We start from the raw sequence: 99728 nt of genomic DNA, 5'->3' as shown, positions 1-99728 counted from the left end.
CCATAGGGGAATCCAAAAAAAGGGTACGACCCTTTGCTGGTTCACGCGACCGGATCGATATCCCCGAGAAGCTTCCTGATATCAATCCAGATGATCAGTTCGTTCCTTTCCTTTTCCTGGATCTTCACCTTACGCTTGATGATCCCGATGATGGCTGTATCCTCGTTGCTAACCGAGGCAGATGTGTAATCGACCTGTGCCTCTTCAAAGGTCGAGACCGATGTTACGTCATCAACGAGGATACCTGTCTTCGAGCGGGTGATATTGTTGTCGAGGACGATGATACGCGAGGTATCCAGAGTATCGCGGCCGGACTCTGCAATATTGAGCCGGTGCTTGAGATCGATGATTGTCGTGATCTCCCCGCGGAGATCGATGATTCCCCTTACGTACGGCGGCACATTGGGGAGTTTCGTTATGGTGGTATATTCGACAACTTCCTTGACATCGAACAGGTCCACGGCAAACTGCTCGTTGCCGAGTGCGAAGACCACGACTTGGATACTTCCCGATCGCCTACTTACACCTGCCGGCACTGCTGAAGCAGATGCATCCTGGGCCTGCGGCCCGGTTTTTGTCACCATTGCATTACCCCCGGATCAGCTGACCTTGAATTTACGGTTGGCGTCGGTTACATCGACCGCGGTCGATGCAACGGACTGGACCATCCGCGTGATCTCGTCGATGGCGGCGGAGGACTCCTCGGTTGCCGCAGCCGCATCGGAGGCTTCCTTTGCGGTCTGGTCGATAAAGCCTGCCAGTTCGTTGATGTTTGCGGTGACCTCTTCCGTGGTTGCTGCCTGCTCCTCGGTTGCAGCGGCAACTTCCGAGGCACTCATGGCCACTTTCTGGACTGCCGATGCAATGTTCCTGAACGATACAACGGTCTCTGAGACCATCTTCTCGCCCCGTTCGACAACGGCCTTGCTCTCGCCCATAGCAGATGCAGCGCTCTGGGTGCTCTTCTGCAAGGCGGCGATCATCTCCTCGATCTTCTCAGCAGAGTTCCGCGACTCCTGAGCCAGCGATTTCACTTCGGTCGCCACGACCGCGAAGCCCCTTCCCGCTTCCCCGGCGCGTGCAGCCTCGATCGCCGCGTTCAGGGCGAGGAGGTTGGTCTGGTTGGCGAGATCGCGGATGATACCAACGATCTTGGTAATCTCCCCCATCTGCTTCTCCACATCCTGCACGATCACATAGACATGGTCCGAGGTCTTGGCGATCTCGCCCATGCTCTTCTCGGCATTTCCTGCCAGTTCTGCCCCCTTCACCGAGAGATCGTCCGTCTCTTTTGAAAGGGCTGAAACCGATTCCATGCTGGAGGTGATCTCCTCAACTGCAGCGCTCATGTCCTGCATGGCCTTGGTGATCTGCTCGAAGCCCCCGGCGATCTTGGTGGAGTTATCGCTGACCTTGCCGGTATTGATCGCGATATGCTGGACACCTTTCGAGGCATCTTCGATACTCCGGGTCACATTCTGGGCCGTGGACGTCAAGTTCTCCATTTTGCTGTTGACATCCTCGATGTTGATCCGGAGGTTCTTGATGATCTCCCGCACGGAGTCCTGCAGTTTTTTGACAATCCCGTGAATAGCCCTAGTATCATCATCTGGAGGCGTGAGGTCATAGGAAACCGTCAGGTCTCCCTTTGCTGCCTCCCCGTACTCCAATGCAAGCCGGTCTACTTCGTGTTCGACATAGGTATATACTTTAGCCGACTTTTCATGGGCAGCCTTGATATCATCCATTTGCTGCCGCTCGGTGGTCACATCCTGATAAATGGTGAGAATATTCTCTATCTCACCTTTCTGATCCAGAAGTGGGATGGTGAACCGGACTACAGTCCTGACTCCGGTCGGAAATTTGAAGACGCCCTCCCCCTTCGCTGCCCGCCTGAGGGTCCGGGCCTCCTCAAAACCCTCTCCCGATGCTGATATCACGGTGAAGTCCGTGGGCCGCATGGCCAGGGCCCGATCTTTGGAGATGCCAGTCAGCTCGGAAAATGCCTTGTTCACATCGAAGATTTTCAGGTCGGTATCCCAGAGTGCTGTCGGGTAGGGACTCTGGTGGAAAAGGGCGACGGCCCTTCTCTCAATCTTTGTATGGTCTTCTTCCATGGATATGTACACCTCTGATAAAAAATTTTTAATTCTGATCTCTTATCTCTTTTGTTATTCTTATGATATTTAAATTTTTTTTGTTATGCATATCAGATATGTAAACAATAACACGAAAAATCCGCAAAAAAAGTTTACATAGTTGCACACCGACTCCTCTTCCAATGGGGACTAACGAGGCCGAGCTCGATCGCATCAGGGATGTGTTGCGATCCCACCGCAAAGGCCTGACGATAGCAGAAATCGCCCGGCTCATCAGTCTGAACCGCATTTCCACATCAAAATATCTCAATATGCTTCTTGCATCGGGGCAGGCGGAGATGCGGGTGCATGGCCCTTCCCGGGTCTTCTACCCGACCCAGCGTGTCCCGCTCTCGACCATCCTGAATTTTTCCACGTCCATGGTCTTGGTCATGGACGAAACACTGACGATTATTGATGCCAACAACGCCCTCCTTACCTTCTTCTCGGTGGAAAAGAGGGACCTGACAGGTCAGGATATCCGGTACTCCCCACTCGCGGCTTATCACATCCCTGAGGTGATTCCGGTTATCCGCAAAGCGCTTGAATCACAGGACAGTACCGTTGAAATAAATCTGGAAAACGACGGTTCTGAGAACTTCCTCAAGATAAAGGGCGTCCCCACGGTGTTTGAATCGGGCGATCACGGAGTCACCCTGATCGCCGATGACATCACGGAACTGACCCGGTACCGCCGTCACTTGGAGCAGCTGGTTGATGAGCGCTCGCGCGAGCTGACGGATACCAATGCTCGGCTCGTGCGGACGATAGATCATCTCAGGAGGGCCCGGCGCGATGTTAAGGAGAGCGAGAAGAAATACCGCGAGCTCGTGGAGAACGCCAACAGCATCATCTTAAAGACGGATCTGGCGGGGAATATCACGTTCTTCAACGAGTTTGCCCAGAAATTTTTCGGTTTTGCAGAAGAGGAGATTCTGGGACAGAATGTACTCGATACCATCGTCCCCCATGAAGAATCCTCCGCCCCGGACAAGGAAATAATCAGCGGTGTCCTGTCACGGTTTCCGGATTACTCCCAGTCGAAGGTCAGCAGGAATATCCGGAAGAATAAGGAACTTGTATGGATTTCGTGGACGAACAAGAGTATCCGGGATGCGAAAGGAAAGGTTACCGGCCTCTTGGCAATCGGCAATGATATCACTGACCGGAAGCACGCTGAGGATATACTCCAGCAATCGGAAGAGAAGCTCTCCGCGATCATCAATTTCCTGCCCGATGCAACGTTTGTGATCGATACGAACGGGGTCGTCATTGCTTGGAACCGGGCAGTCGAAGACATGACCGGGGTGAAGGCGGGCGAGATGCTGGGTAAAGGGGATTATGAGTATTCGATAGCATTTTTCGGCAGGAAGCGCCCGATGCTCATCGACTTCGCGCTGGATCAGAATCGGGTGCCCCTGGAGGAGTACCACTATACACGGCACGGGGATAACCTGATCACTGAGACCTACTCCTCCTACCTATCCCCGAAAGGCATCTATGTCTGGGCCACAGCGGCACCGCTGTACGACCAGTTGGGCACCCTGATTGGGGCGATCGAGTCGCTGCGGGATATCACCGGGTTTAAGGAGGCGGGAGTCGGTCAACCGGGAACCCGGCCGAAACGTGCCCGGAAACAGCGCAGGGATCCGAATCTGGCCGCGTGAGAGCCGATACGCCTTTGTCTACGGCGCGCACTTGAAATAGAAAGTTACATGGTGGAACGCCCGCGTATCTATCATACGAGAGGCGAAAATTGCCGGCACCACAGGCAGTACTGGATATGGTCCGGCGGTACGAAGCCAACCGCCGGGACTATCATAAAGGGCAGAAGAACGAGACGGAGCTGCGGCGTGATGGGCCGGGACTAATACTCTTCTGTTTTTTGTGCGTGATACTGTCGCCGGTTCTTGGTGATAGAGCACCTGATCCGCGGTTTTTCCGGCACGCGGGAAAAGAATGAAGGGAGCCGGCCTCCGCGACCGCGTCAGGCAGCGACGATCACTTCGCCCTTGTGCATCAGCATGCCGGTGATGAGACTGATGATACTGAAGAAGAGGCAGAAGACCCCGATGAGCAGGATCAGGATCACCGATCCCTCGGTCGGGAGGGGGGCGAAACCGATGATGATACCGAAGAGCAGCGCAAAGAACCCGCTGACGCCAAGGAGGATCCGGAACGGCAGGGCCTCCAGCGAGTAGGCGATGACCAGCACCCCCCAGTGCACCTTCCCGGATTCGCTGATGGAGATGGCGCCGGTGACGATCGAGAGTACCAGCAGGAAGATGCCGACAAGGTAGGCGAACACGGCCTGCATCCCGGTCGGGATGAGGAAACAGAGGACGCCCACGATCAGGGCGAAGATGCCGCGGGTCAGGATTTCAGGTTCCATGGTGGATCATATGCTTGTACCCCCGGCCGGGGTATTATCATTATCCCCGCGCCCGGGGCAGCGTGTCATCATCGGGCAGCACGCGGATCTCCATCTCCGCAATCCGGCGATACACTTTTGCAGTAACGCTCTGGGTCCACCGGTCGAAGACGAGCGACTGGAAGGGCTGCCAGATCGTGACCCAGCAGAAGATCACGAGCACGTTCTCGATCACCTCGATGAGCGGATCGCCCCGGAACCGGGAACAGGCAGCGATACCCAAAAACGAGGGGACGCAGACCGCGATGGTGAGCCGGATCTCCCGGAGGCCGGCCCTCTGGGTAAGCCGCATGCTCCGCTGCATCTCGTCTGCCCGGATTTGGAAGTGGGACCGGACTGCCGAGACAATGGATCTGTCACGGCCCGGTGCGAGATCGGACGCGGGGAGGGTAATCTCAATGGAATTGCGCAGCTCGCGGCGGGAACCCTTCGCCTTGTCGACCACGGAACGGAAGATTTGGCCCTCGGCCCGGTCCGTCAGTTCCCGGCACGGTTCGGGTGAGGGATCGTCAGCATCGTACAGGTGGGCGATGGTCCGAAAGGCAATACGGGCTTCTGTAGCGTTTTCTTCTGGTATCTCCGGCATGGCAGGTCACTGGAACGGTTTGTCTCTCACGAGGATTGTGCGTGCCGGCAGGATAACCGTTTCTTTGTAGCGGGGAGTTTCTGAAAAAAGGGACGGAGAGGAAGACAAACCGCAGAGAACCGGCAGAAAAAGAAGAAGGTCAGTCGGCCTCGATATCCTCGATGAGCTTCCGGATATCGAGCCATATGATCAGTTCGTTTGTCTCCGTGTCGTTGACCTTCACCTTCTTCTTGATGATGCCAAGGATTGCCTCATCCTCGTTGTTCATGGCCCCCGAGGCATAATCCACCCGCGTGGTTTCGAACGTGGAGACGGATGTGACATCGTCGACATGGATGCCGGTCTTTGTGCTGGTGACGCTGTTGTCCAGCACGATGATGCGCGAGTTCTCAGGAACTCCCCCGGGATCTTCGCGGAGGCTGAGCCGTTTCCGCAGGTCGATGATAGTCGTGATCTCGCCGCGGAGATCCATGATCCCCTTGATGTAGGGCGGGACATTGGGGAGCTTTGTTATGGTCGTGTACTCGACCACCTCTTTGACATCGAAGAGATCGATCGCAAACTGCTCGTTTCCGAGCGTGAAGACAACGACCTCGAAGGTCTTTGCCTGCGTTGCGGTGGCATTTGCCATCCTGCCGGCGGCCGCGGGCTTTGCCGGTGCGGGCTCCGGTTGTATCGGAGCAGCTGGCGGTCCGGCGGCCGGTGTACTCGCGGGTTCCGATGCAGCAGGAACCTCCGGCACACCCCCCGCTTCCGTTCCTTTTTGCGGCACCTTTGGTACTGGCGTTTCCTGTACAGGTGCCGGACTCTTGTCCGTCTTCTTTTTTGCTGGTCTCTTTGCTGCCATGATCTCTCCCCGGATCCGGTGACTGTACAATTACGGTTATCCCCTTGTTGTCATGGGAGCCCTTAACTGTTCTGTCGCGGGAACGGTCCCGCGGGGAAGAACAACGGCAGAATGGCGGCATGCTCGCGGAGCAAAAGCACCTCCTTCCACCAATTTTACCGGCTCCGCCACACTCTTATCGGGATCCAGATCCATTATTTACTAAAATGGCTGGACTGGCGGCATCGGAAAGAACGGTACAGGATGCCCTCTCCCCTGGTGGGGCAGTCCTGCTCTCGGCCTTAGAGTTCACCCGTGATCGCATTGCCCGCAGGCTTGTCAGTGACTCGCACGCGATTACCGATCACGATCTCAACTACCTCACCGTCTCGGCCTTCATGCAAATCCTCTTCCTGAAAACCGGCCAGGCATGCGGGTTCACGGAGCCCGGCACGCTCGCGGATCTCGCAGGATGCAATGGGATTACACAACGCATGGGGCGCGCCTGCTCCGATGCCGGTCTTGACCCGGAACGGTTCTTTGAACCCGGACCTGCGGGCTCCCGTGCGCTGCCCGTGGTCAACGATGAGCCGCTCCGTGATGCCATCGGCAGGCTGGACAGCGCGGAGCTCCCTGACCCGGTGGCGGGGCTCCCGCCCGAAGATCTTGCAGCGGTTCTCGATCATGTTGTTGCCACGCGCCTTCAGGTTGGTGAAGGGTATCGTGTTGCCCGGGTGGGGAAATCCGCGCTCCTCTATACCGGAACTGTCGATGTTCCCCCGCAGGAAGTTGTTGAACAGGTTGTAACAAGTGCCGTCCGGAACGGAAGCAAAAATGCCCGGGAAGAGATGCGGGAGATCCGGGCTCTTGACCCGGCCTGCGGGGCCGGGCTCTTCCTCCTTGCACTGTTTCGCAACCGTGTCCGGAAAAAACAGGGCCGGAACAACCGGCCACTGACCATTTCAGAGCTGCTGAAGGTTCTCAGCACCTCAGTCTTCGGCACCGATATCGACCCGGAATCCGTGAGCGCAGCCCGGTTTGTCCTGCTGCTTGCGTTCATTGAGGAGTGCCGGAAGTCTGGTCCTGTGGTGCCCGGCCCGGATCAGATCAGGGCTGCCTGTACTTTCCTCACGGAAACGATCCGGTGCGGGAATGCGCTGATTGGCCCGGACTATTTTTCCGGCAAGCCGGTCTTCCCGTTCAATGCGGAGGAACGCCGGCGCGTGAACGCATTCGATTGGCGGGCTGCGTACCCGGACATCATGGCACAGGGCGGGTTCGATGCAGTGATCGGTGCCCCGCCTCCGTACCGGCCGTTCGCTGTGAAGGCACGCGAGGAATACTTCCAGACGCACTATGATTCGTATGCGGCTTCCGCCGGCCTGTACGGGTACTTCATCGAGCGCAGTCTCTCGCTCATCAGGCCCGGAGGAACGCTTGCCTTCCTTGTGCCCGGGACATTCCTGCGATCGGAGCATGCCCGGCCGCTCCGTCGCCTCCTGCTCGGCCGGCAGATCACCCGGGTCGCCTGTACCGGAAGGACGCGGGTACTGCCGGAAGGGGATATGCCTATCTACCTTCTCGTGCTGAAGAACGAGGGGCCCCGCGATCCCTTCACGGTCTCCCCGGATTGTTTTTCAGGCCGGCACGATTTCCAACTTGATCCGCGCATGCTGGACGATGGCGGCTGGACGCTGGAGGACACCCGCACAGAAAAGATCCTTCTCAAGATCCGGGGAAAAGGCACCCTGCTCGAAGAGTATGTCATGGGGGAGCTCGGGACAGGGACGCATGCTGAACAGGACAATCCCCTGGTCGTGAACCGGGTGACGCGGAACCGGCTGACAAAGAACGCATGGTGGGCCAGGCGTTTTTTCGTGCCGCTCCTCTGCCCGGCCGATATCCGGCGCTATGTTCCAAAAAAGCCGTCGCGGTATGCGATCACCGGAACGGGCAGCAGCAGGATCCGGAAATGCCGGGCACTGGTACAGTACCTGGAAAGCGGAACAGAGCGTAGAGGTAAGGAGTCAGGCCGGAGTACCGATGATGATGAGCAGGATCGCGCACAGGATCATGTTCAGGAACATTTCCTTCCGGAAAAACCCATGCGAAAAATTATTTTTGCGCTCCATCAGCACAGCCCGGCATTCAGTCTCGATCAGAAAGGTACGTACGCCATGGCAAGTACGGTCTCTGCAATTCTCCGGAATGATCCGTATCTCGCGGCGATCCTGAACTCAACGCTCGGCCGGTTCATCATCTGGCACATCTGCCCGTACACGGACCGCGGGTATCACATGAGCCCGGCATCGCTCGGAAAATTTCCGGTCATCGTGCCGGACTTTGAAAAATTTTCGGACAAAAAAATTTACGAAAAGATCATGTTGCTGGTCTCGCAGATGATCTCGCTGCAGGATTATTGTTCCCGGACCAAAACCGACCAGGAGCGCCGGTTCGTGCAGCAGGAGATCGATGCAACGGACGTCCGGATCGATGCGCTGGTGTACGAGCTGTACGGGCTGACTTCGGAGGAGATCGCGGTGGTGGAAGCGGGATCTGCCTGATAGGCCGATCGAGCCGGAGAAGAAGTATTATCTCTTCGATGAGGGGAGCGCATCCTGAAACGTCACATCGGATCAGAGAACATCATTTCAGGATCAATCCCGGGTATCACCCCGGAAAACGCCCATATCTGTATTCCGGTCCACCCCCTCTCCTCCCCCCCCTCTCTCTGGAAAGGAAGACGATCCCCTGCTGGAACTCTTCTATACTCTCCGGTTATTCTCAGCGTGATACCGTCTGTTTGACAAAAGGAAGACGATAAGTGATTTTCTGAAAAACTCCCAACAAAAAGTGGTAAAACTATCCGGTTATGCCGGACCGGAAATAAGGAATCGGAGCTCTTTACGGGTTCGGATTGCCGTATCCGGGGGATCCGGGGAGGGGAGCCCTGCCTGTCACGGAATGCGAACAGTCCGGCAGGTTAGCTCTCTGAACCAGGTAATGAAGAAAAGATCACCTGCCCGGGAAGATCCGCCACATTTCCTTTGGCACCGTGATCTCGAACCGGGCACCCTTCCCCGGCTCGCCGGTTTCCCGGATCAGGATGTTTGTTAAGGAGAGGATCTCCCGTGCAAGGAACATCCCAAGGCCGGTGTTTTTGCCAAAGCCGCGCCGGAAGATATGCTCCTTGTCCTCCGTTTCGATACCCGCCCCGTTGTCCTCCCAGACGATCACGAGGTCATCCCCGGACGTGCGGGTGGTAACATGGATCTCCGTGACATGGTCCCCGTGGCGGATGGAATTGTCGATTAAGTTGAAGAAGACCTTCTCCAGCATCGGGTCGGCCAGGATCTCGATGTCCTGCACCTCCGTCTTCATGGTCACCGATGGCGGGACATGCGGGCGGGGCATGACGGAGTCAAGCGCGATCCACTGCGGTTCGTGAGTGCCAAGATTCTGGTAAACCCGGGTGAATTCTATCTGGGACTTGATCGCGCTTGTGGCATACCGTATTCTTTTGAGGTGCTCCTCATCATCCGGGTCTTTACACTTCTTCTCCACGATCTTGAGGTTCCCGAGAATGACCGTGATCTTGTTTAAGAGGTCATGCCGGGTGATGCTCCCAAGCAGGTTCAGCTGCCGGTTCGCCCGCTTGAGGGCCTCTTCGGCCTTCTTCCTTCGGGTGGTGTCATAGGCAACGCCCCGGAATCCGGTCACGTTCCCGTTGATACCGGTGACCCATGAGGGCCGGATCTCAAGGACCATGTCCCTGCCGTCCCGGTGTCGGGCAATAATTTCGTAGGGGAGGAGCAGTCCGGCAGACGTCGAGGCCATGGTGGCCAGCATCTTAAGGAAGATCGGCCGCAGCTGTTTCAGTACAAGTTCCTGGAACTTCTCTCCCACGAGCCCCTCCGGTTCGTACCCCAGCACCTCCTTCACCATGGGGCTGATATAGAGAATTTTTCCCGAGATGTCGATCTCCCAGATGATACCGGGAGACGTCTCGACAAGGGAGCGGAACTTCTCCTCGCTCTCCATGAGTGCGTTCTCGACCAGTTTTCTCTGGGTGATGTCACGGATGACCCCGACAACCCCTGCCGGTTTCCTATTGTTGTCAAAGGCAAGGGCGATGATGGTCTCGGTCCAGACCGTGGAACCGTCCTTGCGGTAAAATTCCAGCTCCATGGTGCAGCTGGGAAGAGCCTTGCCGCCCTCCTTCAGGTTGTTAAGCCCTTCCTCCCGCGATCGCATCAGGACTTCAAAGGATGCCGGTGTAAGGGCGTTTGCGAGGGGCTCCTTCATGGACTCTTCCGGGCTGCAGCCCCGCAGTACCTGTACCGAAGGGGAGATGTACGTGAGGCGCATGTTCATGTCGGCCGTGAAGATCACGTCGTGAACGTTCTCTGCGAGGAGCCGGTATTTTGCCTCGCTCTCCCGGACCGCTTCCTCGGCCTTCCGGGTATCCGTGATATCCTGGTTTGCCCCGTGAGTCCTCACGGTCTTTCCGTCCGCGTCCGTTTCGAGCCGGATCCTTACAACGATGTGCCGGACTGCTCCGTCCCTCCTGATAATCCGGTGCTCGATCTCGGCGAAGTACTTCGGATCGGTTGCTGTCAGTGCCCGTTGTACTTCCTCACCTACCATGTGGCGGTCGTCCGGGTGAACGAACTCACGGGCATAAGCCTCTGAGGACATCCGGGTACCCCCTTCCCGCTCCGCGGTCGTGCCGTACAGGGCATAGAACCGGTCGTTGAACGTAAAAAGATCAGACGCAACATCGTACTCCCAGTTCACCAGGTGGGCAAGGTCCATGGCTTCTGCGAGCATCTGCTGGCTCCGGTGTAAGGCGTCCTCTGCCTGTTTCCGCTCGGTGATCTCCCTGATAGAGATGAGATCGGCAGCCCGCCCTTCGTAGGTGATCATCTTGCCGATGCTCTCGACATAGATCTCCTTTCCCCTGTCGGTGATTACCTTGTACTGCGCGAGATAGGAATCGTGACCGTTTGCCACCTCGGTATAATCCCGCATGGCATCCGGCTGTGATTCGGGGGCAACGAACTCCATCACATTCCTGCTGCAGAGGGCCGCTCCCCCGCCGGGAATTTCCAGCGTCTGCGCTGCAGCGTTGTTCGCGAAGAGGACAGTGCCGGTCAAATCAGTGATCACGATCCCTTCAAGAGCGTATTCCACGAGCGAGCGGAACTTCTGTTCGCTCTCCTGCAGGGCCCGGGTCATCTGCATGCTTTTTATCTCCGCTGCAGCTTTTACGGCAATAATCTCCATGATCTCCTGCATGGAAGGGATGGCAGGCAACGGGTTCCTTGAAAGTGCGCAGAGGATCCCAAAGACATTCCCCGCGGCGTCGCGGAGCGGGGTGCCGGCATAACTCCGCATGCCCAGTTCAACAATGTCCTTTGCACGGGGAAAGAGGCGGACCGCATTGTCAGGATAGCAACAGAATCCTTTCCCCCGGACATCCTCACAGGGCGTGCCTTCGAGCGTGTACGAGAAGTCCTCGATCCGTTTTCCATCAAGGACCATGGCAAGGACCCGGATCTTCTTCTGGTCAGGAAGGATTTCCCCGACCATGGCGCACTCCGTTCCCAGCCAGGAGCTGACGCTCTCGGTGATCTGCCAGAGCGAGTCGAGGCCGGTCGCCCCGACCATGCTTTTTACAATCGCCTGGAATGCTGCCTCTTTTGCCCGCTGATCCGTGATGTCCACGTCAACGCCGCAATACCCGGCAAAGGCCCCGTTCTCATCGAAGACCGGGGTGCCCCCTGTCCTGAGGAGGACCGGCCTGCCGTCCTTGTGGACATTGAGGTTTTCGAGGTTCCGGAACGGTTCGCGCCCTTCCATGGTTGCAAACACTTCATGGGTGAGTTTTTCCCGGATCGACGGGTCGAAGAGATCGTAGAAATGCATCCTGCCTACGATCTCCTCCGGCTTGTACCCCAGGATATTCAGCACAGCGGGGCTGGAGTAGCGATAGATGCCCTCGGGATCGATCTCCCAGATCCAGGAGCCGGCATTTGCGCTCACCGCAAGTGATCGCAGCTCGTTCTTCCGCAGTTCCCGTTCAGTATCCTTCTGCCGCGTGATGTCGGTAATGATGCCCTCGATTGCGATGATCCTGTCCCCGCTCCCGGTCACCAGCATGTTCCTCTGGTTGAACCAGCGGATTTCTCCTGCACGGTCAATGATCTGGAACTCGTAGCTCGGTGGGGCGCTGCCTGTCATCAGGGCATCCCACTGCATCCGGAAGTATTCCTGCCATGACGGGTGGATGAGGGTGCGGACAAGCCCGGGATCATCGTAGAACTCCTCCGGAGTGTACCCTGTGAGCGCGAGCGATGCAGGGCTGATGTACTCATATTTCCCTTCAGGGAGCGACATCCGGAAGATGATATCCGGAGCATTGTCGGCGATCCTGCGGAGTTTGCTCTCGCTCTCCTGCAAAGCCTCTTCGGCCTTTGCCTTCTCGGTGATATCGAACATGTTGATGACAAGGTTGCGTTTGCCTTGGCGATCGGAGAAGTCGGTCATGTGTTTCGTGCACAGGCGCTTCTTCCCGTCAGCCCGGATGATTGTGAACTGGTAATGGTGCTCGTAGGGCTCCCCGGCTGCGAATTTTTTGAAGTTCGCAAGGACCCAGTCGGACGATTCCGGTGCAATGAACGCGGCAAAAGACGGTGCGGCATAGATCTGCTCTCTCGTGTATCCCCCCAGGGCAAGGACCTGGTCATTAGCCCAGGTGATCTTTCCCTGCTCATTGACAATGCAGATGGCATTGTGCGAATATTCAGAGACTGCCCGGAACAGTTCTTCGCTCTCTTTGAGTGCCTCTTCCGCCTTCTTGCGCTCTGTGATATCTTCCAGCGTGGAGAGGATGTGGGGTTTTCCCGCCATCACGATGGGGCGGGCAGAGAAGAGGCAGGCCCGGGTCTCACCAAACCGGGTCCGGAAGGAGACCTCCAGGCCGGTAATCTCCTGTTGTTCCATCAGGAGGGCGGTGAGCCTCTCTCTTTCGGCAGGATCGGAAAAGAGCTGCAGTTCCTCTGCCGTTTTCCCGTTCACCTCCTCCCGGGCGTACCCGGTACCCCGGATAAACGCTTCATTCACATCGACAAATGTCCCTTCCTCCACCGAGACCAGGGTATGGGCTACCGGGCTTTTTTCGAAGACCGTGGAGAATTTGCTCTCTGATTCCCTGAGGGCAGCTTCGGCCTTCTTGCGGTCGGTAATGTCCCTGACGATCCCCTGGATATAGTAGGATCCCCTGATGAGAACCCGGTTAAGGCTTATTTCAGCATCGAAAGGTGTGTGATCGTGCCGGAGGTGCACCCACTCAAAAACCTGGGGTTTGCCGGAGATGGCCGCATCAATCTTCTCCCGTGCCATCTTCCGGGATTGCTGCCCACCCGGCTGGATCTCCGGGGAAAAATCCAGAAGGGTGCGGTTAATGAGCAGATCCCGGGAACAGCCAAACAATACTTCGGCGCTGTGGTTGCAGTTAAGGAAGGATTTCCGGTCTGCGATGAAGATGGCGTCATGTGCTCCTTCAAACAGTGTCTTATACTGATCTTCGCTCTCGGCAACGTCCTTTCTGCTTTGTGCAATCTCCACTTCTGCCCGCATACGGTCACTGATCGGCCGGACCGTTATCACGATCCCGTTGATCTCCGGCACGTCCAGCAGGTTGTTTGCCACCGCCTCAACAGAAACATAGTGCCCGTCGGCATGGCGGATACGGTACTCCGTCGGGGTGTGCTGGTGCCTTTCCTGCATGGCCTCCGCAAGTGCTTTACGGACCGGTTCGCGGTCGTCGGGATGGAGGTATTCGAACGGGTCCTTCCCTACCAGATCGGCAGGATTGTATCCGAGGATCCTCTTTGTCGAGGGAGTGGTGTAGGAGATCAGCCCGTCAGGGCCGATGATCCGGATCATATCGGATGAGTTCTGGATTAAGAACCGGAACCACTTCTCGCTCCTTTTGAGCTCCCGTTCGGCTCTCTTCAGTTCCGTGATATCCCGGATGGATTCAATCGCGCCGACAATCTCGCCCTGCTGGTTGTAGAGAGGACTTGCCTTGACCATGATTGTAATGGTCTGCTCGTCAGGGCGGGGGAGCGTTGTCTCGGCAATGAACGTGTCTTTTTCCTGGATGAGGTTTGCGTAACGATCCGGGATGACAGTACCGGGTTCGAAGATCAGGTCGATGAGGATCGGCTGGCATTTCCCATAGAGCGGGATGGCATATTCGTACTCGCCTTTGTCGATGATGTCTTCCGACAAAACGCCGGTTAACTCCTCGATCGCCCGGTTCCAGGCTATCACGTGACCGGTTTTGTCAATTGCGAACGTGGCATCGGGAAGGAAGTTGATGATATCGGCAAGGCGTTTTTCTGACTCGTGGAGCGATTGTTCGGCATGCTGCCTCTTTACGGCCTGGCGGATCCGGTGCGCAAGTTCTGCGAACTGTGCATTCGGGTCGGCACCTTTCTGCAGGTAGGAATCTGCGCCATTGTTGATGGCCTCGATCACAACCTCTTCGCGCCCGCGGCCGGTAAAGAGGATGAACGGGATGTCCCCATACTGGTGGCGCACGGCTTTCAGGAATACAATTCCGTCCATGCCTGGCATCAGGTAGTCGGAGACAATGGCATCAAACGATCCAATATTCTGGTCAAGGGCTTCCTGTGCAGAAAGCATTGTTGTGACGGTTATATCGCCTCCCAGTTCGAGGAAGAGTTTTGTCACTTCAAGAAGGTCCCGTTCATCGTCAACATAGAGGACAGAGATCATTACAATGACCGTGAGTTATTGATAATCTACAGAAGAGTACGAAGATAGAAAAAGATTGCCGTGGTACACCATACCCTGCAGTCCCCCGGGTCCGCCGGGCGCGGTTACCCGAACGGAGTTCCCCGGCAGAGGGGCCGGGCAAGGTGCCTGCGTGCTGTTGGCGGTACTTCATACCACCCGGTATTCAGTGTGCGGGGAATTTTCTGTAACTCCGGTTCGTCAGCCCGTGCCCCGCACTTTTTGCATTTCCAGCCCTTCCTCCTGCCATCGCTGGTCATCCGCTTGTTGCATGCCGTGCAGAGCGGGGGGCGGACGCTCGTTATGGCATTCAGGGCAATCACGTGGATCTTTTCCAGGTTGATACTCCCCTTCTTGAAACTCCCGCACGCAAGGATCGTATCACCCGGCCGGAGCTCGCGGATAACCTGGCGGAAGTTCTTGGTGGGTTCGTACGCCATGCACCGCACCTGGTGAGCCTCGTCACCTATCGTGAACGAGACATGCCCGCCAGTCCCGGTTTTTGGGCAATCCGCAACCGTGCCGCGGACACGGTACGAGAGCCCTTCCCTCAAGGAAGCGATGTCTGCATCAAGCAGGTGGGCATCGGTGCCCTGGTTGGTCACCCAGATCTGTTCGAGTGCCAGAGGTTCTGACCGGATCATCTGCCGGGAGGCCATCACCCAGTGTGCGCTCTCGCCCCGGATCCCGAAAAGGACCGGATCCGGCGTATGTGGGACGCAGACCACGACATCGTTTTCTGTGTCGACCGTGTCCCAGGTATGCGGGAATGTCGCGGCCTCGGCCTTGTACAGGCTCTGACGGTCGACAGATCGGGGTGTGCCGAACCGCTCTTCCTGCCGGTACACAAGGATCTCGGAGGTCCGGTCCGGCAGCTCGCTTGCCACGGCTGCCGTTGCCCCGATGAGCCCGCGCCGGTTTTTCCAGCCACGGTACCGGGCGCTTGATTTCTCCAGAACAGCAACCGCTTCATCAAGAGTACAAAAATCTGTCACGGCTTTCTGGTAGAAGGCCGCACCGGGTTTATCTTCCGTGACGACAAGGCCGGGATTGGTGTTCTCGCAGGACTGGTCGGCAAGTTCCTCAACAAGATCGCAGGCAATCCGGAATGCGGTGCCAGGGTCCCCAATAACATCAAGCATGACCGCGGCATTGCCCCGCGTCTTGAACGTGACATTCGGGTTGAGCCGGACGAGCCGCGCCTCGCGCACCTGCATGTATTCCCGGATCAGCCTGCGGACGAGCACGGCCCCGAGGTATGTCGTGCACATACCCTGCGGCGAGTCCGTGTCATCAATCCCGATCAGCATGTCTATATTAATATATGGGAGCGCTTAATCCATTTGTATCCACATGTCCCAGGACCGCCAGCTCCAGCTGGTCACCAGTGTAATGATCACGGCCGGCTTCGATGTTTCCGAGCGTTTCACGCTCCGCCCGCGGAGTTTCGACCTTATCGCGCGCAATGACGGGACGCTGCTTGTCATCAAGGTGGTCTCCCACATTGATTCCGTGAGCGAGGAGATGGCCTTTGATCTTGAGCTCATCTCCCGGCTCCTAGGTGGGATACCGCTCATTGTCGGTGAGCGCGCCCGCGATGCCGAGCTGGAACGGGGGGCTGTGTATGTCCGGTACGGAATTTACGCGATCAGCCCCGCAACACTCTACGATTATTTTGTGGAGAAGATCCCCCCGCTTGTCTATGCATCACCTGGCGGCCTGTATGTCAATATCAATGGGGATGCACTCAAGGATCTCCGCGAGAAGCAGAACATGTCGCTTGGCGATCTCGGCAATGTTCTCGGGGTTTCGCGGCGGACCATCAGCAAGTACGAGAGCGGGATGGGGACCACGCTCGATGTCGCGATCCGGATCGAGGAGTTCTTTGACACAGGAGTTGTCGAAGCAATCGACCTGATCCGGCATGAACCTCCGCCCCCGGCAATGGAATCGGAGAAGAAGGAGTCCGACGATCACCTGCAGAGCCCGATGGAGTTCCTGCAGCAGATCGGGATCTCGTTCCATACGCTGCACGGTGCACCCTTCCAGGCGCTCCTCACCTTTGACAAGCACACGATCCTCACCGGCTATGGTCCGGCACAGAAGGTTGTCAAGCGGGCTGCCCTGATCGGTAACCTGTCGCAGATCGCAAAGAAGCACGCGATGTGCGTCATCACCGACTCCGCAAAGGAGAAGAAGATCGGCCGGACGCTTGTGATCAGTGAAAAGCGCCTCCACCGGGTAGAGGACGGCTTCGAGCTCCTCGACATGCTCGGTGAATGATTTTTCAACAAACTTTATATAGAACCACAAACCAATTTTAGTGCTAAATCTAGTGCAAAACGTGGTGATTTTAATGTCACAGCAACTTGGAGGACAACCGATTCTTATTCTCAAGGAAGGCAGCACCCGGACCCGCGGTCGCGACGCCCAGGGTATGAACATCACCGCTGCAAAGGCAGTGGCAGCTGCAGTCAGGACCACGCTCGGTCCCAAGGGTATGGACAAGATGCTCGTCGACACGATCGGCGATGTCGTGATCACGAACGACGGTGTCACGATCCTCAAGGAAATGGACATCGAGCACCCGGCCGCAAAGATGATGGTCGAGGTCGCAAAGACCCAGGACGATGAGGTCGGAGACGGAACCACCTCCGCAGTCGTCATCGGCGGCGAACTCTTAAAGAAGGCCGAGGAACTCCTCGAACAGGATGTCCACCCGACCGTTATCACCCACGGGTACCGCATGGCTGCAGAGAAGGCCCAGGCATTCTTGAAAGATATCGCCATCGATGTCAAGCCAACCGACAAGGCACTCTTGAAGAACATTGCCGGGACTGCTATGACCGGCAAGAGCGCAGAGGCGAGCAAGGAGAAGCTCTGCGATCTCGTCGTCAGGGCAGTCACCATGGTGGCTGACGACGATGGCAGCGTAGACATCGAGAACATCAAGGTCGAGAAGAAGAACGGCGGATCCATTGAGGACTCCGAGATCGTAGAGGGCGTTCTCATTGACAAGGAGCGCGTCCACCCCGCGATGCCCAAGAAGGTCACCAATGCAAAGATCCTCCTCCTCAACGCAGCTGTCGAGTTCAAGAAGACCGAAGTCGACGCCGAGATCGCCATCACCTCCCCCGACCAGCTCCAGGCATTCCTCGATGAGGAAGAGCGGATGGTCAAGGGCATTGTCGACAAGATCGTTGCAAGCGGCGCAAACGTCCTCTTCTGCCAGAAGGGTATCGATGACATCGCCCAGCACTACCTGGCAAAGGCAGGCATCTTTGCCACCCGCCGTGTCAAGAAGAGTGATATGGAGAAGCTGGTCCGGGCAACCGGTGCAACCCTTGTTTCGTCTATCGACGCCATCAGCAAGGAAGAGCTTGGCAAGGCCGGACTTGTCGAGGAGCGTAAGGTCGGCGGCGAAGAGATGACCTTTGTCGAGCAGTGCAAGAACCCGAAGGCGGTTTCCATCATCGTCAAGGGCGGCACGGAGCACGTTGTCGACGAGCTCGAGCGCGCCATCCATGACGCACTCCGCGTTGTCGGTGTCGTTGTCGAGGACAAGAAGGTCGTTGCCGGTGGCGGTGCACCCGAGACCGAGCTCTCGCTCCGTCTCCGCGAGTACGCAGCAACCGTTGGCGGCAAGGAGCAGCTCGCCATCGAGGCCTTTGCAGCCGCACTCGAGATCATCCCTCGCACCCTTGCGGAGAACGCAGGTCTCGACCCCATCGACATGCTGGTCGAGATCCGTGCATCCCACGAGAAGGGCAAGAAGACCTACGGACTGAATGTGTTCGAAGGCAAGGCAGTCGACATGAAGGCAGCCGGTGTAGTCGAGCCCCTCCGCGTCAAGACCCAGGCAATCTCATCCGCAGCAGAAGCAGCGGTCATGATCCTGCGCATTGACGATGTCATCGCCTCGTCCAAGTCCCCCGAGCCCGCAGGCGGCATGCCCCCGGGCGGCATGGGTGGCATGGGCGGTATGCCTCCCGGCATGGGCGGCGATTTCTAAACCCGATACCCCTTTTTTAGATAGTTTCCGTCTGAATTATCCAGCTGTTTTTCTTTGCCGCATTTAGTCCGTATTCTACCAGACTGACACGTGACTGGCAGCACATGATCCGGAGTGCAACAGTATTCCAAGTCACCGAACCACTTGCCTCGTTTATCAATAAAAAATTCACTCTGTAGAAGCGTGCATGAACGATCCGGTTCACACCGGAACGATCAAAAATCCATGCGCTATGAATATGAGTGAGGATTCCCCGCCTCAGGGCCCCTCACGGGACATCGAATCGCGTGGGGATGAGATGGGAGAAGACGGTGAAGCGTTCTTCGACTTCGGCGGCCGTTCATCACAACCGGGGGTATGGGGACATCAGCCCCCATCATTACATCATTTCGTGTTTTTCACGGCAATGTCTTCGGATTATCTATGAACTTTCTCCTGCGCCCATCCTCAGATCAGGTCAGAGGCGTAAAAAGAAAAAAAGTGGTGTCTTACCAGGTTGCGTTGCTGGTCATATAGGTTGTCGGGGTACCCATGCCGTAGAAGGACTCGCCCTTCTTAACGATGATGACACCGGTCACGTTCAGGTTGTAGCCGTCGGCATACTCAAAGGTGCCTTCGTTCTCGCCAAAGTCATAGCCCCACTGGGCGGTGGGTGTGATATCCATGGAGTTGAACTTCCCTGCAATGGCACCGACTGCCTTGACCGAGTGGACTTTATTATCAGAGTTGACCCAGGTAATCCGTGTCCCGGGGAGGACCATCAGCGTAGAGGGAGTGAAGGAATCGTTTGCAATGTGGATCACGGTGACCTTGGTGGACGGGGTCATTCCGGCGGTCACAATTGCGGTCTTCGTTGCCGTTACTTCAGCAGTGGTTTCCGTGGCGGCCGGTATGGCTGTGGTGGCGGCAGGTGTGGTTTCGACAACGGCAGGTTCTGTCGTGGCAACGGGCGTCGCCTCAACAGTTGTCTCAATCACCGTCGGAACTGCGGTTGGTATTTCGGTTGCAACGGTTGTCGTTACCGGGGCTGTCGATTGCGGCAGGGTGCATCCGCTGGCCGCGACAAGGGCGATAACCAGAATAAGAAATCCAAGGATTTTCTTCATGATATGTAGTTTTATTTCTCCCTATGATTAAATTTACTTATCAGATCTCCGTTCTTTTTCTGTTAGGAGCACAATTTTTCTTTTAACCGGGAAATCCTGCGTTTCTCTTTGCTTTGGGGTAATCACGGGACTGGGGACTGCATGGAGCCGTTTACTTTCGGGATCGGCTCCCGCAAGGAAGATTTCTTCTCAAAGAACCGCAGAGAATGTTCAACAGGTTAATGAACCCGGACGGATCCAGTATCTCTCATGAGCGACCGGTTCATCTCAACGAAATATCGGACAGACTGTTATCATTGCAGGGAAATAGCAGACCAGATCATTACCGCGGTGCCGTACCAGGCACAGGTGGTCTGCGATCATTGCGGTGCGACACGGGTCTTCATCCCCCGGATCGAAGCTGTTGATCCCTCCGGAAAACTGGGCAAGGGATTGAAGTATCCGGTCTGGGAACTTGTGCAGGATGCGACATGCCGGAACTGCCACGTTACCGGTCCCCATGATATCTTCGTCAGTTCGCGCATCCTCACGGTCCGGTGCCGAAACTGCCGGTTTACGCATTTCTATAAGTTCGATCTCGAGTTCATGGCAGGCGCTGAAGAAAAAGGCCTGTAAAACCGGCGGTATACGTGCCTTACCGGCGCAAAAAAAGTTACTTTTCTTCCCTGACCATGGTGATGGCCTTCTTCGGGCATTCGTTGGCACAGATACCACAGCCCTTGCAGAAGTCCAGGTCGATCATAAGTTCTTCATCAATCGCGCCGTCCGGGCAGTAGGTTTGGCAGAGCCCGCAGGCATTGCACTTCTCCTTATCGACAACCGGCCGGAAGACCCGCCACGTCCCGGTCTTGCCGGCTGCTCCTGGGACCGGCCTGTTGATTGCGAGGCGCTCACGTGTCTGTGAGGGGGTCATGCGCTCATCTCCTGGTATGCTGCCTCGGCAGCTTTCACGTTCCGCTCATCGGAGAACATCTCCTTGATGGCTTTCTTTGCGGACTCCGCGGAGACCAGGCCCTGTTTTGCAAGGGCACCGATCACCGGTGTATTGAGGATGGGGCTTCCGGAGACCACAAGGTTCTCCCGTAAGGCGATGCCGGTAAGGTCGACATTGCTTGACGAGAACCCGGGGAAGTCTTTCTTCTGCTGGCTGTTGACCAGGACCTTTCCCCCGTTCTTCAGGCCCTGCAGCACATCGACCACGTCCATGACGCTTGCATCAAGCACGATTACCATGTCAGGCTTTTTGATCTGGCTGTAGATCCGGATTGGCTTGTCATCGATCCGGACAAACGAGACGATCGGTGCGCCCCTGCGCTCGGCCCCATAGAACGGTGCTGCCGTTGCGTACTTGCCATCGTGGATCGCTGCAAGGGCGAGGAGCCGGGCTGCGGTAACACCGCCCTGCCCGCCCCGGGAATGGATGCGGATCTCAAACATTGCTGGTCACCCCGAACCAGAACTCTTCTCCTATGCGTCGGTTGCGGACAAACCCGGCAATGTCTTCATAGGTAACTTCCTGTCCGCCGATACCGGCAATCACGCTGAAGACCGGCTCTCTTGTCTGTGCCACGATCTCGGTTGCGAGGATCCCCCCGCGCCCGAACGAGTAGTCGCGGTCGATGACAACGACCTGCTTCCCTTTGAGGTCAAGCTCCGGGAACGGGCGGAGCCAGCGCAGGCGCATGGACCCGGCCTTTATCCCATCGTTCCGGAGAATGTCGACTGCCACTTCTGCCTCCTTTCCGAGCGTACCTATGGCCACGATCACGACCTCTGCATCCGCACACCGGTAGTCTTCCGTGAAGCCATACTTCCGGCCGAACCGCTTTGCAAATTCCTTCTCGGTCTCCTCGATCACCTTCACCGAGTCACGGATCGACCGCTCGATGTCCCAGCGGAACCGGAACTGCTGGTCAGGGCCGGTAAGGCAGCCATAGCCAGCCGGGTTCTTTACATCGATTGCATGCGGGAGGTGGATGGGGGGGATGAAATCCCCAAGGTCAACGGTGTCCAGCGGCTGCATGATGTGGGAGAGGAGGAACCCGTCAAGGTTCACCATCACGGGGAGAAGGATATCGTTATGCTCCGCAATCCGGAATGCCATCAGCGTGGCATCGTAGGCTTCCTGCACGGTGCTGACATAGACCTGCAGCCAGCCGGTGTCCCGTTCCTGCAGGGCATCGGTATGCTCTGCCCAGATGTTCCAGCCGGGGCCGAGCGAACGGTTGATGTTTGCCATCACAATGGGGAGCCGGGCGCCCGCAGCCCAGTTGGTCATCTCGTGCATGTAGAGGAGACCATGGGAACTCGTTGCGGTAAAGGTGCGGATCCCCGTGATGCTCGCACCGATACAGGCAGCCATTGCCGAATGCTCGCTTTCGACTGCGATGTAGCGGCTCTTCATCTCCCCGCTGGAGACAAATTCGGCAACCTGTTCAACGACCTCGGTCTGCGGGGTGATCGGGTAGGCGGCAACAACCGTTGGTGCGGCCTGCTTTACGGCTTCTGCAACTGCCTTGTTGCCGGTGGCGATCTTCTTCATGGCGTCGCCTCCTCTGCAGCCAGCTTTGCAAAGTTCTTTGCAATACGCTGTTTCAGGATATCAACCGTCTTGGGATCAATGCCCTTGAACCGGCCCTGCGGCTTGAGGTAATCCTCAAGCGGTATGGGCTTTTTCATTGCCACCTTCGACTGCGGGCCGATGGTGAGTTTCCCGTACTCACGCTCGTACAGCACCCACATACCTGACTTTACTGCGAGCTTGCCCATCTCAACGCTCTTCTCTGTTGAGTAGCGCCACCCGGGCGGGCAGGGGGCGAGGATATGGATGAATGACGGGCCCCGGATCGCGAGGGCTTTCTGTACTTTTTTGAACAGGTCCTGCGGGTAAGCTGCGCAGGCCGTAGCCTGGTAGGGCAGATCATGCGCGGCGGCGATGGCATCGATGTCCTTTTTGGCATCGGTTTTCCCTGCCGGGGTTGTGGTAGTCCGTGCCCCGAGCGGCGTACCGCTCGAACGCTGCATACCGGTGTTGCCGTACGCCTCGTTATCATAACAGATATAGAGGAAGTCCGTGCCCCGCTCGAACGCTCCGGACATCGCCTGGATACCGATATCGAGCGTCCCGCCGTCACCGGCATAGACAATGACGTTGGTCTTTTTCCCGGCTGCCCGGAACGCGTTGCTCATGCCCGAGGCGCACGCAGCAGCAGCACCGAACGCGATGTTGTAGACAGGAACGTTGAAGGCTGTGTTAGGGTAGATGCCCTGGATGACGCTCGTGCAGCATGCCGGCACAACGAGGACCGTATCCGGTCCTGCTGCCTTGAGCACGTACCGGAGGGAGAGCGAATCGCTGCACCCGGCACAGGCTGATGTGCACTTCAGGATGTATTCTTCTTTGGGTATTTCTGGGATGGTGTCCAACTCCTGCAGGTGGTTGTGAATGATCGGAGAGCGCAATACGCGGTCTTGAGATCTATCATTATTTATCATCCGTGCTGGTGAAAAAAGTATCATAATTGAGCTGAGAATTTTGCATGAAAACCCGGATCCGGCTCGCATAAAAAAAACGCGATCGCTCGTGCGAAAAAAAATTTTCAATCGCCCCCTTGCCCCCTGCCTAAAATTTTTCAACCACCCCTTGGCTTCATAGGTTGCACCATCACGCCGGAGATCCAAAAGTTTTGTAGCATGTACATGCAGATTGTAGGTTAATTATCCGATTGTAGCCTCATCAACTAACACCTCATGATCGCGATGAAAAAATTTTCAGCAGGGTCTTCACCCAAAAAATGGTGTCCAACGCGTTTGGAAAAACGATCCCGGGTCCTAATCAAGCCCCCTCCAGCATGCTCCTGACCAGTGAACCGGTTGCAGGATCGGAAAAGAACCGGAAGGCAGTCTCCCCGGCTTCCGTAATCCGGTAGCTCTTCTCTTTCCGGCTGTCCACAGAGAATTCCTCCTCGACAAGCCCGGCACCCGGCCTTTTCTCTCATGGATGGCCGGTCCGGAAGCACCCCCCGGTTCTGCCTTCTTTGTCCGGGTTGGCACATAGGACGAGAAGAGCTGCCCGTACAGGTACTACCGGGGCACCCACACTTCAGGGCCTGCAAAAGCCGCTCCCTTTGCAGGGTCCTTTCCCATCATCTTCCGGTTGAGGAGAATCGCGAGGATCATCTGGTGATTGGGACTGGAAAGCAGGGAACTTACCGAGTGATCCGGCAGCGGTACGTGGCGTGCGGTTTTTTCGTCAAAGGAGAGTAGACCATCCCGCCGAGCCAGGGCGCAAAGGCAAAAAGCGCCATGCAGAGTTCTTTTGACCCTCCCGACAGGTCAAACATGAACCGTGCATCCGGGTTCTCCCGCTGTATCCTTGTAAGCGCTGACCGGACCGACCCATATGACGGTGGAAAAATCAGCTCGCGGGAAACGGGTATCGAGAGCGATGCAGCGATCTCCTGTACCGCTGCGACCGCATTCCGGACCGCGAGCCGGTGCCTCTCCGTTTCCGGGTCCACCGATCCCTCATGAATGGTGCTGTCGGTAAACACAATAGTCCGGGAGATGGTCGGGAGTTTTCGGATTAGTGCGGGATACGCGACCTGTATCTTCTCTCCGGCGCTTATGATATGGACATGCCCTGCCCGATCCATGGATCAGTGTCCGGCAGGGCGGGTTAAATGGTTGTTTGTCTTCCCCCGGCTACCCTGGGCAACCGCATGCAGCGTTCACTTTCACCCCGCCCTCTCCGGGATTTATACCCCCGGTCTTTCAACAGGGTATGTGGGGAGGGCGAAAGACCCCTCACATGTCAGATGCCAGAGTAACTTCGTGCATCGCACCTCCCGACCTCTCAAGACCTAAAACCCCACTTTCCTTTTTTCGTGCAGCGCCGGATGGCGGTGCACCCCCCTCTTACAACCATAATTATTTGAGGAAACCTTCTCAAATCTGTCTTATGGCGCTTCGATCGCTGAAACTTCCCGGCGTGGGAACCAAATATGAATTCAAGACAGAGAAGGGCGATACCGTCGCAATCTTCTTTACCTCGACGGGGACAATCCAGATGTACACGCTCCAGAAGGGCTGCCAGGCCTCCAGTGCAGCCGAGATGACCCCTGTTGAGGCCCGGCGCCTGGGTAATATTCTCACCGGGGCAATTATCGAAGCCGACCAGGAGAGCGTGGAGATAGCGTTCTCGGCGCTTGCCGATCTCCGGGTCACCATCCATACGTTCTACATTCCCAAGATGAATGCAGGAAAGACGATCGAAGACCTCCAGATCCGCGCAAAGACCGGCGCAACCGTGATTGCGGTCTGCCGTCAGGACAAGAACATCATCAATCCGCCGCCATCGTTTGCCTTTGAGGAGGGCGATGCGGCACTGGTTATTGGCGAAAGCGACCAGATTAAAAAATTTGAGAGTGAAATACTGGTGAAGTAATGGAAGGCTTCATCATCGCGCTCTTCGTCTGTCTGGTGCTTGCGCTTATTTCCAAATATCTCTCGGTCCCGGCTATCCCGTTCTATATCCTTGCCGGGATTGTGCTCGGGAAGGCCGGGCTGGGCATTGTCCAGTCGGACGAGATCAGCCAGTTCTTCTCGGAGATCGGCCTGCTCTTCCTCCTCTTCTTCATGGGCCTTGGCCTGAAGCTAGACCGGATGATAGCTGATCCTTCCAAGCTACTTACAGCAGGCATTATCGGCCTTATCGTTGACATGGGGATTGGGTTTACCGCCGCCTATCTCCTCGGGTTCACGCTGCTTGAGTCCTTCATCATCGGCACGGCGTTCTACATCACCAGCACGGCTATCGTCATCACAACGCTTATCGAGAACCGGAAACTGATGATGAAAGAGGCCGAGCTGATCATCTGGCTGGAGGTCTTTGAGGACATTGTCCTGATTGCGATCATCGCCCTCCTTTCGTCAGGGAACAAGGACCTCCTGTACTTCTTCCTCAAGATTGTGCTGGCCCTCGGTGTGATGTATGCCATCGCCCACTATGGCAAGGAATTCCTTGTCTCGATTCTCGACCGCGACGACGAGACCCCCATCCTCTTCACCTTTGCCGCAGTCCTCACCACGGCCGCCCTCGCGATCGTGTTCGGTGTCCCTGACAGTATGATGGTGATCGCCCTTGGTGCCGCCCTCGCCACAACAGACCCGGAGGCGTTCGAGCAGCATGCCCGCCCGTTCAAGGATGTCTTTCTGGTCATGTTCTTTGTCTTCTTCGGGGTAACGATCAATTTCACCGCGGGAACAGACCTGTTCAGTATCCTGATCCTCTGTCTCCTTGCTGTGGTGAGCAAATTCATCTCCGGTATGCTCATCGGGATCACGATTTACGGTTCTGCCATGTCAGGGCTTGAGATCTGGGCAAATACCATCAGCCGTGGCGAGTTTTCCATCGCCCTTGCTGTGCTGTACGGGTCGGCGGTTGTCGGGACGGTCATTGCCGCACTGGTAATCTTCACGACCATTGTCGGTGCGTTCACCGCAAAATACAGTACCTGGATGCGGCGCGGGCTCACCCATCACAACCGGAGAAAAGCCCTCATGCACCGGCCCCACAGCAGCAGGTAGCAGTTATTCGATCAGGACGAGGCCCACCGAGGTGATACGGGAGTGGACGATCTTCCCGTATTCCCTGTTTTTGCACGGGATGGTTGAGAGCTTCCAGCCAATATTCCTGGCGGTGGCAAAGACGTCGATGCCTGCCGCTTCCATGCTGGGGCGGACAAGGTCCATATGGCGGCATTTTCTCCGGAGGCTTTCGTCCACGATCCCCTCGGACTCCTCCGCCACGCAGTGCTGGTGCTCGCACCAGATGCAGGGATAGCCACCGAACCCGAACGCCTTGTAAAACCCGTCGTAGAAAGCCGTCTTCTCCAGCTCGTGCACGGTCCCGTTCACCCAGCGGATGAGATCAGCATACCACGGGTGGAAATCATCGGGGATATCATCCGGGCCAAACTCCCCATGGCCTGGCACCCCCTCGAACCAGAGGAGGAGCCCGATAGAGTATTCGTTCACCATGCGCCGCGTCTCATCCGGTGAAGGGGCATACGGCGGACAGCCGAAATGCTTGCCATAGCCCTTGCACCCATACCGGCACTTGAACCGGACCCATTGGGAAACCACGATGTCTCCCGGGGCAATCTCTTCTGCTCTCACCCCTTTTTCAGCAAAAATTGCTTTCAGGTAATCGATCTCTTCCTGCACGCTCCGTTCCATACCACAAGACTCCTGGTACGTGTAGGATTATGGCCGGAAGCGATAAGGGTTCCGGCTGGAGAGGCTGGAAAATTGTTCCTTGTGGATCAATGATCTTTGTGCTCCGGGTGGTGCAGGTCGTGGCACCGCTTGTCGAGGATGCGCTGGACGACCAGCCGCGAACTGCAGAGGTCGCCATCGGCATATTTCCCGATGCGGACAATCCGGGAGGCGATGCTCCTTGCCCGGAGCTGGTCTTCCAGTTTTTGTTCATTGAAGAGCTGGTTGAACCCGATGGTGATGATCTCTGGCCGAATCTCTTCAATGGGCCGGAACATGTCAATTTTGTCCCCGAGGATCGCGTGGTCGACCGGTTTTAATGCCGCGACCATGGCAAGCCTGTGCTCTTCCGGGATGACCGGGCGGGGCTTATGTTTTACATTCGAGTCCCGGGCAACGATGACCCAGAGTTCATCGCCGAGTTTTTTCGACTCTTTCAGGTAATAGAGATGCCCCGGGTGGAGGATATCGAACGTCCCGGTGGCAACTATCCGGCGCCCGGTCATGGGATCACCTCCAGATCGTGGGGTTCACCGTTGGCAGTAAAACATCGCCAGTTGTTCTTCCGGTAGGGATAGCCGATGATCAGGTGGTACCGCCCGGTCCGCGGGAAGAAGCTGAGATCGGCGTCAGAAGGGAGGATTACGCCATTGGGATGGCTGTGGGCGCTGCCGGCAACATGGGTATCGAGCGGCATCATATCATAAAAAACGGAGGCAGAGTCCTCGCGCCCGATTGTCCCGGGCAACAGGTTCAGCTCCTCCATGATCCCGTCCTGCTCGCGGATGATGCCCGCAAACTCGTTCGGGTGATTCTCGCGCCCCATCTGGAGAAGGAGGGAAAGGAGGTCCTGCCGGATTCCACGGATGTTCATGTCTCTGCCCCGTCCGGCTTCGCTGATGCCGGATATACCGGAATTATTGGTCCCGCTTGCTCAAATATACTGTCATGAAAAAGGTGTTATTTCTCGACCTTTGCGAGGTCAGAACTCAGGTCGCCTGAAAGGTCTGCACCGGTGAAATCCCCGCTCGTGGGAAGGGCCATGGTAAATCCCGGGGTAATATCGTATTCGACCTCTGTGTCTGCAGGCAGAGTGAAGTCGAGGATATGGCCTCCTGCTGTCCTGTCGTCACTCAGGTAGTGGAGATGGAAACCGGGGACATTCACGCCCTTGAAGAAGACCGGGGTATAAAAGCCTACGACAGTCCCCGTTGTTCCGGAAAAGATATATGCGGACTGGTTCTTTACCGCCTCAGAGAGGACCGGGTAGGGCTCCTGCTGGGCTGGGACCGAGCGCACCTTCATGAAAGGGAATGTGCAGTGCATCCGGACCGCATAGATCATGTTTCCGGTCGGGAGCTGCTCTTCCATCGACGTTGCGAAAACCGAGAGGTTCATCGGATTTTTCGTGGTGATATTCTGGTCGGCCTGGAAATACGTGACCGTGGCAAATGGTGTGGTCAGGTTGTCCGGCACGCTGAGGATCGTGCCGTCTGCCTTTGCCTGGTACACGACACCATCCAGGACGATCATCTCACCATCGAGAGCATCGAAGGTTCCTATCCCGAAATCCCCGCGGCTCTTCAGGTCTCTGATTGGCCTGACTCCATCATACACTCCAAGCATGAGTGCATCGATTGTCGAGACCTGATAGAGGGTGTCATGGTCAGCTGGAACCGGAGCCGGAACGGACCTGATAAAATGGGAGTATGCAGATACGCCGGCAAAGACGATCACGACAGCGAGTCCGATGCCTAAAAAAAATTTTACAGTATCCATAGATGGATTTCCCCTTCGGGGATTACTTCTTCCCGGTCACCTTGATGACATGGAACCCGAACTGGGTCTTGATCGGCCCGACGACCTTGCCGACCTCTTCCTCGAATGCGACCTTCTCGAACTCAGGGACCATCATGCCCTTGCCAAACCAGCCAAGGTCTCCACCTTTCTTACCCGAAGGGCAGGAAGAGAACCTGCGGGCGACCTTGTCGAACTCCTCTCCATCAGAGAGGCGTTTCATGATCTGTTTTGCCTGTTCTTCCGTCTTGACAAGAATGTGGGATGCGCGAGCCTGTGCTGCCATGCTGTACAGGTGCCCTTTTCGGGAGATAAAGCGTTGGATCCTTGATCAGAATTCCCCGTCCTGCTCGAAACTGCGCCCGTACCGTATTGCCAGTTCCGCCTTGTAGAGTTCCCGGCCCAGGTAACCGGCATGATCGAGAAGAGAGACATCTCCCTGCGAAAGGATGGTGTGCAAAACATCCTGCCAGCGCGTGCCCTGCACCGCCTTCCCATGGATAACTGCAACAATCCGGTCACCCTCGATGCCGATCCGGAAATTCCCGTTCGGATCGTACTCGATCTCATCCGGCATGCTCTGAGCGCTGGTGATAGTTTCATAGTTCAAGGGGGGCTCGCGCCGGCGCCGCTTCTCCTTTAAGAGGAGGAGGTCGATGCCGAGATCCTTCGGGTAGGGCCGTTCGCGGGCAAGGGCCATCATCTCCGTTGCCCTGCGCATTTCGCGAACGGATCCCCGGGTTTTATCTGAGTGCTCGCTGGTGAAGATCACTGCTGTCCCCACCTCCATCGCCATCCCCGCGAGGAGGGCATTGATACCGGGGGAGTCGGCGTCGATGAGCTCGGCGACATTGCCGGCACCGAAGAAAAGGGGATGACACCCCCTCTGGAAATTCTTCAGCGAGGAGACCAGCCCGGACCCGGCCGGCTGGAGAAGGGGATCGGCAATGATGCACCGGACTCCCTCCCGTTTTGCCAGTGTGATGTTCTTTGTTAGCGTGCTCGCCCCCGGAACAATCACTGCTGCTGCCCCGGCCTCTGCCACCTCCCTGCCGACCTTTGGGATGTTCTCCTCCTGCAGGCTGAGAATGAGATCGGCCCGGATAAGAGCCGCCCTTATTAACGCGGGGATCTGCGTGTCCGCTGCAAGAGGACGATCGATCCCGTCGAGTTCTGAGAAGACCCGGGTGACATCTTCCGGTGTTGCATCGAATCCGAATCCCAGGTCAACAATATCCGCCCCTGATTCAAAGAACTGCCCAACCCGCTCACATATAGTATCGCATCGGTGGGCGTCCATGATCTCGGCAAGGACCTTCATCCGCGATTCACCGCCAATTTTCACGCCTCGGATGATGAAATCGCATTCAGCCTCCCGCTCACTTGCTTCAACATGGGCCTTTGCCTCGTTTGCCTTCTGCGAAGCAAGGAAATCGTCTGCGGGAACAGTCTTTGAAAGGGAGTTTTTTTCGATGAGGGGGAGGATCAGCGAAAGGTCTGCCGCATGACGCGGCCCACGGTATACCGGGACCCCGGTTTCACGCTCGACCTGCTCGAATGAAGCCGTACTCATCCCGGAAACGATCACCATATCGTATTTTTTCTTTTGCAGGATCACCTTAATCTGGTGCGGTGTCAGAAAGGACGCGATCTCCCCGGTAACGATGACGTCTGCGTCACACCCGGCGGCTGCCTGGCGGACCATCTCTTCGGTGGCGGAGCCGGTAGGGAGGAGGATGCGCATAAGTTCCCTTAATACCAGAGAGATAAAAACACTATGATCAGATGCTAGCCTGCGATCTGCACGTGCATACCAGTTATTCCAGGGACGGGGAGAGCAGTGTCGAGGAGATCCTCCGGCAGGCAGCAGCAGAGGGGCTCGACGCGATCGCCATCACGGACCATGACTCTGTCGAAGGGGCGAAGAAAGCCCTCACGATCCCGTCTCCCGTTCTTGTCATTCCCGGTATCGAGGTCTCCACAAAACAGGGCCATCTTCTCGTGCTGGGTGTCACCGAGGTCATCCCCGCAGGTCTTGATGTTGTGACAACGGTGCGGATTGCACGGGAGATGAACGCTCTTGCCATCCTCCCCCACCCGTACCATGTCTGGCGCCACGGGGTTGCCCGCCGGAAGAAAGTGGGGATGAACGTTGTCGATGCTGTCGAGGTCTTCAACAGCCGGTATATTGTGGGCTCGGCAAACAAAAAGGCGGCCAGGATTGCAAAGCGTCTCGGCAAGCCGTGTGTCGGAGGCAGCGATGCCCACAACGCAAAGTTCGTCGGGTTTGGCCGGACCTATGTTGACGCGGAAAAGAATGTCCCTGCCATCCTCGATGCAATCCGGGCCGGAAGAGTATCCTATGGCGGCAGGAAAACGCCGCTGCGCACGTACACGCGCCAGTCAATCAACAACACATGGAGAAAGATCAAGCGGATCACCCGTCACATCCAGCTCCGGTAAGGCTTGCGTTCCGGGTCTCCTATCTTGGCAGCCGGTTCTTCGGATCGCAGATGCAGGTCTCCGAGCGGACTGTTGAGGGAGAGTTCGTTGCCGCCTGCCAGCGGCTCAGCCTCTTCTCGGATTGGCGGGATGCCGGCTTCCTGTTCGCCGGCAGAACCGATCGGGGGGTTCACGCAATCGGGCAGGTAGCGGCGTTTTCAACGGATGTACCGGAGCGGGCAGTCGCCACGATCAACCTGCAACTGCCTCCCGACTGCTGGTGCACGGCATATGCGGAAGTGTCCCCAACCTTCCACCCGCGGTATGATGCAAAGAAACGCACATACCGGTATTTCTTTTCCCGTGCCCCACCCTGCATTGATGCAATGGCACACGCAGCGGCGCGGTTTGTCGGTAGCCACAACTTCTCCAGCTTTGCCCGAATGGACGGGAGGAACCCGTGCCGGACGGTCTATTCTGCACGGGTGCTGGAAGAAGGAGGTTTTGTCTGCCTTGAGGTAACTGCAGAAAGTTTCCTCTGGCACCAGGTGCGCTGCATGGCAACTGCTTTGCTCCGCATCGGTGAAGGAGAGGAGGACGTGGATCTCATTGACCATCTCCTTACTGCGGAGCCGGAAAAAGCCCTCTCACCTGCTCCGGCTGAAGGGCTTGTCCTGTGGGATACTGATTGTGGTATCTGCTGGAAACCGATTGTCGCGCGTGAGCGGAGTGCCCGTTTTATTGACGATCTCCTGCGGCATCATTTTCTCATGGGAAATGTGTGCCAGGTATTGCAGCAGGACCGGCCCTCTTCCTGATCGTTTAACCGATATCCCGTGCGCAGCCGCTTTCCACGGCAGCGTTCCGGACCGCCTCTGCTACCGCAGAGACAACGCGACGGTTCAGAATGGCCGGGAGGATCCGGTCATGGCGGGGGCGCTTGACAAAGTCTGCAAGTGCGTGGGCCGCCGCGACTTTCATCTCATCTGAGATCCGGGTTGCCCGGGCATCGAGTGCGCCCCGGAAGATCCCGGGAAATGCGAGTGCATAATTGATCTGGTTGGGATAATCATTCCGGCCGGTCCCGACAATTGCTGCACCCGCCTGGAGTGCGTCCCCGGGAAGGATCTCCGGTGTCGGATGGGCAAGGGCAAAGATGATCGGGTCCTTGTTCATGGAACGGATCATCGAGGGGGTGATAATCCCGGGCACAGAGACGCCGATACAGACATCGGCCTCTCTCAGGGCATCGGCCAGGGATCCCGTCCTGCCGGTCTTGTTGGTCTCCTCGCTGATGATGAACTTATACTTGTTTGCGTACAGGCCATCACGGCGCCGGTGGATGATCCCGTTCCTGTCGCAGACAATGATGTCGTTGACACTGCTGCAGAGGCCGGGTTTGTAACCGATGCACTTGAGCATCCGGGTGATCGCGTATCCTGCCGCCCCGGCCCCGGAGACAACGATGTTTAAGTCCTCGAACTTCTTGTTTGTCACTTTACAGGCATTGATGAGTGCTGCGAGGACAACGACTGCTGTACCGTGCTGGTCGTCGTGCATCACCGGGATACCGATATCCTGCAATGACTCCTCGAGCTCGAAGCACCGTGGCGCCGCAATATCCTCCAGCGCGATCCCGCCAAAGACCGGGGCGATATTCCTGATGTCATCGGCAAATTCCAGGTGGTAGCGTTCGAAACAGAGCGGGAAGGCATCGATACCGGCAAGCTTCTTGAAGAGGAGTGCCTTCCCTTCCATAACGGGAATCGCCGCGTATCCCCCGATATTCCCGAGCGAGAGGACACGGGAGCCGTCGGTCACGATGGCAATCGTGTTGGCCTTGAGGGTATACTTGTAAGCGAGATCCTTGTTCCTGTGGATCTCCCGGCAGACCTCTGCAACGCCGGGGGTATAGGCAAGGGAGAGATCCTTCCGGTTCTTCACCGGGACTTTCGAATAGACCTCTATCTTGCCCTTGTGCTTCCGGTGAAGTTCAAGGGATTCCGTGTAAATGTCCGCCTTCTTTGTCCGTTTCATCAGTACCGGTCCTACTTCAATGAAGGCAATGGCATTTCATCAATCTTGTTGTCGGGTTCTGGGTGTCGGGAGGTTTCGGTAAAGTTGTTATCATTCAGGACCGAACGTGGCATCGATCCACGCTGCTATCTCATCCCTGACCCGCCGGTAACCGTCAAGGATCTCGTCCTCCGTTCCCGGTGTCAGGTGGGGATCGGTAAATCCATAGTGTAGTGTCCTCGCGGCATTGCGTACGGTCGGGCAGACTGCATGCGCATTGTCGCAGAGCGTTACGGCAACATCAAAGGAAGATCCGGACACCGCATCAAGGGTTTTTGACTGGTGATGCGAGATATCGATCCCGATCTCCTGCATCACTGCTATGGTCCGTGTGCTGATCCTTGACTGGCGTGTACCGGCGCTATATGCCTCGTAACGATCACCATGCCGGGCGCGGAGCAACCCCTCCGCCATCTGGGAGCGGGCAGCGTTCGCAGTACAGATAAAGAGGACCTTCGTTTTGGCCATGCGATCATCTCCCGGGATACTATCCCTTGTTGGTTGCGTGGTATGTCTGCACGCTGGTTGAAAAGCATTGGGAGGATTATGCCGGATTATCTGTCTTTATCATTACAGCGGTCTTATGAACGATTACCGTATGGCAAAATTCACCTGCGACTCCTGTGGCAAGTGCTGTTCCAGCTTTGGATCGTTCATTTCCATCGAGCGGCAGCTGAATGACCGTGATTACTATTGCCGGTACTCTCTTACCCGCGACCTGTTTCCGGTCCATGTAAACCGGGAATATGCTGGCGAGGTCTCTGATCGGTACTCTGCTCAATCCGGAACTTCCGCATCTCCTGGAAAAAAGCCATGCCCATTTCTCTGCCGTAAATCTGGCGGCGATGGTTTTGACTGTGCCATCTATGACAGTCGACCTCCCGCCTGCCGTGATTTCCGTTGCTACCGGATGCTCGTGTACGACAGGGAGAACCAGCTCATCGGGAAGGTGATTGGTGCAGGCGAGATCGGCACATCTGATGATACGCTGGCCCGGCTCTGGAGGGAAGAGCTAGCTCCGCTTCCCCATGCACACCCACCAGGAGGGAACGATCCCGCCTGGGTAAAAAAGGTCACCGCCATCCTCGCGGCACACGCGTTTCGCGGGGATGCAGTGGAATGATCTGTTAATCGAGTGGCCTTACTCCGATGCAGTAGCCGTTACGGTAGCGGTGGTTTCCGTGGTGACGTTCGTAGCAGCCGCAGTTGTCGCTGTTGCAGTCGGTGCTGTGTAAGGCTTGCAGCCTTCTCCGCGGAAGAGTGCCCACTCTTCGCAGGTGGTTCCGTTGGTGAACGTGCACATGCCGTACTGGCCACCATCGGTTGCGGTCTTGATCTCGGTCTGGCCGCCAAGGGTCCCGCAGTTCACGGATGCGGGGTTAGCGATACCGGTAACCGCTGCCGGGGTCTCTGCCGCGGAGGTTGCTACCGGTGCAACAGTCGTGGTGGTCGTCACTGCTGTCGTTGTCTGGGGCTGGGTACAGCCCGCGATGAGCATGCCTGCGATGACGCATGCACCAAGAAGTACAAAAATACCCGTTCTGGAAATCATGATAATTCCCCGGTATCATTCGCGGGCGCGATATAAAAAGAGAGTGTTTTAATGGCGCTATTTCCCGATTACTCAATGGATAGCCTCTTTCATCCGCATTCCATAATCCTTAAGCTTCCGTTCCATTACCTTGGGGTTGCCCAGATTCCGTTCAACAATACTGACAATCGCGCTGCCCACGATAACGCCATCGGCTCCCGCCGCGGCACAGGTCTTTGCATGTTCCGGTGATGAGATGCCAAAACCAAGGGCCAGCGGGATGTCGGTATGCTTTCGGACACGGCCGATCAGCGCAAGCGCTTCTGATGATACCTGGTCCCGCATACCGGTCACTCCCAGAACTGCGACAAGGTAGAGGTACCCCCGCGCCTTTTTTACGATCCTGTCTATCCTTTCATCGGATGTCGTCTGCGTGACCAGAAAGATGGGGTCGATCCCGTACTGTGCAGCCGCCTCGGTGACCCCGGCGGACTCTTCCACCGGCATATCTGCGACAAGGATGCCATCAACACCGGCTTCGTGGGCTTCGCGGTAAAACCGGTCAATGCCTCTTTTGTGGACTACGTTATAGTAGGTCAGGAAGACAATGGGGATATCGGAGTATTCCCGGACCGCTTTCACAAGCCTGAAGATGGTATCCGGATTCGTGCCGGCAGCCAAAGCCCGTTCATCAGCGCGCTGGATCACGGGGCCGTCGGCAACCGGATCCGAAAAGGGCACCCCGAATTCAAGGATGTCTGTCCCTCCGTCGATGAGTGCCTTTGCAATCCGGAGGGACGTGACCTCGTCCGGGTCCCCGGCAACAGTGAACCCTATGAACGCAGTCTTTCCGCGTTTCTCGAATACCCGGTCGATCCGGCTCATATAACACACCCCTGCATCCGCGCCACCTCAGCTACGTCCTTGTCGCCCCGGCCGGAGAGGTTAATGACCACGATGTCGTCGCGGTCGAATCGTTCACGGTTCGCCATGACATAAGCAACTGCGTGGGCTGACTCGAGTGCCGGGATGATCCCTTCGGAACGCGAGAGGAACCGGAATGCATCGAGTACGTCTGCATCATTGGCTGCGGCATAGGTAACCCTTTGGCTGTCCTTCAACATTGCGTGCTCGGGGCCAACGCCCGGGTAGTCGAGCCCGGCAGAGATGCTGTGGGTGGGCAGCACCTGACCGTCCGGATCCTGGAGCAGGTACGAGAATGCGCCGTGCAGCACGCCCGGCTCGCCGGCACAGAGCGTTGCCGAGTGCTCGCCGGTCTCGATCCCTTTACCTCCAGCCTCAACACCTACGAGTTCGACATCGTCCTTTACGAAGGGGTAGAAGATTCCCATGGCATTCGAGCCGCCACCCACGCAGGCAACGATCGTGTCCGGCAGCCGCCCCTCTTTTTCCAGGACCTGTTGTCTGGTCTCATGGCCGATCACTGCCTGGAAATCGCGGACAATCCGGGGATACGGGTGCGGGCCGACAACCGAGCCGATCAGGTAATAGGTGTCCCGGACATTGGCAGCCCAGTCACGGAGCGCCTCGTTCGTTGCATCCTTGAGGGTTCGGGTCCCGGATGTTACCGGGATGACTTTTGCCCCCATCAGTTCCATCCGGAAGACATTGAGCGCCTGACGCTTCGTATCAACTTCTCCCATGTAGACTTCTACCGGCATACCAAAGGCAGCACCCACGATTGCTGTTGCGACACCATGCTGGCCGGCACCGGTCTCGGCGATGAGCCGTTTTTTGCCCATGCGCTTTGCAAGGAGGGCCTGCCCGAGCGTATTATTCAGTTTGTGCGAGCCGCCGTGCACGAGGTCCTCGCGTTTGAGATAGATCCTGCACCCGAGTTCCTTTGATGCGTTCGGGCAGAACGTAAGGGGGGTTTCCCGGCCGGCGTACTCTTTCTGGAGGGCTGCCAGATCCGCTGCAAACGTTTTGTCCTCCCCGATCTTCTCGTATGCTGCTTCCAGTTCCAGCAGCGCGCTCATCAGGGTTTCCGAGACGTATTGTCCGCCATAATCCCCGTATCGTTTTTCCAGTGTCATGGTATCTGCTCCTGCATACGACAGGCGGCGATAAACGCCTTGATTTTCTTATGGTCCTTGATCCCCGGGGAGACCTCGACTCCGCTTGCTACGTCCACGGCATAGGGTCGGACTTCGCGGATCGCAGCCCCGACATTTTCTGGTGTAAGCCCTCCGGCGAGGATGACCGGAATTCTGGCAGTCCTGACAGCATCCCTGGCATATGAACGGTCAAACGTTCTTCCCGTGCCGTGGCTGTCATCAACGATGATGGCATCGCAATCAACAGGCAGGGGCTCTCCTCTGCCGGCAACCCGGATGAGTTTCACTCCCGGATGGTTGTCAAATTTGAAGGGACGAGATATCTGGATCGCGTCAGGGCTGAGCGCGATCATCTTCCGGAGTTCATCTTCCGAGGTTGTGTGCGACACGGCAACCGTTGTGGTGAAAGGACCGACGGCGCGAAAGATCTTTTTTGCCTGCTCCAGCGGGACATTCCTGCGGGAAACGTTTCCTGAACAGACAACAACGCCGATTGCATCAGCGCCGGCTTCTTCGGCAAAGCGTGCATCTTCCGGCCGTGTGATGCCGCAGATCTTTATGCGCATACGAACTCCTCCAGCTTCTTTCCCGGTTGCTTGTCGGACATGATAGATGAACCGATGAGGAACGCATCGCAGTATCCCCTCATCTCGCGGACATCATCGGCAGATCGCATCCCGCTCTCCGATACGATCAGCTTCCCTTTTCCTCTGATATTTCCGGAAAGGATACGTGTGGTTGAACGGTCGATGGTCATGGTGGCAAGATTACGGTTGTTGATGCCGATCAGGGTTGCCTGCGTACCGAGCGCGGATTCGGCTTCATCAGCATTGTGGACTTCCACCAGCGGTTCGAGATGATAATCCATTGCCATATCGACGAATGCCGGCAGGCGCTTCCCCAGCACTGAGGCTATCAGGAGCACGGCATCTGCACCGAGAGCACGCGATTCCGCGATCTGGCGTTCATCAATGATGAAATCCTTCCGGAGCACCGGAATATTCACTGTTGATTTGACAAGAGGGATGTCCTGCCCGGTCCCCCCGAAGAAGTAGGGTTCGGTCAGCACCGAGAGGGCAACGCATCCCGCTCCTGCAAGTACGCCGGCCATCTGGGCCATGTCGACGTTACGCCGGATGATACCGCGTGAGGGTGATGCACACTTGATCTCTGCGATCACAGCGTTTTTGCCCTCCCGCTCCCGTATGGCCTTGATTAGGCTGGCATGGTTGTCCCAGGGAGGTTCCGGAAACGTTTCGGGAAGCAGCGCCACCCGTTTTTCCGTACGCCTGACAATATCATCAAGGATCATGCGGCACCCCGTGTGGTATCCACCAGCGCATTGAGCCGTGCAAGGGCATTTCCTGAATCGATCGCAGTTCCGGCCAGGAGTACTCCCTCGTGCAGGTCGCGAGCCATGCCCCCAACATAGATGGCGGCGCCGGCATTCATGAGCACGATGTCCCGCCCCGGTCCCCGCTCACCATGGAGGATGTCCCGGATAATGCGTGCATTGGTAGCAGCATCTCCGCCAGACAGATCAGGGACCTGTGCCGGTGCAATGCCATAGTCCCTGCAATCCAGGGAATAGTTATGGATTACGTCCTCCTTAAGCTCCGAGACTACCGTTTCCCCTGTTGTGGTGATCTCATCCAGTCCGCTCCCGTGAACCACCATGGCACGGGAGATCCCAAGGAGCCTTAAGACCTCCGCCATCGTGGGAGTCAGGTCTGGGTGGTACACTCCCAGCACCTGTGCCTGGGCGCCTGCCGGGTTTGCCAGCGGGCCAAGGATGTTGAAGACCGTCCTGCACCCGATCTCCTGCCGGGCGGCCATCACGTGGCGCATGGCCGGGTGGTGCATTGGTGCGAAGAGGAACGCGATACCCGCCCTCTCGAGAATGCCAGCCTGGGAATCAGGCCCAAGGGCGATGTTCACCCCGAGGGCTGAAAGGACGTCCGCAGAACCGCAGAGGCTGCTGACGCTCCGGTTGCCATGCTTGACAACCGGGATTCCCGCGCCCGCGGCAACGAATGCCGATGCCGTACTGATATTGAATGTACGCATGCTGTCGCCCCCGGTGCCGCAGGTGTCGACCAGCAGCCGTGTCGTTACCGGCCTGATGGAGACCGCGTGCTGTCGCATGATGCGGGCAAACGCGGCAATCTCATACGGTCGTTCTCCTTTCATCCGGAGCGCAGTAAGGAAAGCACCAATCTGTGCCGGGGTTGCTTTGCCCTCCATGATGGTGTCCATGGCTCCGGCCGCCTCGGCTTCGGTAAGATCCTGCTGGTCCATCAACCGCTGGATGATCTCCCTGAAGATCACGATCCTACCCCCGCTCCGAAAAGGAAGTTCCTGATGATGTGGTCGCCCTCCGTTGAGAGGACACTCTCCGGGTGGAACTGCACCCCGTCAATCGGGTAGGACCGGTGACGCACCCCCATGACATATCCGTCATCGGTACTGGTTGCCGTGATCTCCAGATCATCAGGCAGGGATGCATCCCTTGCGATAAGGGAATGGTAGCGGGTGGCGACAAAGGGCGTCGGGACCCTGCTGAAGATCCCTGTCCCGGTGTGCTGGATGGCCGAGGTTTTCCCGTGCATCAGGTGCGGTGCGCGGACAACCTCCCCGCCAAATGCTGTGCAGATTACCTGGTGGCCAAGACAGACCCCGAGCGTTGGGATCTTCCGGCTCATCGTTTCCAGTACATCAGGACAAACGCCAGCGTCATCCGGGGTTCCCGGGCCCGGCGAGAGGATGATACGCTCGCATGGTGTCCGCTTCACCACGTCTACAGGTGTGTCGCAGGACAGGACAACCGGTTCGGCTCCAAGCTTTCCCACCTGCTGGTACAGGTTATAGGTGAAACTGTCGTAACAGTCTACAATCAGTACTTTCATGAACAGGCTCCAGAACGTTCGATTGCCCGGATCATTGCCGCCGCTTTGTTTTCGGTCTCTTTCCACTCGTTTTCCGGAACCGAATCAGCAACGATTCCCGCACCGACCTGGACATATGCCCGGCCATTTATCACCTGTATTGTCCGTATGGCGATGGCGAAATCCAGGTTCCGGTCAAATCCGATATACCCGACAGCGCCGGCATACAGCCCCCGTTTCTCCGGCTCCTGCTCGTCAATGATCTGCATTGCCCGGATCTTGGGGGCGCCCGATACGGTCCCTGCTGGGAAACAGGACTTGAAGGCGTCATAGCAGTCCAAGTTGTCGCGGAGTGTGCCGCTGACCGTTGACACGATATGCTGGACGTGGGAGAACTTCTCGATGCCCATGAACTCGCTGACCTGCACCGACCCAAAGCGGCAGACGCGGCCAAGATCATTTCGTGCAAGATCGACGAGCATGGTATGCTCTGCACGCTCCTTCTTGTCCATGAGCAGTTCTTTTTCCAGCCGGGTGTCCTCCTCTGCCGTACGGCCCCGCGGGCGAGTTCCGGCAATCGGGACCGTTGTCACCTGGCGTCTCTCGACCCGTACCAGCATCTCGGGACTTGCCCCGATGATCTTCTCCTCACCAAAATCGAGATAGTACATGTACGGGCTCGGATTGATCTCGCGCAGGGCAGCATAGACCGCGAAGGGATCATCCGGAACGGGAAAGTCCAGCCTTCGTGAGAGTACTGCCTGGAAGATGTCCCCGGCAACGATATGACTCTTGACATCGGTCACCGCCTGCTCGAATGTTTGCTGAGAAACAGAGGTGCCAAATGAAGAGGGGGTTACCTTCGTCGAGGGGGGGAAAACGCCCGATTGTCTGGGAACCAGTCCCGCGATCCTGTCAGCAAGGGCTTGGATCTTCCGTGTGCATTGTTCATATTCCATCCTGAGATCGGAGTCATAGGTGAGGAACGGGCTGGAGAAGAGGTACATCCGTTTATCCCGGTGATCGATCACGATACAGTCTTTTGTGAGCATGAACCGGGCATCGTGATAACTGTCTGGTAGACCTGTCGCTTTTTTTGTGGTCCGTTTTACGTTATCAAAGAGCGAGTACACGCAGTCATACGCGAAATACCCGACCATGCCCCCGAAAAACCGGGGAGCCTTGACATTCATGTAATGGAACCGCGAGAGGATCGATTGTATCCGGTCAACCGGGTTTGTGCCGTCAGGGTCCTGGGCAATAGAGGTAAAAGGCTCATTCCCGGCAATCTCAACGGTGTCCTGTACCGTGACGATCATCTCCGGCTCTATCCCGATAAAGGAATACCGGGCAAGTTTCTCACTCCCCTCCATTGATTCCAGCAGGAATCCGCATCCTGTCGTCGTGCCCTCATACAGGACAAGCGGTGAGATATCCGGGAGCGGCAGTTCCGCACAAAGGGGGATGATGAGCGGTTTGGGCTGGGTCTTTACCGCGGTAATGAACTCATCCAATCCGAGATTGAGTATCAGTTTTTGTGTCATTTTCTGGTAACCGATCCGGCCAGTCAGGGGCCGGTTGTTCTTTCAGTGAGAATTCCTGGTTTTTCGTGCGGAAGCATTCCCGCAGAGTGTGAATACATGGTCAACTTTGTACATATTTATACATTATTGTAATTTTTTGGTTATTGTAGCATTTTATATTACATTTTTTAGGTGAAACGGAACGTTCTGTGAGATCGCGCGCGAACTCCTGGTCCGGGGCAATCTCCGGATCACATGCATCACAATACTGGACACCTGCCCTTGCCCGTCTTAAAAGTTTCCTGAACGGATGTCCAATACTCTTATAGCCTGCCCTCCAACACTGATACGAAATTCCGGGAGGTTCCCTGATGCGCTGTCGTTCACATTCCTTAGGGTGGGTGTTTGCAACCCGGATGATCGGGATCATCTGCCTTCTGATCGCTATCGTCCTTGCAAACATCCTGACGCATTATGTGGAAAACCCCGTCTTCATCTCCGCCGTAACGTTCATCAACGGGAACTTCTGGCTTCTCATTCTCATTGCGCTGATCCTCATGGTCGGTGACGTTTTTGCGGCATTCCCGTTTCCCTTCAATCTCCCCGCACCGATCATAACGGCATTTGGGAGTGTTTTCTGCATCATGTTCCTGCTCAGGATCTTTCAGTGGACAGACACGGTCACTTCGACAACACTCTCTCCCCTGTTCTCGTTTCTGGCGCCGATTATCGCGACCATGGTATTTCTCATCGTCCTCGTCAGCGGGTATTATGCGATCCTGCGCCAGCTCTGGCTCCAGTCCCGCGCCGGGGAGGTGCCTGCTGAAGGGCAGGTTCTCCATGGAACCCCCTCCACGGGAACGGGGCCGAACCCTACGGGAGTCACGGATGCAAAAACCTGGGAGGAGATTGGGGCAGAATTCCGCCTGATGCTCTACGATATTATCCACCGGTTCCGGCAGGAGATTCGTAAAAACCAATAGGAAAACTAGTCAGGTAGTGTGGTTAATGCACGACCATGATCGGGTCCGCTGTTTCGATTGCGGTACATTGCACCAGCAAAAAAAGAGAAAAATAAGATCTTAGAACCGGGGTTTCCGGTGCTTGGGCAGGCAGTCCCTGCAGTAGACCGGCCTTCCTTCCGTGGGCTTGAACGGGACTTCGCATTCCTTTCCACAGTCAGAGCAGACTGTCTTTGTCATTTCCCTGGGACCGAAATTTCTCGGGCCACCAAAACTCTTTCTCTCCATTGTTTTTACTCATGCAGTGGTTATCTGCAAGTATACAATTACCTGTCCAGTATAAATACATCTCCCTCAACAAAGATACTTTTATATAAATATCCTGATGCGTGGACTACGGGATGATCTCACACCCGTTGAACTTCTCATGATGGAACTGTTCGCGAGTAATTGTGCCTTCTGCAAGGAGTTTCCTGACATGGGGTAGGGTCTCATTCAGTGCGGCATGGAGGTTCTCCACGGTCCTGCAGACAAGATGTCGTTCGGGTTCGCCCCAGGGACGGGTGATGTTGGAATAGAGGCAGCGGCCTCCGCAGAATGACCGGATTGGACATTTCAGGCACTCCTCTCCTACGTAAATATGATCGAGCATTTTCGGGTCCGCATCCCTGATATGGCCGACATAGTACTGTTTCATGCCGATCATCACCGGGCAGGGTGCGATGTGGCCATCGGTCAAGATGGTATAATTGGTATGCCCGGATCCACACCGGAGCAGGGAGGGGCGCCCGAGAAGAAGGTCCTCCATGCAGTCTAGGAACGGGTACCAGCAGAGCACTTCCCCGTGTGCCTCCATGTGGTCGACCCAGTCGTTCACCAGGGTCCGGATCCCCGGATTATACGATCCGGCAACCCATGCGGCAAACTGGCGGTAGGAAAAGTCCCCGGCAAAGTTTGCGTCCAACTGCCAATGAATGGACCTGAACGGGAAGTCAGGGTTCTCTGCCAGCCAGTGGACGGCATCCACGATATCTGTCTTCTCCGTTACGGTCATCCGTGCGATGAGTTCTCCCTGGTAACCGTTGGCACAGATCTCCCGGACATTCTTCATTACCCGATCATACACCCCGTCACCCCTGTTTGCATCGGTAAGAGCCTTCCTCCCGTCAAGGGAAACAAGAATGGTAGTGAACCGGTTGGTTATCGCTGGGGAAAGGCGGTCCAGCAGGAGCCCGTTTGTCTGCATCATGAACCGCTGTACCGGGGCCTCCCGAACGATCGTCTCGATGAGATCGGCACGGAGGAGCGGCTCCCCCCCGTAAAATGTCACCGTGGGGGATGGATCCTTTCTGAGAAATGCGTAGAGAGTATCCAGATCATATTCCAGATCAATGGGAATCTGCTCGTCAATCTCCACTGCCCGTTCGCTCTCGCTCTCATCCAGGTCAAGGAATGCCTTTGCCCGGCAGTAACTGCAGCAGAGGTTGCAGTTGTCGGTCAGGATGAGATGGAAGTACATGAAATTCCTGTACCTATGGGTGTTTCAGGACGATAAACTCAGGGGACAGATCTTCTGATAACAGAGGAATCTATATACAATCACTCCGGCAACCCACTCATATGATGCAGGATCCACGGGACACAGAGAAGGCGGTCACCGGTCTGGAACTGATTATTCTCGTCAGCGTTCTGGTTGCAGGTGCTGCCTTCCTGCTGGTGTTTTTGAGTGGCTGTGCTCCTGATCCATTACGTACATTTCCCGGAGGGCTTGTTGCCGAGAGCGCCTACATATCCGGCGATAATGTCCAGACCGTCGGGAACGTGTATGGGTTCCCGATGACCAGCAGGACAAAAGGCCTTCTCCGTGTCATAACGGTAAAGGAAGACCCGATGCAGCTGGGGGTAGTGCGTTTCACGGTATCTCTCTTTATCGGAGACACCGGGGCAATCGATATGGATAAGGTCCGGGTATTGTGGAGCCGGAATAATGAATTTGAAATAATCCGTAAAACACCACCGACGGTGCTCATTTGCCCGAACTGGACAATCTCCAATAAGTACAACATGCTCCCCGGCCGGATTGCAGATGCCGATGAATGGCTGGAACCGGGCGAACAGTTTGAGATTACCCTCTGCCCCACAACAGGTACCCCGTCATACGGGCAGTTTACGATCACGCTCTGGCCTGAAGGTGTTGCGGCCCCCCTGACAATCCCCCGTATGACCCCGGCCCGAATCCAGCCGGTCATGAACCTTGGCTGATCCTGCCGCACCCCCCGGCAAACCCTTCAAACAATCCCCCCTCCGCGCCGCGCTTCTGCATCCGGTTAATCCGGGTGCAGAAACAGGCATTCTGCAAAGATATAGGGAGATTTAGGCGAAACGGACGTTATATTGAAGGTTTTAAAACGGAGGAAATACTGCGCCAGAATGACCAAAAACGCCTTAAATACGTGGCTAAAATCCAAGCTTCGACGGGCTTTCGACGGAAACTTTTTATATTATCAGGCGTCAACTCTCATTATCAAAACCCGATTGCGGTTTTGAGGTGTTTAAATGGGAACGAAAATTGGAAAAGAAAAGATTCAGCGCGAAAAGGGATACCTCTACTTCATTGGCAAGGACGGGTATGTCTGGGCAGCCCCGATGAAGCACAACAAGTCCGGCAAGAAGAAGAAAGTCGGAACTGAGAAGGTAGCCAAGGAAAAGGGCTACATGTACTACATTGGCAAGGACGGCTTCGTCGCCAAGGCCAAGATGAAGAACGCATAATCTCACTTTTTCCTTTTGCACGCAGGAATGCCGGCAAACGCCGGCAATCCTGCTCATACTTTTACCCTGTGGGGGAGTTTCTCGCGAGCCTGCAGGTGTTGGCTGATGAGAAACGATGCCGTTGCAGGCCGGGCTATTCGCTCTGTTCCGGTCCAAACCTGAGATAGATCACAACCCGGACAGCTATGTATACAGCTGCGGAAGAAACAAGGGCATACGGGAACTCCTCGGTGGTAATCATGACTGCTACAAAAGTCACAAGTGCCGAAAAGTATGCAAGAAGATAACGGATCACGCCTTTGTTTACATGAAATGACCAATATCCACGCATGAGAAAAGCATCTCCTTGTTGCTGACCCGAACTTCTCAAGGAATCCTTTTGTGTCCGCTCGGCCATATCTGTTCCGGTTTTACATATTCACCTGTTTTCACATTGTAAAGTAAGATGGGAAGGTCGGTGTCGCTGGGGTGTCCCGAAAGTGCCGGTCCACGGTTTTTTTCTCGGGATATCCACAGGCTTCAATCGCAGATGGGGCCGCATACCAGGATATTATGCATCTTCGGGAGACACCCCCGAACGTCTGGCTATGCTGCCAGCAGACCTGAAAATCCGGAAAACAGATGATGGGCCCGTCGTGATTCGAACACGAGATCTTCGCCGTGTGAAGGCGACGTCATAGCCAACTAGACCACGAGCCCAAAATGCATCGACCGGGAATCGAACCCGGGCTATAGGCTTGGAAGGCCTAAGTCATGCCTCTAGACCATCGATGCACTGTGCTCTACAATTTTGGCGGGGAGGCGTATTAAGGATTGTCACTGCCTGTTGCCCGGAGCAATGGATGGGAGAGCGGTGTTCTCTCGGGAAGAGGATACTCTGCACCCGCTGATAAGGGATCTTCCTGAAGAAGACAAATTCACAATCCCATGGAAAAAAAGAGGGAATGGTCAGTACCCACGGAGCTCTGCCTCGACCTTCTGGAGGTTGGCGATCCGTTTCTCGAGGGGTGGGTGGGTGGAGAGGAGCTCCATGATTGCATTTCCGGAGAGTGCCGGGATGATGTAGAATGCGTTTGCCCCCTCGACCTTTGCCTTGACTTCCGGTGGGACAACATCCATCCTCCCGCTGATTTTGTTCAGTGCAGAGATGAGCGCCCGTGGGTTCCGGGTGATCTGGGCACTTCCCCGGTCTGCGGCGAATTCGCGGTACCGCGAGAGTGCAAGGATTAGGAGTGTGCTGATGGCGTATACGATGATCGAGACGATCCAGATGACAATCCATGCCCCGCCATTCTCCCGGTTATTGCCACCGAACAGTGCAGAGAAGAAGAAGCTCTGCATGATCATCGAAGCGATCATGGCGATGAAACTGGCGAGGGTCATCGTTAAGATATCGCGGTTCTTGACATGCGAGAGCTCGTGGGCGAGTACGGCCTCCAGTTCGTCCTTGTTCAGGAGGCGCATGATCGAGTCCGTGCAGGCAACGACCGCGTGCTTCGGGCTCCTGCCTGTGGCAAAAGCATTGGGTACCGGGCTCTGCATGATGGCGATCTTCGGCATCGGCAGGTCGGCCTCCCTGCAGAGTTTCTGGACCATCATGTGCAGTTCGGGGCGCTCATCTGCCTCAACGATTTTAGCGCCGGTGCTCCAGAGCACCAACTTGTCGGAGAAGAAGTACTGGACCAGTCCCATACCAACGGCAATCAGGACTATGAACCAGGCACTCACACCGAATGCGAGGAGGATGGTTATGAATACAAGGTACAGCAGGAGTAAAAGCAGTCCCGTGAACCAGACCCTGGCAGTTAAGCCCCAGTCGCGTTTCCATTCCATAGTTGGTACATGTTTCTATCGCGCACTCATAAATCAATCGACAGGTGCAATCCACGGGCGGTATACATCTGGTGCAGGTGAAATACAGAAACCTATTTTTTTGCCAACATCGTTTGTGGTACCAATGGCTGAAGCAGATCCCGAAGCACTGGCTGATGTGGCATATGGTATCTTCGAGCACCTGCTGAACCGCGGGCTGCAGGAACAGGGGAAGTACCTCTATGCACTGGTCGAGAACGGAACCAATTTTACTGCGGACCTTGGTGATATCTTCTCGAAATTCCGGGAGGAATACCCGCAGCTGGCCGAAGCGATGCTTGCCCGGTTCTCCGATGTCGGCACGGTATACCGGATGCTCTGCGAAGGGGAAGGGGTAATCCCCACGAAAACCACGCAGATGTACTGGATTGTGCTGGACGCCCCCGGCAGTGCTCCTGAAGCGATCGAGGACGAGAATGCCGGCAAATGGCTGATCTTCCAGGATCCGGATGCCGTTGATGCGGCATGGAAGAAAGTAAGAGATGCAACGGTAGCCCATGAGCTCGGGATATCGGCCAAGGTCAGCACGGCAAAGCCCAATCCCGATTCGCGGGACAACCGGAAGGTTATTTACGTGTATACGAAAGACTGGGCGGACGAGGCCGATGTGATGCGGGTCCGGGAGAATCTCCGGGAACTGGGATTTGTCGACCGCATCGGGTACAAGCGCAATATCGAGACCTTTGCCGGGGAGTACGCATCGAAGGGTAAAAGGGTCACATATTATTCCGCATGACCAGTTTTCCCTCCCAGAACGGGGTCTCATAAGATAGTCATGCCCGCGATCAGATCCGGGTAATGAATGAGAGAGGGGTACCCACCCCTCCTCTTCTTTCGGGCCGGAACCGGTGCCAGGGATCCCCCGCCCATGAGGGGAGGGGCCCCCTCCCTTTTTTCTTTTCTTGGATTGTCCGGATAACAGGTCTCCGTCGGCAAGTTCAGGCGAATACCTGTCACTGCCAGTGCAAGGGAGGGGGGGGTAGTCTCTCCTCCCGGGTATGGAGGGGTGGGTAGGGGTCCCCGTCTCCATTTTTAAAATGGCGGGCAGGGGGGTGCCTCGTGCTGTGGGGGGTAGGTACCCCCCATCGCCCGGATTTTGCCGGAGCCTCTCCCTGAACAACCGGGGGATAGTGAAAAAAGGTGCAATGATGCACCTGCACCAGTAACGATAGCTGCGAAAAAGGGAAATAAAATATCGGGCCGAACGGTTACGCCTTGCGCTCTTTGTTCTTGGGGCGCAGGTTTGCATAGCCGCACTTGCGGCAGGTGGTTGCGCGGATCGCATTGCGTGCGTTACAGTGCATGCATATTTTCACGTTGAGGAGCCGTGACTCGGCTTCAGGGAACTTGACCATTATTGAACACTCCTGTCTGCCCTTATAACAAAGCTGTAAGACATATTAACCATTTGCGTTTCAGGGGGTACGATATTTCTCTACAAACCAGTCATGAAACGCAGCGAGCGCCCGCGCCCGGTGGGATATCCGGCTTTTCTCTTCAAGGGGGATCTCCGCAAGGGTCTTTTCTCCCGTCTCGAAGATGGGATCGTAGCCGAACCCCCCCTCTCCCCGCGGGGCTTGTGCTACCCATCCCTTGATGGTCCCTTTAAAGACACGGACGCCGTTCTCATCGGCAAATGCAATGGCCGTGACAAACCGTGCGCTGCGGTTCTCACGCCCCTCCATCAGTTTCAGGATACCACTGTTCCCGATCGTGTTCAGAACGTAGGCCGCATACGGGCCGGGGAAACCATTCAGTGCATCGATGAAAAATCCCGTGTCATCCACGATGAGGGGTCTCTTCAGCTGTTCGAATGCATACCCGGCCTTGCCCCTGGCGATCTCACCCACGTCATCGGAACGATGCTCGGGCAAATCGAGAAAGATGTGGGTGATCTCCGCAGTGCCATGGAAGAACGCGGCAACCTCTGCGGCCTTGTGCGCATTCCCCGTAACGACCGTAATCTTCAGAGATATCTCCCCCGCAATTCAATCTCGTGCTCGCGGGCAATGACCTCACGGGCCCCGGCAAACGTCCCGCTGTACCCTGTGATGAATGCAGCCTTCAGTGATTCTGCGCGTTCAGGCGCGGTGCTCTCGATCGTCTGGAAGAGAACATGGATATCCACGCCCCGCTGCTCGATCTCGCTGGTTGCCTGCGCAAGGCCGAAATCGATGAGCACGCATTTTTTGTCGCTCTCGCGCAGGATCAGGTTGCTGGTTGTGAGGTCTCCATGCATGATCTCTGCACGGTGGAGCAGGCCGATGACGCGGCCGGCTTCCTGAAGGTTTTTCTCTGAGAGATCCTCTGTCAGCAGGGTTCCCATAACCTCCTCCATGACAATCGTATCGGGGGTGATATCGGAAATTATGGGTGTCAATACGCCACCCCTGCGTGCGGTATGGATGAGCCGTGCCTCTGCGCGGGTCCGCTCCGTTATCAGGCGCCTGTCCAGCGCCGGCACACGGTACCGTTTGGAGACCCGGTGCTTCTCTGCTTTTCCCTCATGGAAGGTGATGACCGCTTCTGCACCGCGTCGACGGGCACCCGCATCGTTGGCGGGGATATCGTTTGCCGGGGGATCCTTTTTCCAGGTGACCTCAACCTCGTCCGAGCGGAACGAAGGATTGATCCGGGAAGACTCAACAGGGCATGACACTCCGCTCTCCAGCATCAGTTTTCCCGTGTAGGCGATCATCGCGCCATTGTCCCCGAGATATTTCTGCTCGGGAACGAAGAACGCCGCTCCCCGGTCCTCGCACATGACGCGGAGCATCTCCTGCAGCCGGCAGTTCGCACCGACGCCCCCGACAAGAAGCACCTCGTTTTTTCCCGTGAGGGAGAGTGCCCGTTCAGTTACTTCCACGCACATCGCAAAGGCGGTCTCCTGCAGGCTGTAACAGACATCGGGCAGCGGGGCCTTATGATCCTTTGCAGCCGAGACAAGGCCGGAGAACGCAAGGTCCATACCCTTCACGGTATAGGGGAGGTCGACATACGTCCCTTCCCGTGCCTGCGCCTCGATATGCGGGCCGCCCGGGTGCGGGAAATTCTTTGCCCGGGCAAATTTATCGAGGGCATTGCCAATCCCGACATCCAGCGTTTCCCCGAATATCCGGTATCTCCCGTTCAGGTACCCGATGACCTGGGTGTTCGCACCGCTGGCATAGAGAACAATGGGATCCTTACAGCCGGTGGCAAAGCACCCAATCTCTACATGGGCGACGCAGTGGTTTACCCCCACGAGCGGGACGTCAAGGGCAAGGGCGAGAGAGCGGGCAGCGGTGGCAACCGTACGGAGGCAGGGGCCAAGACCGGGTCCCTGCGAGAACGCTATCCCCTCAACCTTCTCCGGATCCGTAAGGATCGTGCCGATCAGTTCATTCATCGCAGAGGCATGGTGCTGCGCAGCCTCACGCGGGTGGATACCCCCCTGAACAGGATGGTATGGCCGTGAAACAAGAGATACGAGATCGCGATTAAAAAGAGCGGCACTGAGGTTCCAGGCCGTGCCTTCAATCCCCAGTATCTGCCCAAAAACAGGCATTGATGATGCTTACTTTCTGAATTCGGTATATCCGCACTTTCCGCAGGTGGTCCGGTCCTTGTGGTCCGCCATCATGACACCGGGTCCGCAGCGCGGGCAGTATTTCTTTTCGGTGGTGACCTTCGCACCCTCGACCTTGAAGTATGCGCCTCTCTTGGGGGCTTTTGAGGCTGCCGCCTTCTTTGCTGCCATGATTATGCCGCCTCTTCCTTGGGCTTGGGCATGCCGCGCGCTGCAAGGTGCGGGCGCTCGGTCTTGTTCCGGCTCTCCTCGCTCTCGTATACCCGGGCGGAGCCGGTGAGTTCTGTCTTGCCAAAGCTGCTGTGCAGGGTGTCAAGGGTGACCTGATGCTCTTTTACATTGAGCAGGGCGCAGAGTTTCCCGATAATCTGCATACGGGAGGGGGTAGCTCCGTCGTATTTGAGGGTAAACTGAACCTCTCTTCTGGATAAAAGTTCATTCCTTTTATCGCTGGTGATCTCAAAGTCCATCGATATCCTGTAATTATTGGGAACCGGGTTATTTAAAACATGACCTTTGCCAGTCTCCTGAAAAGCGGTGCCCGCTCCCTGAATTGCACGGTTGCAGGATTATTCCTCTGAACGGATAAACCGTTCAAGAAACGCCCGTGCCGTATCCTGCGCACCGGGTGTAACCGTGCGGAGGACAACACCTTCACCGGGCTGTCCGTAGAGAACGATGGATCCGAGCGGTGCGGCAATTACCATCGGAATAACAGCGAGATCTTCTTCCCCGTCAACAAGTATCGTGAGGGGAGGGTGTTCCACGGCATACCGTATCGCCGCAACCAGCTCGTCGGTAAGTGTACCTGCCGGATTTTTCACCCGCAGGGATTCACCCGGTACTTCAGGCGCCCGGTTACAGGGTGAACGCATCGTGTACCCGTCAATAATGCCGACTGCAGGTAGTATCCCGGCTTTCCGAAGGGTATAGGTTACCACGTCCCCGACAGTAAAAACAGTTTTTTGAGAGAGAAGGGGAAGGATATCCGTAATCTCGGGATACAGTTCGCCAAAGGGGTCCTTGAAGAGCTTACGGTGCTCTTCCGGGAGGGTGAGCATCAGCGGACCTTCAGCGCGTACCGGCCGGGGAGTTTGATGTTCATGCGCTTTGCCACTTCGGAATTCTCCGGGTCGATGATGACCAGATACCCGGACCAGTCTTCGCTTAAGTTCGATGTGCCACAGACAACGCAGCTCTCGCCATCGACAACGCGGTGGCAGTCACGACAGACTTTTCCCTGCTTCTTCTTATTCGCCGGCGGCATGCTCCTTCCTCCTGCCCTTCACCTTTTCGGCGGGTTTCTCCTTACCGGAGCCGGAAGACTGTCCGGACTTTTCCTTTTCTTTCTCCATCTCCTCTTCCAGCCAGAGAGCAGTGCCAAGGCCTGCCTGGCGCATCGTCAGCCCGATCTTGCTGTCACGGGGCTCGCGCTCGTTTAAGGATAATGTCACGACGCGGACGCGGACGACATCGCCGACGCCAATAAAGCGCTTTGACTCCTGGCAGATCAGCCGGGCGTTCTTCTCATCGTAGTTGATGTATTCATCAGAGATTTGGCTAACGTGCAGCATGGCATCGATAGGGCCAAGGCTGACGAACGCGCCAAAACTGGTGGTCTCCACGACAACCCCTTCGATCACTTCCTGGAGGGCGAGCCGAAGCACAAGCGCCTCGAACTTGACATCGTAGTAGACTCCGCCGTCACCAGGGACGAGTTCCCCTTCCCCGACATCCGTCACTTTCGTGACGCAGATAAAGATCCCGATCTCTTTGTCAATGCTTCCCTCAAGTTGTTCCTGGAGAACATCAAGGATTACCTTTTCGAGATTCTCCCCCAGTCTCTGGGGAGGGACCCGGACCTTGTCTTCAAGCATCAGTTTGTGATACATCCTTCATCATCTCCGCAATAATTCCAGTTTCTTCTGTTTTCTCATAGATATCACACCAATCCCACGCTCAAGCAGCTTCTCTCTCAATCCCCGGTCATTCGTGACCACGGTACTGTTATTCCGGACAGCATAATCAATGATCTGCTCATCAACCGGCACCGGTTGCATGGTAGCGTTTTCCGCGATCGTGCACCGCTCACCGAGCACGAGTCCCATGCGTGCAGCAGCCCCATTGCGGCCTTTTGCCCGTGCAAGCCCGTCCAGTTCATGCATCACGGATGCGAGTACGATGGGTTCGAACCCTCCAAGAAGGTTCCTGATCTCATCGAAGAGATCGATCTGGAACTGGGCCGGCATCATCAGTGCATTGGCGTCAAGGAGAACCTTTACTCTCCCAGAATGCCCATCCCGATCAGGCGCCAGCGTGCCCCCACCTGCCGGCTGATAGCGATCCTTGAGCCGATTTCAGCACAGACGGGTCGTTTCAGCTGTATTTCGACACTGTCTTTCTTGGTACTCGTAACAACACCGACAGTGACCGCGGTCCCTACGGACAGCATCAAAGGTTCGGAATGCTTCAGCGGCTCAATGACAAGCTCGCTCGTTGCACCGACGACCCGTTCCATGAGGGTTACCCTGCACCGGATCTTATCCCAGACCGGGGGGAGTTTTCCCTCACGTCCGAGCACCTGCCCGGCAAGGGTATCGCTTTTTGTCAGTGCAGGGTCAAGCCTGGTGCCCACACCGAGCAGTCCGCCGGGGGTTGCCGTCTCGACGATCTTCGATCCGGCATTGATTGATGTGACGGTCGTCGTGATGGGGATCCACTTGATCCGGTTTTCGACCTGCGTCTGCCTGCCTGGACGGATCTCGATTTTCTCATCGGCGCGGAGGATGCCCCGGATAAGAGACCCCCCGACAACACCGCCTTTCACGTCCTTCCAGTTACACCCGGGCTTGTTCACATCGAATGAACGGGCAATCAGCATCACCGGTTCAGCTTCGGGATCGCGTTCAGGCTCCGGAATTACTTCATCAAGCGCCTGCACGAGAGCTCCCATGTTGATCCCTTTCTGTGAGGAGACTGGTATGATGGGAGCATCTTCCGCAATGGTTCCCTTAACGAATTTCTTGATCTCGTTATAGTTATCAACGGCCTCTTTCTGGCTTACGACATCGATCTTGCTCTGGACGATGACAATTCTCTTAATCCCGACCAGTTCCAGCGCCATCAGGTGCTCCTTGGTCTGGGGCTGTGGGCACTTCTCGCTCGCCGCAATGACAAGCATCGCCCCATCCATCAGCGCGGAACCCGAGAGCATGGTTGCCATGAGGGTCTCGTGGCCCGGTGCATCGACGAACGAGATGGAACGGAAAGGAGTCCCCGTGCCTCCGCAGACCGGGCACTCGGGACGGATGGAGAAAGCATCGGTACCTTCGCACCGCTCACAGCGATAGAATGTGGCATCAGCATACCCAAGCCGGATAGAGATTCCCCGCTTCACCTCCTCACTGTGGCGATCTGTCCACGTCCCGGTGAGCGCATTGACGAGCGTTGTCTTACCATGGTCAACATGGCCGACAACCCCGATATTCACACTGGGAACTGTCACATCGTGCAAATGAAATCGAACCTCCTTATTGTATATAGGCCAAACCTACTTATACGTAACCAGTGGAGTCAAGGCAGATATCCGGTGCATTTTAAGAGGATTTTTACCCGTATTCTCTTGATTCGTGCAAATTGTAATAATTACACCCTGTTTCTCTTTTCCAAAAAGTAGTCTGAAGGATTACATCAGCGGAAGAATGGATTACCTGAATGATCCGAAAAATTCCGATACCTGTCGTTTTTGTTGCTTACCGGAAAAAGCGATGAACGGTATTATCCCCCGCCCTCACAACTCTGGTCGATGTTCTTGAGTGCATCCTGAAATTCGCTGCCTGCCGCGTATTCACGCTCGCGGGCAATGATATTCTTCGCATCCTCACGGATCGCAGTGCCTGTCTTGTTCGTGGCTGTTGCCGGTATCAGTTGATCGACACGGTACAGGAGGTTCGTGGAATCCAGCTCGGCAAAGGTGACACCCCTGATCTCTTCGATGCGGAGAACCTTTCCGGCCGTGCCGGTCCGCGGGTACCGTACCCGCATTCCCAGTGCCATCTCTTCTGCAAGCATACGAGAAAATGTGTATTGTGGGATATAAGGTTTTTTGCACCTAGTTTGGGAAATACTAACAAGACCGTGAGTTGCTGAATGGTCAGAAAAGAAGTTATAGTATGGTCAGACCCTGCATGACTGCAGATTCCGGAACATCAAATTCCCGTGCGGATCCGGAGATCTTGTACTTTCCTGCGGCTTTCACGTCATAAGGACTATCGGTCGTTGAGTAGGGAACAATGAACTCCCCGTTCACGCTCTCCTGACGGTAGGTGAAGCTCCTGCCGGTATTGGTAACGAGCGGGAGTTCGATAATTCCTTCACCTTTGATGTGAGCACCTTTAACGTACTCGAAGACTTTCACATATCTCAGGTCAATTGTTTCTGATGGTGCCACGTCGGTGGATGATTCATGGACAAGACGATAGTGGCGTAGTGCAGGCACCGTATCGATTGGGGCGAGGAGATCGGCACTGTAGACTTTGGCATGATACCCCGGCATGGGGTTTTTGTTGTACTGTTCGGCCTTCTGCGCTGCAGATGCAGGATCCATCAAGGTGCCTTCAGTGACAACCGGAATACTTTGTCCGGTAATGCTGGAGTCCGCATACACGATGTAATAGACCTTATCTGAAGGAGCGGACATCGATCCATCAAAGTTGTGAAGCCGGGAGACCATGGTGAGGTAATAGGGCTGCTTATTGAGGAGGACCGAGTTGTACCCGCCGTTCTGGCTGGGCGCAAATACCATGTCGTAATACGGGCCGGCAGCATCTGTTGCATTGTACCAGGTGGCCATGGCCCAGAATTTTCCCTGGTCCATCTCGATATCCGTGATAATGTAGCGTGTCCCGAGATAGTCAGCGATTCTGTTCGCATTGTCTTCTGACTGGGACATGAAATAGGCAGCAGAACCATTGCCTCCTGCCACCCCCTGCTGGAACGGGTTGGCATTGGGGATACGCTTTCCAACGGTTGTGATGATATGCCCGTAATCCCACCACGACATGATACCGTATGATTCGTCGGGATAACTGAATGTCTCTCTGTCATATGCAGTAAGATACCCAACTCCGGTATCTGGTGTGTTGTTCACCAACCATTCTGCGGACTCCTTCCAGTCAGGAGTCATGTCTGTCCCATGGCTTGATCCATTCGTGTAACTAATCGAAACCGACGAGTAGATGAAGAGGAGTGCCGCCCCAACAACCAGGACCGCTGCAGCAAGGGGAAGGAAGTGTATGCCGGAGCTGGCGGCCGGAACTTTACCGGCCTTTTTGTGCTTTTTCTGCTTGCCCGGTGTCTCACTATCCGCTCCACTGGATTTCTGATCCGTGAAGCCGGGAGGGACAGTGCCTGATAAACGTTTCCTGATGTCCGGCCAGCTCTTCTCGAACACGAATCCTGCACAAACCGCTGACATCAGCGCCACGTTAACTGCGAGATAGTATTCATACCGGATGTGCTGCCACGTGGAGAAGAGCATCACGATCGACCAGACGATCGCAAAGACCTGCTCGGGACGCTCATTGCGGAAATTATTGTAGAGCATGACGAGGATCCCGCCGGCCATGAGGAGAAGTCCGTAACTGAACGTCAGCCACGCCCCATCGACACTCCAGCCACGGGCTTCCTGTACTGTTTCTGTCACCGCAGCCTGACCAAAGAAAGCATACAGCGCAGAGATGAATAGCGAATAGAGCTGCGGGCTGGCAAAGAGCAATACGATGGCAACCAGTGCTGCAGAAACAACAACAGCAGAGATATAGTAGTAATACGGGCGCGATTTCAGGTATTTCTGGAGTGCGTACAGAAAAACTGACCCTCCAATAAGGGCAAGATACGCCAGAACATGTCCGAGTGAATACGTCGATAATCCAAGACTTGGATCCTTTAAACCAAAGAGAAGGAGGCCGATGATTGCGATGCTGAAGACTACTGTATTGATGATAACCAGGTATTCGCTGGTTCTCTGGCGGATCGAATCGATGATGAACTGAACGACAATAAAAATACCGACGATCATCGCAAAAAGAATCATTGTTGGCATCACAAAGAGGCCGAGCAGATAGGCAATGCCCGTAAGCGCTGCGATGAGTATGGTACTTTTATACGAGTGAATATCACGAATATCCACGCTGGTATTCTTCTCGGAAAGTATCGAATACATGTAAAACAGGCAGAATATCACGGAAAAAAGGACTTCAGCGATATGGTGATCGGCGTACCCGTACATGGACCGGTAAAAAAACTGACCGGCAACAATCGCAGTAAAGCCGGATGCAAGCACCCCCGTTTTCCATGTGCCACACACCTTGCCGACATAATACATGACGGCAACGGTAGCTGCACCCATGAGCGGCGGGACGATGAGAAGGATGTGGATGATCTCGGGGCGGGTGGATGCACCTGTTATAAGGCAGCCGATGGCCACGGCGAGCGGGAAGAGTGGGCCCCAGTAAATCGATGTCCCGAACGGGTAGTTTGTCAATGGCTCAAACCACCCGTAGTGGAGATTATTCGCCAGGAGAAACTCAATCTGGCGGAGGTTATAAAGGGGGTCATCGCTGGCTACCAAGGAAAGGATATCTGCATTTCCCATATTCAGCATGGGAAGGAGGCGAAGCCAGAGGGCAAAAAGGGAAAAAAATGCAACAAGGGCGAGAATCGTCCAGGTCAGACGGTTTTTTAGATCAACGGAGAGCATAGAATCAACCTTTCTTCCGTACTTGGTTTCGGGAGAGACCATTAATAAATTTGGTTGAATGCATCAGGAGATTGCCTTAAGAGTTTCTTCAAACTGACGGGATTTCTTTTTCCCGCTGTGGTTTTCAAGATCGAGAGAGAATGTGCGGGGGCTTTCCATCAGTTCTTTTATAATACTGATGAACTCCTCCTGGGTCCGGTAAACGCTGATATGGGGGCCACCGATCTTCTCGACATCCTGCATGGGTCTCATGACAATCGGCTTTCCACAGGCCGAGTATTCAAAAACTTGTTGGGAAGGCCTCCGATACCCATTGGCGGATAGTGATCGTTAGTAAGAACTGCATTCGGACCAATGAAAACATGATCTCCTATCTGGGTATTCGTGGGAATGAAGACCATGCTTTGGATACTGACATCGCTCCGATGACCGTATGTCTTTCAATCACTGTGCCCGTGCCAACGGCAAGATGGAAAACCCAAGGTAACCGGCTCGAAGATCCGGGCATGTTCCCCTACAATATTTCTTCCGTATTCGATCATTCAACAGTCACGCTCTTCGCCAGGTTTCGTGGCCGGTCGATATCCCGGCCAAGTTTTTCTGCAGTATGATAGGCAATCAGTTGGAGCACTACTGTTGCAGTCAGGATCTGGGTAAAGAGGGTTGCCACATTAAGGGGAATAAACAAATCACAGATCTCTGGAAGATCCGTGTCTCCTGATCTGCCTATGCCTATAACCGGTGATCCCCGTGCTTTCATCTCCTTGATGTTCGAGATCATAACATCATATGTCTCTCCCGGCATACAAATCGCAATGACCGGTGTCTTTTCCGACAGGAGGGCGAATGGCCCGTGCTTGATTTCACCTGCAGCATACCCCTCTGCATGAATGTAGGAGATCTCTTTCATCTTCAGGGCGCCCTCAAGGGAGACTGGATAAAAAGGGCCCCTGCCAACATAAAAGATACTCTGGGCGTTCTCGCATAATCCCACAGTCTCCGAGAAGTCCATCAGGAGGGCATCTTCAATTGCCTTATGCGCTTCGAGAAGTGTTTCGGTCTGGCTGTTCCCACGGAACCTGTTGACGATTTGCATCAATACTGCCAGTTGGGCAATAAAAGACTTCGTTGCAGCAACGCTGATCTCCGGCCCTGCACGCATATAGAGTGTCGTATCAGCAAGTCTTGTCACCGTGCTTCCGAGCACATTAGTGATCGCAAGGGTATGGCAGTTGTGCGCTTTTGCGAGCCGTAGTGCCATCAGGGTATCTGCCGTCTCACCCGACTGGGTGATCCCGATGACAAGCCCGCTTGCTGGAGGGGGATAATACCTGAACTCTGACGCATAGTCCAGGCGGGCCGGGATCTGGCAACACTCCTCCAGGAGATACTTGAAGATGAGGCCCGCATGGTAGGATGTTCCGCATGCTACAACGGTGACAGGATCCCTGAGTCGGTTACAATCGGGCAGAGGAGCATCGTTGATTCCACGGATCGTGTTGTAAAAGACCTGTGGCTGTTCAAAGATTTCCTTGAGCATGTAGTGGGCAAAACCTCCCTTTTTCCCATCCTCGACACTCCAGTCTATTAACTCAACAGGGCGGTTGACTTGTTTGCCATTCTGGTAGATGCTGACATTTTCACGGGTCACGGTCGCGATATCGCCATCTTCAAGAAAGAGCACCCTCTCGGTATACTCAAGCATCGGGGTTATATCGGATGCAATGAATGTTTCACCATCTCCGATCCCAATAACAAGCGGACTTGCGTTCCTTGCGGCAACAATCTCTTCGTTGTCGGATGCGAGGACCAAAAGTGCATAGGATCCTTTCAAACGGGACACAGCGGTCCTGACGGCATCCAGGAGGTGGTTTTTCTTTGCATACTCCTCTTCAACAAGGTGGACAATGGCCTCGGTATCTGTTTCAGATCTGAACACGTGATCACGCTGGATCAGTTCGCGCTTCAGCTCGGCATAATTTTCAATGATACCGTTATGGACCAGGGCAATACGATTTGTGCAATCAGTGTGCGGATGGGCGTTTTGATCATTCGGAACCCCGTGGGTTGCCCACCGGGTATGCCCGATACCCCGTTTGCCCTTCAGGTTTCCGGCAGTGCCGGCATGATTCGATATCCGCCCCTCTTTTTTTACCACAGAGATAGCCTCATCCGCGGTGGCTATCCCGAATGAATCATATCCCCTGTATTCGAGTTTCTTTAACCCTTCTACAAGTATCGGTGCTGCATCCCTCTTCCCGGTATATCCGATAATGCCGCACACGTCAGATCACCAGAGAATTATCCTGGACCTGTCTGGACGAGAGGCTGCTATTGCCTTCAATAATAGCATTATTTCCGACAAGGGTATTTTTCAGGATTGTGAAGGGACCGCTGGTAACAGAGTCACCAAGCACTGCACCGAACTCAGACCTCGTAGGACTGCCCTCAATATCATGGATCCCGGTGATGGTTGAGATCGAGAGATGATCGGCAAGCTTGCACCGTTCTCCCAGGATCGTATCGATAACCCGGGAGTGAGACCCTATCGTGGTATCGTCCATGACAATGGCGTCGCCAACGATAGTGAACGGTTCAATAGTTACTCGGGATCCGATGCTGGTATTGGGCTGGATGCAACAATTGGGGCCGATCCTGCAGTCATTCCCGATTACTACGGGCCCATTGATAACGGTATTGGGACCGATTGTAGTCCCTTTCCCAATCTGGACTGCCCCATGGATGCTCGCATGGCGGCTGATAGATCCATCATGAGTCGGCGGAATATTCTGGAGGAAACGACGGTTCATCTTGAGCAGGTCCCAGGGATATATAGCATCCTGCCAGTCATCAGCCGGAATCCCCTGTATCTTCACACCACTGGCAATCAGCGAGGAAACAGCATCGGTCAGGTTGTTTTCGCGGATATGGGAAAAATTTTTTTTTGTCAGCGAATAGATCCCCGTGCTGACCAGGAAACTGGGAGCGTGTGCCGGTTTCTCGATGATCTGGGTCACATGACTGTTGCTGAGCATCACCACACCGAAGTTCGAGGGACTGGGATGTTCCTTGACCAGCATTGCATTGGAGTGGTCCCTGATGCGGGCAATGGAGGCGGGGTCGATGTAATTGTCCCCCGGCAGAACGATAAAGTTGTCTTGGATCTTTGGTTCAGCGGCCAAGAGCGCATGTCCTGTTCCCAGTTGTTTATTCTGGACAACAACTTCAACAGGAATGTCCAGGGTATTAAGATACCTTGTCACCAGCTCTTTACGGTACCCGACAACGACAATGATATCGCGGATGCCATTTTTTATCAGGGCATCGATGACGTACTCAATGATCGGCCGGTTGGCCACCGGGATCATCGCCTTTGGCCGGTTCTTCGTCAAAGGGCGGACGCGCCTCCCTTCCCCTGCTGCCAGAATTACTGCCTGCATCATTCACCTATCGAATAATCGTTTTTTCTCCGATACATCCTTCTATCACGGTATTTGGTGCAAACTGCGCCTCACTGCCGATCATTGTCCCGACATTGACAGAACAGTTTATCCCGAATTGCACCCCGTCTCCGATAACGGCACCAAATTTTTTCCTGCGGGTATCCTTCCCGCAGACTTGGACGTTTGCATGATCATGACGAAGATTGGCGATTTTTGTGCCGGCACCAAAATTGCACCCGGACCCGACAATAGAGTCACCGATATAATTGAAGTGAGGGATTTTTGTTCCGTTCATGATGATAGAATTCTTGAGTTCGGAACAATGGCCGATATGACAATCATCTCCGATACTGGTTGCGCCCCGGATATAGGCATGAGGTCCGATCCGGCAGTTCTTTCCAATTGTGCAGGGCCCCTCGATATAGGTGCCGGCTTTTATCACCGAGCCTTCGCCAACCAAGACCGTGTTTTTCAGGGTCACACCATCTTCGATGATACCTTCATTCGTTGACGGGATAGTTTCCAGAAACGAGGTGTTTGCTTCCAGCAGATCCCAAGGATGGCCGACATCCATCCAGTAGGTGAGCGAGTGGGAGTACAACTGCTTTCGAGCAATCAGCACCGCCAGCGCATCAGTCAGTTCAAGTTCCCCGCGTGGCGAGGGTCGGACTGCATCGATAAGATCGAAAATCTCTGGGGAAAAAAGATACGCCCCTGCGTTGATCAGGTTCGATTTCGGGTGCCTGGACTTCTCTTCAAGAGAGGTAATATGCCCGTTCTCGACCATGACTACCCCGTAGTCTTCAGCATGATCCGTAGTCGTCGTGCACATACAGGTGGGTTTCCTGTGGCAGAGTGCAGTGATGTCCTCTTTTTTCAGGACCATGTCCCCGTTCAGGACGATGAATGGTCCGGTTACATGGTTCCGGGCAACACCAACGGCATCCGCGGTCCCCCGTTGCTGCCGCTGGGTGGCATATTCGATATGGATCCCCAGTGTTGTCCCGTCACCAAAATACCTGCGTATCTCCCTCTCGCCATATCCCACGATAAAGACAAAATCAGTTATCCCGGCCTCCCGTGCTGCCATAACAAGATGCTCCATCATCGGGCGGTTTGCGATGGGGAGCATGACTTTCGGGCGTTTCGCCGTCAGGGGGCGCATCCGTTTTCCTTCCCCTGCAGCGAGGATAACGCATTCCATAGGTACAGCTCTTCTTACAATGTTTAAGCAGTTTTCCCTTGCCGGATGAGTGTTTTCCCTTTTTCGAGCATGGCCTTTGCATTCTCCCGGGTTCTGCCTTCAGCGGTGACCCGTATTTTTGGTTCGGTACCGCTTGCACGGACAAGGCACCACCCGTCATCGTCAGAGAGCCGTATGCCATCAGTCGGATTCGGTGCCCCAAGGGAGGACATGATCTCCCTTGCAGCATCGGTCTTGAATGATTCACGCAGGACCGGGTAATGGGGCATCGCATCGATCTCTTCTGCAATGTCCCACTCCGATGCAATCTGGCAAAGAAGGGCCGCCGCAAACGGGCCATCCGGGCACAAGGATATCTGCGGGAAGATCCATGCCCCGGAAGGCTCGCCGCCGAAATCTCCCCAGGAGATCAATTCCTCGGAAACAAATGCATCCCCAACCGGAGTTCTATGGACTTCAGCAATCTCATCGATGATCATCGAAGCGTCGCTTGTTGTAACAACCCGTTTAGCATCAAGGTATCTGGCAAAGAGCATGAGGAGGTGGTCTCCCCCGATATACCTCCCCTCGTTGTCGAATGCCATCATGCGGTCGGCGTCCCCGTCATGGACAACTGCACAGGAGGCCTTATTTTTCAATACAATCCCGCCAAGATACCCAAGATAGTCCATAAGGGGTTCCGAAGGCCGGGCGAAGTTGCCGGATGGATTACAGTTGATGAGAACGGTCCTGACTCCCGCGTCTGTCAGGAGAGAGGGTGTAAAGGTTGATCCGGCCCCGTTACCGCAATCGACAATTACTGATGCCTGCCTTTCGATGGTTATCTTGTCAAGGATTGCTTTCTTATGTGGCGTACCGGCATCGACGGCATACTCCTTTCCGAGATGCTGCCAGTCTGCATACATAAGGGAAGAAAGTGCATCCTCTGTCCCCTGCTGCTGCGCCCTGGTGAATGACGATCCGTCCGGGTTGAAAAGTTTTATCCCGTTATATTCTTCGGGATTATGCGATGCAGTTATCATGCAGCCCGAGGTGGCAAAACGGGAACTGAACGCGACAGTAGGTGTCGGGACGATCCCGGCAATCCGGGCAGTGCCCCCATTGCTCACGATTCCTGATATGACGAGATGGGAGAGGAGGGAGCTTGTTGTCCTCGTGTCCATCCCCAGAAGAACCTCAGACGATCCTGCCGCGAGAACATTCCCGACCCTGAATGCAGTATCTATGAGAGCCTGATCAAACCGTCTCCGTATTCCGGAAGACCCAAAGAGCATACTACCAGATAGGGGTTTCATCCAAAAGGATTTGCCTGTTCAATCATTCCTGCCCACCCGTCATGATCAGTCCTGGCAGTTGCGCCCGTAGGGACACCAATGCTCCAGTTCATAGAGACGGGCAATGCCTGCAGTCGAAGGCCCGATACAGATGACCCTGCAACGCTGCCGGTTTGCTTCAATTAGATCTCCGGTATCCTGAGCGACAAGTCCTTCTCCGTTGATGATAATCACATCGGCATCGGAAAGGTTCTGCGTCACATGCCCGAACGCAGAAGGCCCGCTCTTTCCCATTGCCCCGATACAATACAGGCTTTTGCCGGCAAGCTCCCGACGGATTTCGTCATGGCAGGCAGCGTGGGACGACTCACGACAGGGATGAAGGACCCGTGACATGCAGAGAAACCCGAGGATAACGTTGATAATGGCAACAGCAGCACCCCGGACAGCCACTGAATCCAGCGGTGCCCCGAACATAAAGGCGATCTTCGTTGGCGCCCGTATCGGGTCGAAAGTAGTAAAAACAGCGCTTCTTCCGCCGAACGTGGCAGACATCGGGGCCCCCTGCTCGAACTGGCAGATCTTTGCATTGGGATTGACATCAAGGACGACGCCCGCATCCGCGCATCCACCATGTTCCGAAAGGTCCTGGATTCTTTTTACTGCATCAACAACAATATCCATCATTCAACTCCATCCTCATCCAGAAGGACAACACGAGCCGGTGCCCCATCGATACCCGAAAGTTTCAGTGGCAGAGCAACAAGGGTGTAATCTCCTTCGGGTACGCGGGAGAGATCGAGCAGTTCGATGATAAGGCAGCCCGAACCCAGGAGCTTACGGTGAACCGAACCGTCGCAATCGAACCGCTCAATGGAGAAGGAATCGATACCAACGCAAAGCGAGCCCTGAGAGATAAGATAGTGTGCTGCACCCGGAGTTAGGGAGGGATAATCCTCCCGGAATGCATAACACTGCGAGAATCCTGTCTTGAGCAGGATCCGTTTGCAGCCATCGATTCTGCCCTCGAGATCTGTTGCGTCGATAAGGGATCCTGCACCTGACACATCCAGTACCCGGCAGGGTCCTACCAGGTGCGAAAGGGGCAGCTCATCAACGGTCGCACCCGTTTTCAGGTAATGGATGGGAGCATCGATATGCGTACCGGAATGGCTGCTCATCCGGAGTTCTGAGATCAGGTACAGGCCGGCATCCCTTTGGGAGAACCGGGGGGGCGTGTCACCCGGATAAACGAGGGCATCTCCAGCGAGCGATCGGGTGATATCAATGATGGTCATCAGGTATCAGTCCATCCATATTCCCCTATAAGGGGGACGAACCGGACCCCTCCATGGGATGACTGAACGGTTTTGCCATGGTGTTTTTTCAGGGCTATGAGTTCCTGGATATCCCTCCCGCCAACTGGTGCTACCAGGATCCCACCTTCATCCAGCTGATCGATAAGGGGAGGGGGGATTTGCGGGGTGGCCGCAGTGATGATAATCCCGTCATAGGGAGCACTCTCTCGGTATCCTTCTGTTCCGTCCCCCACAATAATACTGACGTTTTTCAGCCCGAGGCTGGCAATGTTTTTCCTCGCGAGATCCGCGACGGTGTGAATACGCTCGATCGTTGTGACCTGGCGGACGAGACGCGCGAGGATTGCAGCCTGGTATCCGCTGCCGGCGCCAATCTCCAAAACCCGGTCTTCAGGTCGTGGTTCGAGAAGATCGGTCATGAGGGCAACGATATAGGGCTGGGAGATAGTCTGCCCGTTTCCTATAGGGAGCGGAGCGTCAATGTATGCAGATGACGTATGCGGCGGGGGAACGAAAAGGTGGCGGGGAATCTCCCGCATCGCATCCAGGACCCGGGGATTCGTGATCCCCCGGGCCCGGATCTGCTGCTCCACCATCCTTGAACGCTCGTCAGCTCGGGGGAAGGTTTCCATAGGGAATGGTTTTTAGAATCCCGATTTTTCTGCCTCATCGATCGAGGCATCGATCTGTTTTTGCAGGGCTTCGGGAAGTCCGGAGATCTTGACATCAAGGAATCCGCGGATAATTGTCGCTGTAGCTTCATCCTCGTCAAGACCACGGGACATGAGGTATTCAATCTCCTCGCGGGCGAGCTTTCCGACAGCGGCCTCGTGCGAGAGTTCTGTCCCGACAATGGATCCTTCAATCTCGGGTATCGCGTAGATAACCCCGTCTTTAAGGATGAGACCCTTGCATTCAAGATGCCCGCGGGTACCCGCAGTCTTTCCCGCAATGTGGCCGCGGGAGATGATGGTTCCACCCTTGGTGATAGCACGGGTCACCAGTTCTGCGCTGGCACCCTTGCCTTCAAGGATTGCCCTGGACCCAAGATCCATGTACGAGCCTTTCGGACATATGACAACACTGCTGAAACGAGCGACCGAGTTCTCACCTTTGAGCGTTGCCGTCGGGTACATCTGGATCTTCTTTACCGGCTGCATGCAGACGTAGTTGGAGAGGAAGACCCCGTTCTCCTCGACAACGGACGCACTGCGCGGGTAGACCTCGATATGCTCGCTCCAGTTGTGGATCATCGTGAAACTGATCTTGGCGTTTTTACCGACATAGAATTCCGAGATCCCGTAGTGAGCGGCACCGTGGCCGACCTTTTCTCCGCTTGAGCAACCGGAGATGATATGGAGCTCGGCGCCTTCCTCGGCTATGATGATATTATGGACATGCTGGATCTGTTCCTTTCCGAGGAAGAGACAGGCCTGGATCGGGAAGATGTTGCTGGATCCCTTGTGGGCGATTATCACGTAACCCTTCGGATCCTTCTGGGCTGCGACATGTTTTGTAATGTCGTCCTTTTCAGGAGAGACGACTTTCCAGGCATACTCCTTCAGCCAGTCGTACTTCTCCATTGCTTTCTTGTAGGAAAGAACCTCGATGCCCTGTTCGGTGCATTCCGAGTGGACGATCTCCTGGTCCATCTGGAGATAACTGCCGCACCGGTTCTGCAGGGAAAGATCGATTCCGGTCTGTGCAAGCCTGTCACGGTCGGCCTTTGAGATCTCGGGTACTTTTACGGGTTGCGGCATTCGAGGCACTCCCTGTATCCTCTTTCCTTGATGTCTTTCATGATCTCGCGGGGGTTCCCGTGGCACTTGATCTGCCCGTCGCACATCACGTGACCGCGGTCGGTTTCCAGGTAATCGAGGATATACCCGGTATGGGTGATGACAAGTCCGCTCTTCTGGCGCTTGACAATACGCTTGTCTTTCTCCAGAAGGGAACCGATTGCATTGCCGATCAATGAGATGTTCTCGATATCGACACCGCTTTCCGGTTCGTCGAGCATGATGAAGTCCGGGTTCTGGATAGTCAGCTGCAGCACTTCGCTGCGCTTGATCTCCCCACCGGAGAATCCCTTGTTGATGTCGCGATCAAGGAACTTGTCCATGTGCAGGGACTGGGCAAGTTCCGGGATATTCTCGCTTTTGGTCTGGGAGATTGCCGTGAGGAGTTTACCCAGTTTCAGGCCGGAAATGGTCGGAGGACGCTGGAAGAGCATACCAATTCCGCGCTTTGCCCTCTCATGGGCTTTCATCTTTGTCACATCCTCCCCTTTGAAGATGATCTTACCCTCCGTGATCGTGTACTGGGAATACCCCATGATCGTCATCAGGAGGGTAGTTTTTCCCGAACCATTGGGTCCAAGGAGCACATGGGTTTCACCCTCTCCGATATGGAGGTTGATGTCGTGCAACACTTCCTTGTCGCCGACCTTCACATGCAGGTCTTCGATATCCAGCATAAGGTAATCGTAGACAATATGTCCATTGCTGCATTAAACGCTTTTCACCTTGTCATTTCGTTGGAGGGATTCGGTATATTTTACTCATCACGGGATGATACATCCATAGGGATACCATTAATGCGACGGGAGAAAGTCAGGGATAAAGCCGGTAAGGCGAAGATCCGCAAAGGATCAAAGGATGCTCAGGGGGCACTTCATTCTTCCGAACCCTGTGGCATACAGCCGCTTATCAACAGCATCATCTGCGGTGATGCGCTCGCTGTTCTTTCCTGTATTCCCGACCGGAGTATCGATCTCATCATCACTTCTCCACCCTATAATTTCGGGCATTCCTATGCACAGGACCCCCATGACGATACCCACGAATGGAATGAATTTTTCGATAGTCTTCACGGAGTCTGGAAAGAATGTGAGAGGATCCTTAAACCCGGCGGAAGGATTGCAGTGAATATCCAGCCCTTATTCTCGGACTACGTCCCCACTCACCACATCATCTCGCAGCAGCTTTCAGGTCTTGGTTTGCTCTGGAGAGCTGAGCTCCTCTGGGAGAAGAATAATTACAATGCAAAATATACCGCATGGGGGAGCTGGAAGTCCCCCTCGATGCCCTACATCAAGTACACCTGGGAATATATCGAGATCTTTGACAAAGAATCGCATAAAAAAACCGGCCAGAAATCAGACATTGACATATCTGCTGAAGAATTCAAGGAGTGGGTTATCGGCAGGTGGACATTTCCTCCGGAGACACGGATGAAGGACTACGATCATCCGGCCATGTTCCCGGAGGAACTGCCCCGCCGGCTCATGAAACTGTTTTCCTACAAAAACGATATTGTCCTGGACCCGTTCAACGGGGCCGGGACAACCTCTCTTGCAGCCTGGAAACTGGGGCGCCGGTTTATCGGGATTGATGTTTCCGAGCAGTATTCCCGCACAGCAATGGAGCGTCTGGCCACGGCTGGTGTAACGATGGGTGAGCCTCCGGCATACCCCTTCCCCCGTCTTTTGCGCCTGAAAGATCTGCCCGGATAACCGCTCTGGAATTACCCTCCGGGCAGATTCTTCTTCACATACACCCAGGTTCCCTTGCGGTCATACTGGTGCTCAAGGATGTAGTTGTGCACTTCTGCATACATCTGGCGGATCCTCAGCAGATTGTTGTATACCGGAACCCGCTGGTTGTAATTCCCCGCATCGCGGCTTAGGTAATACTGGTCCATCTCGACCTTCAGGGCATCGATTGAGCCGGTAAGTTCGGTCACTCTCTGTTCAGACAGATCGACCACTGAGTTCAGATACAGGGACTCGCTGCAGCGTTGGTAGGGTGTATTCCCCTCCCCGATCCTGATAACGAGCGGGTCCGAGAAAAGCCGCGTATCGTCTCCAAAGATGTCCGTTGGCACCCCGACAAAGGAGAGGTTTGTGGTCTCGATGAATGCATACCCCGTTCTCTTGTACTCCCCCCCGGGACAGGCCACCCCAACCGCCATATGCGCTTCCGGCGTAAACGAAAGCAGTGACACGTTGTACCCTTCCCGTGAGAGGAGGCCGGCCAGGAGCAGGCTCTTATCGTCGCAGTCCCCGGATTTGTCCACATAGGTCTCGATGGGGAATTTGGGCGGGTTCTCGCTTAAGAATTCATACGGCATTGACTGGACGAAGACTGCCATGAGTTCAAGGTACTCGTCATCATCAAGGTGCTGCTGGCTTCGTATTGAGCGGAATGTTGCAATGAGGGAGGAGTAAAAGGAGTCCTGTGCGGGATCGTTGATCATCGCCAGGTAGGTCTCCCGGATCCAGGTGGAATCCGAGATGTTCCCCCGGACAACGGTCTCTTTCTTGGCAGCTTTTGCCCCGTAATAGACCGCAGGATCAACGGAACCCGAAAGGGATATGGTGACATTTCCGAAAGGAAACGAGTAATCGGATGAGGGAAGTGGCAGGGAAGTCTCCTGTACTTCGATATGCGGGGGGACAACACCGTCGCGATTGACAATGAGGGTAATACCAATGGCAATAATCAGGAAAATGAGGAGAAGAGGGATGAGATATCTCGCTATCTTGCCCTGGGAAGCCATGATTACCCTTCAAGGATATCCGGTACATCAGCAACTGACCCGATAATCACATCCGGTGCAACTGCAGATTTGTGCAGAAGATCTTCCCGGTATTTCCCGGTCCTTACAAGAATCCCCTTCATGCCTGCCTGCTTCGCGCCTCCCACATCCGTAAGGAGATCATCGCCGATCATCGCGACCCGTTCCGGGGGAAGAGCCATATCCTTAAGCGCGAGATCAAAGAACGTTTTCGACGGCTTTCCCATCAGGATCGCGGTCTTTCCTGTTGCGTATTCAAGGGCAGAGACAAACGGCCCCGCGGAGAGTGCAAGGCCGTCCTGTGCCATCCAGTACCGGTCTTTCTCAAGAGCAATCAGTTCTGCCCCTTCCATGAGGAGCCGGAATGCAGTATTGAGGTTATTATAGGTAGCTTCCTCCCCGACATCGCCGACAATCACATAGTCCGTCGATCCCGGGACGTGACCGCCAATACCGGCAAAGTCCAGGCTCACATCACCTGTCACGAGAAGGTGGAACCGTGTTTTTCTCTTCTGTCTCATGTACGCGATGGCTGTCAGCGGAGGGGTAACGATATGATCTTGTGGGATATCAATGCCCATACCCGACAACTGTGTGCAGATTGTCTGCCGGCATTTCCGCGTGGTATTCGAGATACAGCGAAATGGAATATCATGTTTTCCCAGGAATTCCAGTGTCGTACGGGCCCCGGGGATTGCTTTTCCTCCCTGGTAAATCACGCCATCGAGATCGATCAACAGACCCTCTATGTTCATCTTATCATGGCCGGAAGAGGCCCGGCCTGTCATTGGTAGTTGTGTGTTGAATCGCCCGGCAGATTAAACGTCCCTCTAGGACCCATGGGATCCCCTGTCACTTTCACACCGCCCGCCCGGATCTTTAAACCGTCATGTCACGAGGGAGTATCCGGAAGATGTCTGTCATACCGGCCTCCTCTCGAATCGGCGCACTCTGGCAGCAGCGGATGCAATCGATGCGGGAATATTCCGTTGTCCGCGACGGGAATGCGTTTGAGGCCGGTTTCTCGGACTCCGTGATCTTTTCATCGGAATATGACCGGGCCCGCGGATTTCTCGACACGCTCCTGGACCGGTATGGTGGTGTGGCATTCGACACAGTCTTCCGCGGCAGGGAAATTGCAAACGAGGGGGGTACCTGTTTTGCCCTGGAATCCCGCCAGGGGTATTCTTTCCCTTCGCTGGACAGCGAACAGTTGAGAGCCCGCCTTCTTGGAGACCTGACTCTTGTTCATGGCATCGGTCCCGCGATCCGGAAACGGCTCAATACACGGGGATATCACTCCATCCCCGACCTCCTGGAGCATCCCTGTTTCCGGCAGCAGGCAAAAACGGTCCTTTCCTGTATCTCAGGGGGTGACAGTTCATCCATCATGGACCTTGCCGGCAGCCGGCATTCACGGTCCCATCCATCGGTCCTGGGTGCAGCAACTCTCCACGAGCCGGAAGATTTTGTATTCCTGGATATCGAGACGCTCGGTCTTTTCTCCCGTCCCATCATCCTCTTCGGTATCGGTGTTATCGAACGCGGGAACCTCATCGTCTACCAGTACCTCCTGCGCGATATTGCTGAAGAGCAGGCAGCGCTAATCGCCACGATGGATCACGTGTCCGGAGACCGGCCGGCCCTTGTCACGTTCAATGGCAAATCCTTTGACTTCCCCTATCTCGCGGATCGCCTGGCGTACTATGGTCTGGGATGTCCGGCAAAAATCCCCCACTTCGATGTCCTCCATTTCAGCCGGCGCCGGTGGAAAGGCCGGTTTCCCTCCCTGCGGCTTGCGGCTCTTGAACGCGAGGTCCTGAATGTCACCAGGGAAGACGATGTCCCCGGCCAGATGGTCCCGGAATTCTACGAGCAGTATCTCCGGTCCGGCAATCCCGGCCCCCTTGTCCCCATCGTGGAACACAACCGCCAGGACGTGGTTTCGCTGGCCCGCCTCTTCTCATACCTGCTGGAGGAGGCACATGGCGGTTGCTGATATCCTCCGGCTCCTTGATACGAACCCGGTTTTTCGTGCACGCTGTGTCCACCACGAGGTCACCTTACCGGAGCCCCCCCGGTATGGCACCCTTGATGTACAACTTTCCCCGGCTCTTACTTCGTACCTTGATCAGCGCGGGATCCGGCTCTACTCGCACCAGTGCGAGACGATAAACCATGCCCGGGCCGGACAGAATGTCATCCTTACGACCGCAACAGCCAGCGGCAAGACCCTTGCGTTCAATGTCCCGGTCTTCTGCCATCTTGAACAGGATCCGGATGCCCGCGCCCTGTACCTGTACCCAACAAAAGCGCTCGCAAACGACCAGCTCCTGTCACTAGAAGAGATGGCGCAGTACACGGGAATTGCGGCAAGACCAGCAGTCTACGATGGCGACACCCCCCAGTCAAAGAGGGCTGCGATCCGCGAACATTCCCGGGTGATCATTTCCAATCCCCACGAGATGCACCACGTTCTCTCATGGCATGCCAAGTGGCAGCCGTTTCTCTCGAACCTTGACTATATCGTCATCGATGAGGCGCACCGGTACCGTGGTGTTTTCGGGTCGCACATCGCATTCGTGATACGCCGCCTTCTCCGCCTCTGCCGGCACTACGGTGCAAGCCCGCAGTTTATCCTGTCGACAGCGACGCTGGCAAACCCTTTGGAGTTTGCAAAAGCCCTTACCGGGCAGGATTTTGTACTGGTCGATACTGACGGGGCACCCCATGGCAGGCGGAATTTTGTCCTCTTCAACCCGTTTTACGATGGGATTAGTGAACGCTCCCTCCACCAGGAAACCAAGGATCTCCTGGTCTCCTGCGTCGAAGAGGACCTCCAGACCCTCTGTTTCACCGGGTCGCGCAAGATGGCGGAGCTGGTGACGGTCTGGTCGCGGGACGATGTCCGGCGCATCTCCCAGAAACTTGCCGACACAATTTCCGTCTATCGCGCGGGCTACCTGCCGGAAGAACGGCGGGCTATCGAGCAGCAGCTCAAGGAAGGAAGACTCCGTGGCGTGGTCTCGACGAATGCCCTTGAGCTGGGGATTGATGTCGGATCCCTCGACGCCGTCATCATCTCCGGGTATCCCGGCACCATGATGTCCACCCGCCAGCAGGCAGGGCGTGCCGGCAGGAAAGGTGGCGAATCCCTTGCCGTCCTCATCGCGCAAGCGAACCCGCTCGACCAGTACTTCATGCACCACCCGGACCAGTTCTTCTCCCGCTCGCATGAACTGGCGATCATCGATACCAATAATCCCTATATCGTCTCCGGGCATCTGCTCTGTGCGGCTGCCGAGATTCCCCTGCTCGAGGACCGCGACAGCGCGTTTTTTGGTGAAACCCTGTCATGCCTCCTGCCGGACCTCGGGGCGGCAGGGCTCCTCCGGAAAACGATCCGCGGGTGGGTCTATGCCGGCCGCGGGAGGGCAGCCGATGCCGTCCGGTTGGACGGGGTACCCGGGGAGTCCTTTCGGGTCATGTGCCATGGCAGGCTCCTCGAAACCATGGACCGCGGGCAGGCCTATCGCGAAGCGCACAAGGGCGCCATCATGCTCCACCAGGGCGAGACGTACGTGGTCAGCGAGATGGACCTCGAGACGCATACTATCCGGGTCACCGAGACAGATGTCGACTACTACACGCAACCGCAAAAAGAAGTGGATATCTCCATCATCGGGACGCTGGAGACCCGGACGGTCAACAACACCCCGTGCTTCTTTGGCGAAGTGGAAGTGACAGAGCAGTATACCGGTTACAAGATCAAACGCGGCGACACGATCATCGGCCTTGAGCCGCTCACGCTCCCGCCCCTGACCTTCCGGACAAAAGCCTTCTGGTTCATTCCGCAGGAATCCGTTGAACAGACTATTACAAAATCTGGTGGCGATCTTGGAGGCGGCCTGCATGGCGTTGAGCATGCGATCATCGCTCTGATGCCCCTCTATGTCATGTGCGACCGCTGGGATATCGGGGGACTCTCCTCACCATCGTTTGGGGAGAAAGGTGAGCCCGTGGTCTTTGTCTATGATGGATACGAGGGGGGAATCGGGCTTGCCGAGAAGGCTTTCGGGTTGATCCCAGAGCTCTTCACCGCAGCGCACGAACTGGTCCGCGATTGCCGGTGCGAGAGCGGGTGCCCGTCGTGTATCTACTCGCCCAAGTGCGGGAATGACAACCAGCCGCTGGAGAAGGATGCCACGGTGCTCATCCTCCGCGAGCTCAGCCACGGGCCGGGGGAAGCAGATCATGCTCCCCCTGCTCCGGTGAAAAGTGAGATTCGGGCAACACAATCAGGATAGTGTTTAGTCCACCAGCACGACCCGGCTCTCAGGCGTCTCGGATTCGTCATCGAAGATGAAGAGCTCATCGATCGTTGCATTCAGGGCTTTTGCAACCTCGTGGGCAAGTTTTAAGGAGGGATTGTACTTCCCCTGTTCCAGAAAGACAATTGTCTCCCTCCGCACGCCGACCTTTTTTGCAAGATCATCCTGTGTCAGGGAAAGCTGAGACCGGTACTCTTTGATCCTTGTCCTCATGCATGCTCCCACATTCTGTCAAATACCTTAATCAACATCTCCTTTCCGGAAAAGCCATGCTTGGTAGACCACTGCCGAAAGGGTAAGGACTACAACGGATAGGCCCAGTGCGATCTGGGTTGTAAGTGTAAGAAGCGCGGTATAGTCCAGCCAGAAGAGCGCGGTCATGAAGAAGAGACCGGTCAGCCAGGCATAGGATAGTCCGTACGCCCCGATCCTCTTCGACCGTTCGTCCGATTCCGTGTCATCGCCATATTTCCGGTGGCGGATAATCCCGGTGATCAGGAATGCCAGCCCGGCACAGAGCAGGATGGTGCCGGCAATTGCTTCACCCTGGCTTGCCAGTGCAAGAACAAGGCCGCTTACGATACTCAACGCCCCGATAATAATCCGGTACATGTTTCTCGGTTTCATCTTCTCAACTCATTTGTTATCTATTTCTAACATTATTGTTTATTAATGTTATTTAAATCTAACATTAAACGAAACCTCCACAATACAATGTTAGGTTTTTCGAACAGACGCCCCGGGGCTGGGTTCCAACCCTTTATACCATACCTCACGTCAAGGGTACTCAGGCCTATGGATCACGAGATCAACTTCAAGGAAACAATTGCCCACTCTCCCATTGTCTTCACCATCGGTGTTGCCGGTGACAGCGGATCGGGGAAGACCACGTTCACGAACGCGATACGGCAGATATTCGGCCCGGCTCTGGTCTCCACCATCACGCTGGATGACTACCACAAATACGACCGGGAAGAGCGGAAGCAGCGGGATATCACGCCACTCCATCCTGATGCCAACAACATCGGCCTGCTGGAGGATCATATTGCCCAGCTCAGGCAGGGGCATACCATCCAAAAACCGGTGTATAATCACGAGACCGGGACGTTCGATCCCCCTATACCGTTTGCGCCCCGGAAGATCCTTATCCTCGAAGGCCTGCACACGCTCTTTTCCCCGCGCCTCCGCGAACTCATGGACTTCTCGATTTTTGTCGACCCGGAGAACGAGGTGAAATATGCCTGGAAACGTCTTCGCGACAAGGAGCGTCGGGGCTATACCGATGAGCAGGTATCCGAGGAGATACGCAGGCGTGAAAAAGATTACGCGGAATTCATCGCGCCCCAGCGGTGTGAAGCTGATGCCGTGATCCGCATCGCCCACTCAAAGTACGGGAAAGACCTCGGCCCGGAGCGGAACGTGTACAACATCTCCCTCATGCAGAACCGGATGAGAAAGACTATCTCGGATATCGACCTGAGCATCGACCTGTACTCTCTCCTCTCCTTCCACGAGCGGGACTTCCTAATCGAGTTCACCACGCAGTTTGTCGACTGTGCGCGGATGCGGGCCCTGACCTTTGACGGCGAGATGAATTACGAGACAATCCATAAACTGGAAAAGACCATCGAGTACCAGACCGGTGTCCACCCGATTGCCATGTTCGAGGGAAGGGAGACGGTCACCCCCACCGATATCGTCCAGCTCATCCTTTCGTGGCGGATCATCCACCGCCGGATCTTTATCCGTGAACGGGCCTGAATACGAGAGTCGTTTCTCCTGCTCGGCAACCGGAAAACAAAAAACCATCAAAACGTTGTTCTGATCCAGAAACAAACTTCTTTAAAATCCACCCATGATCTCGCTCCTGCACGTCGATCCCGATACCACGCTCCAGAAGGCCCTCAAGGACTACTTCGGGAGTTCGGGAGAGATCTCCGTCACGTCGGTTGCATCGGCACACGAAGCGTACAGCCTGCTCCGTTCGCAGCGGTTCGATATCATCATCGCGGAATACCGTCTCCCGGTGACGAACGGGCAGGCATTTCTTGAAGCCCTGCGGCGCAGCCGGAAAAATTCAACGCCCTTTATCTTCTTTGCAAAGAAGGCCGACAACAAGGCGGTCATCAATGCCCTGAACACCGGCGCAACGCATTTCGTGCTCAAGGGACGCGACCCAAGAAAAGAGTTCATGGTCTTAAAGCATTTCATCAGCCAGGCCATCCAGCAGAGCCGGCTTGCCGAAGCCCTGCGGGAGCAGGAGACGCAGTACCGGAATGTTGTCGAGGACCAATCGGAGTTCATCTTCCGGTTCCTGCCGGACGGCACCATCGTCTTTGTCAACGAGGCGTACTGTACCTATTTCAAAAAACCGCGCGATGTGATCCTGGGCCGGAACATCCGTGACAGTATCTCACCGGATTACCGGGAGACCTTTTTCTCCCAGTTAGAGGAACTCACCCGCGAGAACCCGGTGCGTTCCATGGACTCCCGCATGCTTGCAGCCGACGGTTCCACGCTCTGGCAGCAGTGGAGTTACCGGGCCATCTTCTCCGATCTGCCGGAGCCCTCGGGATACCAGGCAGTCGGCCGGGACATCACGGCACAGAAGAATGCCGAGGCCGCTCTCGTGCAGGCCCACCGGAACCTTGGCGTCATGAACACCATCACCCGGCATGACATCTTAAACCAGCTCACTGCGGTATTCGGCTACCTTGAGATCGCCCGGGAGGCCAGCACGGATACCGGGGTCAGCGAGTGCCTGGACAAGGCGTACCACGCAGCTGAGACCATCCGCGGGCAGATCACCTTTACAAAGGAGTACCAGGAGATTGGGAGCAATGCCGCCCAGTGGCAGAGCGTGGAAGCGCTGGTCAAAAAAGCAGTTGCATCGCTGAACCTTACCGGTATAACGGTAGAGTACTCGCTGGAGAACCTCGGTGTCTTTGCCGACCCGCTCATCGAGAAGGTCTTCTACAACCTGATGGAGAACTCCCTCCGCCACGGGAAGACGGTCACCAAGATCCGGCTCTCCTGGCGGGAAGAGCCGGATGGCCTCGTGATCGTATACGAGGACAATGGCGTGGGTGTCCCGGAAGGAGTCAAGGAGAAGATCTTCCGGCGGGAATATTTCCAGAACACCGGCCTTGGCCTGTACCTGATCCGCGAGATCCTCTCAATCACCGGCATCCGGATACGGGAATGCGGTATTGAAGGAGAGGGCGCCCGGTTCGAGATGAAAGTCCCGCACGGGAATTACGGGTTCAGGACAGAAAGAGACGTCCTGTTACAGGACGGGTAAAAAAAGATCAGGGAAGGATCGCGGAACGGACCGAGAGGAAGACCGGTCCCCGGACATCCACTTTCTTTTTGCTGTCCGTGACAAAGCGCATCGCGTACTCATCGATCTTCAGGTTGATGTCGCTGGGGAGCTTTGCCATCTTGACCTGGACGGTCGTCTCCTTACCGGTTCGGGCCGCTTCCTCGATCCGCGCCGCGGCAAGGGCGGAGACCGCGGAAAGGTAGGAAAGGCCAATTGGCACCCCCTCGATCCGCACCTGCTTCCACTTCTCGGCATCCGGTACCCCAAGCACGGATCCGTCGTGGACGAAGATCTCGTTTGCGCAGGCCGGCCCGCAGAGCTTTGCATTGGACTCGGTCTCTTCAACCACTACCTTCACGCGGGTACCGCCAAGAGTTCCTTCCCAGGCATCGAAGGAGCAGGGGCCCTGTGCCGAACCGTTCGCTGCCGCAACTTTCGCGATCGCTGTTGCGAGCAATTTCCCTTCAGGGGATGACGGCTCCTCGCGGAGGTGAACTGCCCGTGCGATCTCCCGGTCGGAGAGCGGCCGGGGGAAGAACTGCGGGTACACGAGCTGCCGGACATCGTTTGCCCCGTACGCGATCATCGCGAGCCTCTCGACGCCAAGCCCCAGGTTCATGACCGGGACACCGACGCCGTATTCCGCGAGCGCCGAGGGTGAGTACATGCCGAACGTCGCCACCTCGACCCAGCCGTGGACCGGGTGCCGGGCATACACTTCCGTCTGGGTATCTGGCATGTAGTATTTCGAGCGCTTCTCGTCCGGCTGGAACCGGAAGTCGGTATACCCGAACGCTGAGAGGAGCGCTTCACTGACCGCTTTCCCGTCCTCGATCGTCACGTCATCCCCGGCAATGATACAGGATGCCGAGTGGTAGGTCATCAGCCGGGTCGGCCCCTCGGCCTGTTCGCGCCGGAAGCACCGGTCGACCGAGAACATCCGGATGGGCAGCGGGCTCTTGTCCCAGATTGAGCCGAGCGTTAAGAACCAGCCGCTCGTCATGTGGCTCCGGAGCGTGGAGCGCGAAGACTCGGGGGCGAGCTCGCGGAACTCGGGGAAGACGTCGTCGAGGATATGGACAACGACCCCGTCGTCAGTCTCCAGCACCTTGGAGAGTTCGAAGGTCAGTTCGTCGCCATCGATCTCGGACTTCTTGTACGCGTGGAGCGTCTCGCGGAGTTTCTCCTCAATCGCAGGAGCCATCGTCTTGCCGAGAATCCCGTTGATCTTATCGAGCCGGTCCCTTGCGATCCCCACGTTCGGACGCGGGAGGCCGCCAAGGTAGAAGACCCGGTCGAGCACGGCCATGGCTTCAGGCCCGAACTGCCGGTAGATGTCCTTCTCGTCAATGATGACCGGCACTTCGGCCTCGTCAAAGCCCATCGAGAGGTAGGTCTCGCGGAGCTTGTTGATGGTGGCAAAGACCGGGTGCGCCTGTGCCCGCTTGTACCCCTTACACGGATAGGTTTCCGCGTGCGATGCCGGGGTCAGGACCGATGGCCCCTCGTGCCATGCCCCTTCGAAGTTCTCGTGCGCTTTCTTTTTCCAGTCCTCGGGATTGAATCTCATCTCTTCCGCTCCAGAACAACCACTCTGCTCAGTTCGTTCTCGTCCTTGAACCGGTAATCGCACGCGGTCGCGACCTTCTCCGCAAAGGCGCGCACATCCGCATGGTCCGGCATGTTCTCTCTGACCAAACGGTTTCTACTGTATCCCAGATACATGTATCCCTTTATTTCCACATACGTGGCTCCCGAGTCCTGCAGGATTGCGGCATACCGCTCCGGGGCAATGTCGTTGAGCCCCTTCACGAGCGTGATCCGGACCGCCGACCTCCGCGAGCCAAGGAGACGGAGGCTCTCCTGCACACGGTCCCAGTAGTCCCCGAGCGGCCGGCAGACGCGCTCGTATGTCTCCCGGTCAGGAGCGTCGAGTGAGACGTACATCTGGAACGGGTTGCACCGCTTCAGCATATCCGGGTTTGTGCCATTGCTGACAACGAATGTTGTGTACCCGGTTTTGTTGAACAGGTCGATGAGTTCCGGAAGTTGGGAGTAGAGTGTCGGCTCACCGGAGAGCGATATCGCAACGTGTTTTGGGTCGAGCGCTTCTTTCCACCGTTCCTCCGTGACCGTGTTGTCGAGCACCGCGTTGTAGCCCGCGAGCGCCTTCTTCTGGAACCGGTGGATACCGGCTAGGATGGTTTCGGGAGAGCACTCTTCGCTCTCCACCGGCTCGTGCTCAAACGAGCGCCAGCAGAAGAGGCAGCGCTGGTTGCAGCGGAGCGTCGGGGTGAGCTGGACGCAGCGGTGGCTGTCGATCCCGTAGAACTGGTGCTTGTAGCACATGTCGCCGCCGGCAAGCGCCCGCTTGCACCACATGCAGGGCTTGAGGGCCGCGGTAGAAGTCTTTGAAAAAAACTGGTACCCCTGTTTTCTCAGGGGCTCACATGGATCGGATGGCATCGATCCCAAGCGTTTCGAGCGCTTCTTTGAGGGTATTCTGCACCGCTTTCACGAGCGTCAGGCGCCGGTCACGGACCTTCCCCTCGCTCTTCAGTACCTGCTCGAAGTGGTAGAACGAGTTGAAGGTATCAGCAAGTTCGCGGGCATAGATGGCAAGGAGGTTCGGGCGGAGCTCCGCAACAACCCTCTCGATGATGCCGGGGAAGCGGGCGATCTGCTTGGCGAGCGCTATCTCCTGCTCGGTCTCAAGATCGAAGCACTCGCTAAAGTCCCCGGCCTTTTCGAGGATGCTGCAGGCCCGGGCATGGGCGTACTGGATATAGGGCCCGCTCTGCCGCTCGAAGTCCAGCGCCTCCTTCCAGTCAAAGACCGTGCTCTTCTCGGGCGAGACCTTGACGATGTCGTAGCGGATGGCGGCAAGCCCGACCGAAGCGGCGATCTTCCTGCGCTCGTCCTCGGGAAGTTCCGGCCTTCGCACTGTCACCTCATCGAAGGCGCGCTTCCGTACCTCCGTGATGAGGTCGTCAGCCGAGATGAACTTGCCGGCCCGCGTGCTCATCGAACCCTCGGGAAGCGAGACGAACTCGAAGAAGACGATCTCCGGGACCTTCTCACCAAGGACCTTCATCGTGCACTGGAGCTGCGCCCCGATGAGCTTGTGGTCGGCGCCGAGCACATCGATGACCCGGTCGAAGTTTTTCCCTTTCCACGCATGGAAGGCAAGGTCCCGGGCTGCGTACACTGAGGTGCCGTCGCTCCGGCGGATGACGTACTTGTTCTCGAACCCGAACTCCGAAAGGTCAAGGTAAAGCGTCTCGTCCTGTCGCGCCTGCGGCTTCTCTTTGAGCCTGCCGATGATCTCTTCCGTGCTCCCGTTCCGGATGAAGTCGCTCTCCCAGACGAACTTGTCGTGGGCAACGTTCAGGTCCTTCATCGTGACCCGGAACCCGTCAAGGCAGCGCGAGACTTCCTTTTTGAACTTCTCCACGGTAGCGGGATCGCCGCTCTCCACGCGCTGCATCAGGACATTGACCTGCTGAGTGATCCCTTCGTCCTTCTCGATCTCGCGGTTTGCCGCAATGTAGATCCTAGCGATATGGGCATCCTCCTTCTCCCCCGGCAGCTGCGTGTTGTCCAGGTTGTTGAATCCCCAGACCACGATGGCGATCTGCCGGCCCATGTCATTGACATAATACTCGACTTCCAGCGGGTAGCCGGCCTTCCGGAACGCCCGGGCGAGCGTGTCGCCGATGATCGAGTTCCGGATATGGCCGACGTGGAGGGGGCCGTTCGGGTTGGCGCTGGTGTGTTCGAGAACAACCCGCTGGGTTTTCTTTTCGAGGCTTCCGTATCCCGGTTTCACCGCTGCCCGGATCACGTCGCTGACATACGCATTCCCGAAGATGAAATTGATGTACGGCCCTTTTGCCTCGATGGTGATCGCGGATAATTCCGGCCGCTTCTTCAGTTCCGCGACCAGGTCCTGCGCAATCTTCACCGGCGCCTGCCTCCGCTGTTTGGCCAGGGAGAATGCCACAGTTGAGGCGAGGTCGGCATGCTCTCCTCCCTCGACAAGGAGCGCATCTGTCACACCGGCAGTCTCCCGGATAGCAGTATCAATTATTGCAAACATATCGTCTGGCATCTAGTATCCCGTCCTGTAGCGGAGGATGGCTGCAATCCCTCCGAATGCGGAAAAGAGGATCGATCCTTCTTCGAAATCATCCGAGATGAGCTCGACCTTGGAGCTGCTCTGGTCGGCGATCTTGGTCAGTTCGTCGACAATATCGATCTCTTCTTCGATGATGAGGGGTGCCGAGCACTTGGGGCAGTTGCCCAGGGCGATGTCGGCTACGGTCTTGCCCGGCTCGATATTGATCGTCTTTTCCGTGGTGTAATCGCAGGTCTGACACTTGATCTTCAGCCGCGATTTCCGGAGTTTTGAGGAGAGGAGGAGGGTGTCGACCGCACCGATCATGAGGTTATGGCGGATGCTCTCCTCGCCGTACGCAGCAAGGCCGTCGTCCTTGACAAGTTCTTTTAAGAACTTCTCCATGATCGCCTTCTCCTTGATGACGGTCATGCCCTTAAGTGCGTCCTTTGCCGCGTCCACGAGCTCCGCGAGCCCGTCCTCGTTCGTGTAAGCAACATCGAAGAGCCCGATAATCCGCTTCTGGACCTCGTGGTGGAGATAGTTGCCTTTCTCGAACTCCTCTTTGGTCGGGCTCGGCCCTCCAATCAGGACGCCCTTGAACCGCTCGAAGTAATCTTTCTCGGCAAGGAAGATGGCGCTTGACCGTTCGCCGATCTTGGTGTAGAACTCGTCGATGGCGATCTCCCTGAGCCGGCCGAACCGGGCCGCCGACTGACCGCCTTTCCTCATCTTGCCGGGAACAGTGGAGTTCGCCCCGCCAATGGGCTCGATCCGGTTGCCGCGCAAAAAGCCCCAGTAGGCCTCGCGCTTGTCGAGGACGAGGAGGCCGTACACGTACTTCTCCTCGAGCATCTGGAGAAGCGGGGCCAGCTCGAAGTTCGAGCTGCACCGGTACATGTAGAGGTTGATGGGCTCGGGCGGTTCGATGATGGTGCACTGGAGGTCGGTCCGGTCGCCGTAGGTCTTTACGGTACCGCAGAAAACGGCCATGCCTTTCTCGGGCGGCCGCTTGTAGTACTTGAGCCGGGAGAGGATCGAGGAGATGGCGCTCTGGACGTTCGTTCTTGTCTGCTTGCTTTTGATGTTTGCACACTGGCCGAACTCGTCCTTGAGCTGGCCGGTCACGTCGTAGATCTGCTTGTCGGGCGGGATGTAGAGCGTGATGAGCTCCGTCCCGTCTCCCTGCTGCGACTGGAGCATCTCCAGGGTCTTCTTGAACTCGTAGCGCTTTCGCGCGTCGTCCATCTCCACTTCTTCTGCCATTGCCGGACTCAAACCTCGTTAAAGCTTATAGCTATTCACCTGCTGGTGGCATAAATTTGCGCCCATTGCACAAGGAGCCGGGAATCGACATCCGGGTTGATGCCGTGGTCTCCCTGGAATTCTGTCAATGTTTTTGGTTCTCCCGCCTTGTCATAGAATGCCTCCCCGCTTTCAAAGGGGATGATCGGGTCGGTTGCATTATGGAAGATCCAGACCGGGCGGGGCGGGATCTTCGTAAGGTAGGTACTGGGCTCGAGCGATGCAGCGAACCGGACAGGATCGCCTGTATAGCCCTGCGATGTGAAAGCGTCGAGGATGCCCCAGTCCGATGTTGAAATGCCAACATACCCGGCATATCCTGAGTCAACGCCTGCTGCTATCGCCGCGTACCGGCCCCCGTTGCTGGATCCGACTGCATATACCGGCACGGAGAACCGGTCCGAGAGCAGTTTTTGTGCATTGACAAGATCGCAGATGATCAGGTAGTACTGCGGCCATTCGCCGGATTTGAACTTGGTAAAGTCCTGCTGGATTAGTGCCTGGCCGAACGGGACGCCTTCCGTCTCCCCACCCCGGCCCCGCGTATCAACAAAGAGGAATGCGTACCCGGCCTCCGCATACTGCAGCATGCGCCCGTCGTGTGCCGCCAGCGTTTCACCGGCGCCGGGGACATAGACAATCGCGGCCTTCGGCCGCTTCGGTGCAGACAGGTACGCTACCACGTCCCCACTCTGGGTGTGCATGACGATCCGCGATTTCGTGTATGTCTCGTTGGAGAGGAGCACCTGCTCGCTCGTAGTTACGGGAGCGCAGCTTACCGAGAGGACACCGTTGCTGTCCACGGAATACGAGGGCTTCGTACCAGTCCCTGAACACCCGGCAAATGCTGCCGATGCGACGAGGATCGCTGCAAGGACGAGAGCAGGAACGATCCGCATGGTTCAGCACCCCAGGCAGCGCTGGATCAGGCATATGGTCTTCCCGTCAACGATCCTGCCGTCACGGATCATCTCCGGCAGGTATTTTACCGCAACATCGATGACTTCGATCACTTCGTCCTCGTCCTTCCCGTACTGCTGTGATGGCGAGAGGCCGCGTGCCTCAAAAAGGAAGATCTTCTCATCCGTGAATCCCGGTGTCGTGTAGATGAATCCTTTCGGCTCGATTGTTTTTGCCGTGAATCCCGTCTCTTCGATCAGCTCGCGTCCTGCCGTGGCAAGGGGCTCTTCCCCCTGCTCCATGGTCCCGGCCGGGGCCTCGATGATGTACTGGTCGATGGCATAGCGGTACTGTTTCAGGAGCTTGCACCGGTCGCCGTCAACCGGGAAGATGGCCACCGCGTTTGATGGGTGGACGATCACCTTCTCGCGTTCAACCCCGGTGGGGAGCCGGATCTTCTTAGTCTCGATCCAGAGGCGCCTGCCGCGGAAGATCTCAGTCATCTCATCCCTCGTACTCGATGGGGTCTTTCATGCCGAGAGCAGCAAACGCCTCCTGCCGGAAGTGGCACGAACCGCAGGTGCCGCAGGCTTTTCCCTCATTCCGGTAGCAGGACCACGTATGCTCGTACGGCACGCCGAGTTTCATGCCCACGCGGAGGATGTCGGTCTTGGTCATCTTGATGAACGGAGTTTTGAGCGTGATCTTTGTCGTGTCCTTTGTCCCGAGGTCGATGACCTTCTGGAACGCCTCGATGAACTGCGGCCGGCAGTCCGGGTACCCGCTGTAGTCCAGCGACTGAACCCCGATGAAGATCGCGTCCGCCCCCATTGCCTCGGCAAAGCTCGTGGCGATCGAGAGCAGGTTGGCGTTCCGAAACGGTACATAGGTGTTGGGAACGTGCGCACGGGCCGGGTCAAATTTCTCGACAGGGAGCTCCCTGTCCGTAAGGCTGCTTGCGCCGAACTGTGAGAAGTACCCGACATCAACCTCGATGAACTCCTTTGCATCCAGCAGGGACGCGATCTTCTTCGCACAGGCCAGCTCTTTACTCTGGGTTCTCTGACCGTAGTTCAGGTGCAGGGCGCAGATATCGTAGCCTTCGCTTTTTGCAACGTACGCAAGCGTGGAGGAGTCCATGCCTCCTGACAGTAAACAGACGGCCTTCATTATTTCACTCCGATGATCTTGTGGAGCTGGACCTGCATCCGGACCGGCAGGTTGTTTGTCAAGATGAATTTTGAGATGACCTTGTAGTCCGTGCCGAAGACCGGTGAGAAGAAGATCTCACCGGCAACCGGATGCGAGGCGATGACCTCTGCAGCATACCGGCAGTCCGCCTCATCCTTCACAACGAACTTCACGCTGTCCTGCGGCCGGATCTTCGATAAGAGAGAGGGGTCGCTCTTCTCGCCAGATGACGGGCACTTCACGTCCATGCAGACCGATGCATATGGCTGGAGCCGGGAGAAGTCAACCGTCCCGTTGGTCTCGATATCAATCACGGATCCCCGCTTGACGAGCGAGGCAAGGAGTGGCTCCAGTTCCTCTGCCTGGAGGAGCGGCTCTCCTCCGGTGACACAGACATAGGGCGGGTTGATGCGCCAGAGATGTTCGAGAACCGTGTCCCTGCTCATCTCCCTGCCGCCGGTCCGCGATTCGGGCGTATCGCACCACCGGCAGTTCAGGTTGCAGCCGGCAAGCCGGATGAATAAGCAGGGCTTTCCCTGGTTCTTCCCCTCGCCCTGCAGGCTCCGGAAGATCTCTGCTACCTTCATTTACGTGATCTCAGCGCAGGATGTCGGGGATTCCCAGACCCGGATCTTCGTTACCTTTGCCGTGATCCCCATCTCGTGGCAGGTATTGTGGATGTCGTCGCGGATGAGGACAGCGATCAGTTCGCTCGTGGGATCACCAGGGGTCGTGATCACCGGGTGGAATTCGGCAATGCGGGGGACCATCGGGTCTTCTTCATTGAGGATGATCTGGTGGTCGTACTTTTCCACAACCTTCTTAATCAGTGAATAATCGATAACGATCTGCGTATCCGGGGCGGGCTCGCCTTCCATCCAGACCTCGATCTTCCACCGGTGCCCGTGGAGGTTTGCGCACTTGCCGTGATAGTGGAGCAGGCGATGGCTCGTATCAATCTGCACCTCTTTATAGATGCCGGTCTTCATTGCTCAGCTTGGTGCGCTCATGGGGATAAAATGTTATTATCCACAAGAACCAATAGTGTAAGACAGGCAGGTGGGATGCCACAATTTATAAATCGATCACCCGCGTAGTACATTATCCCAGTGTGGGTTATCGATAACCACATAATCACTTTACAGAGGCTATTTAATGGGACAGGGTAAATTCGCAGCCAGAAAACTGGTTCGGGACTCCAATAAGTTCCGGTGGGCAGACAAGAACTACGCCCGCCGTGAACTCAATCTCGATGTAAAGTCGGACCCCCTCGAGGGCGCTCCGCAGGCGAGAGGTATCGTGCTTGAGAAGATCGGTGTCGAGGCAAAACAGCCCAACTCCGCCATCCGGAAGTGCGTTCGCGTCCAGCTCATCAAGAACGGACGGCAGGTCAGCGCATTCGCGGTTGGCGACGGTGCCATCAACTTCATCGACGAACACGATGAGGTCGAGATCGAAGGCATCGGCGGCCGTCTCGGTCGTTCCATGGGAGATATCCCGGGCGTCCGGTTCGTCGTCACCAAGGTGAACAATGTCTGCCTCCACGAGATGGTGATTGGCAGGAAGGAGAAACCGCGCAGGTGATTTTAGATGTCAGAAGCCGGAAAGAAACTCCTGTTCAACCTGTATGACGCCTCCGAAGTCAAGGTCACCGACCCCAGCCTCGTGCGCTACGTGAACCTCACGGCGCAGATCATCCCCCACTCCTGCGGCAAGTTCTCCCGCCAGGAATTCGGCAAGAGCAACATGATGATCGTCGAGCGGCTCATCAACCGCCTGATGCAGACCGAGAATAATACCGGAAAGAAGCAGCTGGCCATCCGGATCGTGCGGGATGCATTCGAGATCATCCACAAGAAGACCAAGCGCAACCCGATCGAGGTGCTGGTCGAAGCAATCGGCAACTCCGGTCCCCGCGAAGAGACCGTCCGCCTGAAATATGGTGGCATCAATGTCCCGAAGTCGGTCGACACCGCGCCCATGCGCCGGGTCGACACGGCAATCCACTTCCTCGCTGAGGCAACCCTGAAGGGATCCAGCTCCGGCAAGAAGCGTGCAAGCGCGGTCCTCGCTGACGAGATCATTGCCGCCTCCAAGGGAGACATGAAGTGCTACTCGGTGGGTAAAAAGGAAGAACGCGAGCGGATCGCGAAGTCCGCCCGGTAACCACATCTTTTTTCGAGGTCATTTTCATGGTCCGCGGCAAAAAATCCATTGAGCGCGTCACTGAGCTCATGAAGGATCCGAAGCACATTCGGAACATCGGTATCGTAGCGCACATCGACCACGGCAAGACCACCCTCTCCGACAACCTGCTCTCAGGTGCCGGTATCATCTCTGAGGAACTCGCCGGCAAGCAGCTCTTCATGGACTCTGACGAGGAAGAGCAGGCCCGCGGCATCACCATCGATGCATCGAACGTCTCGATGGTCCACGAGTACGAGGGCGTCGACTACCTCGTCAACATGATCGACACGCCCGGCCACGTTGACTTCGGTGGCGACGTCACCCGTGCCATGCGTGCGGTGGACGGCGCAGTCGTCCTCGTGGACGCGGTCGAGGGCACCATGCCCCAGACCGAGACCGTGCTCCGGCAGGCATTAAAAGAGCAGGTCCGCCCGGTCCTCTTCATCAACAAGGTCGACCGGCTCATCAACGAGCTGAAAGTCGACGATACCGAGATGCAGATCCGGCTCGGCAAGGTCATCGACAAGGTCAACAAGCTCATCAAGGGCATGAACGAGGAAGCCTACAACAATGGCTGGAAACTCGATGCCTCGAAGGGTACTGTTGCCTTCGGCTCCGCGCTCTACAACTGGGCCGTCTCGGTCCCGTTCATGCAGAAGAGCGGCATCTCGTTCAAGGTTGTGTACGAAAAGTGCCGTGCAGGGGACATGAAATATCTGGCCAAGAACAGCCCGCTCTCTGAAGTGGTCCTCGACATGGTCGTACGCCACCTCCCCAACCCGCTCGAGGCCCAGCCCCGGCGTGTCAACGTCATCTGGCACGGGGACAAGGAGACCAAGGAAGGCAAGTCAATGCTTGCCTGCGACCCGAAGGGACCCGTTGCGATGATGGTCACCGATATCTCGTTTGACCCCCACGCGGGCGAAGTCGCCACCGGGCGTCTCTTCTCCGGCTCCCTCAAGCGCGGTGACGGACTCTACGTCATGGGCGCAGCCAAAAAAGAGAACCGGCTCCAGCAGGTTGGTATCTTCATGGGCCCGAAGCGTGTCGAAGTCGAGGAGATCGTTGCCGGCAACATCGCCGCAGTCACCGGTCTCAAGGACGCGATAGTCGGTTCAACCATCTCCAGTCTCATGGAGATGACCCCGTTCGAGTCGCTCAAGCACTATTCGGAACCGGTCATGACCGTTGCGGTCGAGGCCAAGAACATGAAGGACCTGCCGAAGTTAGTTGAAGTGCTCCGGCAGGTTGCAAAGGAAGACCCCACCCTCAACATCTCCATCAACGAAGAGACCGGTGAGCACCTGATTGCCGGTATGGGTGAGCTGCACCTCGAAATCATCACCGGCCGTATCAAGCGCGACAAGGGTGTCGAGATCATCACCTCCCCGCCGATTGTGGTCTACCGTGAGACTGTCACCGGTAAGGTAGAGAATGTCGAGGGCAAGTCCCCGAACCGGCACAACCGTTTCTACTTCACCCTCTCTCCCCTGCCCGATGAGATCGTCGCCCTGATCAAGTCCGGCGATGTCTCGATGAACCAGCAGGCCCTCGAGCGCCGCGACGTGCTCATCAAGGCCGGTATGGACAAGGACGAGGCAAAGAGCGTCAAGGACATCAAGGGCACGAGCATGCTCATCGACATGACCAAGGGTATCCAGTATCTCAACGAGACCATGGAACTGATCATCGAGGGCATCCACGAGGCCCTTGCAGGCGGTCCTCTTGCGGACGAGCCGGTCCAGAACCTCAAGATGGTCTTAACCGATGTCAAGCTCCACGAGGACGCGATCCACCGCGGTCCCGCGCAGGTCATCCCCGCAGTCCGTGGCGCCATCAAGGGCGGCATGCTCCTTGCAGGCGACTCGCTCCTCGAGCCGGTCCAGAAGATCCAGATCACGGTCCCGATGGACCAGATGGGTGCGGCAACTTCCCAGATCCAGGGCCGGCGCGGCCAGGTCTTCGACATGCAGAGCGAGGGCGACACCATCACCGTTGCCGGGAAGGCACCGGTCGCCGAGCTCTTCGGGTTTGCTGGAGACATCCGGTCCGCAACCGAAGGCCGTGCGATGTGGAACACCGAGTTCGCAGGCTTCGAGCTCGTCCCGAACAACATGGTCAAGGAAGTCGTCATCGGCATCCGCAAGCGGAAGGGTTTAAAGGACCAGATGCCCCAGCCCAACGATTACCTCGCTGTATAAACAATCCCAAAACACCCATTACCCAGTCCCATTTTTTATACGTTTTTTTTTGAATTTCCTCGTGAGCGAAAGCGGGGGCTGTCCGTTCCGGGTTTCTCGGTTTTTTATTCTCCCGTACCCGGATTGGATAACCCGGAGGATCTATCCTATAATGCGAAAGATAATACAATTATTTAATCGCTGCATCAAAGTTTTCCGGTACATGCCAAATAAAAATCCTTCATCGTATCCTGCGAAGATCCGCGGGGTGGTCTGCTGAGCCATATCCGGCGCCCGCGCCGGGCGCTTCCCGATGCACTTCCCATTGCGCACCGGCGCGGGAAGGTGCAGATGGCGGAGCCCGGCCCGGAGAATATGTATCATTTCACGATCATTTCCCCGGACCTTGTGGCCTTCGTCCGCGTGAAATTTATTCCGCGAATCCTTGCGGGGCCGGCTGACATTGTTGCCGAATTCCGCGACGCGATCCAGCGGCTCAGTGCGATCGTGCAGGCCGGTGTGATCTCACGCGAGCTCTGGCTCCGCTCCAAGCATGGAACGTGGCGGTTCTTCCGCGTGACAAAGGAAGAACTTGTAGAGCTGGACCGGAATGGAGAGATGCTCCCAAAAACCGGTAAGCCGGACACGTGACGCACTCCTCCATCGGAGAAACTTCTGTTTTTGGGATGGGGAAATCCGGGCCCGTACAGGGCTCCGATTGACCCTTTGGATCGATCCAGAGGGAATAATTCCGGAAAATGGGGGAATAAATCCGGCAAAAATCCGGTTTTATCATCGGAGACGGGAGGTCACGTACGGACACATTCTTTTGGCCGAACGTACGATAAAACAGGTACTAGCTCATGGCACAGGACCCCGGATCAGGTCCGGTGGAGTTTGCCGGCCCCCAAAAAAGAGATACTGATCCCTGCTGCCGGGCAGGGTCGTTGCTGACGGATTTACTCCATCGTCGCCTTGACAATCACGACATCTTTTGCCGGCCGGTCCTCGCGAAGGGTCTTGGTCTTGCCGATCTTGTCGACAACGTCCATGCCTTCAATGACCTTTCCGAATGCCGGGTGCCGGCCGTCCAGGAAATTGTTGTTGACCAGGTTGATGAAGAACTGGCTGCCGCCCGTGTTCGGGCCGGCGTTTGCCATGGAGATCGTGCCGCGGTCGTTCCTGTTGCCGGGCGGGAACTCGTCCTTGATCACATAGCCCGGCCCGCCGCGACCGGTCCCGGTGGGGTCCCCGCCCTGGATCATGAACCCGTCAATGACCCGGTGGAAGATCACGCCATTGTAGTATCCTTTCTGTACGAGGGTCTCGAAGTTACCGGCCGTGATCGGCAGATCGGCTGCAAGATCGATCCGGATCGTACCCATATTCGTTTCGAGCCGGGCAATTTTCCCGGATGGTGCTGGCGATGTCATGGTATCGTACCGTACTATGGGGGTTCCGGTTATATGAAAATACGCGGGAAAACATGAAAAAAATAGAAACGAATTGAAGGGGATCAGATCATCGTGGCGCGGATGATGGTCACGTTCTGGAGCGGGCGGTAGTACGGGTAGCCATTTGTCTCCACCTTCGTGATCGCATCGACAACATCCATGCCTTCGGTCACGGTCCCGAAGACCGGGTGTTTTGTGTCCAGGTAGTTGTTGTCAACGGTATTGATGAAGAACTGGGAGCCGCCGGTGTTCGGCTGGCCGGTGTTGGCCATGGCAACGGTGCCGCGGTTGTTCTTGTTGGTGCCCGTAAACTCGTCATCGATCAGGTACCCCGGTCCGCCGCGGCCGGTGCCGGTGGGGTCTCCCCCCTGGATCATGAACCCGTCAATGACCCGGTGGAAGATGACGCCATTGTAGAACCCTTTCTCCACCAGCGTCTCGAAGTTTCCTGCGGTAATCGGTTTTTCCGGGCTGAGCGCGATAACGATATCACCCATCGATGTCTCCAGCCGGACTTTCTTTCCGGCAACAAGAGTCACTGCCGGAGAAACTGTTTCTCCTGGGGTGGGGGTGGCAGTCGCTGTTGTCACGACCGGTACCGGGGTACCTGAAGGAGTGGACTCCGGGATCACTACGGGGGCGGACTGCGTGCATCCTGCTGAGAGGACGAGGGCCAGCAGAAAGAGCCCGATGACAGATAACGTTCTGAACGATAACATCCCGGTACTGTGGGAAGTTTTGGAAAAAAGAAGTTTTGGGCCTCCTGTGCAGGAGGAATTATCCGGACTTTGTCTCATCATCCTTGCGGCCAAACCAGGAGATGGCGCAGAGTGCAAGGACGATCGCCACCAGTCCCGTGACAAGGATGATCGTCCCCTGCGAGGTAAACTTCGTATACTCCTGTGCCGAGACATCGATCGCGAGGACCGCAGCTGTGTTTCCGGTTGAATCGGCCACAGAATCATCGATGGGGGCGTACGCGCTGATGAACGAACCGTACTTTGTGGTGTACGGCTGCTTCGAGACGGTCGGGCCGGAGAGTGCGAGGAAGATCACGTTCTGGTCCGGCGCGGTGGACACCTCGCCGATCCGTGCCGAGCCCTGCGGGTCCTGTACCATCAGGTCGTCCACCAGGAAGACTGCGGTCTTGTTCGGGTAGACCTTCAGGATATAGGCGTTGAGGATATGGTCATCCATGCTCCGCATGGTGTTGAGTCTCTCAACGAGCGCCAGGTACTCCGGGGCGTTCTCGTTGCCCGGGGTGATGTTCGCAAGTTCGTATCCATGGACCTGCGTGGCCATGACGCCCGCGGTCGCTTTCATTCCCCTGTCGGTCGCGCCCTTGAGCGCATCCTGTTCGCCATTGTAGGCATACAGGGTGAGCGCCCCGATGATAATGATCACGAGGATCGCTGCAAGGTACTGGTGAGTGGATTTCTGGCATGAACACTTCATTTCAGGTTCGCCTCCTGAGAGCGGCGCCCGCGACAACCGCAAGCGCGATCCCTCCAAGGACTGCCGCAGGTGAGAGCGGCGACGCCGGGGTCGGCGCCGGGGCCGGCTGCATCGTCACGGTCAGCGGGGTGGTCTGCCCGGATCCCACGATGACGGACTGGGTGGAATCTATGTACCCGGTATATTTCAGCAGGACCGTGTGCTGGCCTGCCGTTATGCCGGTGAGCGTTGCCGGGCTGTAGCCCTTGAAGAGGTTGTCGACATAGATCTCGGCCCCGTCCGGGGTCGTGGTGACCTGGATCGAACCGGTTGCCGGGACCGGTGTCGGGGAGGGGCCGACCGGTGTCAGGGCCGCGTTGATGGAGGTGACCACGTTCGGCTGGACATAAACGGTGTTCATCCAGTCATTGTAGCCGGATGCCGTCACCTTGAAGAGATGGTTTCCGCCACCGACATTGTTCAGGGTCAGGGTGCCGGACGAGGGGATCGTCCCCTGCCCGGCGCTGTCCATCGATACCATGGCGCCCGGGAGGGAGAGGACCTTCACGGTGCCAAAGGATCCCGGCGGCATGACGGCATTGATGTTCTGGCTGCTGCCGGCATTGACGTATACGGTCGTCACATAGTCGCTGTAGCCGGAAAGGGTGAGCCGGAAGGTGTGGCTTCCCGGGTACAGGGTGACGGTCACGGGTGCCTTCCCCTGGTAGTTGTTGTCGGCATAGACAAGGGCGCCCGTGGGATTCGAAGACACCGAGACCGTCCCGGTGCTGCGGGGCGGGGGCGGTGACGGCTGGAGTGTCGGGTAATAGGTGGTGGTCTGGCCGGCTGTTATCGTGACGACCCGGGTGTCGGGAGTGTACCCGCTCAGGGAGGCTTTCATGGAATAGGAACCGGGTGCAAGACCGGGAATGGTCACGGGAGAATACCCGTAGAAGTTACCGTTCATGTAGATCGCGGCGCCCGACGGGCTTGACTGGGCGTAGATGGTCCCGGTGGTCACCGGCGGGGTTGTGGTCGGGGGCGTTGTTACCGGCTGGAGGTTTGCATTGACTGTCACATGCTCGCCGTCCGCGGGCATGTGGGAGGGTGCACCTGTCCAGGAGGTGTACCCGGATTTTGAGACAAGGATGGTCGTCACCGGGCTCCCGGTGGGCGAGACCCCGACCGAGAGAACGCCGGCAGATATCTGGCCTTCGTAATTGCCATTGAAGTACACCGAGGCGCCGTTCACGTTGCTGTACACGTCAATGTACCCCTTCCCCCCGCCGACTGATGTGGGCTCGATCGTTATGGTCGGTTCCGTTGTCACGACCGTCGGGATCGTGACCGTGGGTTCGGTTGTCGGTGGTTGTGTGGGCTCCGTTGTGGGGATCGTGGTGGGAATCGACGTCGGTTCCGTGGTAGGCAGTGCGGTTGGTTCTGTTGTCGGTGCGGTGACCGGCTGCAGGGTAAATGTTGGCTCGGTCGTGGCAGTAGTGGTCTCCCCGTCGGCGGCAACCGGTACGGCGACTGCCATACAGAAAGCGCACAGAACGAGGATGATGAGAAGTACAGAAGGATTCTTCAAAGGTATCTCTTCCTGTACTGGTACATCAGGAAAAAGCGCTATTTATGTGATCCGTTATTTTTTACCGGAACGAGGCAACGACACGTGCGAGCCGGTGCATCCCCTCCGTGATCTGCTCTTCGGATGCTGAGGAGAAGTTCAGCCGGATCGTGTCCGTGCCGCCCCCGTCCACATAGAACGGGAGGCCGGGGAGCACAGCGACCTTGTCCTTTACCCCCCGGTCGAAGACCGCACGGGAGGAGAGGCCCGGAGGAAGGGTTGCAAGGAGGAACATGCCCCCCTCCGGGCTGGTGTGGGCCAGCTGCGGCATGAGGTCATCGAAGAGCTCGCACATCAGCCGGCACTTCCTGCCGTACACGGCCACGACCGTCCGGATATGGGCATCGAGGTCGTGGGTCGCGAGGTACCGGTACAGGATCTTCTGGCAGAGGAAGTTGGAGTGGAGGTCGGCTGCCTGTTTGACGACATTGAACTGTTTCAGGACTTCGGCCGGGGCAAACATCCACCCGATCCTCATGCCGGGCGCAACGGTCTTGGAGAACGAACCGGAGATGACGCACTGGTCGGGAGCATAGCGTTTGACCGGCAGCCGGGGTTTTGCATCGAAGAAGAGTTCCCCGAACGCGTCGTCCTCGTAGAAGACCGTGTCGCTGCCGGAAAGGATCTCCGCGATTGCTTTCCGCTTCTCCTGCGAGTAGGTCCGGCCCGAGGGATTCTGGGAATTGGGAATCCCGTAGAAGAATTTCGGGCGCCTGGATGTGACCAGGTCCCGGAACGCCTTGGTGTCCGGTCCGTCCTCTTCGAGCGGGACGGTGTCGATCACCGGCTCGTAGAGCGAGAAGGCCTCGATCGCCCCGAGGTAACCGGGCCGTTCCATGCCTACGTGGTCGCCCGCGTTCAGGAAGAGCTTGGCGAACAGGTCGAGGCACTGCTGCGAGCCGTTGACGATCTGGATCTCCTCTGCGGTTGCCGGGATGCCGAGCCGGCGCCGGTAGCGATCCGCGATGTACTCCCGCAGCGGAAGGTAGCCGTCCGTGGTGGTATACTGGAGAGCGATCTTAGGCTCCTCCTCAAAAACTTCCCGGGCTGCCCGTGCGATCCCTTCCGTGTCGATCAGGTCCGCTGAGGGAAGCCCCCCGGCAAAGGAGATGATGGAGGAATCGGACGATACCCGGAAGAGCTCTTCGAGAAAAGATTTCGGCGCCCGTGCGACCCTGTCGGCGAACTGGTACTGCATGGTAAGACCCGTGGCCGCGCCCGTTTGCGGCCGGATAGTTCCGGTGCATTGGACTGCGGGAGAAAAAAAGGTATGGAAACGGGGTAAGGGGAAGGTCGGCCCGGCTCTTGCGGATTCCGCACCTTTATTACCTTGCCCGACATATTGACTGACCAGTCAGTTTACATGGTGTTCCCGATGTTGTACCGGACTGTTCCCAAATCAGGGGACCGGCTCTCCGCGCTCGGCTTCGGCTGCATGCGCCTCCCTTCAAAGGGCCGGAGTGTTGACGAAGAGCGGGCAATCCGCCAGATCCGCCACGCGATCGACAGCGGCGTCAATTACTTTGACACGGCGCCCGTCTACCATTTTGGCAAGAGCGAGCAGGTACTTGCAAAGGCGCTTGAAGGCGGGTACCGCGAAAAGATCCGGATCGCGACCAAGCTCCCTCACTGGGAGGTCTTCGAACGCGAAGACATGGACCGGATCCTCAATGGCCAGCTGGAGATCCTCCGGACCGATCACATCGATTACTATCTCCTCCACAGCCTTGCCGGGAAGAGTTTCCGGATCATGAAAGACCTCGGTGTCCTTGAATTCCTTGACGCTGCAAAAACGGATGGCCGGATCATCCATGCCGGTTTCTCGTTCCACGGGATCCTTGACGATTTCAAAAATATCGTGGACGCGTATGACTGGGACTTCTGCCAGATCCAGTACAATTACCTTGACGAGAAGATCCAGGCAGGCACCGAGGGCCTGAAGTACGCTGCGGCAAAAGGCCTCGCGGTCATGATCATGGAGCCGCTGCGGGGCGGCAATCTTGCCGGCCGGACTCCCGGGAGCGTGGAGAAGATCTGGGCCGAATCTCCTGTGAAGCGGTCGCCGGCCGAGTGGGGCCTGCGCTGGGTCTGGGACCACCCGGAGGTTACCGTTGTCCTCTCCGGTATGAACGATGAGGCCCACATCGACGAGAACATCCGGGTCGCGGGCGAGGCGTTGCCGGGATCGCTCACGCCCGATGAACAGGCGCTCATCGGCAGGGTGCGGGACGAGTACCGCCGGTTGATGAAAGTCGGGTGCACGGGCTGCGGGTACTGCATGCCCTGTCCCGCCGGTGTCGACATCCCCGGCGTCTTTTCGAGTTACAATGCACACGCCCTCTTCCCGCATGACCCGGCGGGGAAGTTCCAGTACATCGGCCGGCATGGCGGGCTCATGGGGGAGAAGACCGCGGCCGGGCTCTGCCGGCAGTGCGGCAAGTGCGCGAAGGCGTGCCCGCAGCACCTCCCGATCCCGTCCCTGATGAAGGAGGTCTCGCGCGAGATGGAAGGGATGATGGACATCGCTGTCCCGGTCATGAAGGGCGGACTGTGGTGCATCAACCGGGCAAAACGGGTCAAACGGTTCTTTTTGGGGTGAGAAGTCGCATGCGTGAACCTTCGCCCGACAAGCAGGAAGCGATCCTGGAGACGGCGCTCCGGCTCTTCACCGAGCGGGGCTTTGCCGGCACGCCGACCTCACTCATTTCGAAAGAAGCCGGGGTTGCCACGGGGACGCTCTTTTTTTATTTCAAAACAAAGGAGGAACTCATCGACACGCTCTACCGTCGGGTGAAGAGCGAGGCGGCGCAGGCGATGGGCCGCGGCCTTGACGCGGAGAAAACGGCAAAGGACAAATTCTGCAGGCTCGGGAAGAATGCGGCCGGGTGGGGGATCAGGAATCCCGCGAAACTGAAGTTCATGGAGCAGTTCGCCCACTCCCCGTTTGTCTCCACGAGCGCCCACGAAGAGGGGATGAGCCATTTTCTCTTTCTGGAGGAACTTGTCCGGCAGGGGATTCGGGATGGCGAGATCCGAAATGTCGAACCGTCCGGCCTTTTCTGCCTGATGGCATCGGCCCTCTCGGGCATGATCGCCCATGCGCTCTCCACGGATGACAGAAAAGAGCGGGAACGGATCATCGAAGACGGCTTGGATTTCATCTGGTTCGGCATGAAAGCGTGAGGAGATGACAGTATGACAACAGTTCTGGAAGCGCGGGGCCTTTCGAAGGCCTATGGCGATGTACAGGCAGTGGACAACGTAACGCTCTCGGTTGAGGAGGGGGCGCTCTTCGGCCTGCTGGGCCCGAACGGCTCCGGCAAGACCACGATGATCAAGATGCTGACCGGGCAGACCCGGCCGAGCGGGGGATCGGCGCAGGTGCTCGGCGTGGATGTGACCGCGGACCCGGTCGGGGTCCGGGCCCGGGTCGGGATCATCCCCGAGCAGGAGACACCGCCCAGTTTCCTCTCCGCAATGGAGTACCTCCGGTTCGTTGCCGCGGTTCGGAAGATCCCGGATATCGAGACAAAAGCGGAGTGGTGGTTCGACTTCCTCGATTTCGCCGACAAGAAGAACGTGCTCTGTAAGGATCTCTCCCGGGGCACCCGGCAGAAGCTGATGTTCACCCAGGCTTTCATCCACGAGCCGGCGCTCGCGCTGATTGATGAGCCGCTCATCAACTTCGACCCGATCATGCAGGACCTGGTCAAGGAGTACCTTGCAGGCTACGTGAAGAAGGGGAAGACGATCTTCATCTCAACGCATATCCTCGAGGTGGCCGAGGAGATCTGCTCGGAGTTTGCCATCCTCCACAAGGGGAAGCTGCTCCACAACGGCACCGTTGCCGAACTGACCGGCGGGGGCGACCACCTGCCGTCCTTCTTCCTCTCGCTTGTCCGGAAGGATCGCCATGCTTGAGCTCTTCCATGCCATGATGAAGGAGGAGTGGCGGGTCCATTCCACGATGTTTGGCAGCCTCTCGTTCGCGCTCTTCCCGTTCATGATCTTCGGGATCGCGTTCATGGGTGCGTTCCTTGTCCCGCTGATGCAGACAACAGTTCCTGCAGGAAGCCTCACCTTCATGATCCACGGGAGTTACCTGATGCTCGGGATCATGGTCGGCGGGTTCGGCCTTCTCGGGAACGAAGTCATGAACCGGCGCTTCGGGCAGGCAAGCCTGCTTGCTTACTCCGCCCGGAGCCTCCCGCTCTCCGAGAAGTTGATCTTTGCAAACTTCGTGGTCAAGGACACGGTCTACTACTTCTTCCTCTGGGTCCTCCCGTTCGGGCTCGGGTACCTCCTCGCCACTCCCTGGACCGGCGTCCCGCTCACATCAGCCCTGCTCCTGCTCCTCACGCTCTCGCTCGCGTTCCTCTACGGCCTCTCTATGATCTTCTTCCTCTCGACCGTGTATGCCCGGTCGAAGGTTGCATTCTGGATCTTCCTTCTCGCGTGTCTTGCGGACCTTGCAGCCATCTCGCTTGTCACCGGGGCAAACCCGGCACTCCTCTTCCCGCCCCTCCTGCTCGGCAGCGCGTTCACGCTGGAGCACCTTCTTGTCTCCTGCCTCCTGCCGGCATTCCTCTTCATCGTCTCCCTCTGGCTCTTCCTGCCGGAATCCGTGGGATCCGAGAAGACCTATCGTGACTCGTTTGGTCCGCTGGCAAAGCGCCTCTCGTTCCTGCCCAATCCCCCGCTTGCGGCAAAGGACACGCTCGACCTGTACCGGAGCGGGAGCATGATCGGCCAGACGATCTTCTCCTTCATCCTGCCCCTTGCCGTGATCTGGTTCTTCCTCTCCCTCCTCGGCCCGTTCTTCCCGCCCCATGGCCTTCTCATGATCTTCGCGATCACGGCCGGCGTTATTGCTTCGACCATGTACACGTGGGTCACGATGTTCGACACGTTCGGGCCGTATGCCTGCCTGCCGGTGGCGGTCAGCACGCTGATCGAAAGCAAGCTGACAACGTTTGCGATCCTCCAGCTGATCCCCGCGGCGTTCATCGCCGCCGTGGCGATCCTCGCGGGAGAGGCAGCGGTCCTTGTCCCCGCGGTTGTGCTTGGCCTCTCGGTCTCGTTCTATGCAGTCGCGGTTATGGCATGGCTCGCCGGGCTCTCGCCGAGTGTCATGGTTTATGACGTGAAAGTGCTCGCCTGGTATCTCGTGCTCACCGGGATCGTGCTGGTACTCTTCACCGCGGCAGCGTTCGCGAACCCGTATTATGCGCTTGCCTCTGTGGTCCTCGCTATCCCTGCATGGTGGTTTATTCAGAAAGCAAAAGTGCGGTGGGATGCAGTGGACCCGGCGGGGTTCTGATCATTCCGTCTCATTCCGGCACCCCCGTCAGGTCCCCCCTTTTTAACTATTCCCGAAGCAAGGATCCGGTATGAACACTCCGCAACGGTCCGCGATACCTGCTGTCAAGCATATCGCAAAGATCCTGATCCTGCTGGGGCTCGTTGTCCTTATGTATAGCTTGACCGGCTGGCCGTTCCCGGGAACAGTACCTTTTCTCCCGCACGTCTCCCTGTTCCTGATAGCCATCGGGCTTATCCTCCTGAAAAAGCCTGAATACCTTGCGCTTGCGCTGATCTGATCGGTATCTGGGAGTTTCAGAGCACTTGTCAGCATATACGCAGTCTCGGAACTCGAAGTTGGAGAGGTTCATCAGAACCTCGACAATGAGAAGGGAGGCACAGCCGACCTTCGAAGAATAGCTTCGCAATTCTTCTCGTCCTCGACCTTCTGATGAAGGTCTCGGAACTCGAAGAAGTGATGAAAAATTGAGAAATTTGTTTTCCCGGTTCACCCGGGAACGTTATGCGGAGTCAGCGACTTCGATCTTGATGATCTCAGAATGGACGGAGGCAATGGTCTTTGCCAGCTCCGCATTCTGGGCTTCCCGCACCACTTCGATCGCTTCGCGGATGTTTGCTATGGCTTCACCTTGGGTGTTGCCATACCCGCGTGCAGACGGAATCTCCACGCAGCGGGCAGTGAACCCGCCCTTCTCGTGGCACTCCGTGATGATGGTGTAGTGCATGATCATATAAGATCGAGGGGACTGTTTACAAAGTTTCTGGTCGGAATGGCCAAAAAACGGGTTTTTCAGCCGGTTTGCAGGTCATCCCCATGGTTTTTCTGCGCTTCATAGTCCTGGATGTGATCTTTTACTCCCGCCTCGAATGCGTCAGGATAGTGGCGGAACTCCTGCGCCACGAGCAGCATCCGGGCCGCATCCCCGACAGCCTTGTGGGGTTTTATGATATACCGGAACCGGTCCGGGATCTTGTAGGAGAAATGCTGTGAGGAAAGCGTCCTGCCATTCAGGGCAAACCCGATGACAAGGGACATGCGGTCAAGGGAAACATCCTCTTTCAAGGAATACC

103 protein-coding genes and 2 tRNA genes (1 of these 105 cut by a window edge) are annotated in these 99728 nt (G+C 56.4%); 28 read left to right on the top strand and 77 right to left on the bottom strand.

Annotated elements, in window-relative coordinates:
• Positions 1-41 precede the first annotated feature (41 nt).
• Complete coding sequence (locus METFOR_RS14265; protein WP_015286866.1) at positions 42-584, bottom strand: chemotaxis protein CheW; 543 nt, start codon at positions 582-584, stop codon at positions 42-44.
• Between the two features lie 15 nt (positions 585-599).
• Complete coding sequence (locus METFOR_RS14260; RefSeq protein ID WP_015286865.1) at positions 600-2117, bottom strand: methyl-accepting chemotaxis protein; 1518 nt, start codon at positions 2115-2117, stop codon at positions 600-602.
• 164 nt (positions 2118-2281) lie between these two features.
• Here METFOR_RS14260 and METFOR_RS14255 point away from each other — a divergent pair, with 164 nt between their 5' ends.
• Positions 2282-3805: a PAS domain-containing protein gene (locus tag METFOR_RS14255; protein WP_015286864.1), complete on the top strand. Its 1524-nt coding sequence runs from the start codon at positions 2282-2284 to the stop codon at positions 3803-3805.
• A gap of 320 nt (positions 3806-4125) precedes the next feature.
• Here METFOR_RS14255 and METFOR_RS14250 read toward each other — a convergent pair whose 3' ends face one another.
• From METFOR_RS14250 to METFOR_RS14240, 3 genes are all read right to left on the bottom strand, one after another.
• The gene (locus tag METFOR_RS14250) at positions 4126-4530 is read right to left on the bottom strand and encodes a hypothetical protein (protein WP_015286863.1); all 405 of its coding nucleotides are present in this window, start codon (positions 4528-4530) and stop codon (positions 4126-4128) included.
• A gap of 40 nt (positions 4531-4570) precedes the next feature.
• On the bottom strand, positions 4571-5155 hold the full coding sequence (locus METFOR_RS14245; protein ID WP_015286862.1) for a hypothetical protein: 585 nt from the start codon (positions 5153-5155) through the stop codon (positions 4571-4573).
• 139 nt (positions 5156-5294) lie between these two features.
• Positions 5295-6002 carry a chemotaxis protein CheW gene (locus METFOR_RS14240; RefSeq protein ID WP_015286861.1) on the bottom strand — a complete coding sequence of 236 codons (708 nt, stop codon included), beginning with the start codon at positions 6000-6002 and terminating at the stop codon, positions 5295-5297.
• A 206-nt stretch (positions 6003-6208) separates the two neighbouring features.
• On the opposite strand from METFOR_RS14240, the gene METFOR_RS14235 reads away from it, so the two are divergent.
• Positions 6209-8545: an Eco57I restriction-modification methylase domain-containing protein gene (locus tag METFOR_RS14235; protein WP_015286860.1), complete on the top strand. Its 2337-nt coding sequence runs from the start codon at positions 6209-6211 to the stop codon at positions 8543-8545.
• A gap of 451 nt (positions 8546-8996) precedes the next feature.
• On the opposite strand, the gene METFOR_RS14230 is transcribed toward METFOR_RS14235, so the two are convergent.
• Complete coding sequence (locus METFOR_RS14230) at positions 8997-14789, bottom strand: PAS domain S-box protein (RefSeq protein WP_015286859.1); 5793 nt, start codon at positions 14787-14789, stop codon at positions 8997-8999.
• A gap of 104 nt (positions 14790-14893) precedes the next feature.
• A complete protein-coding gene (locus METFOR_RS14225) occupies positions 14894-16117 on the bottom strand; it encodes a tRNA(Ile)(2)-agmatinylcytidine synthase (RefSeq protein WP_015286858.1) in 1224 nt (407 codons plus the stop codon).
• Positions 16118-16160: 43 nt separating this feature from the next.
• On the opposite strand from METFOR_RS14225, the gene METFOR_RS14220 reads away from it, so the two are divergent.
• Both METFOR_RS14220 and thsA read left to right on the top strand, forming a co-directional pair.
• A complete protein-coding gene (locus METFOR_RS14220) occupies positions 16161-17090 on the top strand; it encodes a transcriptional regulator (protein WP_015286857.1) in 930 nt (309 codons plus the stop codon).
• A 73-nt stretch (positions 17091-17163) separates the two neighbouring features.
• Positions 17164-18819, top strand: coding sequence for a thermosome subunit alpha (thsA, locus tag METFOR_RS14215; RefSeq protein ID WP_015286856.1), 1656 nt, complete (start codon positions 17164-17166; stop codon positions 18817-18819).
• A 488-nt stretch (positions 18820-19307) separates the two neighbouring features.
• Here the strand turns inward: thsA and METFOR_RS14210 are convergent, their stop codons facing one another.
• The gene (locus METFOR_RS14210) at positions 19308-19925 is read right to left on the bottom strand and encodes a cupredoxin domain-containing protein (protein WP_015286855.1); all 618 of its coding nucleotides are present in this window, start codon (positions 19923-19925) and stop codon (positions 19308-19310) included.
• Between the two features lie 249 nt (positions 19926-20174).
• On the opposite strand from METFOR_RS14210, the gene METFOR_RS14205 reads away from it, so the two are divergent.
• The gene (locus tag METFOR_RS14205; RefSeq protein WP_015286854.1) at positions 20175-20540 is read left to right on the top strand and encodes a hypothetical protein; all 366 of its coding nucleotides are present in this window, start codon (positions 20175-20177) and stop codon (positions 20538-20540) included.
• A 37-nt stretch (positions 20541-20577) separates the two neighbouring features.
• On the opposite strand, the gene METFOR_RS14200 is transcribed toward METFOR_RS14205, so the two are convergent.
• The 5 genes from METFOR_RS14200 to METFOR_RS14180 all read right to left on the bottom strand — a co-directional run bounded on the left by METFOR_RS14200 (position 20578) and on the right by METFOR_RS14180 (position 24580).
• Positions 20578-20838, bottom strand: coding sequence for a 4Fe-4S binding protein (locus METFOR_RS14200; protein ID WP_015286853.1), 261 nt, complete (start codon positions 20836-20838; stop codon positions 20578-20580).
• A complete protein-coding gene (locus METFOR_RS14195) occupies positions 20835-21362 on the bottom strand; it encodes a 2-oxoacid:acceptor oxidoreductase family protein (protein ID WP_015286852.1) in 528 nt (175 codons plus the stop codon). The genes METFOR_RS14200 and METFOR_RS14195 overlap by 4 nt, the downstream gene beginning before the upstream one ends.
• Positions 21355-22467 (bottom strand): 2-oxoacid:ferredoxin oxidoreductase subunit alpha, encoded by a 1113-nt coding sequence (porA, locus tag METFOR_RS14190; protein ID WP_015286851.1) that lies wholly within the window; start codon positions 22465-22467, stop codon positions 21355-21357. Before porA ends, METFOR_RS14195 begins: the two co-directional genes overlap by 8 nt.
• On the bottom strand, positions 22464-23342 hold the full coding sequence (locus METFOR_RS14185; RefSeq protein WP_048111478.1) for a thiamine pyrophosphate-dependent enzyme: 879 nt from the start codon (positions 23340-23342) through the stop codon (positions 22464-22466). The genes porA and METFOR_RS14185 overlap by 4 nt, the downstream gene beginning before the upstream one ends.
• Positions 23343-24133: 791 nt before the next feature.
• Complete coding sequence (locus METFOR_RS14180; protein WP_015286849.1) at positions 24134-24580, bottom strand: hypothetical protein; 447 nt, start codon at positions 24578-24580, stop codon at positions 24134-24136.
• Positions 24581-24885: 305 nt separating this feature from the next.
• Between METFOR_RS14180 and METFOR_RS14175 the strand changes: the two genes are divergently transcribed.
• A complete protein-coding gene (locus METFOR_RS14175) occupies positions 24886-25371 on the top strand; it encodes a cation:proton antiporter regulatory subunit (RefSeq protein WP_015286848.1) in 486 nt (161 codons plus the stop codon).
• On the top strand, positions 25371-26513 hold the full coding sequence (locus METFOR_RS14170) for a cation:proton antiporter (protein WP_015286847.1): 1143 nt from the start codon (positions 25371-25373) through the stop codon (positions 26511-26513). The genes METFOR_RS14175 and METFOR_RS14170 overlap by 1 nt, the downstream gene beginning before the upstream one ends.
• A 3-nt stretch (positions 26514-26516) precedes the next feature.
• On the opposite strand, the gene METFOR_RS14165 is transcribed toward METFOR_RS14170, so the two are convergent.
• The 6 genes from METFOR_RS14165 to METFOR_RS14140 all read right to left on the bottom strand — a co-directional run bounded on the left by METFOR_RS14165 (position 26517) and on the right by METFOR_RS14140 (position 30744).
• Positions 26517-27164 (bottom strand): DUF2284 domain-containing protein, encoded by a 648-nt coding sequence (locus tag METFOR_RS14165; protein ID WP_015286846.1) that lies wholly within the window; start codon positions 27162-27164, stop codon positions 26517-26519.
• 86 nt (positions 27165-27250) lie between these two features.
• Positions 27251-27709, bottom strand: a complete 459-nt coding sequence (locus tag METFOR_RS14160; RefSeq protein WP_015286845.1) for an adenylyltransferase/cytidyltransferase family protein — start codon at positions 27707-27709, stop codon at positions 27251-27253.
• Entirely contained in the window at positions 27706-28077 is a 372-nt protein-coding gene (locus tag METFOR_RS14155; RefSeq protein ID WP_015286844.1) for a Mov34/MPN/PAD-1 family protein, read from the bottom strand. The genes METFOR_RS14160 and METFOR_RS14155 overlap by 4 nt, the downstream gene beginning before the upstream one ends.
• Before the next feature lie 86 nt (positions 28078-28163).
• On the bottom strand, positions 28164-28982 hold the full coding sequence (budA, locus tag METFOR_RS14150) for an acetolactate decarboxylase (RefSeq protein WP_015286843.1): 819 nt from the start codon (positions 28980-28982) through the stop codon (positions 28164-28166).
• Between the two features lie 22 nt (positions 28983-29004).
• The gene (locus METFOR_RS14145; protein WP_015286842.1) at positions 29005-29286 is read right to left on the bottom strand and encodes a peptidylprolyl isomerase; all 282 of its coding nucleotides are present in this window, start codon (positions 29284-29286) and stop codon (positions 29005-29007) included.
• Between the two features lie 45 nt (positions 29287-29331).
• On the bottom strand, positions 29332-30744 hold the full coding sequence (locus METFOR_RS14140) for a dihydropteroate synthase-like protein (RefSeq protein WP_015286841.1): 1413 nt from the start codon (positions 30742-30744) through the stop codon (positions 29332-29334).
• A 41-nt stretch (positions 30745-30785) separates the two neighbouring features.
• Between METFOR_RS14140 and METFOR_RS14135 the strand changes: the two genes are divergently transcribed.
• Complete coding sequence (locus tag METFOR_RS14135) at positions 30786-31463, top strand: CehA/McbA family metallohydrolase (RefSeq protein WP_015286840.1); 678 nt, start codon at positions 30786-30788, stop codon at positions 31461-31463.
• Positions 31418-32260 (top strand): tRNA pseudouridine(38-40) synthase TruA, encoded by an 843-nt coding sequence (gene truA, locus METFOR_RS14130; RefSeq protein ID WP_015286839.1) that lies wholly within the window; start codon positions 31418-31420, stop codon positions 32258-32260. The genes METFOR_RS14135 and truA overlap by 46 nt, the downstream gene beginning before the upstream one ends.
• 4 nt (positions 32261-32264) lie before the next feature.
• On the opposite strand, the gene METFOR_RS14125 is transcribed toward truA, so the two are convergent.
• Positions 32265-33479 (bottom strand): NAD(P)-dependent malic enzyme, encoded by a 1215-nt coding sequence (locus METFOR_RS14125; protein ID WP_015286838.1) that lies wholly within the window; start codon positions 33477-33479, stop codon positions 32265-32267.
• A gap of 90 nt (positions 33480-33569) precedes the next feature.
• Entirely contained in the window at positions 33570-33986 is a 417-nt protein-coding gene (locus tag METFOR_RS14120; protein ID WP_015286837.1) for an arsenate reductase ArsC, read from the bottom strand.
• 115 nt (positions 33987-34101) lie between these two features.
• On the opposite strand from METFOR_RS14120, the gene METFOR_RS14115 reads away from it, so the two are divergent.
• A complete protein-coding gene (locus METFOR_RS14115) occupies positions 34102-34641 on the top strand; it encodes a YkgJ family cysteine cluster protein (RefSeq protein ID WP_015286836.1) in 540 nt (179 codons plus the stop codon).
• Positions 34642-34659: 18 nt separating this feature from the next.
• Here METFOR_RS14115 and METFOR_RS15120 read toward each other — a convergent pair whose 3' ends face one another.
• The 8 genes from METFOR_RS15120 to trpE form a co-directional block, all read right to left on the bottom strand.
• A complete protein-coding gene (locus tag METFOR_RS15120; protein ID WP_015286835.1) occupies positions 34660-35070 on the bottom strand; it encodes a putative hemolysin in 411 nt (136 codons plus the stop codon).
• Between the two features lie 72 nt (positions 35071-35142).
• A complete protein-coding gene (trpA, locus tag METFOR_RS14105) occupies positions 35143-35934 on the bottom strand; it encodes a tryptophan synthase subunit alpha (RefSeq protein ID WP_015286834.1) in 792 nt (263 codons plus the stop codon).
• Positions 35931-37106: a tryptophan synthase subunit beta gene (trpB, locus tag METFOR_RS14100; protein ID WP_015286833.1), complete on the bottom strand. Its 1176-nt coding sequence runs from the start codon at positions 37104-37106 to the stop codon at positions 35931-35933. The genes trpA and trpB overlap by 4 nt, the downstream gene beginning before the upstream one ends.
• Positions 37103-37693 carry a phosphoribosylanthranilate isomerase gene (locus METFOR_RS14095; RefSeq protein WP_015286832.1) on the bottom strand — a complete coding sequence of 197 codons (591 nt, stop codon included), beginning with the start codon at positions 37691-37693 and terminating at the stop codon, positions 37103-37105. Before METFOR_RS14095 ends, trpB begins: the two co-directional genes overlap by 4 nt.
• Positions 37684-38439, bottom strand: a complete 756-nt coding sequence (locus tag METFOR_RS14090) for an indole-3-glycerol phosphate synthase TrpC (RefSeq protein WP_015286831.1) — start codon at positions 38437-38439, stop codon at positions 37684-37686. The genes METFOR_RS14095 and METFOR_RS14090 overlap by 10 nt, the downstream gene beginning before the upstream one ends.
• Complete coding sequence (gene trpD / locus METFOR_RS14085) at positions 38436-39452, bottom strand: anthranilate phosphoribosyltransferase (RefSeq protein ID WP_199484015.1); 1017 nt, start codon at positions 39450-39452, stop codon at positions 38436-38438. Before trpD ends, METFOR_RS14090 begins: the two co-directional genes overlap by 4 nt.
• Entirely contained in the window at positions 39452-40033 is a 582-nt protein-coding gene (locus METFOR_RS14080) for an anthranilate synthase component II (protein ID WP_015286829.1), read from the bottom strand. Before METFOR_RS14080 ends, trpD begins: the two co-directional genes overlap by 1 nt.
• Positions 40030-41556, bottom strand: a complete 1527-nt coding sequence (trpE, locus tag METFOR_RS14075) for an anthranilate synthase component I (protein WP_015286828.1) — start codon at positions 41554-41556, stop codon at positions 40030-40032. Before trpE ends, METFOR_RS14080 begins: the two co-directional genes overlap by 4 nt.
• A 350-nt stretch (positions 41557-41906) precedes the next feature.
• Between trpE and METFOR_RS14070 the strand changes: the two genes are divergently transcribed.
• The gene (locus METFOR_RS14070; RefSeq protein ID WP_015286827.1) at positions 41907-42518 is read left to right on the top strand and encodes a hypothetical protein; all 612 of its coding nucleotides are present in this window, start codon (positions 41907-41909) and stop codon (positions 42516-42518) included.
• Positions 42519-42617: 99 nt separating this feature from the next.
• Here the strand turns inward: METFOR_RS14070 and METFOR_RS14065 are convergent, their stop codons facing one another.
• Together METFOR_RS14065 and METFOR_RS14060 are read right to left on the bottom strand one after the other, a co-directional pair.
• Complete coding sequence (locus tag METFOR_RS14065) at positions 42618-42785, bottom strand: CxxC-x17-CxxC domain-containing protein (protein WP_015286826.1); 168 nt, start codon at positions 42783-42785, stop codon at positions 42618-42620.
• A gap of 106 nt (positions 42786-42891) precedes the next feature.
• Positions 42892-44016, bottom strand: a complete 1125-nt coding sequence (locus tag METFOR_RS14060; RefSeq protein WP_015286825.1) for a TIGR04084 family radical SAM/SPASM domain-containing protein — start codon at positions 44014-44016, stop codon at positions 42892-42894.
• Positions 44017-44117: 101 nt separating this feature from the next.
• On the opposite strand from METFOR_RS14060, the gene METFOR_RS14055 reads away from it, so the two are divergent.
• Both METFOR_RS14055 and METFOR_RS14050 read left to right on the top strand, forming a co-directional pair.
• The gene (locus METFOR_RS14055) at positions 44118-44759 is read left to right on the top strand and encodes a hypothetical protein (protein WP_015286824.1); all 642 of its coding nucleotides are present in this window, start codon (positions 44118-44120) and stop codon (positions 44757-44759) included.
• 294 nt (positions 44760-45053) lie between these two features.
• Complete coding sequence (locus tag METFOR_RS14050; RefSeq protein WP_015286823.1) at positions 45054-45269, top strand: hypothetical protein; 216 nt, start codon at positions 45054-45056, stop codon at positions 45267-45269.
• A 133-nt stretch (positions 45270-45402) separates the two neighbouring features.
• Here METFOR_RS14050 and METFOR_RS15470 read toward each other — a convergent pair whose 3' ends face one another.
• The 4 genes from METFOR_RS15470 to htpX all read right to left on the bottom strand — a co-directional run bounded on the left by METFOR_RS15470 (position 45403) and on the right by htpX (position 47102).
• The gene (locus tag METFOR_RS15470) at positions 45403-45666 is read right to left on the bottom strand and encodes a hypothetical protein (protein ID WP_148277701.1); all 264 of its coding nucleotides are present in this window, start codon (positions 45664-45666) and stop codon (positions 45403-45405) included.
• Between the two features lie 228 nt (positions 45667-45894).
• Positions 45895-45968, bottom strand: a tRNA-Val gene (locus METFOR_RS14045).
• Positions 45969-45972: 4 nt separating this feature from the next.
• Positions 45973-46043: transfer RNA gene (locus METFOR_RS14040), tRNA-Gly, on the bottom strand.
• A 174-nt stretch (positions 46044-46217) separates the two neighbouring features.
• Complete coding sequence (gene htpX / locus METFOR_RS14035; protein WP_015286821.1) at positions 46218-47102, bottom strand: zinc metalloprotease HtpX; 885 nt, start codon at positions 47100-47102, stop codon at positions 46218-46220.
• A gap of 124 nt (positions 47103-47226) precedes the next feature.
• Here htpX and METFOR_RS14030 point away from each other — a divergent pair, with 124 nt between their 5' ends.
• The gene (locus METFOR_RS14030; protein WP_015286820.1) at positions 47227-47877 is read left to right on the top strand and encodes a putative phosphothreonine lyase domain-containing protein; all 651 of its coding nucleotides are present in this window, start codon (positions 47227-47229) and stop codon (positions 47875-47877) included.
• A gap of 472 nt (positions 47878-48349) precedes the next feature.
• On the opposite strand, the gene METFOR_RS14025 is transcribed toward METFOR_RS14030, so the two are convergent.
• The 22 genes from METFOR_RS14025 to METFOR_RS13920 form a co-directional block, all read right to left on the bottom strand.
• A complete protein-coding gene (locus METFOR_RS14025) occupies positions 48350-48496 on the bottom strand; it encodes a 50S ribosomal protein L40e (RefSeq protein WP_015286819.1) in 147 nt (48 codons plus the stop codon).
• A gap of 60 nt (positions 48497-48556) precedes the next feature.
• Entirely contained in the window at positions 48557-49111 is a 555-nt protein-coding gene (locus METFOR_RS14020) for an XTP/dITP diphosphatase (protein ID WP_015286818.1), read from the bottom strand.
• The gene (locus METFOR_RS14015; RefSeq protein ID WP_015286817.1) at positions 49108-50688 is read right to left on the bottom strand and encodes a bifunctional N(6)-L-threonylcarbamoyladenine synthase/serine/threonine protein kinase; all 1581 of its coding nucleotides are present in this window, start codon (positions 50686-50688) and stop codon (positions 49108-49110) included. Before METFOR_RS14015 ends, METFOR_RS14020 begins: the two co-directional genes overlap by 4 nt.
• Before the next feature lie 9 nt (positions 50689-50697).
• The gene (locus tag METFOR_RS14010) at positions 50698-50880 is read right to left on the bottom strand and encodes a 30S ribosomal protein S27ae (protein WP_015286816.1); all 183 of its coding nucleotides are present in this window, start codon (positions 50878-50880) and stop codon (positions 50698-50700) included.
• A 2-nt stretch (positions 50881-50882) separates the two neighbouring features.
• Positions 50883-51179: a 30S ribosomal protein S24e gene (locus tag METFOR_RS14005; protein ID WP_015286815.1), complete on the bottom strand. Its 297-nt coding sequence runs from the start codon at positions 51177-51179 to the stop codon at positions 50883-50885.
• 99 nt (positions 51180-51278) lie between these two features.
• Positions 51279-51770 carry a GTP-dependent dephospho-CoA kinase family protein gene (locus METFOR_RS14000; RefSeq protein WP_015286814.1) on the bottom strand — a complete coding sequence of 164 codons (492 nt, stop codon included), beginning with the start codon at positions 51768-51770 and terminating at the stop codon, positions 51279-51281.
• The gene (spt4, locus tag METFOR_RS13995; protein WP_015286813.1) at positions 51770-51976 is read right to left on the bottom strand and encodes a transcription elongation factor subunit Spt4; all 207 of its coding nucleotides are present in this window, start codon (positions 51974-51976) and stop codon (positions 51770-51772) included. The genes METFOR_RS14000 and spt4 overlap by 1 nt, the downstream gene beginning before the upstream one ends.
• Positions 51960-52601: a DNA-directed RNA polymerase gene (locus tag METFOR_RS13990; RefSeq protein WP_015286812.1), complete on the bottom strand. Its 642-nt coding sequence runs from the start codon at positions 52599-52601 to the stop codon at positions 51960-51962. The genes spt4 and METFOR_RS13990 overlap by 17 nt, the downstream gene beginning before the upstream one ends.
• Before the next feature lie 6 nt (positions 52602-52607).
• A complete protein-coding gene (locus tag METFOR_RS13985) occupies positions 52608-53024 on the bottom strand; it encodes a PIN domain-containing protein (protein ID WP_158491393.1) in 417 nt (138 codons plus the stop codon).
• A complete protein-coding gene (locus METFOR_RS13980; RefSeq protein ID WP_048111018.1) occupies positions 52988-54223 on the bottom strand; it encodes a translation initiation factor IF-2 subunit gamma in 1236 nt (411 codons plus the stop codon). Before METFOR_RS13980 ends, METFOR_RS13985 begins: the two co-directional genes overlap by 37 nt.
• A gap of 263 nt (positions 54224-54486) precedes the next feature.
• Positions 54487-54780, bottom strand: coding sequence for a DUF2098 domain-containing protein (locus METFOR_RS13975; RefSeq protein ID WP_015286809.1), 294 nt, complete (start codon positions 54778-54780; stop codon positions 54487-54489).
• 94 nt (positions 54781-54874) lie between these two features.
• A complete protein-coding gene (locus METFOR_RS13970) occupies positions 54875-57469 on the bottom strand; it encodes an oligosaccharyl transferase, archaeosortase A system-associated (protein ID WP_048111475.1) in 2595 nt (864 codons plus the stop codon).
• 63 nt (positions 57470-57532) lie between these two features.
• Entirely contained in the window at positions 57533-57721 is a 189-nt protein-coding gene (locus tag METFOR_RS13965) for a hypothetical protein (protein ID WP_015286807.1), read from the bottom strand.
• Positions 57722-58007: 286 nt separating this feature from the next.
• Complete coding sequence (gene glmS, locus METFOR_RS13960) at positions 58008-59753, bottom strand: glutamine--fructose-6-phosphate transaminase (isomerizing) (protein ID WP_015286806.1); 1746 nt, start codon at positions 59751-59753, stop codon at positions 58008-58010.
• A gap of 1 nt (position 59754) precedes the next feature.
• Complete coding sequence (gene glmU, locus METFOR_RS13955; RefSeq protein ID WP_324602929.1) at positions 59755-60912, bottom strand: bifunctional sugar-1-phosphate nucleotidylyltransferase/acetyltransferase; 1158 nt, start codon at positions 60910-60912, stop codon at positions 59755-59757.
• Between the two features lie 4 nt (positions 60913-60916).
• Positions 60917-62116, bottom strand: coding sequence for a bifunctional sugar-1-phosphate nucleotidylyltransferase/acetyltransferase (gene glmU, locus METFOR_RS13950; RefSeq protein WP_015286804.1), 1200 nt, complete (start codon positions 62114-62116; stop codon positions 60917-60919).
• A 23-nt stretch (positions 62117-62139) separates the two neighbouring features.
• The gene (locus METFOR_RS13945; RefSeq protein WP_015286803.1) at positions 62140-63390 is read right to left on the bottom strand and encodes a phosphopentomutase/phosphoglucosamine mutase; all 1251 of its coding nucleotides are present in this window, start codon (positions 63388-63390) and stop codon (positions 62140-62142) included.
• 66 nt (positions 63391-63456) lie between these two features.
• A complete protein-coding gene (locus METFOR_RS13940; protein WP_015286802.1) occupies positions 63457-64077 on the bottom strand; it encodes a hypothetical protein in 621 nt (206 codons plus the stop codon).
• Positions 64074-64688 (bottom strand): cyclase family protein, encoded by a 615-nt coding sequence (locus METFOR_RS13935; RefSeq protein WP_015286801.1) that lies wholly within the window; start codon positions 64686-64688, stop codon positions 64074-64076. The genes METFOR_RS13940 and METFOR_RS13935 overlap by 4 nt, the downstream gene beginning before the upstream one ends.
• A complete protein-coding gene (locus tag METFOR_RS13930) occupies positions 64688-65341 on the bottom strand; it encodes a protein-L-isoaspartate(D-aspartate) O-methyltransferase (RefSeq protein ID WP_015286800.1) in 654 nt (217 codons plus the stop codon). Before METFOR_RS13930 ends, METFOR_RS13935 begins: the two co-directional genes overlap by 1 nt.
• 12 nt (positions 65342-65353) lie before the next feature.
• A complete protein-coding gene (locus tag METFOR_RS13925) occupies positions 65354-66469 on the bottom strand; it encodes a SufD family Fe-S cluster assembly protein (RefSeq protein WP_015286799.1) in 1116 nt (371 codons plus the stop codon).
• Complete coding sequence (locus tag METFOR_RS13920) at positions 66454-67185, bottom strand: ABC transporter ATP-binding protein (RefSeq protein WP_015286798.1); 732 nt, start codon at positions 67183-67185, stop codon at positions 66454-66456. Before METFOR_RS13920 ends, METFOR_RS13925 begins: the two co-directional genes overlap by 16 nt.
• Positions 67186-67305: 120 nt before the next feature.
• Here METFOR_RS13920 and METFOR_RS13915 point away from each other — a divergent pair, with 120 nt between their 5' ends.
• Positions 67306-68223: a DNA-methyltransferase gene (locus tag METFOR_RS13915; RefSeq protein WP_015286797.1), complete on the top strand. Its 918-nt coding sequence runs from the start codon at positions 67306-67308 to the stop codon at positions 68221-68223.
• Between the two features lie 11 nt (positions 68224-68234).
• Here METFOR_RS13915 and METFOR_RS13910 read toward each other — a convergent pair whose 3' ends face one another.
• Together METFOR_RS13910 and METFOR_RS13905 are read right to left on the bottom strand one after the other, a co-directional pair.
• The gene (locus METFOR_RS13910; protein ID WP_015286796.1) at positions 68235-69269 is read right to left on the bottom strand and encodes a hypothetical protein; all 1035 of its coding nucleotides are present in this window, start codon (positions 69267-69269) and stop codon (positions 68235-68237) included.
• Between the two features lie 2 nt (positions 69270-69271).
• Entirely contained in the window at positions 69272-70075 is an 804-nt protein-coding gene (locus METFOR_RS13905) for a TIGR01458 family HAD-type hydrolase (RefSeq protein ID WP_015286795.1), read from the bottom strand.
• Between the two features lie 125 nt (positions 70076-70200).
• Between METFOR_RS13905 and METFOR_RS13900 the strand changes: the two genes are divergently transcribed.
• Both METFOR_RS13900 and METFOR_RS13895 read left to right on the top strand, forming a co-directional pair.
• Entirely contained in the window at positions 70201-71286 is a 1086-nt protein-coding gene (locus METFOR_RS13900; RefSeq protein WP_015286794.1) for a ribonuclease H-like domain-containing protein, read from the top strand.
• The gene (locus tag METFOR_RS13895; RefSeq protein WP_015286793.1) at positions 71273-73594 is read left to right on the top strand and encodes a DEAD/DEAH box helicase; all 2322 of its coding nucleotides are present in this window, start codon (positions 71273-71275) and stop codon (positions 73592-73594) included. The genes METFOR_RS13900 and METFOR_RS13895 overlap by 14 nt, the downstream gene beginning before the upstream one ends.
• Before the next feature lie 3 nt (positions 73595-73597).
• Here the strand turns inward: METFOR_RS13895 and METFOR_RS13890 are convergent, their stop codons facing one another.
• Both METFOR_RS13890 and METFOR_RS13885 read right to left on the bottom strand, forming a co-directional pair.
• Positions 73598-73831, bottom strand: a complete 234-nt coding sequence (locus METFOR_RS13890; protein WP_015286792.1) for a helix-turn-helix transcriptional regulator — start codon at positions 73829-73831, stop codon at positions 73598-73600.
• A gap of 27 nt (positions 73832-73858) precedes the next feature.
• Entirely contained in the window at positions 73859-74245 is a 387-nt protein-coding gene (locus tag METFOR_RS13885; RefSeq protein ID WP_015286791.1) for a hypothetical protein, read from the bottom strand.
• Positions 74246-74413: 168 nt separating this feature from the next.
• Here METFOR_RS13885 and METFOR_RS13880 point away from each other — a divergent pair, with 168 nt between their 5' ends.
• The gene (locus METFOR_RS13880; RefSeq protein ID WP_015286790.1) at positions 74414-75379 is read left to right on the top strand and encodes a phosphoribulokinase; all 966 of its coding nucleotides are present in this window, start codon (positions 74414-74416) and stop codon (positions 75377-75379) included.
• Between the two features lie 94 nt (positions 75380-75473).
• Positions 75474-76919 carry a hybrid sensor histidine kinase/response regulator gene (locus METFOR_RS13875; RefSeq protein WP_015286789.1) on the top strand — a complete coding sequence of 482 codons (1446 nt, stop codon included), beginning with the start codon at positions 75474-75476 and terminating at the stop codon, positions 76917-76919.
• A 7-nt stretch (positions 76920-76926) separates the two neighbouring features.
• Here METFOR_RS13875 and sepS read toward each other — a convergent pair whose 3' ends face one another.
• The 9 genes from sepS to METFOR_RS13830 are packed head-to-tail and all read right to left on the bottom strand — an operon-like array spanning position 76927 to position 85442.
• Positions 76927-78510 carry an O-phosphoserine--tRNA ligase gene (gene sepS / locus METFOR_RS13870; RefSeq protein ID WP_015286788.1) on the bottom strand — a complete coding sequence of 528 codons (1584 nt, stop codon included), beginning with the start codon at positions 78508-78510 and terminating at the stop codon, positions 76927-76929.
• The gene (twy1, locus tag METFOR_RS13865) at positions 78507-79406 is read right to left on the bottom strand and encodes a 4-demethylwyosine synthase TYW1 (protein ID WP_015286787.1); all 900 of its coding nucleotides are present in this window, start codon (positions 79404-79406) and stop codon (positions 78507-78509) included. Before twy1 ends, sepS begins: the two co-directional genes overlap by 4 nt.
• On the bottom strand, positions 79387-81051 hold the full coding sequence (gene argS / locus METFOR_RS13860) for an arginine--tRNA ligase (RefSeq protein WP_015286786.1): 1665 nt from the start codon (positions 81049-81051) through the stop codon (positions 79387-79389). The genes twy1 and argS overlap by 20 nt, the downstream gene beginning before the upstream one ends.
• A complete protein-coding gene (gene prf1, locus METFOR_RS13855) occupies positions 81052-82323 on the bottom strand; it encodes a peptide chain release factor aRF-1 (protein WP_015286785.1) in 1272 nt (423 codons plus the stop codon).
• Positions 82324-82358: 35 nt separating this feature from the next.
• On the bottom strand, positions 82359-83261 hold the full coding sequence (locus tag METFOR_RS13850; RefSeq protein ID WP_015286784.1) for an alpha/beta hydrolase family protein: 903 nt from the start codon (positions 83259-83261) through the stop codon (positions 82359-82361).
• Between the two features lie 3 nt (positions 83262-83264).
• Positions 83265-83765 carry an NUDIX hydrolase gene (locus METFOR_RS13845; RefSeq protein ID WP_015286783.1) on the bottom strand — a complete coding sequence of 167 codons (501 nt, stop codon included), beginning with the start codon at positions 83763-83765 and terminating at the stop codon, positions 83265-83267.
• 1 nt (position 83766) lies between these two features.
• Positions 83767-84432 carry a 7-cyano-7-deazaguanine synthase QueC gene (gene queC / locus METFOR_RS13840; RefSeq protein WP_015286782.1) on the bottom strand — a complete coding sequence of 222 codons (666 nt, stop codon included), beginning with the start codon at positions 84430-84432 and terminating at the stop codon, positions 83767-83769.
• Positions 84432-85040 carry a 7-carboxy-7-deazaguanine synthase QueE gene (locus METFOR_RS13835; RefSeq protein WP_015286781.1) on the bottom strand — a complete coding sequence of 203 codons (609 nt, stop codon included), beginning with the start codon at positions 85038-85040 and terminating at the stop codon, positions 84432-84434. Before METFOR_RS13835 ends, queC begins: the two co-directional genes overlap by 1 nt.
• Positions 85041-85442 (bottom strand): 6-carboxytetrahydropterin synthase, encoded by a 402-nt coding sequence (locus METFOR_RS13830; RefSeq protein ID WP_015286780.1) that lies wholly within the window; start codon positions 85440-85442, stop codon positions 85041-85043. It abuts the gene before it with no gap.
• 166 nt (positions 85443-85608) lie between these two features.
• On the opposite strand from METFOR_RS13830, the gene METFOR_RS13825 reads away from it, so the two are divergent.
• From METFOR_RS13825 to METFOR_RS13810, 4 genes are all read left to right on the top strand, one after another.
• Complete coding sequence (locus METFOR_RS13825; protein WP_015286779.1) at positions 85609-86037, top strand: 30S ribosomal protein S12; 429 nt, start codon at positions 85609-85611, stop codon at positions 86035-86037.
• A gap of 6 nt (positions 86038-86043) precedes the next feature.
• Complete coding sequence (locus tag METFOR_RS13820; protein WP_015286778.1) at positions 86044-86619, top strand: 30S ribosomal protein S7; 576 nt, start codon at positions 86044-86046, stop codon at positions 86617-86619.
• A gap of 26 nt (positions 86620-86645) precedes the next feature.
• A complete protein-coding gene (locus METFOR_RS13815; RefSeq protein WP_015286777.1) occupies positions 86646-88841 on the top strand; it encodes an elongation factor EF-2 in 2196 nt (731 codons plus the stop codon).
• Positions 88842-89171: 330 nt separating this feature from the next.
• Entirely contained in the window at positions 89172-89471 is a 300-nt protein-coding gene (locus METFOR_RS13810; RefSeq protein WP_015286776.1) for a hypothetical protein, read from the top strand.
• Between the two features lie 308 nt (positions 89472-89779).
• On the opposite strand, the gene METFOR_RS13805 is transcribed toward METFOR_RS13810, so the two are convergent.
• From METFOR_RS13805 to METFOR_RS13785, 5 genes are all read right to left on the bottom strand, one after another.
• The gene (locus tag METFOR_RS13805; RefSeq protein ID WP_015286775.1) at positions 89780-90253 is read right to left on the bottom strand and encodes a peptidylprolyl isomerase; all 474 of its coding nucleotides are present in this window, start codon (positions 90251-90253) and stop codon (positions 89780-89782) included.
• 83 nt (positions 90254-90336) lie between these two features.
• Positions 90337-90993, bottom strand: coding sequence for a peptidylprolyl isomerase (locus METFOR_RS13800; protein ID WP_015286774.1), 657 nt, complete (start codon positions 90991-90993; stop codon positions 90337-90339).
• A 58-nt stretch (positions 90994-91051) separates the two neighbouring features.
• A complete protein-coding gene (locus tag METFOR_RS13795) occupies positions 91052-91729 on the bottom strand; it encodes a hypothetical protein (RefSeq protein WP_015286773.1) in 678 nt (225 codons plus the stop codon).
• 1 nt (position 91730) lies between these two features.
• The gene (locus METFOR_RS13790) at positions 91731-93245 is read right to left on the bottom strand and encodes a PEGA domain-containing protein (RefSeq protein WP_148277700.1); all 1515 of its coding nucleotides are present in this window, start codon (positions 93243-93245) and stop codon (positions 91731-91733) included.
• Between the two features lie 112 nt (positions 93246-93357).
• Complete coding sequence (locus tag METFOR_RS13785; RefSeq protein WP_015286771.1) at positions 93358-94533, bottom strand: aminotransferase-like domain-containing protein; 1176 nt, start codon at positions 94531-94533, stop codon at positions 93358-93360.
• Between the two features lie 177 nt (positions 94534-94710).
• Between METFOR_RS13785 and METFOR_RS13780 the strand changes: the two genes are divergently transcribed.
• The 5 genes from METFOR_RS13780 (at position 94711) to METFOR_RS13760 (ending at position 98935) form a co-directional block, all read left to right on the top strand.
• Positions 94711-95934, top strand: coding sequence for an aldo/keto reductase (locus tag METFOR_RS13780; protein WP_048111015.1), 1224 nt, complete (start codon positions 94711-94713; stop codon positions 95932-95934).
• 8 nt (positions 95935-95942) lie between these two features.
• Positions 95943-96518, top strand: a complete 576-nt coding sequence (locus tag METFOR_RS13775; RefSeq protein ID WP_015286769.1) for a TetR/AcrR family transcriptional regulator — start codon at positions 95943-95945, stop codon at positions 96516-96518.
• A 12-nt stretch (positions 96519-96530) separates the two neighbouring features.
• Complete coding sequence (locus METFOR_RS13770; protein ID WP_015286768.1) at positions 96531-97256, top strand: ABC transporter ATP-binding protein; 726 nt, start codon at positions 96531-96533, stop codon at positions 97254-97256.
• Positions 97249-98655, top strand: a complete 1407-nt coding sequence (locus tag METFOR_RS13765) for a hypothetical protein (RefSeq protein WP_015286767.1) — start codon at positions 97249-97251, stop codon at positions 98653-98655. Before METFOR_RS13770 ends, METFOR_RS13765 begins: the two co-directional genes overlap by 8 nt.
• Positions 98656-98725: 70 nt before the next feature.
• Complete coding sequence (locus tag METFOR_RS13760; protein ID WP_015286766.1) at positions 98726-98935, top strand: hypothetical protein; 210 nt, start codon at positions 98726-98728, stop codon at positions 98933-98935.
• A gap of 222 nt (positions 98936-99157) precedes the next feature.
• On the opposite strand, the gene METFOR_RS13755 is transcribed toward METFOR_RS13760, so the two are convergent.
• Entirely contained in the window at positions 99158-99382 is a 225-nt protein-coding gene (locus METFOR_RS13755) for a type II toxin-antitoxin system HicB family antitoxin (protein WP_048111464.1), read from the bottom strand.
• Positions 99383-99447: 65 nt separating this feature from the next.
• Positions 99448-99728, bottom strand: partial view of a hypothetical protein gene (locus tag METFOR_RS13750; RefSeq protein ID WP_015286764.1) — the final stretch only. The gene runs 475 nt beyond the window's last position; 281 of the gene's 756 nt are visible here — the last part of the coding sequence; its start codon lies off the right edge, out of view — the gene reads right to left on this strand; its stop codon occupies positions 99448-99450.

Origin of the sequence: Methanoregula formicica SMSP (assembly GCF_000327485.1) — an archaeon.
GTDB classification, from domain to species: Archaea; Halobacteriota; Methanomicrobia; order Methanomicrobiales; family Methanospirillaceae; genus Methanoregula; species Methanoregula formicica.
Note: the sequence above shows the minus strand (reverse complement) of the source record. Positions and strands in the feature narration are given on the sequence as shown.

Bases quoted from the DNA above. Each gene is read 5' to 3' on its own strand.
- METFOR_RS14265 (WP_015286866.1), bottom strand. From the start codon at position 584: ATGGTGACAAAAACCGGGCCGCAGGCCCAGGATGCATCTGCTTCAGCA.
- METFOR_RS14260 (WP_015286865.1), bottom strand. From the start codon at position 2,117: ATGGAAGAAGACCATACAAAGATTGAGAGAAGGGCCGTCGCCCTTTTC.
- METFOR_RS14255 (WP_015286864.1), top strand. From the start codon at position 2,282: ATGGGGACTAACGAGGCCGAGCTCGATCGCATCAGGGATGTGTTGCGA.
- METFOR_RS14250 (WP_015286863.1), bottom strand. From the start codon at position 4,530: ATGGAACCTGAAATCCTGACCCGCGGCATCTTCGCCCTGATCGTGGGC.
- METFOR_RS14245 (WP_015286862.1), bottom strand. From the start codon at position 5,155: ATGCCGGAGATACCAGAAGAAAACGCTACAGAAGCCCGTATTGCCTTT.
- METFOR_RS14240 (WP_015286861.1), bottom strand. From the start codon at position 6,002: ATGGCAGCAAAGAGACCAGCAAAAAAGAAGACGGACAAGAGTCCGGCA.
- METFOR_RS14235 (WP_015286860.1), top strand. From the start codon at position 6,209: ATGGCTGGACTGGCGGCATCGGAAAGAACGGTACAGGATGCCCTCTCC.
- METFOR_RS14230 (WP_015286859.1), bottom strand. From the start codon at position 14,789: ATGATCTCTGTCCTCTATGTTGACGATGAACGGGACCTTCTTGAAGTG.
- METFOR_RS14225 (WP_015286858.1), bottom strand. From the start codon at position 16,117: ATGCTGATCGGGATTGATGACACGGACTCGCCGCAGGGTATGTGCACG.
- METFOR_RS14220 (WP_015286857.1), top strand. From the start codon at position 16,161: ATGTCCCAGGACCGCCAGCTCCAGCTGGTCACCAGTGTAATGATCACG.
- thsA (WP_015286856.1), top strand. From the start codon at position 17,164: ATGTCACAGCAACTTGGAGGACAACCGATTCTTATTCTCAAGGAAGGC.
- METFOR_RS14210 (WP_015286855.1), bottom strand. From the start codon at position 19,925: ATGAAGAAAATCCTTGGATTTCTTATTCTGGTTATCGCCCTTGTCGCG.
- METFOR_RS14205 (WP_015286854.1), top strand. From the start codon at position 20,175: ATGAGCGACCGGTTCATCTCAACGAAATATCGGACAGACTGTTATCAT.
- METFOR_RS14200 (WP_015286853.1), bottom strand. From the start codon at position 20,838: ATGACCCCCTCACAGACACGTGAGCGCCTCGCAATCAACAGGCCGGTC.
- METFOR_RS14195 (WP_015286852.1), bottom strand. From the start codon at position 21,362: ATGTTTGAGATCCGCATCCATTCCCGGGGCGGGCAGGGCGGTGTTACC.
- porA (WP_015286851.1), bottom strand. From the start codon at position 22,467: ATGAAGAAGATCGCCACCGGCAACAAGGCAGTTGCAGAAGCCGTAAAG.
- METFOR_RS14180 (WP_015286849.1), bottom strand. From the start codon at position 24,580: ATGGATCGGGCAGGGCATGTCCATATCATAAGCGCCGGAGAGAAGATA.
- METFOR_RS14175 (WP_015286848.1), top strand. From the start codon at position 24,886: ATGGCGCTTCGATCGCTGAAACTTCCCGGCGTGGGAACCAAATATGAA.
- METFOR_RS14170 (WP_015286847.1), top strand. From the start codon at position 25,371: ATGGAAGGCTTCATCATCGCGCTCTTCGTCTGTCTGGTGCTTGCGCTT.
- METFOR_RS14165 (WP_015286846.1), bottom strand. From the start codon at position 27,164: ATGGAACGGAGCGTGCAGGAAGAGATCGATTACCTGAAAGCAATTTTT.
- METFOR_RS14160 (WP_015286845.1), bottom strand. From the start codon at position 27,709: ATGACCGGGCGCCGGATAGTTGCCACCGGGACGTTCGATATCCTCCAC.
- METFOR_RS14155 (WP_015286844.1), bottom strand. From the start codon at position 28,077: ATGAACATCCGTGGAATCCGGCAGGACCTCCTTTCCCTCCTTCTCCAG.
- budA (WP_015286843.1), bottom strand. From the start codon at position 28,982: ATGGATACTGTAAAATTTTTTTTAGGCATCGGACTCGCTGTCGTGATC.
- METFOR_RS14145 (WP_015286842.1), bottom strand. From the start codon at position 29,286: ATGGCAGCACAGGCTCGCGCATCCCACATTCTTGTCAAGACGGAAGAA.
- METFOR_RS14140 (WP_015286841.1), bottom strand. From the start codon at position 30,744: ATGCGCATCCTCCTCCCTACCGGCTCCGCCACCGAAGAGATGGTCCGC.
- METFOR_RS14135 (WP_015286840.1), top strand. From the start codon at position 30,786: ATGCTAGCCTGCGATCTGCACGTGCATACCAGTTATTCCAGGGACGGG.
- truA (WP_015286839.1), top strand. From the start codon at position 31,418: ATGGAGAAAGATCAAGCGGATCACCCGTCACATCCAGCTCCGGTAAGG.
- METFOR_RS14125 (WP_015286838.1), bottom strand. From the start codon at position 33,479: ATGAAACGGACAAAGAAGGCGGACATTTACACGGAATCCCTTGAACTT.
- METFOR_RS14120 (WP_015286837.1), bottom strand. From the start codon at position 33,986: ATGGCCAAAACGAAGGTCCTCTTTATCTGTACTGCGAACGCTGCCCGC.
- METFOR_RS14115 (WP_015286836.1), top strand. From the start codon at position 34,102: ATGAACGATTACCGTATGGCAAAATTCACCTGCGACTCCTGTGGCAAG.
- METFOR_RS15120 (WP_015286835.1), bottom strand. From the start codon at position 35,070: ATGATTTCCAGAACGGGTATTTTTGTACTTCTTGGTGCATGCGTCATC.
- trpA (WP_015286834.1), bottom strand. From the start codon at position 35,934: ATGAGCCGGATCGACCGGGTATTCGAGAAACGCGGAAAGACTGCGTTC.
- trpB (WP_015286833.1), bottom strand. From the start codon at position 37,106: ATGACACTGGAAAAACGATACGGGGATTATGGCGGACAATACGTCTCG.
- METFOR_RS14095 (WP_015286832.1), bottom strand. From the start codon at position 37,693: ATGCGCATAAAGATCTGCGGCATCACACGGCCGGAAGATGCACGCTTT.
- METFOR_RS14090 (WP_015286831.1), bottom strand. From the start codon at position 38,439: ATGATCCTTGATGATATTGTCAGGCGTACGGAAAAACGGGTGGCGCTG.
- METFOR_RS14080 (WP_015286829.1), bottom strand. From the start codon at position 40,033: ATGAAAGTACTGATTGTAGACTGTTACGACAGTTTCACCTATAACCTG.
- trpE (WP_015286828.1), bottom strand. From the start codon at position 41,556: ATGACACAAAAACTGATACTCAATCTCGGATTGGATGAGTTCATTACC.
- METFOR_RS14070 (WP_015286827.1), top strand. From the start codon at position 41,907: ATGCGCTGTCGTTCACATTCCTTAGGGTGGGTGTTTGCAACCCGGATG.
- METFOR_RS14065 (WP_015286826.1), bottom strand. From the start codon at position 42,785: ATGGAGAGAAAGAGTTTTGGTGGCCCGAGAAATTTCGGTCCCAGGGAA.
- METFOR_RS14060 (WP_015286825.1), bottom strand. From the start codon at position 44,016: ATGTACTTCCATCTCATCCTGACCGACAACTGCAACCTCTGCTGCAGT.
- METFOR_RS14055 (WP_015286824.1), top strand. From the start codon at position 44,118: ATGATGCAGGATCCACGGGACACAGAGAAGGCGGTCACCGGTCTGGAA.
- METFOR_RS14050 (WP_015286823.1), top strand. From the start codon at position 45,054: ATGGGAACGAAAATTGGAAAAGAAAAGATTCAGCGCGAAAAGGGATAC.
- METFOR_RS15470 (WP_148277701.1), bottom strand. From the start codon at position 45,666: ATGGCCGAGCGGACACAAAAGGATTCCTTGAGAAGTTCGGGTCAGCAA.
- htpX (WP_015286821.1), bottom strand. From the start codon at position 47,102: ATGGAATGGAAACGCGACTGGGGCTTAACTGCCAGGGTCTGGTTCACG.
- METFOR_RS14030 (WP_015286820.1), top strand. From the start codon at position 47,227: ATGGCTGAAGCAGATCCCGAAGCACTGGCTGATGTGGCATATGGTATC.
- METFOR_RS14025 (WP_015286819.1), bottom strand. From the start codon at position 48,496: ATGGTCAAGTTCCCTGAAGCCGAGTCACGGCTCCTCAACGTGAAAATA.
- METFOR_RS14015 (WP_015286817.1), bottom strand. From the start codon at position 50,688: ATGCCTGTTTTTGGGCAGATACTGGGGATTGAAGGCACGGCCTGGAAC.
- METFOR_RS14010 (WP_015286816.1), bottom strand. From the start codon at position 50,880: ATGGCAGCAAAGAAGGCGGCAGCCTCAAAAGCCCCCAAGAGAGGCGCA.
- METFOR_RS14005 (WP_015286815.1), bottom strand. From the start codon at position 51,179: ATGGACTTTGAGATCACCAGCGATAAAAGGAATGAACTTTTATCCAGA.
- METFOR_RS14000 (WP_015286814.1), bottom strand. From the start codon at position 51,770: ATGCTCACCCTCCCGGAAGAGCACCGTAAGCTCTTCAAGGACCCCTTT.
- spt4 (WP_015286813.1), bottom strand. From the start codon at position 51,976: ATGCCGCCGGCGAATAAGAAGAAGCAGGGAAAAGTCTGTCGTGACTGC.
- METFOR_RS13990 (WP_015286812.1), bottom strand. From the start codon at position 52,601: ATGTATCACAAACTGATGCTTGAAGACAAGGTCCGGGTCCCTCCCCAG.
- METFOR_RS13975 (WP_015286809.1), bottom strand. From the start codon at position 54,780: ATGCTTGCAGAAGAGATGGCACTGGGAATGCGGGTACGGTACCCGCGG.
- METFOR_RS13970 (WP_048111475.1), bottom strand. From the start codon at position 57,469: ATGCTCTCCGTTGATCTAAAAAACCGTCTGACCTGGACGATTCTCGCC.
- METFOR_RS13965 (WP_015286807.1), bottom strand. From the start codon at position 57,721: ATGAGACCCATGCAGGATGTCGAGAAGATCGGTGGCCCCCATATCAGC.
- glmU (WP_324602929.1), bottom strand. From the start codon at position 60,912: ATGATGCAGGCAGTAATTCTGGCAGCAGGGGAAGGGAGGCGCGTCCGC.
- glmU (WP_015286804.1), bottom strand. From the start codon at position 62,116: ATGGAATGCGTTATCCTCGCTGCAGGGGAAGGAAAACGGATGCGCCCC.
- METFOR_RS13945 (WP_015286803.1), bottom strand. From the start codon at position 63,390: ATGCTCTTTGGGTCTTCCGGAATACGGAGACGGTTTGATCAGGCTCTC.
- METFOR_RS13940 (WP_015286802.1), bottom strand. From the start codon at position 64,077: ATGATGGATATTGTTGTTGATGCAGTAAAAAGAATCCAGGACCTTTCG.
- METFOR_RS13935 (WP_015286801.1), bottom strand. From the start codon at position 64,688: ATGACCATCATTGATATCACCCGATCGCTCGCTGGAGATGCCCTCGTT.
- METFOR_RS13930 (WP_015286800.1), bottom strand. From the start codon at position 65,341: ATGGAAACCTTCCCCCGAGCTGACGAGCGTTCAAGGATGGTGGAGCAG.
- METFOR_RS13925 (WP_015286799.1), bottom strand. From the start codon at position 66,469: ATGCCGCAACCCGTAAAAGTACCCGAGATCTCAAAGGCCGACCGTGAC.
- METFOR_RS13920 (WP_015286798.1), bottom strand. From the start codon at position 67,185: ATGCTGGATATCGAAGACCTGCATGTGAAGGTCGGCGACAAGGAAGTG.
- METFOR_RS13915 (WP_015286797.1), top strand. From the start codon at position 67,306: ATGCGACGGGAGAAAGTCAGGGATAAAGCCGGTAAGGCGAAGATCCGC.
- METFOR_RS13910 (WP_015286796.1), bottom strand. From the start codon at position 69,269: ATGGCTTCCCAGGGCAAGATAGCGAGATATCTCATCCCTCTTCTCCTC.
- METFOR_RS13905 (WP_015286795.1), bottom strand. From the start codon at position 70,075: ATGACAGGCCGGGCCTCTTCCGGCCATGATAAGATGAACATAGAGGGT.
- METFOR_RS13900 (WP_015286794.1), top strand. From the start codon at position 70,201: ATGTCTGTCATACCGGCCTCCTCTCGAATCGGCGCACTCTGGCAGCAG.
- METFOR_RS13895 (WP_015286793.1), top strand. From the start codon at position 71,273: ATGGCGGTTGCTGATATCCTCCGGCTCCTTGATACGAACCCGGTTTTT.
- METFOR_RS13890 (WP_015286792.1), bottom strand. From the start codon at position 73,831: ATGAGGACAAGGATCAAAGAGTACCGGTCTCAGCTTTCCCTGACACAG.
- METFOR_RS13885 (WP_015286791.1), bottom strand. From the start codon at position 74,245: ATGAAACCGAGAAACATGTACCGGATTATTATCGGGGCGTTGAGTATC.
- METFOR_RS13880 (WP_015286790.1), top strand. From the start codon at position 74,414: ATGGATCACGAGATCAACTTCAAGGAAACAATTGCCCACTCTCCCATT.
- METFOR_RS13875 (WP_015286789.1), top strand. From the start codon at position 75,474: ATGATCTCGCTCCTGCACGTCGATCCCGATACCACGCTCCAGAAGGCC.
- sepS (WP_015286788.1), bottom strand. From the start codon at position 78,510: ATGAGATTCAATCCCGAGGACTGGAAAAAGAAAGCGCACGAGAACTTC.
- twy1 (WP_015286787.1), bottom strand. From the start codon at position 79,406: ATGCCATCCGATCCATGTGAGCCCCTGAGAAAACAGGGGTACCAGTTT.
- argS (WP_015286786.1), bottom strand. From the start codon at position 81,051: ATGCCAGACGATATGTTTGCAATAATTGATACTGCTATCCGGGAGACT.
- prf1 (WP_015286785.1), bottom strand. From the start codon at position 82,323: ATGGCAGAAGAAGTGGAGATGGACGACGCGCGAAAGCGCTACGAGTTC.
- METFOR_RS13850 (WP_015286784.1), bottom strand. From the start codon at position 83,261: ATGCGGATCGTTCCTGCTCTCGTCCTTGCAGCGATCCTCGTCGCATCG.
- METFOR_RS13845 (WP_015286783.1), bottom strand. From the start codon at position 83,765: ATGACTGAGATCTTCCGCGGCAGGCGCCTCTGGATCGAGACTAAGAAG.
- queC (WP_015286782.1), bottom strand. From the start codon at position 84,432: ATGAAGGCCGTCTGTTTACTGTCAGGAGGCATGGACTCCTCCACGCTT.
- METFOR_RS13835 (WP_015286781.1), bottom strand. From the start codon at position 85,040: ATGAAGGTAGCAGAGATCTTCCGGAGCCTGCAGGGCGAGGGGAAGAAC.
- METFOR_RS13830 (WP_015286780.1), bottom strand. From the start codon at position 85,442: ATGAAGACCGGCATCTATAAAGAGGTGCAGATTGATACGAGCCATCGC.
- METFOR_RS13825 (WP_015286779.1), top strand. From the start codon at position 85,609: ATGGGACAGGGTAAATTCGCAGCCAGAAAACTGGTTCGGGACTCCAAT.
- METFOR_RS13820 (WP_015286778.1), top strand. From the start codon at position 86,044: ATGTCAGAAGCCGGAAAGAAACTCCTGTTCAACCTGTATGACGCCTCC.
- METFOR_RS13815 (WP_015286777.1), top strand. From the start codon at position 86,646: ATGGTCCGCGGCAAAAAATCCATTGAGCGCGTCACTGAGCTCATGAAG.
- METFOR_RS13810 (WP_015286776.1), top strand. From the start codon at position 89,172: ATGGCGGAGCCCGGCCCGGAGAATATGTATCATTTCACGATCATTTCC.
- METFOR_RS13805 (WP_015286775.1), bottom strand. From the start codon at position 90,253: ATGACATCGCCAGCACCATCCGGGAAAATTGCCCGGCTCGAAACGAAT.
- METFOR_RS13800 (WP_015286774.1), bottom strand. From the start codon at position 90,993: ATGTTATCGTTCAGAACGTTATCTGTCATCGGGCTCTTTCTGCTGGCC.
- METFOR_RS13795 (WP_015286773.1), bottom strand. From the start codon at position 91,729: ATGAAGTGTTCATGCCAGAAATCCACTCACCAGTACCTTGCAGCGATC.
- METFOR_RS13790 (WP_148277700.1), bottom strand. From the start codon at position 93,245: ATGGCAGTCGCCGTACCGGTTGCCGCCGACGGGGAGACCACTACTGCC.
- METFOR_RS13785 (WP_015286771.1), bottom strand. From the start codon at position 94,533: ATGCAGTACCAGTTCGCCGACAGGGTCGCACGGGCGCCGAAATCTTTT.
- METFOR_RS13780 (WP_048111015.1), top strand. From the start codon at position 94,711: ATGTTGTACCGGACTGTTCCCAAATCAGGGGACCGGCTCTCCGCGCTC.
- METFOR_RS13775 (WP_015286769.1), top strand. From the start codon at position 95,943: ATGCGTGAACCTTCGCCCGACAAGCAGGAAGCGATCCTGGAGACGGCG.
- METFOR_RS13770 (WP_015286768.1), top strand. From the start codon at position 96,531: ATGACAACAGTTCTGGAAGCGCGGGGCCTTTCGAAGGCCTATGGCGAT.
- METFOR_RS13765 (WP_015286767.1), top strand. From the start codon at position 97,249: ATGCTTGAGCTCTTCCATGCCATGATGAAGGAGGAGTGGCGGGTCCAT.
- METFOR_RS13760 (WP_015286766.1), top strand. From the start codon at position 98,726: ATGAACACTCCGCAACGGTCCGCGATACCTGCTGTCAAGCATATCGCA.
- METFOR_RS13755 (WP_048111464.1), bottom strand. From the start codon at position 99,382: ATGCACTACACCATCATCACGGAGTGCCACGAGAAGGGCGGGTTCACT.